Source organism: Pseudomonas sp. SO81 (genome assembly GCF_030374125.1).
Lineage (GTDB): Bacteria > Pseudomonadota > Gammaproteobacteria > Pseudomonadales > Pseudomonadaceae > Aquipseudomonas.
This window is the reverse complement of sequence record NZ_CP126126.1, coordinates 4,318,206-4,427,460: the sequence shown is the minus strand read 5'-3', so window position 1 is coordinate 4,427,460 and position 109,255 is coordinate 4,318,206. Positions and strand designations below refer to the sequence as shown.

The following is a 109,255-nucleotide window of genomic DNA, read 5'->3' as shown; positions in this document are numbered from 1 at the left end:
TCGGCTTCTGCCTCACGAATAGCCCGCGCCGCCTGCACACGGGTCGCACCCATTTCGGAGACGATGGCCTCCGGCGTTGCGCCGCCCTGGCGCGCACGCTGCAGGATCTGCTGGAAGGCGGGCCGCTGGACGGGCCGAGCCTGCTCGGTCATGCCATCGCCAGGAGTTTCAGCTACAGGCGGCTGAATATTCGGCACCCGCCCCGGCCTCGCCTCGCCCTGGCTATCAACAATCAGCGCCTCCTGGCGCATGTCAGCCAAGGCAGGACGAACCACCTCCCCCTCGTAGACCGACGCCGCAGGCGCAGCAGCTGCCATCGGCCGCACTCTCTCCGCCGGCAGCAGATCGCCGGCAATGCTAAGCACGCCACGCGGAGTCTGCTGATCCATACCAGGACCGCCGCTCGTATCCGGCGTCATACGGCCAGGCACTGGGCGCTGCTCACGGTCCACGTCGCGCTGCGGCCCCTGCTGGCTCAACTGCCCGTCGCTGTCGCCGTAGAGAATCTGTTCTGGTGCTGGTAGAGCCAGTCGATCTGGCGCCGGCAGCATCGCCGCCGCGCGCGAAATGGACCCAGCGCTGGGGTCAGGCCGAGGAACTGGGGCAGGGGCTGGGTTTTCCGCTGTTGGCATTGGCTGCACGAGACGAGCAGGAGAGGTGCGCGCCACGTTCCAGGTCGCCTCTGCGCTGCTCTGCCCCAGAGAGAGCAGGCCCTCAAGCACAGCGTCCGGAACATTGCCCTCGCCGGTAGCAGCCAGCTCGCCCAGGTACTCTCCAACACCCTCACCCACGGTCTCCAGGCCGAGCACGGTACCGCCCACCGCAAGGCGCTTGCCGAGCTTGTCGGTGGCCTTGCGAGCGTTCTCCTGTGCCGCCCGAACGGCGCCGGCGATCTCTGGATTGCTGCGCGCCGCCAGTACGGCAGCCTCGTCAGCGACATCCACCCCGCGATCGACCAGGGCTTTCCTGGTCGCCGCCTCGATCGCCGTGGTGCTGGTCCGCTGCAGGGTACTCGCCACCTTCCCACCGACACCGAGCGTCAGCGCGTCGATACCAGTGATGACGCCTCCCTTGATAGCGCCCTCACTCCTGGCCTGGGCCATCTCTTCCGGTGTGACTTCACCATCATCGGCCAGATTCATGGCTTTGTTGCCGGTTTCCAAGGCCGCATTGCCGAGGAACATGCCCGCCAGGCCGCCGACCACCCCGCCAACCACCCCGCCAGCTGCTGTACCAAGACCTGGCACGACAGAACCGATACCCGCGCCAGCTGCACCACCAGCCTTCAGGCCTGCCCAGCCGGCGCCCAGCGCGACAGCAGCGTTCGGCAGTTGCTCCAGCACAGCCAGGCCTGCACCGGCCGGATTGTCGACTACCGCCCCGATCCCTTCGCCGATGGTATCCAGCACGCCAGGATCTTCGCCCAGGGCGGAAGTACGATCGGCGAAGTCCTGCTGGAACTTCACCAGGCGCCGGTCGCGCGGAGCTTGCTGCTGCTCGAGCGCGTCGTCAGCGATGCCCTTGCCGTTGCCGGTGTAACTGCGAACAGCGGAAGTGAGCGCACGGCCAGTGGACTTAGCACCACCGATCAGGGTGTCGCCGATGCCTTCAGCCTTCGGAGTGGCGGGTTGCGGACTGTAGTCGTTCCACGGCTCACCGCCAGAACTGCCGCTTTGACCATACTCATCCCAAGGCCCAGCCATCAACACCTCCAAACCGCCGCACCGCGCGGCATATTTTGGGGAACGCTATGTCACTAGGAAAACGGGACAAGGCCGCGCAGGAGACATTGCCGGAATGCTGATCCGGAGCTATAACGCCTGGATGAAAAGGAACGTCGCCATCCTCGCCCTGATCGTCTGCCCCGCCCTAGCGCAGGCAGACAACTTCGCCACATGCCTGCTCGACGAGCTTCCAGGCGTGCAGAACAATAATTCTGCAGGCGCCGCCTTCCAGGTATGCAGCGGGCGCTATCCAGCTGGCTATGGCGACATCGAGCAAGGCTCCGGCAGAAGCCTGCTCGGCTACGATTCTGGTGCAGAGTGCGCACTGGACAAGGGACGCGATACACGCAGCCAAGATGCTGCCGGGATGATCCGGGTAGCCTGCAATCGGCTGTACAACGCTCCACCACCAGCCGAAAGCACCGATCAAGGATCCTGCTCCGGAGCTACCCCCGGCCCTTGGTGTTCCTACCGCTAATCCAACTACACCTTTCGCCAGTTCTTCTGGTCTGCCGGATCGCCACCTAGAAACTCATACCCGCCCTTGCGAGTTCCTACCGATGGGACGCCGCCTTGCATCGGCAAGTCATCGCCGATGCCTGCCACTGGGCGCCCAGTCGTTACATCGATCAGCTGCGTACCGCGGATATCGCGCCCATTCTCGTCGCGACCGAGGATCACGTCCTGGCCACGGAAGCGGTCCTTGGCCGGCGTACTGATTGCGGTGTAGGCGTTGCGTGCCGTCTCTCGCTCCTCGGGGCTCAGGGTCGGATCGGCGAGCTGGGCCTGCAGGCTTTCCAGACGCTGACGCTCATTCAAGCCGACCTGCGCCACCTCTATTTCCTGGCCAATGCGCTCGCGCTGCATTGCACTGTTCTGCCGATCGTCTAGGCCAGCAAGGATCCCTTCCTGGGTCTGCGAGCGCTGGGAATCTGTTTGCGCCTGCCGCGCATCCAGCCGGGCATTCTGCAGGTCGGCAATGGAAGGCGCCCGAGAGCTGTCTCGCACTACGGTGACACGGCCACCGCCCTCGCCAATCTTGCCGCGCCGGCTGGCGGCGATCATCTTCTCGCCCTCCTGGTTAGCGCGTTCGAACCGCTCCAGAGCCAGCTTCGCACTACCCGCCTCGGCCTGGCTGAAGGTGCCGATTCCATCGCCGATTCCACCGACACCGCCCACCGGGGCAGCACCAGCACCCTGGACGGCGCCTGCGTCATTGGTGAATTCCATGACGCCATCAGCTCCGCGCCGCGCTGCGATCTCTCCACCAGCCAGGCCGGCGCCGACTCCAGTCCGCACATACCCAGGCGCTGCCGATGCCCGCACCGCAGGAGCTTCCGCGGCGACGGCTGCTGCCAGAGGCTGGCGGGCAGTAACCGGCGTGACGGGAATGTTGTCGGCGATACCACCAGCGGCTGCCGGCTGAACGCCCAGCGCCTGACGAACCTGCGCGCGCGCGCCTTCCGAGGCGCCAGATGCCTGGTCGAGCCCTTGGTCTAGCGTGGCTGCCGCCGAATCTGCATACCGATTTCGACCACCCGGCAACGTGTCAGGGTTGCCGCCTACTGCGCTGGCCACGCCTGCACGCGCCGCGTCTATGCCAGCAGCGAACGGCAGAGCAGCACCTCCAGCCACGGCCTTTGCACCACCGACCAGGCCATCAAGAATCCCCGCGCCAGCCTTCGGCGCCCCACCTCCACCAGCCTGCGGCGTACCCGCCGTCGGGAGAGTGGCTTGCTTCGGCAATCCATCGGCAATACCGCCAACCACACCACGCGGCCCGGTAACAGGCTGCAGAGCCTGGTCCTGCATGCGCTTTGCGCGATCGGGGTCGCCGGTACGCTTACGCGTCGCCTGGCCCAGGTCGCCGTCGATAGAGAGGTTGGGGTCAAAGATGGCCATTGCTGCGCTCCATTCCAATGTGAGGCCGACGGTATGTCACTCCGCCGGCCTATCAAGCCGTCAGGCGCTTCCGCTGAAAATGTCTGCCTGCAGCGAGGACTGAGCGTTCGCAGCCGCACCGGAGATGTCGCCGAGCGCGCGGGCGGCCTGAGCCAGCGCGGCGTTCTGCGCCGCTCGCACTTCTCCCTCGGCCATCCCTGCCCTGCTCCGCTGCACATCGGCCTCGAGTCGGCCCTGGGCCGCGCGCAGACGCAGTTCCTCGAAGCCCAACTCGACGTTGTAGTAGGACGACAGCGCTGAACTCAACGCGGCATAGGCCTGGGCCTTGGACCGGGCCGTGTCCACATCCTTGTTCATCAGCTCGATCCAGCGCCCGTAGAAGGTGGCCACTTCGCCCATGATCCCCAGTTTGAGCCGGATGGCCTGTTCCTCGGCGAACTTCAGCAGGTCCAGCTTGATCTCCGCGTTGCGGATGTTCTGCTGGCGGTTCACCTCTGCGATCGCCTCGCTGGCGCGGATCTCGCTGCTGTTCAAGGCGCCAATCAGCGCTCCTGGCGGAATGGAGAAGCCACGCTCCGAGAAACTGGCCCGCAGCGCAGCCTGCTCGGTGGCAGTCGCGCGGTACGCCCGGTCGCGGCCTTCATGCCAGACGGTGTCGAAGTGCTCCTTGCTCAGCCCCAGCGGGCTCTGCCCGGTGATGATCCCGACCAGCCACTCCTCCGGGGCGTAGCGCAGGGCGCCGCTGATCTCGGGGAAGTGCTTGTCCATCCACTTGTCTACCTCGGCATCGAGGAAGCGAATGGACGCCGGCGAGGTATCCGCTGGCAGCAGCTCACCGAAGGATGGCGGCGGCTGCAGGTTCGGCTTGTCGGGGCTGTAGCTGAAGCCGATCGCGCGAGGCACCGGCATGAAGCTGCCGATCCGGTTCGCCAGGCTCGTCGCGCTGCCCAGAGCGGTGGTGGCGTGCTCCTGCAGGAACTCAAGGGATTTGTCGATTGTGGAAGCCATAGGTCACCTCAAGGAATTTCGACGGCCAGTTGGAGCCCGGTCCAGAAGCGGTTGGCCGGCAGTACAAGCTCAGGTCCAAAGCGATGCATCAGTACCGTGAAACCAGCGCCAGCAACGGCTTCGATCTGGTCACCTATCCAGTAGGCCGAGTTGTCACCCTCGTCGATCAGATCGTTGTCCTCCGTAAAGGAGTGCCGCCCGAAGCTATCGATGTGCCAGCGCGGCCCGACCGCCGCCGTGGTGGTTAAACCAGCCCCCGCCAGGATGTCGTCGAACTGCTCGATCGTCATGTCGTTGGTCTGGGTGCTGTCGGCGTACTCCTCCTGCCAGATAGCGCCATTCAGTTGGATCAGCTGCGCCATGATTTCCCCTCACTCGCTCTGCTCGGCGATGGCCACCAGCAGCTCCGCCTCGGTGGTAAAGAACGCATCGGTCTGAAAGCCGAATCCGGCCCAGGTGGTGACGGTGCTCGCGCCGCTCTGCGCAAGCTTGACCACCTGTTCGGTCGTGCTGTTGTCTGCCACCTCCGGCTGACAGAAGAAATAGGCGGCGCCGTCGAAGCAATCGAACAGCCCGCCGCCGAGCCAGGAGGACTCCTTCTGCAGAGAGGTGCGGTTGAACTCCACCAGCGGCACCACCCCGCTGCTGGTCACCTCCACGATGCGGAAGCGGTACCGGGCTGATCGCCAGTAGCCGTATCCATCCATGTTCTCGGTACCGTCCCAGCTCGACGCCGCGGCGGCGCAGGCGAAAAGCACCCGCTCCTGGTCATCGCGGCCGATGATCATCATGCTGGTATTGCCACCCGGTGCCGGCCGGTCATCGGTCAGCGGCGGCAGGCTGGCCAGCAGCGCATCCAGGTCGTCCTGCACCAGGGCGCTAAGCGCATCTAGCGCCAGCGGCTGGGAATGGATCGCCGTGGCCGTCGTCGGGTCGAAGACCAGCAGCCAATGCGCGCCTCCGTTCTCCACCACCAGGTGTAACAGATGCTTCATGCCTCGGCTCCCAGTGTGAGTGGCTTCGAGTTGTCGAACTGCCAGAGCTTGTTGCCGACGTAGAACGCACCGGCCTGGCCGCCCAGATCGGTCACGTACTCCCGCCAGGTCTCACCGGTGTCGAAGGAGATGAACACCTTCCCGCCGGAGCCTACGTTCTGGTTGATGTGGTCCACCACAGTGGCCAGCAGCACGGCGGCATGGCCAGGGCGGTCGCCTTCTGGTTCCACCAACTGCTGCACGACGGAGATCAAGCACTTCGTGTAGGCCCGCGTGCGGCTGGCGATCGCGCCAGTCAGCTCCGCATCGCCGCTTTCCAGGTCGATGACCAGGCACTGGATGTCGTGCCCAGCCTGGCCGACCCGGTCCTCGCCGGTTTCGGGGTACGGATAGCCGATCGCCGCGGTCACTATCTTCCCGGCGCCCAGGTACTGCACCTCGCTGAACGGCTCCAGCATTCCAGGCCCACCGGGCTTGCCCGGGAAGTTCTTACGCGCGTTGTAGATGGCAAAGGGTTCGCCCGGCTCCAGATCCATGCTCGGGGCGAACAGCGGCGCCGCATCGATATCGACCGCCAGCCGGACGGGTGCACCGCCGCCAGTGCGGTAAAGCACGAAGCCCCCGCCGATGCCGCGGTTCTCCTCAGGCTCGACCAGCCAGCGCCGCATGTACTCGTGCTCCCAAACCAGGCAGTAGGCGGTGAGCTGCTCGTCGCCGCCCACCGGCCGCATCCAGTGGCAGGCTCCGACAATCCAGGGCTGCACGAAACTGGCCGGCGAGGATGTCTCGATCGGGCTGCCCTCCTCCCCATAGTCCCAGTCCGCCAGCAGGGTGTAGCTGCTGCCGCCGGCGATGGTGGTCACCAGTGAGTAGGCCGGCCCGATCAGATCCTCGTTCGGGCTTTCCTCTTCGCGTGGGTTCTCATCGCGCTGCGTGCGGTAGACGCTGAATACGGCGAAGCCCTCGCCCGCCCTGCCAACGTGCGGAATCAGAAACTCGCCGAAGTTGGGCAGATCGGGCATGTCGTAGGCGTGCCAGGTGGGCAGCAGCTCCGGCATGGGGTGCAGGTCCACCAGCGGCAGGTCGGTCGGTACCAGCACCTGCAGATCTTCAATCGAGGCTCGCGCTGGTGGCTCTGCGGGGTCGTAGTCGCTGCGATCGTAGCGCCCCACAGCTACCAGCAGGCCCTGCTCGCCGTTGCGGTCGTAGTACGGCGGCCGGTAGGAAGTCCCCGGCGGCGAGTCGTACCAGGTGCCCTGGTACTGACGGAACGTCCGAGCAGCGACGCAGAAGCCGTCGACTCCTTCCATGCTCCCGTTCTGCGCCACCGCAGGGCAAAAGCCAGGCTGAATCAGGCCTGGCCCGATGCGGTTGCGATAGGGGTCGTTGACCGTCGCATATTCCGTATGACTGACCAGCCGCCGGGTGTGCAGCTTCCAGTCATCAGGCAGCTCCTCCTCAGACACCCAGAATCCCTGCTGGGCGAGGTAGTCACGGCTGATACTGCCGAAGCTGGGCAGCCCGCTATCACTGAAGCTCACGCTGACACCGCAGATGTTCGGCACCAGCGCACCACCGCCCACCGCCGCGGGCGTGATGTAGGTGAAATAGTTCATGTCGTCGAGCGGGTCGAAGCTTGCAGAACCCGCAGACTGCAGCAGCGATGCCTGGAAATACGCGCCAGAGAGCATGCTGCGGTCCTGCACTGTCGGCGCCAGGGTCACAATCGCCGAGGAGTAGCCGGTGTCCGGCGGCCCGCTGAAGGGCAGCAGCATCATGGCCGGCCGATTGGAAGCGCTCAGCTTCGCCTCATATTCCAGGCCTGGGTCGATATCGATGTTGCGCGGGTCGAAGTCGTCGCGGCTGCCAACACCGATCGCCGTCTGGTTGTTGCGCCCCAGCAAGGTGTTGAAGTTGTTGAAGCCAGCGAAGTAGATGAAGCCAGGCGGGTCGATGATCATGGCGCTGCAGCGTTCCTGCAGGCGCCGCGCCTGCAGCAGGAAGCCGTCGACGATCTGGAACTTCGCCGCCGCCGGCCCGCCCGCGTAGAGGCGGCTGGCCAGCGACCGCGCGATCCTCGCTGTCCAGGCACCAAGCCGGGTGGCGCTGCGCACCGTCACCTGCCTGGTCATCGCCGCCCCTTGCTCATGCGGCGCTGGCTGACGCCCAGCTCCACCTCGATGTTGTCCACGTCGGCATAGGTGGCGTCGGTCAGTTCCAGGCGCACGCGCCAGTGCCGCGCCTTCAGCCCCTTGGCCACCGGAGCGCGGAACTCCGGCGAGTCGCCCACGGCCCGGTAGCAGCGCTCGGCGCCGTCATCCGGCGTCACGCGCACGTAGACTTCACCGTCGGTGGTCACCCCCGCATAGACGTGGGCCACGCGCTTGCCCTGGGCGGTACCATAGTCACTGGCCCCGAAGTCGATCATCGCGCGCAGGGTCTCGCCGTTGTCGGTATCTCCGCGCAGGCAGTACAGACCATCCGGCCGGATGGCATAGGTCTCGCCGCCCACCCGTGCGAACTGGGTAAAGCCGAAGTTCTGGTAGGTGGTCAGGGCGCCGGTCATCACGTTGACGGCGTACTGCAGCGCCTCCTGCTGCGCCGTCCTGGCGCTGCTGTTGATCGCGACCCGCTCCATGGCCAGTAGCTGAATGACTCCGCCCAACGTCGCCTGGTCGCCCACGCCCATGTATTCGTAGGCTTCCAGGTTGATCAGCAGCACCAGGTCCAGGCCGTCGGCGATCTCGATGCCGTCGTAAACGACGAAGAGCACCACGTTGTCGAGCCGCCCGAAGTCCGCCGCGTAGATCAGGTCGCCGCCATCGGAGACGTTCTCCGGCAGGTACGGCTGCCAGGTGGTCATCTCGTAGGCCACGCCCCAGGCGCCGCTGATACCGCAGTAGGGGCCACTGGAAACGAAGCCCTGCGCCGCCGGCGCCCTGCCCTCGATAGACGACAGCACGCCGGTGGTGCTCAGTATGCCCACCTGAGGAACTGGGCCATAGCCAAGGATGCCGCAGAGGTCGGCCTCTGGCGCGCCGGAACGGATGCCGAGCAGCGGCACTGGCCCACGCCCGGCGATGCCACAGAACTCCAGCCCGCCAACATAGCCGACTGCCGCCGGCGCGTAGCCATCCACTCCGACCAGGCTGCGGCTGAAGGCATCCATCACCGCGGCCGGCGCAGCCCCATCGATGAAGCAATAGGCGTCCTGGGCGATAGTCCCGCGCCAGGCTGGCGCGACACCGCTGATGCCAACCGGCAGCGCACCGATCTCCGGGTTGTCGACGTAGTCGGCCAGGCTGTAGAGCGTCACGTCGGCGAAGACCTGGCCCGCCAGCGGCTCGGCGAAGGTGTGGAACAGGTCACCGTCGATGTAGACCGTGATGCGCCCACGGGAGCGCTCGAAGCGCACCAGCGCCCCTGGCACCAGCGCCACGCTGGATGCCAACGGATCGCCGTGCCGGATCGGCATCATGCCGCTCGCGCGGAAGGCAACTGCATGCGATGCCTGGGCATAGGAGTGATCGAACCTGCCATCGGACAGGCCAACCACCACGCCAGCGACCGACACCGGAATGTTGCACTGGAAGTAGCCGTTCTGCGGCAGCGGCTGGATGCTGCGCGCCCCACCGTTCCAGCCGATGCTGGCGTAGCGATCGACCTTGGCAGCAACACCCGGGCGCCCAGGCTTTGCCGCGACACAGGTGATCACGTCACGATAGATCGGCCGCCGGCCGGAACCGCCACCGACTGAACCTCCACCCTTCACCGGCCCCTGGTAACCCACATGGCCATTAGCGTCGAGGTATGGCACGCCGCCGGAAGTGTTGCTTGCCCCGCCAGCAGCGAGGAGCCCGCCACCCTCCGGCTCGCTCGCATATCCCGCGAATACCCGCTTGGTGTAGCAGTAGGCAGGAGTCGCCGGGACGGCCGGAACCGCCGGGGTGTAGACCAGTACCGGCTCCTTCTGCAGGCGGTTCATCGGTTACCCGGCGATCGAGGCAGGCAGAGCGATGTTGCAGTAATCGATCCGATGCGGTGCGCCAGCGACCAGCGAGGTGCTGCTCATCGGCATGTCGGCCCCGGCCAAGCCACAGGTGCCCTGGATGCGAATCTCGGTGGTAGATGCGCCGCCGGTATCGGCAGGCTTCACGATCCGGAAGAAGGTGGCATCACCAGACAGGGCGACATCGCTCTCCCAGATCTCGCTGAGGGACTTCACCAGCACGGCATTCGGCGCCGTAGCCTCGAAGGTCAGCCCGTCACCGGTGGTCTGCTGCAGCACCTCCACCAGCACGCTGTTGCCGGAGAGCGCGGCATCGGCGCTCGCCGGTACCGGGCCGCTGTAGATCCGGACGGAGCAGCCGTCCAACAGGCTCTTGAGGGAACCGGTCACGGCCTGGCCGGCGCGCAGGCCGGTACTGAAATTAAGCATGGTCTCTTCCTCAGATGACGTTGGTGGGCACGTAGGTGATGCCGGCGATCAACTGGCCCTTCTGGCCAGCCACCACCGGCCGCGGACTTGGGAAACGCACACACGACAGCAGCAGGCCGCTGTTGCCACCCTTGGTCGGGTCGGACACCAGGATGGAGCCGTACAGGGTGGCGTCGGCGGTGAAGTTGAACTCGGCGACCGTGTCGACGTTGTCCAGGGTGCCGACGCCGTCGTGCGCTCGCTCCCATAGCGGGCGCGTGGCTTCCGAGTAGCCCACGAACTCCTGCAGGTTGGACGGGATGTCGGTCGCCTTGAGCGCAGAGCTGGGGATGACGTTGGCGCGCCATAGGCCGCAGTAGAAGGTGCTGATCGGCGCCGAGTCGCCGAAGGGCGACAGCAACAGGAACGACAGGCCGTCCTGCGGCACCAGGTTGTCCGCCTCGAAGTCGTCGGCAACTGAGCCATCGGCGTTCAGCAGGCGGAAGCGGTAGCGGAAGCCACCGATGTTCAAATACTCGGACATGGGTCGATGACCTCCAGGCTGGCGAAGTCGCGGGCCTGCAGGCGATTGCCCTGCAGCTCGCCGCGCATGTTGGTGACAACCATCTGGTTGCCGTTGTGCTCGAGTACGCCCGCGGCGCCGATGCTGCCGATATCGGGGGCGTAGTTGGGACGGTTGGGGAGCGAGACGCTGCCGTCGGCCGAGCCGATCGCCTGGCCGTACTGGGTGAACCAGGCGACCCGCTCGTCCGGCAGCAGCACAGCGCTGCCCGGAGCAGCACCGCAATTCAGCACCTCGCGCTGCTGAACCTCGTCGGTGCCGATGCCGGTGATGAAGTAGGTCTTGCTGGTCGTGGCAACGAAAAGGCCGGTACCGACCGAGGCGTGCATGACGACCTCGGCAGCGAACTGCAGAAAGCCTCGCACCGGGTTGTGCAGGTGCGGCCACATCGGCTCGGTGTGGTAGAGGTAGCGGCCACGCGAGCCGATGATCAGGCTGTTGTGCGTGCTGAGCTGGTCGCAGAACGGCAGGCGTTCCAGCTCTGCCGTCTCCAGCCTCTGGGTATCGTCGGTGATGTAGGTCAGGCGCAAGGCATTGGCCAGCGGCTTACCCTGCAGGTAGAGCGTCTGACCATCAGCCGCGCTGCAGTACACCCGGCAGTCGCGCGAGTCGCTGCACAGCACGCGCAGATCCTGGGCACCATTCAGCCGCACCATCAGCGGGAGCACACCAGACTCCACACCGCCATCGACCGCCGTCACCGCCACCTTGTAGAGCCCGGCCGGCAGGTGGCCTGCCACCAGCTCCAGGTCGAACTGCGGCGCCGGTACCGCCCAGGCCGTCAGAGCCTGGCCATCGAAGCGCAGGCTTTCGTTCAGGGTGTTCAGGTACAGGGTGTCGTTCAGGTGGGCCGCAGCGACCGGGCCGCCAGCTGTGATGGTTTCCAGCGGCAGCGAGCTGCTGGTCGCAGGATCGTAGGCAAGCAGCTGATCGCCATCGACCAGCACCAGCAGATCACCTGCCTCATACAGCCCGCGCATGTTCGTGCCGGCGAGCACCTGCTCGAAGCCGACGCGCAAATCGAACTTGCCACCGACGGTGGGATCGACGTTCACGGCGCCGACAACCGCCCCTTCCGGCAGTCGCTCCGGCTTGGCGATGTTGTTGGCGCCAGCGGCCCAACTATCGGCGCGAAGCTTGTCCATCACCAGGCCGCCGGCTTGATACGGCGAGCACCAGAGCGGCGACGAAGCTCCGCCTCGTAGACCTGCTGGCACTCGTAGTTGAACTCGTTTAGAAAGCCGGCCGCCTTGGCCGGATCGAACATTTCGGAATCGTTGACGTTGTAAGCACGGTGCTTGAGGTAGAGCAGCAGGTGTTTGCGGTGTGCGCGGTTTACATCGGTGATCTTGCTGTCCTTCGCCAACTCTTTGGCCGGCCGACGAATCACCGTCAGACGCACGCTGCCAGGCTCTGACGGCTTGGCTGCGAGCCGCATAGATCCGATAGCGTTATTCACCACCAGGAGGCAGGGCCTGCCATGCTTCGGCAGTTGGCTGCGCCGAACATCCGCAGGCGCCTTGATATCCAGATCCCAGGTCCGCCCACCGATCACTAGCTCCGCATCGAGCACGTCGATGATGTACTCGGCATACGACAGGAGATCCTGACCGGCAGAAAACTGAACCTCGATACCGTCATCGACGATGCTCAAGGTCTTCTCAGCGAAAGCCACCAGCGCCCCGTTAGCAAACCGCACGAGTTGGGGGTCAGACCAGAAGTACTCTGGCCCGACGGTATCCTTCTCGTCCTCGCGGAAGGCCTTGATCAGGTCGCCGATGGTTTCGAGGGACATGCTTACTCGCCGTCCTTGTCTTCGTCGTCGGCGCCCAAGCCATCGACATACTTCGGCCAGGCCTCGTCGAATTGGACTTTGGTGACCTTGAAGCCAGCCTGCTTGGCTACGGCACCAACCTTGGCGCGACCATCACCGCCCAGCTCCGCCGGGTCCTGGCGCTCCATTACCGCAGCGATCGCAGCGACGATCAGGCCAGTCAGCTCTTCTTGGCTGCCGCCGTCTTCATCGGCACTTTCCAGGCCAACGACACCACAGCCGTCAGCAATGGCCAGACGGCGGAAGCGATCCGGCACCACGGTGCCTTTCTTGCCGTCCTGCGGATCGACCAAGTACACGACACAGGAATGACTGTCGGTACTGGCCATGTGGTGTTCGCTTTTGCCTTTCGGCGGTAGGAAACGTGGCTCACTCATGATGCTTGCCCCTCTTCTGTAGGAAAGAACCGGGCCAGGTCACCCCGGCCCGTATGCACTCAGCCCTGGGTGCTCTGAGTGCGACCCGCGCGGATGTAGGCCACAAACAGCCGACACTTGCCGGTGGATGCAGCGGTACCGGTCGACGCATAGGTGACCTTGAGCTTCCCCTGTGCGGGCATCTCGTAGCCGGTAACGCCGAGTTGAACGGGGGTGAGCGCCTTCACGTCGACCGGGGACGAGGTGTAGCGATCGTCGTCCACCGAGTCGCCGACCTTGAGAGTCGCGGTGGTCGCTGCGTTGAAGGAGGTGAGCGGCTGGACGAAGCCACCAACCACGATTGCGCCACCTGGCAGCTCGATGGCGTCCTGCACAGCGCCGTCGGCGAAGTCCGCCAGGTTGATGTCGACGAAGGCCCACAGCGGGGCCTGGCGAGAGTCGTTAAGCGTGATGCTCATGATTTCTTCCTCTAAGCCGACCGGGATTCCCGGCCGGCGTTGCCAGAAACCCCGGGATCAACCCAGGAAGTGATCGATAGCGAGCACGCCGAAGTCCTCAACCGACTCGTCGTAGATCGAGTAGAACTTCGGCTTGAGCAGCCCGAACATCTTGTCGACGCTGATGCCCACCTTGGAGTCGTAGTCGAACTTCTTCTCGACCCACTCCGGCACGCCCAGGTCGGCCATGCCCAGCGCCTGCGCGCCGCACAGCAGGGTGCGGGTGCCGTCGACGGTGCCGCCGGAACCCCACTTGTTACCCGAGGTGGCGCCGGTGGTGCTGTAGACCAGGCGATGCTCGTGGATGACAGCGCCGTCGATGGTCACGGTACCGCCGGTGAACCACGGGCTGTTGGCACCATCCTTCTGTGCAAGAGCTACGACTGCACGCTGGTAGTCCGCGTCCTTCTTCAGCTGAGCCAGGGTGCCCGGCTTCACCAGGATGACGTAGTACTCCTTGCCCGCAGCCATCAGCGGCTTGATGTAGTGGTCCTTCGCGTAGGCGACGGCGTCCACGATCATCTTGTAGCTGGCGGTGAACGAGCTGGTGATGCTGCCGGTGTTGCTGGTGACGAGGTTGGTGCCGTTCCACATCAGATGACGCTTGGACGAGGGGGCAGACACGTCGGCGGCAAAGGACAGCGATGGGAACGGCGAACCAACGCGGGGCTTCCCGTTGTTGAGGAAGGCATACGAGATGCCCGACAACGTCAGGAATACGAGCTGGTCGATGCGGTTGGCGAGCCAGTAGGCCAGGCGTTCCTTGGCCTGCTCGCGGAAGTTGATGACGGTCTTCTGGTCCGCCATCTTGCCCTTGTTCTTCACCTGGTGAGAGATCAGATCGATCGAGAGTTCAACCTCGAAGTTCTGCATCTCTTCTTCGTTGCCTTCGCGCTCGTCGTCGCCGATCACACCGTCCTCGACCAGGTCGGCGACGAGCTGCATCAGCACCTTCTCGCCCTTCTCGGTCTTGGTCAGTTCGGTGATGCGCTGGATCATGGCACCCGGGCCGGTGCCCAGGAATTTCTTAACGAACATCTGATCGCGGGCGGCGCTCCACACATCGCGCGACCAGACGATCTTCTGCTTGCTGTTCAAGCGAGCAAAGTTGGTAACAGCCATAGCTGCTCTCCTCGTCGGATTTCAGTCGTCGTGTCTGGGTCGTGTCGCCTACCCGGGCGAAGACAGGCTTTTGGAGAGCCAGGAACTCATCGGCAGATTTCCGCCATGCCGGGCGAGAACACCGTGTCTCGGTGAGCGAGCAGCAGAGCTGCGGGGAGTTGCCCCAGGCGTTACAGCACTGGGGCCCCTTCTTTCTCCCGGCGCCTTCCTTGGCGCTGGTGGTCTGGTTATGTCACTGGAGCAGGTCGTCAAGCCTCTTTGACGTAGTCGCCGCGAGCTTTTTTCTTTTCCTCGGCAGGGAGCGCGTCGAACTCGTCTTCACTGAGCTTGGCGTAGTCAATGTCCTTGCCGCGCTCGCCCACGCCGGCCGGCGCCTGCGGGATCTGCTTGTCGCGCTCGAGGTTCTTGCGGATCTGCGCCTCGGTCGCCTGGGGCTTCTCACCTGGCTTGCGGCCAGGTTCGTCCGCCTTCTCGACATAGCGCGGAGCGATCTTCTCGACAGCCAGAGACAGGGCCTTGGAGGGCGCCATGCCTTGCTGCATGTAGTAGTTGCGGCGCGCCACCACATCCTCGATCGCATCAGCGTTGGCTTCCTTCGACTGCGGATCGAGGAACGGATACTTCGCCTGGGCCGCAGTTGCGACCTTGTCGATGTTGTCCTGCTCGGCCTTGGTGTCACGCTGACGCAGCTCTTCAGCTGCCGACTGCTTGCCAGCCTTTGCGCCCTCCTGCTCCAGCAGCTTGCGCTCCTCGGTGCGGATCTCTGCACGAATGGCTCTGGCCTTGTCCTTATCGCCGTCCAGCACCGCATCCATGTAGCGGTCTTCAGCGCCGTCGAAGTCGAAGGGCTTCGGCTTCTCTTCGTCCTCTGGCTTCGCGCCGCCACCGCCCTTGGCCCGGGCCAGTTCTTCCTCGAGGCGCAGCCGCTCGGCACGCTCTGCCTTCAGAGCAGTGTTGACTTCATTGAACCGCGCATGCGGTACCGCCTTGGCTTTACCACCGCTCTCGGCCAGCTCGGCCAGCGCTTCCGGGTCCAGCTCCTCTTCCTGCTCCTCTTCCTCTTCAAGTTCCAGGTCCGGATCGTCCTCTTCCTCTGGCTTCAGAGCAGGGTCGACCTCGTCGCCGCGGTCGGTCTCTTCTTCCTCCTGCTCGTCGTCGGGATCTTCTTCCTCCTCCTCTTCCTCCTCTTCGATGCCGGGGCAGATCAGGTCCGGGTCGATATCGTCGGAGCAGTCGACCAAGGTGTTGGCGCGGCCATTGGCGTACTGAATTGCCAGGCCAAGGTCGGTTGCGATGAAGCGGTGCTTGTCGTTCATGGGTGCCCCCTGGTTGCGTTTACTTGTCGGTGAGGTTCTTGATGTCGGCCATCTTCTTCTGGGCCAACTTGCGAACCGCGGCCATGCGCTTCGGATCGCGCTGGATCTCTTTGGCGCGCAGGAGCGTTCGCATGTCTTCCTCGATCTGCCATTCATCGTCTACTGCAGGCTTGCCCTTCATGCGGCTGCTCCTTCAATGCGCGGGGTTTCGATCCCGGCCGTCAGGCCAACGCCTGGATTGGCCGGGGTCATCGGGTTGGTGTTGACAGGTAGGTCCGCAGAGATCGCCAGGCCTGGCTGCGGCACGATCGGCGCGGCGTCCTGGTCCTCGTAGCCAGCCGAGCGCAGCAGTGCGTCGGCCAGCCCCGCGGTCAGCGGGTTGGCTGCGATGGTGGCGGCGGTCTGGATGGCGCTGAACTGCGCCTCGACGGACTGGTTGACGGACTCGCGCTTGACCTTGTCCGCCTGGGCGTTGGCCAGGTTGGCGCGCGCCTCGTTGAGCGGGTCCGGCTGAGCAGCTGCCTGCTGCTCCATGGCCTCGACGATTTCCTGCTTGTCGGACAGGTTGCTTTTCCTGACCACGAACGAGTCGGGAATCCGAATGCCCTCTTTGCGCATCTCCATGACCTGGGTGAACTGGCTGTTCTCGAAGGTCACCTGCATTGGCTGCTCGGTAACAACCACGTCGTATTCGCCGATGGTCAGGTCATTGAGAGTGCTGCCGTCATCCTGCTGCACGTTGACCAGCAGATCCTCGGTAACCTCTTTGCCCTGCTCATCCTTCTCGGTAATTCGCAGAATGCGCGGCGCGTCATAGAAGGTCTGCACCAGCTCCAGGATGCGATTGGCCAGCATGTGGCGGGTGTGCCCGAGGTTGTCGAGCGGCACAGCAAGCCCTTGCTGGGCTGCAAACTGCTTGGACTGAATGGCGATCCCACTGATCTCACGCCCGGCACTACCTGTCATGGCGTCGTTGATGCCGGTCGTCTCGTCAATCATGGCGCCGGCTCGCTCAATGATCCTGTCAAATCCGGTTGGTACCTGGTTGGGCTGGATCTTCTGCGGCCGCTTGTCGATCGGCGTGTCGGCCTTCAGCACGATGGCCAGACCAGGCTCTGCGCCGCGATCCGCCATCTCGTCATCGTTCATGTTGGCGATGGTGTTCGCCCACCACATCCAGCCGCTGTTGGCCGAGCCGTTGACGGTGTGCAGGAACTGGCTCATCGACTTGTTGAGCAACTGCTGCGAGCCGATCGCATCCTCGACTAGGCCGCCAGTTTTGCCACGACGGAAGAACGGGAAGAACGGCACCACGGTAAAGTGATTGAAGGGGCTCCAGTCGTCGTGCAGCACGCTGGTATAGGTGCTGACCACCCACCGCACCCGGCGAATACGGCGGTCTGCGAGGATGGCGCCCTTCATCTGGCTGATCTGCTCGTCGGTCATCCCCTCCGCGGAACGGATATCGCCGGTGAGAGAGATGAGCACCTTGGCGTTTTCCATCTTCCAGAACTGGCGCTCGATAACGCGGACGCGCTTGCTGCCATCGCTGAGCGTGGTGGAACCCAGGTATTCAGTACCGCCGGTATCCTCGTTGCCGAACTTGTTGCGCTCCTCGTCGGCCTCGTCGTCACCGAAGTCCTGGTCTTCCTGGTTGTTGCTCTCGCATTTATCCCGGGCATCCTTACCGTACTGCTCCTCGATCTCGTCGAGGGTCAGCCAGCGCGTGATGATCACGTCCTGCCATTTGTCCGGGTCGTAGCTTTTTGCGTCGGGATCAGGGATCACATCGAGCGGATCAAGATCGTTGATGGTGATCTCGCCCAACATGGTGTCGCGGTAGCTGATGCGGATGTCGAAATAGCCGCGCTGTTGAATCATCCCATCGGAGAAGACCTGAGTTTCCACCCAGTGCAGGCTGGTGTTGTCTGCCACCTGCTTGGTGACCTTCGAAAGCACCTTGGCCAGCTCATCGTCGGCACCATTGCCCCGCGGCCGAAAGGCGATATCCATGCGGTTCTGGATCTGGTAGCCGATCGCGCTGTTCAGCTTCGGCTTGATCTGGTTGAACTCCAGGGCCGGGCGGCCTTCCTCCTCCAGCTTCTGGCGATCGTCAGGATCCCATTGCCGGCCGCCGCCCAAGTAGAAGTTCTCGCACTCTCGCGCCACGCGGCAGTAGGACTGATGCCCACGCATGCGCCCGTATTCGTAGCGCTGCCAGTTGAGCTTCGCCTGATCTTCTCTCGCTGCGGACATTCGCTATGCACTCATCGCCGTTTTGCGACCTCGGCCGGCGATAAGCCGGCGCTTCCATTCCGGCACTTCTATGTCACTGGAAGCGATTGGCAATGCGAACGTGAGCGCCAGCGCGTCGCCGGCATCCGGGGATTTGCCGAGCTCCTTCTTGATCTTTTCCTTGCTGTCGAGCTTGATCTGGCCATTGGAGCTGTGGCTGTAGCCAGGGGCTGTCAGGTCGGCATGCAGCTTGTCGTCGTCGGGCAAGCTCGGTGTGATGATGTCTGCGATCCACTCTGCCATCTCGCCCCACATCTCGGCGCGCTTGTTGAAGTACTTGCGCTCGTCGGTTGCCTTCCCGCCGAAGTTCACAGCCGTTACGCGATCGCCGTAGCCCAGCTCTACCAGGCGGTCGTAGATGCCGGCGCCTAGGCCGCCGATATCGATGAACACCATGCGGATGGTCTTGTCATCCTCGAGAAGGCGAACGATCTTGCCGACCACGGCCATGGTGTCGAGGCCGTTGACCTTATCCAGGCCCCAGGCCTTGCGCCCCTTCCGGTGGATGATGGCGGTGTCGTCGTCGCCGAAGCGCGCAGGGTCGACGCCCACCACATGCGCGCCGATCGCCTGCAGGTGCTTCGGGTTGACCTTCCGCGCCTTGGACACAGCCAGGGTGTTGACGATCGCCTTGTGGCCGACGCGCTGGAACGCCATGTCCGGCGTCGCTGGATACTCCTGGTCGAACCAGGCGGAGTCGCCCTTGAAGTCGGTATTGGTCTTGGCCTGCCGCCACGCCATCTGCTCGTCATCGAGGCCGAAGGTCTCCTGGTACTCCAGCTCCTCGGCAGACAGCTCGAAGCCCTTGGGCACAGCGCGCCGGTACTCACGCTGGATGAACCAGGGGATGAACACCGCCAGGTAGTCGCTCTTGCCGGCGACGGCCAGCGTCCACATGCCGTGGAAAAGGTTGGCCAGGCCATTGGCCGTGGATTCGAGTATCCCCTCGCTACCCGGCAGCAGCGGCAGGGTCTGGCCCAGACCGGCCATGATGTGCTGCGCGTTGGGCCAGAAGGCGACCTCAGAGCCGTGCAGGTACTGGATGGTGTCAGAGCGCCCCGCGTTTTTGCTGCCGGCCGTGGCCACCTTGTAGCCGCCCTTCAGCTTGGCGAAGTTCAGCTCGGTGTCGCTATTGTTCTTGGTCGCCGGCTTGAGCGTGTCGTCGCTCAGCTCGTAGTAGTTCTTGGCGATGCGGAACAGGTTCTGCGTGGCAGCATCCAGGTGGGTGATGATCATCGTGCGCTTGCCGAAGCGCATGCTCGTCCGCTTGAAGAAGCGGGCAGCCACATAGGTGCTGATGCCCTGCTGCCGCCCCTTGAGCACAATGACTCGTACCCAACCCTTTTCGGCTAGCTGCTCCTCGATCTTCTCGTGCAGCAGGCGCTGTGCATCGTTCCACTCGAACGGCAGGATATTGCCGCTCTTGTCGCGGATCTTCAGGTTGCGGGCGCAGTACAGCTCATCGTCGGCGTAGAGCTGGGCGAGCATCTGGTCTGCAGTGGCCATTGGTTCCCTCGAATCGTTGAGGGAAACGGGATGTCACTGCAGGCGGGCTGTCTAGCCCGTGGAAGGCGTCTATATCGCCGGGGGACAGCTCGGCACGAACGTGATCGCGGCTGGCAGCGGCTCGGACTTCAGGGAGTAGCCGCCCCACATGCCCATGGCGGAGGCGAGGCAGAAAAACAGTGTCAGGGTGAGGACGTTCTTGAGGCGCATAGCAGTTCCTTTGCTGGCGGTGCCGTCGTTGGCCAGGACAGCGTAGCCGAATCCGCGCCACCTACAGCAAGCCCTCAGACGCCAGCAGGGTCTTCCATGCATCCGCTATTACCTGGCGCCCGGCGTTGTTGGGGTGGATGCCGTCGCCGCCATCGTAGGCTGCCGCCAAGTTCCCCACCCCATCGTCCATCGCAATGGTATGCGCGCTGACCCGTCCGTCCACGCCGGTGATCGGCGAGCCGCCGACGCCCATGATCGCGTCGTTCATGGCGTTCCACTTGGCTAGGCTGGCCAGCGCCGGGGCGCCCGCGCCGTAGCGGGTGATCATCCGCGCATAAGCTGGCGTCATGGTCGCTATGAACACCTTGCAGCCGGTGGGCTTGCTGGCGCTCACCGCATTGACCAGCGACTGCAGAGCCGCGATCGAGGTAGCCGTCGCCACGGCAGGGTCAATGTCGTTGAGCCCCACCTCGATCATCACCCAGCGCAGGTCTGCTTTGCCGGTAAAGGCGTTCCAGTTGGTCGTTTGCTGGGCGATAGTCGCGCCGCCGATTGCCAACGAGGCGATGGCGGAGTTACGGCTGTCCGCTGCAGCGCGCAGCAGGGACGCCGTGGGGACGCCTGACGCGGTACCGTAGCTGGCGATCACCGAGTCACCGATGACGCAGGCGTTGAACGACTGCACCCGCGACGCCTGGCGGCTCATTACCGCAAACGCTATCTGGGTGATGTCCGCATAGGGCGACCCGCCCGACAACGAGTTCACGTAGCCAGTGGTAACCGCGCCCGATAGCGGGGATGCCGCCGTGCCGAGCTTGGCGTAGGCGTACACCCCGTTGACGGCCATGTAGATACCGCAGCTGTTGTTCGGCGCATCCCACCAGGCGCGTATCGTGATGTACTGCCCGGCCTCGGCCCGCTGCCCGGCCGCGGCGCTCGTGTCTATAGCGTTGGCCGTGAGGACGTCGACACCGTTGATGCGCAGAATCCAGGCGTCGCTGACGCCCCCGGTGTACCGCAGAGAGTGGGTTCCGCCATTCAGGGACCACGCATAGTAGGCGCTGGCGCTCGACTGCAAGGTCCATTCGGCCATCGCAGTCCACTCAATGTCCAGATACCCGCTGATCAGTGCCAGCACCGGCGCTGGTATAGCGCTGTCGGTGGTCGGCGTAGCCGAGTTGTAGACGGCCAGCACCGGCGGGTCGAGCACGTCGGCGGTGAACCCTTGCGCGAAGCCGCTAGGCGGCGTACCCGACCATGACGCGGGGTCGAACTTCGCGACCAGCCTGTTGCGGTCGGTAACTGTGCTGGCGTGGCCACGACGCGGGCAGCCCATCGGGTAGATCGTGGAGTTCGGCGTAAAGGTGAACGTCGGGGACGTACCTGCCGCTGGGTCGCCGCCACCGATCCAGGCGCCCGAGTTGCGGTTGGATATCCCGCACCAAGCCTTGCCCGCGCCTATGTCTATGGCCCACTTGTGGTAGTGCGCCAGGTTGGCCGCGCCGCCGGCGTTGTTGTTGGACGCCGAGCCGCCCGACCAGGTGTCGGAGCCAGTCGAGGTGCTGGCCAGGCCGAAGCTCGATGCAGTTGCGCCTGGGTAGGACCCCGTCGTGCCGGTCCCGATACTGATGCCCGTCAAATACCCTGGGTTGGCCGCGTAGAATTGGTCAGGCTGGACCTCGAAGTAATACTTCCCACCGCTGGCCCCGATAACGGAAAGTACGCTGCCGCCACCGGTGGTGATGCCCGACTCGCACTGCATGTTGCCAGAGCGCAGCGTGATGTCGGCCGCTTTCTTAGCCGGGTCCCAGGTTGTGTAGGTCACCGGTGGCGCCGGCGCGACGTTGGCGCCGGCTACCGCGGCCGAGAACATACTCACAGCGTGTTGCCAGCCAGGAAGAAGTCGTCAGCTCCGCGTCGCTTCAGCGCGCCGGTACCGCCAGACGGGATCACCAGCGAGCCGCCGGCAGGAGCAGTAATAGTGACACCAGACCCGGCGACAACGGTCAGGTTGCTGGCCCCCTTGTTGTTCAAGATCAACTCCCAATCGTTTGGCAGTGCCGTGGTCGCCTCGGGGTCTATGGTCGCTGCCTTCGCAGCAGTGTTCGTGAAGACCAGGGTCTTACCGTTATCCGACGCTGCTCCGGTATAGGTCGTTCCGGAAATCACAGACACGGGGGAGCTCGCGGCCCCGCTGCTCGCTACCGTGAGCGTGTTGCTGGCATCGTTGTACATCAGGCTGATACCGCTGCCGGCGACCAGAAGCCCAGCCACACGGTCATCTACCGCCTCACTGAAATCGGAGATGGTCGCTGCAGCCTGGGTACCCGTGTGGTTGCCGCGCGCCAGCAGATAGGCGTCACTGCTGTTGGCGGTGGCGCTCGTAGCAACTCCGTCCAGCTTCGCCTTGTCGGTGCTCGACATGAACCCCGCCACGCTGGTGGTCGCGTTGGCGTGCGCTGAGCCGCCCGAGCCGATATGGTCGGTGATCTGTTTCTGTAGCTTGCCCAGGGCCGAGAGCACGGTATCAGCCGCGGTGATCGCCGCGCTGACCGTCAGGTTCAGTCCGGTCAGCACCACAGCACGAACTCGCGCCGCAGTGAACCACAGATTTGTGCTGCCCTCGGTCAAGCTATCGGTGTTTGCGTTCGCCGTCGCGCCAGCAGCGATGCCAGATAGCTTCGTCACGTCCGCATCGGTGAAGGCGTTGGTATCCGGGTTGCTCTCGTAGAGAGCCTTGATGTCGGCGGCGGTCAGCGGCGTGCCGCTGCCAGAAGCGATCCACTCGGTATCGCTCTCGTCCCAGAGGTAGCGAACCGTCTCGCTGCCAACACCCGCGTCCACGTCGGCGTAGTCGCCCGCTTCAGCGGTGGGGAAAGCGGTCTGCAGCGCACCCAGGCTGGTGAACAGGCCTTTGAAGTGGCTGCCTTCCAGCCCGGCCAGCTTGCTCTTCTCGGCCGGAGTGAAGTTCTCCTGGCTCAGGCCATAGCCCGTGACCTTGTCCACCTTGTCGGCCAGGCCGCTGGCCAGCTCGGCAGGCTGCACGGCGGAGTCGGCCTTGTCGCCCTGTGCGGCCGTGGCGGCACCTATATCGCCAGGTGTCGAGGGGATGGATGGCTTGCCGCTCAGATCGGCGTAGCTGCCTGATAGCGCCACTGCAGACAGCACTGGCCGCCCGGTTAGGTCGCTGTAGGCGCCGGTGAACGCGACCCCTGCAAGGCTGGCATTGTTCGCCGGCGTGTAGCCCAGCGCGGTCGTCACGTCCGAGCCTGTCAGCGTCACGGTTCCACTGCGACCGTTGAAGCTGGACACGCCGCCACCAGGCCCTGCACCAGCACCTGGCGCACCACGCAGACCAGCCAGTATCAACGCCCGCGGCTGGCCTTGTCGGATGGCAATGACCCTGCTCATGCCGTCACCTCGTCATCCACTTTCACGGCGCTGATCGCAGTCACCGGGTATACCTCGCCGCCCGGGGCGATCGCTTCCACGTCATAGACACCGCGAGCCCAGTCCAAGGCTGCAGTGGTCGCCGCGTCGATCTTCAGCACGAAGGCGCTACCGGCCACGTCCACCTCGATCTCGCCATCCGGGCTTTCTGCCGGGTCGCTGTGCCAAGTGAACAGCACTGTGCCGCCAACACGGTCACGCACCTGGGCGCGGCAGTGCCAGCCGGTCAAGTCCATCGGCTTGGTCAGGACCAGCAGGCCAGACCCGCTGAATACCTTCCAGCAGTGCGCGTTCACGGCGTTCAGCTCGACAGTGTCCTCGTCCACTACCTTGGCGATCTGGTACTCGCCCTCCGGAGTGTTGAGCTCGGCCGGCGCCTTCACGCACGCCACCTGCACTGGCCAGCCGTCCGGCACGCTGTGCCCAACCACCGTCAGCCGCACGGGCGCCTTGCTGGGCATGCCCGTGATCGGCAGGTACAGGATCTCGTCCTCGGCGTACAGAAAGCCGAACTCGAAGGTCTTGCCGCGCTGGATGGTGAGGTCGATCTCGGGCGCCATGGTCTGCTCCTCAGTCGCCGCTCACGCCATCACCGAACGCGCCATCCTGCTGCTGCAGGTCGAGCAGCAGGCTCGAGGCGAGGGTTACCGCATGTGTCAGCTCAGCGGAGGCACCGCACCGCTCGATGGCGTAGCAGATCTGCCGCACACGCTCATAGAGAACTTCGCCCCCCAGCGCCTCGCTATCGCTGGTGAGGCTGAGCGCCAGTGCATTGCCGCGCGACACAAAGCTGGGCGTCTCGCCGTCGCCCTGCTGGGGATGGATGTAGAAGCTGACCTGCCCACTCAGGTTGCAGTGGGCTCTCAGGTGGTGATCAATCTGGCCACGATCAATGGCGGCCAGCAGATACTTTTCCAGGGTCTTGCTGCTCATGGCGTTGTCTCCGAGCGCTGAGTGCACGATGACTGGCCACGCTATGTCACTGCGCAGCACCGGCAACCCCAATGAAAAAGCCCGCACTCGGCGGGCTTTCTCGGCATGGATGCAGCTACAGCCACGTACTGGACGGGGGTGATCGGGTCACACGATCAAACACCAGGCCCGCGCTGGCCACGCGCATATCGCTGCGCGCCGGCTTGGTTTCGTAGTCCTTGAGGGTGCGGATGTGATGCACCGCCGGGACGACGCGGCCCGACACAGCCATCGGTTGTTCCTGGTCGACCTTGACCATATGGACCGCCGGCTCATCGACAACCTGGTCGGCGTAGGCATAGCCACCAATCAGGATCACAGCAGCAGCGAGGGACAGCAGGAGCTTTCGGGTACCGAGCATGGGGATTGCCTCTCTGGGTGGATAGATCAGCCGCAGAGAGATGGATATGTCACTGGCTGATAGCAGCAAGCACATCGATAATCCAACCGCCCGAACCAAAGGAGAACGGAATGGATATCTGGTGCGCCCTGAAGGCGGCATGGCCTGCAATTGAGTCATTTCTGAAGATCGCACCAGGCCTGGTGCTGTTGCCGCTGACCTTCTTTCTTGGCTGGAAGAAGATCGGAAACAAGGTCCATGTCTCGTTCAGCTGGGACTTCGGGCGCATAACAGCCAATCGCATATCGAATCTCGTCGTCACCAACCTGAAGGACAAACCAATCACCATCCACGAAGTACACCTCAGTATTGATCGGCATATCGTCGTGCCGGTGCAGAAGCTCAACCCGCCCGTGGTCTTAAAGGGGTTGGAAAGCGTCGTGATCGAACCTGAGCCAGTCTCTTCCCACTCCATCGGCGATCAAGACTATGAACTTGACCGCAAGCCAGGCCAGCTACTGGAATTGTTCCTCACGACCCAGGAAGGCTTGATCAAGTGCAGAATCGTCGCCCCTCCATCAATCGAGTCACTCACGAAGTTCAAGGACTATGCCCTGGTTGCGACGCACACTAGTAGGTACAACGGGATTGTCTATAACGATCAGGCAGCCTATGCCCTGGTCTACAAGTACGGCGGAGAGACAAAGACCGCCATCGTAGAGCACAGCGGGTTTATCACCGCCGACTGGCACTTCCTGCCCAACGCCCTCCGCCAGGAAGACCTAGCCAGTGCGCAGACCGTGAAGGCCGCACTTATGGGCTCGGATATCAGGTACCACATCAAGGAAACAGAACTACTCGTCGACAAACTGGACTAGCTGTCGCCCAGCAACCGCCGCAGCCGCTCCTCGTATGGCTCCTCATGCTCCTGCTCGTCCAGGTTGTACGCCTGGCGCTCCAGCGGCACGAGATTCTTCAGCGCGGTCGACAGGTCGCGTAGCACGCCGGCATGCGACGCCAGGCTCACCAGTTTCAGCATCTGGCTGCGACGCCTGGTGGTCTCGTCGTTCTTCGTCTCCTCGCAGATAGCGTCCTCGACCTCCTCCCGGTTGGTCGCCGCCTGCTCCAACTGGCCGAACAGCAGATTGACCAGGCCATGGCCCTTGGCGATATCGCGCCGGTGCCGACTGATCACCTGCAGGTTCGTCTGCACGGCAACCTCGATGTCTTCAGGCGTGGGGGCGTTTCCCGCCGAGGAAACACTGTTTCCATTCCCCGTTTCCGCCTGCTCCTGTTCCTTGCGTGGCGCGGTGAGCAGACCAGCACGGGTTCGCTCACGCACCTCCTGGCTCGCGTCCTGCGTCCAGCCCCTGGCCTTCGCCTTCTTGGAGATAGCACCAGGGGTGGTGTCGTGCTTCGTGGCTATAGCGCGCAGGGAGAGCTGGCCTACCCGGTAGTCACGCTCGATCGCTTCCCAGTCGATCTTCTTCTTGCTGGTCACCTTATCAGCCTCCATAGCTGCTGCTCCTCACGCGTAGGCTGCGGGAAGGGCTGATCGCGAAACTCGTAGCGCTCGGAGTCGCGCCTATATCGGCAGTAGCATCCCAGCTCGTCGCTCAGCGAGGCAGCCATCGACTCTCCGCAGTAGTCACGGCCCACCACGCTCGCCACACCACGCTGGCGCAGCAGATCCCTGATGCGCTCAAGCAGGAAGGCATACCGCTGCCCTGGAAGGCGGGACTTGACCGCAATCTCTTGGCTCATTGCGCGCACTCCGCGTCACCGTGCGTCACACATGCAGGCGCAGCGTCACCTGCGTCACCGATCGTCACCGCGTCAGGTTGTACAGCCTGCATCGCAGCGCGACGCAGCTTCTGCACGGTCTGGCTGTTGGCGCGGATGTGCTCTTCCATCTGCTCGGCGGCGCCGACGATCACTTCGCCCAGTTGCCCGAACGGCACTGTGATGTACCCATCGTTCACGCCCTGCTGCACGTCCTGGCCGTCGAACTGGACGGTGATCTGGATGCGCCAGCGCTGGCCACCCGGCTTGCGCACACCGAACGGGCGGGCAATGTACAGGCGGTAGATACCGTGCCGCGGCACCTGGTACTCGACGAAAAGGCTGCGCGGGCCGTCGCTGAACACCTCAGCGATGGTTTTGCCCCGGATCTGTTCTGCCGCCTCTTTGGCGAGCTGCTGCATGGTTTTAGTGTCCATCATGCGCTCCTACGTGAAATGTGGGCTTGCAGCGCGGCCTGGCGCCTTGCGGCTTCGCGTAGCGCCGCGCGCCGAGTGCGCCAGAGGTCGGTCACGGTTGCCGCGTACTGGGCCACCTTCGGGTGCGTGCGGTAGGGGTGAACTTCGTTGGGCTGTGGCTGCGGCTCGTGCTTGCCGGCGATCAGGTACTCAGCGACCTCGTGCTTGCAGGCCGTGTGATCCAGCCACACGCGAGTGACGATGAAGACGGTGCGACCGGCGCGGAGCTCGTCCGGCCGGTAGGTTTTGCGCTTAGACATGGTCTGCCCCCTTGTCCTAGCTGGTGGGTTTACTTGATCTGGCTGCGCACGGCCTCTGCCAGAGCGCTGATGTTCTGGTCTTTGCCGGCACTGGCGCGGCTGGAACCGAAGAAGTAGGCGACGATGGTCGCGATGATGGTGCCGAGCAGGAACCCGAGGGTCGTGTCGGCGTAGCGCTGCGCGCTCTCGGGAATGGCGTAGAGCGTGATCAGCAGCAGGTAGCCCATGGCGAACAGCGACCAGGCCGCGGCGAAGTAGTAGACGAAGCGCTTGCTGAAGGGGTCCTCCTGCTGCAGGGCGGCGATCTGCATCGCCCTGGCGCTGGCCCGGTCCTGGCGGTCACGCTCAGACTCCTCGGCGTCCAGCTCCAGCAGTCGCTGGCGCAGCGTCAGCTCGGCCTGCTCGCTCTGCTTCAGGGTGGCGATGATGTCGTCGGCGCTGCGCGCGCCGGTCACCACCTGAGCCGCGTCGAGCACCTTGCCGGCCACTTCCGCGCCTTTGTCACCGCCGAGCCAACGGCCGACGGCCTTGTCCAGGCCCAGCGCCTTCACGATGCTGGCGGCGGTTGCAATCGTTATCGGGTCCATCAGATCACCACTCGCTTGGCCACCCAGCCGAACAGAAAGCGCTTGTTCGCCGGGCGGGATTGGGAAAGCTCGATGTAGCGCGCCAACTGCAGGCCGTTCAGGCAGCGCAGCAGCACTTCCACACCCTGGGTGCCGCGCTTCGCGATGTAGGCCTCAAGCTGCAGCAGGGTCTTGGCGCCGATCTGGCCGTCCACCACCAGATCGGCCTGGCCTTCGTTCAAGGCATTGAGCGAGGTCTGCAGGAACTTGGCGGCGATGGCCGGGCCCATGTTCACGCCGGTGTCGATCAGCTCGGCGGAGATTCGCGAGCCAGCAACCTCGCCGACCCGGTCGAACTTCGGTTCGAACACATAGCGCGTGCTGTAGATGCGCACTGCCAGCGATCGAGGCAGCGCGCTCATCTGGCCGTGATAGCCGTTGGCCCGGGCAACGGCGACGGTGATGCCGTACATGGTCTCGCCACCGGCGTCGACCGGGTCGTTGGAGTAGCCACCCTCCGCGGCGATGACGTCGTCGATGATCTGGGTAATGGTCTGGTCAGTCACTTGGCTTTCTCCTGCGGCTGGCTCTCAACACGCTGCAGGCGCAGATCCAGCTCACGCACCGCCATTGCCGCGGCCTTGTACTCGCCCATCTCGCGCAGCACGAACCACTGCAGGGCGCCGAGCAGCACCCCGCCGACAACCACGCCACCCAGGAAGCGGTTGAGCCAGCGCGACGAGATGTCCCGCCCCTCGTGCGCCACCTTGAAACAGTTCTCCAGATCCTTGCGGAACCCGCCGATGGCCTGGTCGTTAACCTCCTGCGAGCGGCGCATCTCGGCACTTAGGTTGTCGATCCGGTCCTGTTGCCTCTGGACGGTCAGCTGGATCTGGAGCACCTGGTCGAGCTTGTTACCGATATCGCTGACGATGTGATGCAGGTTCGTCAACCCTTGGCCGAGCAGTGCTATCTCGGTGTGTACGTTCTGGTCGTCAGCCATCAGGGCGTCTCGCGGCAAGTCGTGTTGCTGGCTGACGCTATGTCACTGGCACCGACCGGCAAGAGCTTGCACTGCTCAGCGCGTGACATAGCGTCGGAAGCCCTCACACCAACCAAGGGGCAAAACCATGGGGCAGCCGAAATTCAACATCGACGAAACCAGCGACGACGAGTACTTCGCCGTTACCGAAGCACTGGCGCTGGCCGGTACCGCAATGGAAGAGAAAGGCACCAGCACGCTGCTGGTGATGCGCCTGGGCGCGGAAGGGAACGACGCCATCCTGGCCGGCACTGTCGGCCAGGCCGAGATCGAGAAGATGGAGGCGCTGCTGGAGCAGCTGAAAGAGCGCGCCCTGCAGGAAGATCCCACCGACGCGCTAACCCTGCACCTGGAGGAGCTGGCGGACTAGGCCGAGCTCACCATCCAGAGAGCTTTTTTCACGTCACCTGGAACCTCTGCCGGCGCCGCAGCCGGCAGAGCCACCGATACCGCCGCCCCGAACTCCTGCTGCAACACCTCCTGAAACCGCTTCATCACCGCGGCCTGCGCCCCCTCCGAAACCCCTGTGACAATGACGTGCGCCACTGCAGGGATACTGACTTCGAGCTTCTTCATCTGTAGTGCTCCGCTGATTGTGAGTTGTTTACGCTGCCTTGCTGGTACAGCTGATGGGCTGTTGAACGGCGTCCGCCGCAGGTATGGCTGGAAGGCCTCGCTCCACGGGTCGCCCCGGTACCGACGCTGACGGACAGTGTCCCAAGCGATACCGAGCCGATCGGCCCACTCCTTCGCCGGCAGCACCAACGCCACCTGGCACACCGTGCCGCCCAGTGGCAGGCTCACCGGTAGATCGGCCGCACACAGAACGTCGTCTCGCATGCTCACCCCCGCTCACGAATTAGCCCTTGCTCGCGCAGCAGCCGCCATTGCTCGGCCAGCCACTGTCTGAAAATCTCGTCACCCATGTACGCCCTGCTCCTTCCTCATCACGCGCACCAACTCTCGGTACCTGGCCTTGATCGCCTTCAGATCCTCGATCGAGTACTTCTTCGGCTCGTGCGGCCCCTCCAGCCAGGCGACCTTCTCGGCGCCAATGCGCTGCACCAGGTTGATTCGGTAATTCACGATGTCGCCTGACTTGTGCTGGTTACAGGGCACGCACTGCTTGTGGCAGTTCAGGGGCTCGAAACGCAGCGCCGGGTTGCTGCCCACGGTGCGGTAGTGGCCAGCGTCATACTTGCCCTGGTGGTGCCGGCCGCAGCTGATGCACGGCAGCAGAATGTCGCGTTCGCGCACCCAGGCATTGAAGGCAGACTGCGCCTCCTTCATGTGCTCGGCCCTGGGCTTCACTCGCTCCTTCGCGGCGCGGATCTCCCGGCGCTCCACCTGCTCGATGGCCACGCGCTGCTTATCCTGCTTCGCCTTGGCGATCGCGAGGCCGCACTCGGGGCTGCACCAGGTCTGGAAGCTCTGCTTTGGAATGAATGGCGCCCGGCAGGAACGGACCGCGCATTTCTTTGGCTTCGCGCTGATGGCCTTCAGTGGCTGGCGTGCACTGAGCATCACGCCACCTCCGCCGGCATCAAGTTGACCATTTCCTCGATGCGCGCTTCGTCCAGGCCCGGCCAATACACTTTGATCAGGTGCTGGCAGATGCCCGCCCAGAACTCGCGGAAGCGCTCTTCTGGCATCTCGTCGAAGGCCAGGCTCTCTGGGATGCTTCGTGTCACCCGGCCCAGGTCAGGGATGTCGAACGACTCGCAGGTGCAGCACACCCCGGAATCCCCCTGCAGGCGCTTGATCACGCTGTGCGCGTCCATGCCGGCGAACTTGTCGACGCTCTGCGACACCAGCTTGCCCAGGCCATGCACCAGGCGGTGCAGCTTAACGTTGCGCGGCTTTTTGATCTCGCAGCGCACCTGGTCGCCGACGCGGTAGCCACGCTCCTTACACAGGAAGCGATCGATACCGCTATCAGCCACCAGCGCCTTGCATATCTCGCCAGTCTCGGCGTCGATCATCTTCCGCCAGACCATGTACACGGGGCGCGCCGCGCGCTTCCTGCGCTTGTTCTGGGCCTCCGGTGTGTCTGTCTTGGCTGTTGTGGCTGGGCTACCCATTAGCCACCTCCGGCTCCAGCAGATTGGCCACGGACTCCACGCCCAGCGCGAAGCTGCGTGGCTTCTCGCGCATGCACTCACTCAGGCGGCCGACAAGGGCCTGCGCCCCATTGGGCAGCTCCAGCAGCCCGCGCATATCGCGGACGAGTTCGAGCGCATGGCGCCGCCCTTCGAGGTAAAGCACGCGGCTGAAGTGTCCGCTGGGCAGCAAATCAGCCTCCCGCAGCACGGCAACAGGCGCTGGCGCAGCGATCGCAACCTTGGGTGTCAGCGAGGACAGCGCACTGGCTGCGTTCCCGCGCTTGCGGGCCCTGGCGAGGGCCATTTCTGCTACTGGGTTCATCGTCTGGCTCCAATCAGCTGCCCGCCAGCAACGACGAGGCGACGGCAACCGCGCGCCAGCGTGAGCTGGCCAGCGGGCCGAGTGAGTTCGTAGCCGCGGCCGATCAGCCAATCGATCGACTCGCGGAGGTCCTGTTGCAGGCGGCGTTCAAGGCTCATGGTGTTCACCTCTCGGCTTGCGGATCTTGGCCAGCAATTGCTGGCGGGCCTGCTCGCCCGTCAGGCGGTCGAGGCCCTGGGCGCGCATGATTTCCTGCACCGCGCGCTCGCCACGACGATCGGCCTGCTCCGGCGTCAGCTCCTTCCCTTCGCTCTGGTCCTCCAGGGCCTGGCGCGGCTCCTCGAGCGGCAACCCCATCGCCGCGCGGCGCAGCAGCTGGTGGTAGGCGTTGCCGAATCGCTTGCGCAGCACCTCCTCTGGCAGCGCGCCCTGGCGGATGTAGAACCAGCCGGTAGTGCGACCGGCGAGGTGCACAGCCTCATGGCTCCAGCGGTGCCGATCCGGGTAGCTGCTCGCCCGCACAGCCTCGCGCCAGGCGGACTCCTCGCCAGGCATGCCGAGGTCGGCCGGGTCAGGCACGCACAGCCTGATAAAGCGGCCAACACTGGGCGCGAAGTCCTGGCCCAGCTGCCGGCACGCCTCGATCCCCCAGCGCAGCTGCTCCATCGTGTTGATGCGGGCCTTGACCAAGCCCTTCACCCAGCTGCGTTTCGCCCGCCCCATTGCCTTTTCGTCCGGCCAGGCCTGGCGCCACGCAGGGAAGATGCCCTGCAGCTCGCCGAATAACTTGTTCACGATTTCCACGGTGGCCGGGTCCAGCTTGGCCGGCAGCCTGACGGGCTCCGGCGGCTGGTTGGGCAGCGTGGCCATGACCTGAGAAACCTGTTTCAAATCCCACCATCCTCGGGCTCTTCAGCCCATCGGGTGTCACCTGTATCCGGCGCCTGGCGTGGCCGCCTGGCCATGCCTCGCCGTTCCAGATCGTCCTGAGCGCGCCGCATCCAGTTGCGCCATGTGGCGCCCCAGTCCGCTTTGCTCTCGCCGGTACCGCGGAAGTGATCCATGAACCGCTCTGTCTCGCGCTCAAGGTTCACGTCTGGCGCGGTCTCCTTCGCCCAGCCCATCATTTGCGTGGTGGTGACGAAGGCGACGGGCAACTGGTGCTTCGGCTTGGATCTGGGCTTCGGCTCCGCCTTGGGCTTGCGCGCTGACTGCGGCGGCGCCGCCGGCGCATCCCCTGGGGGACTAGAGGGGGTATTACTCTTATCTCCTCTACTCTTCTCTGGGGCGTCACCAGGCGTCACACCTGCGTCACTCGCCGTCACTTCTCCCGCACCTTTTCGCCGCGCTCGCAGGTCGCGCATCCGCGCCGTGCTTGAGTCTTCGCGTTTTGGCTGCCGCTCTTCCCAGCGCGCAATGCGCCCGTCGACGATCAGCCCGCGCTCGATCAACCCAACCATCACCCTCTCCGCGGTACCGTCCTCAAACCCCAAAAGCACGTCGTGATCCGCACAGTCGAAACCGGTGACAGAACCGCGTGTCACCTTGGCGTCACCCTGCGTCACCCTCGCGTCACCCGGCGTCACAGAACTCGCACGCTCCAGCAGGCACGCCCACACGGCGATCACCTGCCCCACGCCCACTCCCGCCGCCCGCGCCACGCGCTGGAACTTCGGGTCGGTAACTGTTCCGTGCCACCACCGCAGCCAATCCATCAGCGCCCCTCAGCCAGCTTTGTGGAGACGATCTGCACCACAGCCTGCTCGGCAGTGATTCCCCGCTCCGCGGCATAGGCCTGGAGCCGTGTTCGCTCGGCCGGCGACATGCTGGCCAGCGCCTGCTGCACCAGGCCGTCGCGGGCCTCACAGATATCGGTCGCTTTCATCAGGGCCTCCTCGGGGCCTTCAGGCGGCATCGGTTGATGCCGTAGCCTTGGCTTCGCTCTCGTCGAGCCAGTCCAGAACGATCTGGCGCACCAGCTCAGCGCGGCGCTTACGGCTGCGTTTGCAGGCCGCCAGGATCCGGTCATGGGTCTGGTCATCGAACCGGGCCTTGATCACGTTCTCTTTCACGAATGCGGACAGGTCGTCGTCCATGGATATCTCTCTACGCTGCTGCCTCTTCCCCCGGAGCCTTCGGCATGAAGCGCTCCGGATACAGAATCTGGAGTTCGGTCAGTTCCCCGCCGAAAACCAGACATAGCTTTTCCGCCAGAGCCAAAGAGGCTGTCTGCTGGCAGCGCTCAATGCGCGAGAGATTGGTGTTGTCGATGCTGCCGCCCATCTCGCGCACAAGATCGGTGACCGTCTGAAGCTGCCAGCCGCGCGCTTTCCGCGCCTTTCTCAGAGGGGACATGAGAGGTCTCCTGTTAATCGTGCAACCAATTGTGCGTGTGACGCCAATTTAGCGCAAGCAAAATGGCGTGGCCCGCTTTGTGTGCAACGCCACGCCTTGGAAAAATGGCCCTATGAAAATCGGACCAATCATTCGCACCGCGCGGAAGGCCAAGGGCCTGACGCTCCAAGGGCTCGTTGATCTACTCTCTGCCCGCGGCATTGAGTACGACGCGAGTAACCTTTCGCGCGTAGAGAGGGGCGCTCAGGCGATCAACTCGACGATTCTTGAGCCTCTTCTGAGTATCCTTGGCGTCGACTACCAGGCGCCGGAAGCGAACGTAGAAGATGGCCCCAGGATCAGAGGACTGTGCCCTGTCGTCTCCTGGGTGCAGGCTGGAGCATGGAGAGAAGTGGTCGACATCTACGCAGTTGGTGATGCCGAGGAATGGTTGCCATGCCCCGCGTCCCATGGGGCGCGCACGTTTGTTCTCCGAGTGCGCGGTGAGTCTATGTACAACCCGCATGGCCGCCCGTCGTTCCGTGACGGCGACCTTATCTTCGTAGACCCCGACCGGGTACCAGTGCACGGATCCTTGGTGATCATGAAGCTTGCAGACTCCCAGGAGGCAACCTTCAAGCAACTCATCAATGAAGGGGATCGGAGCTACCTGAAGCCACTGAATCCATCATGGCCCGAGCCCATAATCATCATCGGCCCAGGCACCGATCTGTGCGGCGTAGTGATCTCTAAAGTCGAACTGCTCGTGTAACCCCGCCTCACCGAGAGCCCGCCCTACCGGCGGGCTTTTTTTTGCCTCTCTTTTAAATTTGCGCTTGACGCCATTTGCGCTCCACGCCTATCTTTTGCGCCAGACGCCAATTGGAGGCATGGAAATGCACCAGCATCTGATCACCAACGCAGGCTCTACCGAAGCGGCCCACTACCACGCCATCGACGCAGAGGTTAAGCGCGAGCGCGCCCTAGAGCGCCTGCAGGATCACGTCCGCAAGGACGTGAAGGACCACGAGCCGCAGACCTGCAACGCCTACGCCGCGCACTGCTCCACTTTCTTCGACCGTGACCTGGCCTACGCCTTCTGCCTGGCCCGCCTCACTGGCGACGCCCAACTGCTGGAACAGGCCCTGGCCGACCTCGACAAGCACCTGGCCACCGAGTTGGCCGAGTTCGTCGAGGAAGAGGCCGAAGCCCGCCGCAGCCGTCTGCTGGCCCAGGCCGAGCAGATCGCCCTGGAGGCGGCCCGTGCTTAAGCCCTTCACAGCCAAGACCATCGGCCAAGCCATCAAGCGCGCCCAGGCCGGTGGTGTGCAGCACGTCCAGCAGATCCGCCGCGCGGTTCGCCGTCGCGGTACTTGGTTCCTCACCTGCGAGGTGTAGCGATGAAAGCCAAAGAGCTCGGAAGAGGCCTGTTTGTCTGGGCCGTAATTTGGTCGGTGGTGCTGGTCGCCAGCGCCATCCAGTTCAACTGAGGCAGCCATGGAAACAACAACACTCGACCCGGCATCCGTGATCGTCCGGATGCCGGAAGCGATCGGGATCACCGGGCTGTCGCGGGCCACGATCTACCGCCGCATCAGCTCCGACAAGACCTTCCCCAAGCCTGTGCAACTGAGCGACAGCGATGCACGCGGCGCGCCCATCGGCTTCGTGCTGGGCGAGCTGCAGGCCTGGGTAGAGAAACGCAAAGAGGCGCGCAGCAACGCTGCGGCATAAGGAACATCGAGAAGATGAACATCGAGAACATCACCGTCTTCACTGACGCCAGCTTCTGCTCACAGACCAAGTGCGCAGGTGGCGCCCTTTGGGCCCGCGGCGCCGAGATCAAGTTTCAGCACGCCTTCCCGGTCCAAGGCGCGCTGCAAGCCCATGAGGCCGAGATCCTGACCGCTTGCAACGCTATCCAGGCGCTGCTGGAGCACCCGGAGTTTAACCAGGAGCTGAGCAAGGGCGCCGCCACCCGGCTGGTGGTGGTGGTCGACTGCCTGGCCGTCAAGGACGCCTTCGAGCAGAAGCAAGTCCGTATGAGCAGCCCCGTTGCCGCAGCCATCCAGGCAGTTCTTCAAATCCGTGAGCGCCTGGGCTTCTGGCTGAAAGTGAACCACGTCAAGGCGCACAGCGGCACTGACTCCCCCCGCCAGTGGGTGAACCACTGGTGCGACCGTAACGCCAAGGCGCAGATGCGCCAAATGCGCGCCGCAACTCAGAACTGAGGCTTGATCATGGGACAGCAAGAAAAACCCAATCCGAACATGGCCTTGTGGGATCTGGTGAAAACCACCGACAAGGCCTTCACCAAGACCGTTGAAATGGATGGGCGCAGCGTCACCACCATCAATGGCACCTACATCGCGCGGCGCGCCACGGAGGTGTTCGGCCCGATCGGCAAGGGCTGGGGCTTCGACATCCTCCAGGACCGCATGGACCAGGGAGCACCGATCTGTGCCGGCACCGGTGAAAACCACCGCGTTATTGCGCATGAGCTGATGCACACCATTCTGCTCAAGTTCTGGTATCTGCGCGGCGGCAAGAAGAACTACATCACCCAGTACGGGCATACCCCATTCGTTCGCAGCAGCAAGTACGGGCCCTACACCGACTTCGACGCGCCGAAGAAGAGTGTCACCGACGCTATCAAGAAATGCCTGTCACTGGCCGGGTTCAGCGCCGACGTGCACCTCGGCATGTTCGATGACCCGATCTATGTGGAAGGTCTCGAGCTGAAGAAGCGCCTCGAAGATGCCGGCGATAAGGACACCGTGCTGGATGAGGTGAAAGGCGAGTTCAAAGACTGGCTGGCTCGCCAGCTGAGCGCTCTGGAGCGCGCGCCCACCATTCAATCCCTGCACCTGATCAGCAAGCAGCTGGTGGAAGCCGCTCGCGCCAAGGCCTCGATCGTTAACTACAACCCCGACGACATCGAGCAACGCATCAAGGAAGCCGCCCAGGCTCGCGAGCAGCAACTGACCGACAACCCGCCGCGCATTGAGCTCGCGTCCGAAACCCTCTCCCCTGCCCAGGAGTAACGCCATGACCACCATCAACGATGTAGATCTCGACAACGGCACCGTCAACGTTGCCGAGTACAGCCAAACCAACGCCGCACTCGCGGGCCTCAAGGAGAAGTATGCCGTTCTGCCGGACGTGAACACTCCGGCCGGCTACGAGCTGGCCAAGGCCGGCATCAAGGAGCTGACCAGCTTCCGCACCTCGCTGGAGGATGCCCGCAAGCGCGTCAAGGAGCCGTTCCTGCAGGCTGGCAAGATCATCGACGCCGAAGCCAAGCGCATCACTGCCGAGCTAGTAGCGTTGGAGGATCCGCTGAAGGCTGCCAAGAAGGAAGTCGACGACCGCAAAGAGCGTGAGCGCCAGGAGCGCATCGCTCGCCTGCAAGTGAAGGTCGACGCCATCAAGGCAATGCCGGCCCAGGTGCGCGGCCAGTCCAGCGCCAAGATCAGCGAAATGCTCGACCGCGTTGGCGAAATCGACGCCATGCACGACTTCTACGACCTCACCAAGGAGGCCGTTGCCGCACGCCAGGAAGCCCTGGACGAGCTGACCCGCATGCTCACCGAGCGCCTGACCTTCGAGGCAGCCGAGGAAGAGCGCCGCGCACTGGAGGCACAGAACGCCGAACTGCGTCGCCAGCAGGAAGCGCAGCAGGCCGAGCTGCAACGCCAGCAAGAAGAGCTTCAGCGTCAGCAGCGTGAACTGCAGGACCAGCGTGAGGCTATCGAGCGTGAGCGTGCAGCGCTCAATCCTGCGCCGGCCGCTCAGGAGCCTGCCCCCGCCCCTGCAGCTGCAGTCGCCCAGGCAGAGCCAATCCCAGCCGCCAAACCGAAGAAGACCGACAACCGCCAATGGCGCGCCGTGGTCACCGACAAGAGCGCTCTGATCGCCGCCATCGCCGCCGGCTATGGCACCGAGGATCTGCTGATCATCGACCAGGCCGCTCTGGACAGCCTGGCCAACGACGCGCGCCAGAACCTGGAACTGGCCGGCGTTCGCGCTGAGCCGGTACCCGCCGCCGCTTAACCACCACTGAGCACACCCACCACGCCGCCAATTCGGCGTGGGTTGGGGCTCCTTTTGCCCGAGGAAATAGAAATGAGCCAACTGATCGCCGTCTTCGACACCGAAACCACCGGCATGGTGGATTGGAAAAACCCCAGCGAAGCCGGCCACCAGCCGCACATCGTTGAGATCGCGGCAATCCTGCACAACGCCGAAGGCGCTGTGATCGACAGCTACAAGGCCATCGTTCGCCCGAGTGGCTGGACCAGCACCGACGAGGCGCTGGCAAAGCACGGCATCTCCCACGAGTTCGCGATGGATGTGGGAATTCCAGAGTCCGAGGCCCTGGAGGGCTTCTTGGCTCTGTACAGCCGTGCCGGAATCCGTGCTGCCCACAACGCCACCTTCGACGACCGGATTATCCGGATCGCCATGTCGCGCTACATGGACAAGGTGAAGGCCGACGCCTTCAAGGACGCCACCGAGAAATTCTGCACCTGCAACCAGTCCCGCGGCCCAGTCGGGCTGGGCAAGCTTCCGACCCTGGCAGAGGCCTATAAGCACTTCTTCGCCGAGGACCTGGTGGAAGCCCACCGCGCCATGCCGGATGCCCAGGCCTGCGCCCGCATTTACTTCGCGCTGCAGGGCATCACCCTGCCGGCAGCGGCCTGAGCGGGGGCGCAGCCATGCACCACCTGACAACACTCAACCTGCCCACCCCTTCATCCAAGGACGCGGATCGCCAGTGGCTGGCCGCCATGCTTGAGGCCGCCGGGGGTGAGCAGGTAGTCGAGGTGATCCAGATCGAGCCGCGCCCGCTGGTGTCCCGCCAGTGGCGCGCGGACGACATGACCATCATCACCAAGGCCCGCCGCGAGGAGCAGTCCCGCAAAGCCCTCCGCAAGGCTGGCCGTCCTCACGGCTCTATCGCTGACGACACCGCCCTGGTCGAGCGCGCCAGCGCCATGCAGGCCCTGGGCCTCTCCCGCTACGCCACCGCGCGCGCACTGAAGATCGGTTGCGACCGACTCGACCGCATTGCCGCCCGCCACGGCCTCCAGTTCAAACAAGCCGCTGCATAAGGAGCATCGCCATGTGGTTCCGTAACCTGCTGATCTACCGCATCACCCAGGCCATCGACCTGGAAGCCTTCGCCCTGGCCGCAGCTCTGGCCGCCAAGCCCGCCCGCCCCTGCGCCAGCCAGGAGCTGACAACCTACGGTTTCATCGCCCCCATCGGCGACGCCCCCGACGCTCCACTGGTGCACGAGAGCAGCGGCTTCATGCTGATCGGCGCCCGCAAAGAGGAGCGCATCCTTCCGGCCAGCGTCATCAATGACGCCCTCCGCGACAAGGTCAAAGAGATCGAGGCCAACCAGCTCCGTAAGGTCTACAAGAAGGAGCGCGACCAGCTCAAGGACGAGATCATCCAGGCCTTCCTGCCGCGCGCCTTCACCCGCCGCAAGTCCACCTTCGCCGCAATCATGCCGGCCGAGGGGCTGATCATCGTCGACACAGCCAGTTCCAAGCAGGCCGAGGATCTGCTGTCGACCTTGCGCGAGGCGATCGGCTCGCTGCCGGTCCGCCCGCTCAGCACCGCCCTCCCCATCACCGCGACCCTCACCGACTGGATCCGCGAGCAGAAGCCCGCCAAGGACTTCTGGATCAGTGACGACGCTCTCCTCCGCGACACCGACGAGCAGGGCAGCATCACCGCCAAGCACCAGGACCTGACCAGCGAGGAAATCCAGCAGCACCTGGCCGCAGGCAAGTGCGTGGCCAAGCTCGCCCTGGCCTGGCAGGACAAGCTGTCGTTTGTGCTCGACGAGGGCCTGGTGATCCGCCGCCTGCGCTTCGAAGACCTGCTGCAGGAGCAGGCGCTGGACAACGCCGGCAAGGATGCAGAGCAGCTGGCCCAGCTCGACGCCAGCTTCGTGCTGATGATGCTGACCTTCCGCTCCTTCATCCCCGCCCTGATCGAGGCTCTGGGAGGTGAAGCGACACCAGCTGAGCTCGGGGTGGAAACTTCGACCACCAGCACCTCCTCCGGCGGAATCGACGTCACCAACCTCCTCGGCATGAATGACGGCATCACCGCCACCCTGCATTTCCCTGGTCGTGAGCTGGCCGGCGAGCAGATCGACGGTAGCGCCGATGATCCGCTCTACAAGGAAGCGGTCGAGTTCGTCCGCGAGAGCGATCGCGCATCCATCTCCGCCGTCCAGCGCAAGCTGAAGATCGGCTACAACCGCGCCGCCCGCATGATCGAGGCCATGGAAGTGGCCGGCATCGTCACCGCCATGAACAGCAACGGCTCCCGGGAGGTGATCCGTGGCTGATTCCCGAACCGCCGACAAGTTCGTGGTGCGCCTGCCGGACGGCATGCGCGCCATGGTCGAAGGCAAAGCCATCGATCTGCATACCAGCATGAACACCTTTGTCGTCCAGGCAATCTCGGAAAAGCTGGCGCGCGGCATTCGCCAGGAACTGCTGCTGGATGCGCTGGAGCGAGCTACCAACCAGCGCGCCCACCAGGCCCTGCAACAGCCTCGGTTGATCGGCTGGCGCACCGCGGACTACCTCTTCGAAACCGCAGACCGCGCCGTCGCGGATAACTGGTCGGCGCACAACACCATGCTGCCGATCTTCGAAGGCGACCCCGTCACCAAGCTGGCGGCGCCCGAGCTGCAGGGTGCGCCGTCATGATGCACCACTGCTCGATCGACATCAGCAACGGCGTCATCCGCTACGCCCGCACCCCGCGCCGCCTTGATGGGCTGCTGAAGGAGGCTGGTACCGGCCGATCGCTGTCGGGCGAGGAAGTGCTGAGCCGCGCCTACGACCTGGCCAGCAAGGGCTACCAGGCCATGCCAGTTGGCTGCGACAACTTCGACGCCCAGGGCCTCTGCCTTGGGCACGAGGAGGCGCCGCAGCCATGACCGCCTACCAGGACTTCCTGCGCGCCAAGGTCCGCATGGCGGAGCCTCAAGGCTTCGCCGTCGAACCGTCGGTATTCCACCCCAAGCTGAAGGACCATCAGCGCGCGATCGCCACCTGGATGGTGCGCCAGGGTCGCGCGGCGTGCTTCGCGGCCTTCGGCCTGGGCAAATCGGTGATACAGCTCGAAGTCGTCCGGGTTACTCGTGAACTGGCCGGCGGCTTCGCGCTTATCACCATCCCGCTGGGCGTCCGCCAGGAGTTCTACCGCGACGCCGCAATGCTGGGCATCAAGGTGCGCTTCATTCGCCGGTTCGAGGAGGTCGACGATCCCGAGGTCATTTACCTGACCAACTACGAGACGGTGCGTGACGGCAAGCTCGACCCGCGCCTGTTCACCGTGGCCAGTCTGGACGAGGCGAGCTGCCTACGAGGCTTCGGCGGATCCAAGACCTTCCGTGAGTTCATGGCCCTTTTCGCCGGTGACGATCGTGCCAACGGCATTCGGAGCCAGGGCGTCCGCTACCGCTTCGTGGCCACGGCCACCCCCAGCCCGAACGAATACATAGAGCTGCTGGCCTACTCGGCGTTCCTGTCGGTGATGGATGTTGGCCAGGCCAAGACACGCTTCTTCAAGCGCAACAGCGAGAAGGCTGACCAGCTCACCATCCACGAGCATAAGGAGGCCGAGTTCTGGATGTGGGTCGCCTCCTGGGGAATCTTCGTCCAGCGCCCGAGCGACCTGGGCTTCAGCGATGAAGGCTACGACCTGCCAGAGCTGGACATTCGCTGGCACGAAGTGCCATCGGACCACTCCGCCGCCGGCCACGAGCGCAACGGCCAGGGCCGCCTGCTGCGTAACACCGCCATCGGCGTGCAGGACGCCGCCGCCGAGAAGCGCGAAAGCCTGCCGGCGCGTGTCGCCAAGATGATGGAACTGCGCGCCGAGGAACCTGGCGCCCACCGCATCATCTGGCACGACCTCGAGGCCGAGCGCCACGCGATCGACAACGCCATCCCGTCAGTGGTCAGCGTGTACGGCTCGCAGGATATCGAGGAGCGCGAGAACGCCATCATCGACTTCAGCGACGGCAAGTTCCCCGAGCTCTCGGCCAAGCCCGTCATCGCCGGCAGCGGCTGCAACTTCCAGCGCCACTGCTCCTGGGCCATCTACCTGGGCATCGGCTTCAAGTTCAACGACTTCATCCAATCCATTCACCGCCTGCACCGCTTCCTGCAGCTCGGCCGCGTGCGCATCGACCTGATCTACACCGAGGCCGAGCGCGATATCCGCCGCCAGCTGGAACGGAAGTGGAAACAGCACAACACCATGGTTCAGCGCATGACCGAGATCATCAAGCAGTACGGCCTGTCCGTGGCCGCCATGGCGCAGCAGCTCACCCGCGCTATGGGTGTCGAGCGCGTCGAGATCACCGGCCAGAACTACCGCATCGTCAATAACGACTGCGTAGACGAGGCCCGCCGCCTGGCAGACAACAGCGTCCACCTGACTGTCACCAGCATCCCGTTCAGCACCCAGTACGAGTACTCGCCGAACTACGCCGACTTCGGCCACACCGACGACAACGACCATTTCTTCCAGCAGATGGACTACCTGACGCCGGAGCTTCTGCGCGCAACGGTGCCCGGGCGCCTCGCCTGTATCCACGTCAAAGACCGGATCGTTCCCGGCGGCATGACCGGGCTCGGCTTCCAGACCGTGTACCCCTTCCACATGCAGGTGGTTGCCCACTTCATCAAGCACGGCTGGGGCTACATGGGCATGAAGACCATCGTCACCGACGTGGTGCGCGAGAACGCTCAGACCTACCGGCTCAGCTGGACCGAGCAGTGCAAGGACGGCACCAAAATGGGCGTCGGCATGCCTGAGTACCTGCTGATTTTCCGCAAGCCGCCGACCGACACCAGCAACGCCTACGGCGACGTGCCGGTGGTGAAGGCCAAACCGATCTGCCTGGACGAGAGCGGCAACATCGTGCCCTTCGCCATGGACAAGAAGCTGACCATCACCCGCGGCAACGGCTACAGCCGCGCCCGCTGGCAGTTCGACGCCCACGGCTTCACCCGCAGCAGCGGCGACCGCCCGCTGACCGAGGCCGACTTCGAAGGCATCCCGCATGACGTGATGTTCAAGCTCTACCGCGAGTACAGCCTGGCCACCGTCTACGACTTCGAGCACCACGTCCGCATCGGCGAGGCCCTGGAGATCACCGGCAAGCTGCCCACCGGCTTCATGCTGCTGCCGCCACAGTCCTGGCACCCGGATGTCTGGACCGATGTCGCCCGCATGCGGACGCTGAACGCCGAGCAGTACAGCAAGGGCCAGGAGATGCACCTCTGCCCCCTGCAGTTCGACATCGTCGACCGCGCCATCGTCCAGTACTCGATGGAGGGCGAGACCGTCTACGACCCGTTCGGCGGGATCATGACTGTTCCCTACTGCGCCCTGAAGCTGAAGCGCAAAGCGATCGCCAGCGAACTGAATCCCCGCTACTTCCTGGACGGTGCCGGCTACTGCAAGGCCGTCGAGGAAGAAATGGCCATGCCGGGCCTCTTCGACCTGCTCGATGCCGAGCAGGAGGCGGGTGCGGCATGAGCGAGCGAGCGCCAGTAGCTGTCGCCTACGGAGCCGGCACGAACAGCACCGCCTTGCTGGTGGAAATGGTTCGTCTCGGCGAGCCAGTCGACGCCATCCTGTTCGCCGACACTGGCGGCGAGCGGCCAGGGACCTATGCCTACCGAGACCTTTTCTCCGCCTGGCTTGTCGAGCGCGGCTATCCCGCAATCACCACAGTACAAGCGTCTAGCGCGACGCTGGAGGAGGACTGCCTACGGCGCTCGGCACTGCCCGCGCTGTCTTATGGGTTCAAAACCTGCTCCATCCGCTTCAAGCAGCAGCCGCAAACGAAGTGGCTCAACAACTGGCGCCCAGCAAAAGCAGCCTGGGCCAGAGGGCAAAAGGTCGTAAAGCTGATCGGCTACGACTTAGACGAGCCGCACCGCGGGAAACCTTTCGAGGACGACAAGTTCGTCAACCGCTACCCGCTACTGGAATGGGGCTGGGGCCGAGAGGAATGTGTGGCCGCCATCGCCGCGGCCGGACTCCCGCAGCCTGGCAAATCCTCCTGCTTCTACTGCCCGTCGATGACCAAGCCGGAGATCTTGCAGCTCCGCAAGGAGCACCCCGACCTGCTGATCCGGGCGCTGAACATCGAGACCACGGCGAAGAACGCCGGCGGCCTCGACAGCGTGAACGGCCTCGGCCGGAAGCTGAACTGGGGTGACTTCATCGAACTGGTCGACGAGGCCGAGGCCAACGACCCAACAGCGTTCTTCCTGCGCCAGCAGGACTTCCCCAATCCCCCACAGTGCGGCGGCTGCTACGACGGTCGCTCGCTCGATGCCGACGAGCAGGAGCCCGCCGCATGACCTGCGCCATCGACTACGGCTCCATCTGCAGCGGCATCGAGGCGGCTTCGCTGGCTTGGGAATGCCTGGACTTCAAGCCCCGCTGGTTCGCCGAGATCGAGCCCTTCCCGTCCGCCGTGCTCGCTCACCGCTGGCCGGCGGTGCCCAACCTGGGCGACATGACCAAGCTCGCCCGCGAGGTGCTGCTCGGCACCATCGTCGCGCCGCTGATACTCGTCGGCGGAACGCCATGCCAAGACTTCTCGGTCGCCGGTATGCGTGCTGGCCTGGCCGGCGAACGCGGCGCCCTCACCATCAAATTCGTGGAGCTGGCTGATGCAGTTGACTATGTTCGCCCCGCCGGAGACGAGTGCATCGTCGTCTGGGAAAACGTCCCCGGAGTCCTCTCCGATAAAGGCAATGCGTTCGGGTGCTTCCTCGGGGCCATGGTGGGCGAGGCCGACGCACTCATCCCGCCAGGGGGTAAGTGGACAAAGTCTGGTGTTGTGTATGGACCCCGGCGAACAGCCGCATGGCGGATTCTGGATGCCCAATATTTCGGAGTGGCCCAACGACGCCGTCGTGTGTTCGTTGTCGCAAGTGCTCGAGCAGACTTCGATCCCGAAGAAGTACTTCTTGAGCGCGAAGGCCTGCTCCGGGATCGTCCGCCGCGCCGAGGCGAGGGGCAAGACCTTGCCGGCCACGCTCCATTCGGCCCTGCTCTCCAGTGCGGATGTGGATACACATACGGCCTGAGCCTGGGCGAGTACGGCTGCCCGAACTGCGAAGGCGACGAGGGCCCAGCCGTCGAGGTGATGGCTGGCGTCCCTGCGTTCGGCGGAGAGAACCAGAGCGGCAACCTTTTCCAGGCAGGTGCCCTGACCGCCCATGGCCAGCGCAACGACTTCGCATCGGAGACGTTCTGTGTTTCACCAACTCTGGCCGGCGGCGCTCGGAAGGCAGGCGGATACAGCTACGACGACATCCCGCTTACCGCGGCAACACTCGACGCCTCGTACGGAAAGCTTCAGGGCTGCAGCGGACAGGATCTGAACCATGGGCACAGTCATCTGATTTGTGTGCATGGAACACAAGACCCTGACATCTGCTTCGACCAGACACATCCGCTAGGCCGCAACAGCGGCCAGGAAAACGCGGTTCTGGTGTTCGACCCTACCCAGATCACCTCGCCAACTTGCAGGAGCAACCCGCTGCCAGGGGATCCTTGCCACACCCTGGCAAAGGGTCAGCGACCGCCAACGCTGATCAGCTCACAGGTGCGCCGCCTCACCCCGCGCGAGTGCGAGCGCCTACAGGGCATGCCCGACGACCACACGCTGATCCCCTGGCGGGGCAAGCCTGCCGAGGAATGCCCGGACGGCCCACGCTACAAGGCCATCGGCAACAGCAAGGCGGTACCGGTGGTGCGCTGGATCGGCCGGCGGATCAAGCAGCAGCTGGAGCGCAGAGCATGAGCCGCCGCAAGCCGAACAACGGCAAGGCCCGGATGGAGCGCGCCATGCGCGCGATCCTGGGCACCAACCACGTCGCGGTGGTCAGCATCGATCCCTCTGGCTGGCAGGGGATGGTCAACTGGAAGCTGGCCAAGCGAATCCCGCCTGGCCGCCGCGTGGCGGATGCGGTCTGCGACATCTCGCACCGCTGGACGATCTACCTGGCCGGCCTGTGCGTCGACCAGGCGGGCAATCGCTACATGAAGAGCCAGGAGGTGGTGCCGAACGGGGTCTATCGCGCCGAGCATCTGACCGACGTCATCGAGACCTGCTACCGGGACCAGCTCTCCACTTGCAACCCGCGCCAGCTTGTCGCCTCTGGCTGGATCGCCATTCCCTGCCCTGTATCCCTGACCGAGGAGCAGGCCTACCGGGTATTCGACCTAGTGGGCGCCTGGGATCAGCGCCAGCAGGTGACCGCATGAGCCGAATAGCGAGCCTATTCGGCTCACCCATCCAACCCCATCACCAACACAGGCGAGGTAGCCATGCGCAACCATACGCTCGACCAGACCATCGTGGAGCTTTACCGCTGCCTGCGCGAAGCCCGCGCGCTTCGCCGGCTGCAGAAGAAGGAACCGCAGAAGCGGCACCCCAAGGAAGCCGGCTCGCTTCGCCGCTCCTCCATGGACTTGACCCGCAAGCTGGCCGACCTGCGCCAGAATCGCTAGCCCTATTTCGGGATCAGCAGATCCTCGTCATTGATACCCAGGAGAGGGAGCGCCGTTTTCTGGCGGCGCTCCTGCAGCCGCTGGCGAGTGGGCCGCGTGGCGAACTGGCGCCGGTCCAGACACGAGCGCAGCGCGCTGCTGATCTGGAAGTGTCCGCAGCCGAGGCACACCGCCTCGGTGTAGCTGCTCTTCACCTGCAGAACGTCGACCGGCTGGAAGCAGACAGGGCAGTTCATGCCGCACCCCGATCAGAGGACACGGTTGCGCTCGGTGTACATCACCTGTTTCAGCTGATGCAGGGCGACAAGCTCACCACCAACCGCGTCGCGCCAGGCCCTATGGATGGTTTTATAGCGGTCGTCGAGATCGGCAATCAGCAGGCGATAGCGCTGTATTTCCAGCACCAGACTGCGAGCTTCCGGGCATGGGTTCTCGGTCCAGATGCGCCGCAACTCAGCGCTAGTGACCGGTTTGAATGGAGGCAAGCCGAAGAGATTCATGGCAATGAATTACTGTATGCATTTACAGTATTCTTGCACGACATATCGCAGCCGTCTCCAGCCGCTCATCACCAGGGCCTCCCTGCCCGGCCGTCATCCTTGCCCGACGCGCGGCCGGCGGGCGGTGCCGGTGATGATAGCGTCTCAGTCCTCTTCAAGCCGGAACAGGAACTGACCGTTTCCCTTGCGGGCTGCAACACCATCCTCGATGAAGCCAACCAGGTCCCCGCCTGCGCCGTAAACCTCTTCACCGTCAACTCGGAACAGCCAAGTGCCGTTATCCGAGTGCAGCATGCCGTCTTCGAGCCAACCAACCCTCGGCCCATCTGGGCCTGCACCATAGGCGACGAATCGCCCTTCGCTGTAGTCCTTCGCCATACAAGCCTCCTGCCCGGCCCCATGCCGGAGCATCAACCAATAGCCCACACCCACCTTTCACGCCACTGGCGAGGGAGAAGTCATGTCCACTGAAAACACCGCCAACGCAGATTTCCTGCGTGACGTGGCCACCCATGAACTGAAGATCATCCGGGATGAGGGCCTCTATCGGCACCTACGCTTCAAGCGCCCTGGCACTTCCTGCATGTACTTCGACCTGATCACCTGGCCGGGCCACCTCTGCTACACCGGCGACATGGGCACCTATGTGTTCCAGCGCGTAGAGGACATGCTGGAGTTCTTCCGCCGCGACTGCGGTGACGAGTTGCCGATCAACCCGAGCTATTGGTCAGAAAAGGTGATCGCCGTCGACGGCGGGCGCAGCGCCGGCAGCGTCTTCGAGTACGACCACCAGAAGTTCCTCGATGCCGTGATGGACTATCAGGGCGAATGGCTCGAAGGCCTGAGCGAAGAGCATCAAGCCGAGCTGAAAGATGCTGTGTGGGATGACGTGCTGCACTGGGCCGATGAGCATGACGAGCACGGCAATTACCGTCGCGTGTATGAGTTCTCGGCCGAGGTTGGCGGTCAGCAGTTCCAGTTCACGGACTTCTTCGAGCGCAGCATGCGCCGCTTCACCGACCGCTATATCTGGTGCTGCCGAGCTCTTGTGTGGGGAATCGGACAGTACGACGCAGCCAAGCAGTCAGCTGAGCAGGAGCAGCAGCCATGAGCCGCAGCGGATACAGCGATGACTGCGGCGGCTGGAGCCTGATCTGCTGGCGCGGTGCGGTGAATTCCGCGATCAAGGGCAAGCGCGGGCAGCAAGCCCTACGAGAGATCCGCGACGCCCTGGACGCCATGCCGGTTAAGGAACTGGCCGCGGAATCTCTGGTTACGGCCGATGGCCAGTTCTGCACCCTGGGCGCACTGGGCGCTGCCCGCGGCATGCCGCTGGACACCCTTATTCCGGATGACCCAGAGGGCGTGGCCGAGAAGTTCGGCATAGCCACCGCCATGGTCAGGGAGATCGTCTACGAGAACGACGAGTGCGGCCCGTGGCAGCCCTACCCCGAGAAAGAGTCCCCCGCCGCGCGCTGGAAACGCATGCGCAACTGGGTAGATCAGCACATCCTGGAGCAACAGCCATGAAAGAACGCCCCATCCTGTTCAGCGGCGCCATGGTGCGCGCCATCCTTGAGGGCCGGAAGACGGTGACGCGGCGCGCGGTGAAGGGTCACCAGATCCCAAAGGAGAACCCTACCGAGACCGATCCTACGCTGCGCTGGACGGCAGTTGGCCAAAAGCACCATCGCTGGGGCTTTGTTGTTCCCGGCGCCACCGAAGAAGCATGCGCCTCGGCCCTTGGAACCATGGGCGTATGCCCCTATGGCAAGCCAGGCGACCGCCTGTGGGTGCGCGAGACCTGGGCCCGCGTAGGCAACGTCGATCCTGGGTATCTCACCTACCGCTCCACCTATCCGAAATGCCTGCCTCCAGGGCTGGAGAACGTGCCAGCGGATATTCACGACATCGGTGAGCGCTGGCGCCCAAGCATCCACATGCCCCGAGCGGCCTGCCGCATCGTGCTGGAGATCACCGCCGTGCGCGTCGAGCGCCTGCGAGACATCAGCGGCGATCAAGCCTTAGCCGAAGGCATCTACAGCAACCCCGCCATGAACGGGATGTACACCGCAGACGGCGACCTCCACACCAGCAAACACGATGGGCCAGTCGAAGCCTTCGCCAAGCTGTGGGAATCCATCAACGGCGCCGGTTCGTGGGCCGCCAACCCCTGGGTCTGGGTGGTCGAGTTCAAGCGGGTGACGCCATGAGCAAGCCCGCCACTGACTACGCGATCGCCGCGGCCGATGCTAAGGATCTGCTGGGTATCGTGCTGGCGCCGGCCGACATCCGGCGCCAGGCCCTGGAGCTGTACCTGGCCCGCAACAGCTTGTCCGCCCTGCTCGATCTGTTCGCCCAGCTCCTGGGCATGGCCAACGCCGTCGCCGAGAACTGCCGGGCCATGGCCGAGCTGATCCTCATCGAGGAAGGCATGCACCCGCACACCGCGGAGAAAGCCAACCTGCCCACGATGTTCGGCGCCCTGCAGGGCGTGCTCCTGGCCGCCGGCGTCGACCCGCGCGGAACCTGCGCCAGTTGCGCTTACCGGCTCGGCACACCGGCCAACACCTCGCCCATCACCACCACCGAGGCCCGCCACTGCCAGAGCGAGCTGCAGAAGTTCTTCTGCCACGCGGAGTTCGACGAGGCAGGTGAGCCTATCAAGCAGTGCGTCGGCCACGCCAAGGCGCTGCACCTGCAGCGGGAGACACAGGCATGAGCAAGCCCACCAGCTCCACCACCATGACCAGCGCCATGCAGGCAGTGATCTGGCAGCCCTACCTCGACGACCGAGGCCCGGGCGAGCCAGCCCTGCTGGTCCAGGTCGACGCCTGCGGCCTGCTCACCATCACCCAGGAAGGCCGCGAGGTGCTGATCCAGCCCGAGACGCTGCCGGAGCTGTTCCGCCAGCTCCGGCGCCTGGCCGCCAGCAATCCGCCGTGAACTGCCCCACTTACTGCCGCGCCTGCGGCCAACGCGTCGGCCTGTGCCGGTGCAGCAAGGAACAGAAGCAGGAGCCAACCGAATGCGCCGCATCTACATCGCCGGGCCAATGACCGGCCTGCCCGAATACAACTATCCCGCCTTCCACGCCGAGGCCGCCCGCCTCCGCGCCCTGGGCTACATCGTGGAGAACCCAGCCGAGAACCCGAAGCAGCCGAGCTGGTTCATGTACATGCGCCAGGCCCTGCGCCAGATGCTCACCTGCGACGCGATCGCCCTGCTACCTGGCTGGGCAAACAGCAAAGGCGCGTTGCTCGAGCGCTATGTCGGCCAAATGGTCGGCCTGCAGATCCTGCGGGCCGGACAGATCGTCACCGAGGAGCAAGACGTATGTCCGGCATGACTCCCTCGTCGTCCGCCAGCCTGATCGCCGCCCAGGCGGCCGGCGTCACCCTGACCCAGGCCATCGCCCTGCTCAAGCTGGCAAACCGCTATGTCGGCACCAACAACAGCACCAGGGCAATGGACCTGAGCGTGGAAATCACCGAGTTCGTCGCGAGCTACCAGCGCTCCCAGGACAGCCTCGCCGGCAAACTTTCCGACAATAGTCTGCAGACAAATCAGCTGGAAGCGGCACTTTAGATAGGGGTTGCATATTTGAGATTGCCGGTAGGCTCGGAGCAACTGGAACGAAATGTGAGCCAATTCCCGAAAATGGACACTTCGCACCAGTTGTTAAGGGACATACCCAATTTCTGAGCCATAGGGAGCAGTCATGGAAGTTTGCGTCGCAGCACTGTTGAGTCCGATCGATATCGCAAGCGAATGCACAAGGCAGATTCGCGCGATCGAGGATCTGATTACGCGAGCGATCAACGTGCGAAACAACCCGGAAGAATGGAAAGCCCTGCTGCGCGAGGCGCTGGCGGTCGGAGTCGATATCCGCGGCTTTCTCGCCTTCGAGAAGGCCGACGCCGAGCGCCAGCTCGCCGAAGCACAGAGAACCGCCGAGCACATCCCCTGGATTGATCAGCAGCACCGCTGATAGAGGTAACCGGCGCCTTGCGCCTGAGAATTCCGACGGGAGGTTTTAGGTATCGAGCGGCACCTTGTATGCCGCCTTGTATGCCGCAGAAATAGAACAGCACAAAAAGACTTTAACCTCAGTAGGTTAGGAGCACTGTTCTAAGGTAGTCGCTCGACCAAATCCCGAATCGACAGCAAAGTCGATTAGAAAAACCGGCCCCAGCGGCCGGTTTTTTCATTTCCGCCTCGTGAAAAAGCCCGCATGCTTTTGGCTTGCGGGCTTTTCTATGTGTGGCGTCCCAGAGAGGGGTCGAACCTCCAACCTTCCCCTTAGGAGGGGGATGCTCTATCCAATTGAGCTACTGGGACAGCGATCGCTCTGCGACGGGGCGGCATGTTAACGGGCAGAGGCCTGTTTGTCATGCCATTCACCCTCTTCCGACAAGCCGAGCAAACCATTGCCGACCCAGGCCCTCTTAGCCATCAGCGACGACCGGAGATGCCAGCGAGATTCGAGCCATTTGAATGACCGGCTGCCAAGAAGCCGCTCTATTTCGGATATTCCAGACAATTCTTATACTGACCAGTGCACCAGTTTTGCTTAGCTGTACGCATTTCGGACAATTGGTGCTGGCAATGCGCCTGTATTCGGACGACAATTACGTCGCGTAATTGGCGTCAAATAGTCGACCGATCAAAAACCGAACCGATGCTGTTACCGGCTGAACGGCTAGCGCCTAACATGGTCAAAGCAGCGACAATGTGTAGCTGATTGCCAGCATCGCTTTCCTGAACTAACCGGTTTAATGTATACGCCCTATGAAACAGGCCATCTATTCCAGCCGTACGGCTGACAAGTTTGTAGTCCGCCTGCCCGACGGTATGCGTGAGCGCATCGCCGACGTGGCGCGTAATCATCACCGCAGCATGAACTCGGAAATCATTGCGCGCCTGGAGCAGAGCCTGTTCCAGGAAGGCTCTCTGGGCGACGAGCTGAACCTGCACATGGACAGTCCAGAACTATCCCTGCATGAACGCGAACTGCTGCAACGCTTCCGTCAACTGTCGCGCCGCCAGCAGAACGCACTAGTTGCACTGATCGCTCACGATGCGGAGTTGGCCAGCGAAGAGGCCTGAATCTCTCCGCACCACCTCCAATAAAAAAGCCGGCTAATGCCGGCTTTTTTGTGCCTGCCGATCAGAGCAGGAACAGCGTAGCCAGCCCCAGGAAGATAAAGAATCCACCACTGTCGGTCATGGCAGTGATCATCACGCTGGCGCCCATGGCCGGATCACGCCCCATGCGCACCAGCGTCATGGGAATCAGCACCCCCATCAACGCAGCCAGCAGCAGGTTCAGCGTCATGGCCCCCGTCATTACCAAGCCCAACGACCAACTGTCATAGAGCCAGAAGGCAACCACACCAATCACGCCACCCCAGACCAGACCATTGATCAGCGCCACCCCCAACTCCTTGCGCATCAGGCGCGAGGTATTGCCGGTACCGACCTGATCCAGGGCCATGGCGCGCACGATCATGGTGATGGTCTGGTTGCCCGAGTTACCACCGATGCCAGCCACGATCGGCATCAGAGCGGCCAGAGCTACCAGCTTCTCGATCGAGCCCTCGAACAGGCCGATCACTCGCGACGCCAGGAAGGCGGTGATCAGATTGATGGCCAGCCAGGCCCAGCGGTTGCCGAGCGACTTCCACACCGAGGCGAAGATATCCTCCTCCTCGCGCAGACCGGCCATGTTGAGCACTTCGCTCTCGCTCTCCTCACGGATCAGGTCGACCATCTCGTCGATGGTCAGACGCCCGATCAGGCGGCCCTCCTTGTCCACTACCGGCGCGGAAATCAGGTCGTAGCGCTCGAATGCCTGAGCCGCGTCATGGGCATCCTCGTCCGGCTGAAAGCTCACCGGGTCACTGGCCATGACCTCGCCGACCTGCTTGTCCGGATCATTGACCAGCAGACGCTTGATCGGCAGCACGCCCTTTAGCACGCCGTCATAGTCGACCACGAACAGCTTGTCGGTGTGCCCCGGCAGCTCTTTCAGTCGCCGCAGATAGCGCAGCACCACTTCCAGACTGACGTCTTCGCGGATGGTGACCATCTCGAAGTCCATCAGCGCACCGACCTGGTCGTCCTCGTAAGACAATGCCGAGCGCACGCGCTCACGCTGCTGGGCGTCCAGGGACTCCATCAGCTCGAGCACTACATCGCGCGGCAACTCGGGGGCGAGGTCAGCGAGCTCATCCGCATCCATGTCCTTGGCGGCGGCGAGAATTTCATGGTCATCCATGTCCGCGATCAGAGATTCGCGGACCGCATCGGAGACTTCGAGGAGGATATCGCCGTCACGTTCGGCCTTGACCAGCTGCCAGACAGTCAGGCGGTCGCCAAGCGGCAGGGCTTCGAGGATATGGGCAACGTCGGCGGAGTGCAGCTCATCGAGCTTGCGCTGCAGTTCGGCGAGGTTCTGCCGGTGGACCAGGTTTTCCACCAGATCCTGGTGCTGGCCCTCCTGACGATGAGTCAGGCTTTCGACCAGCTTGTGGCGGTGCAACAGTTCGACCACCTGAGCGAGGCGGTCCTGCAGGCTTTCTTGCGGCTTTTTGGCTTCTACTTCAGTCATACGGCACGCTCCACCCCAGCAGCAGGGCGCGCCGCGGGGGTCAATCAGTCAAAACGCGATTGGGCGAAAAATAAGTTGAGTAACTACTGGGTAAGTCCATGGTGGTTTTCCACAAGCCCCGGCGGGGCTGACCTTGCAATGATAGCACCGCACTCCGTTTCGACGCGACAAAATCAGGCCTAGAACAAGCGCTTGCAGCGCTTTTCTAGACACCCGCACAACCTGTTTCTTCGACGCATGCGCTGCGTCACAAGGCACGCTGGCGAGCCCACGAGGACGGTCTAGGCTGGGGAAGGCAACCGTCAAGGAGGACGAGTCATGCTGCGACTGATCTGCGCAGGAATTTGCGCATCCCTGCTCTACCCCACCACCCATTCCCACGCCTCTACCGTGTTCCGCTGCGAAGATGACAAGGGCCACATCACCTACACCCTGCACGGCTGCCCGAAAGAGGCCAGCCAGGACCTGCAGGAGGCCTATAACCCTACGCCTGGCAAAGGCAAGGCAGTGCCGCTTGCCAAGACTCAAAAGACCCGAGCGAAAGCAAAAGGCAAGAAGAAGGACGAAGAGCAGCTCGTGGTGGTCGGCGCCAAGCAGGATGGCTGCGGCAACAAACTCACCAGCAGCGAGCGACGGCGCGCCGTGATCCGCCAGCAGATACGCAGCGGCATGACCCAGCGCGACGTAGAGAGCAGCCTCGGCGAACCGGACAAGGTCACCAGCAACGACGGACAGACCCGCTATCACTATGCCGACGACAAGGGGAACAAGCGTCAGGTGACCTTCGATGAGTACGGCTGCGTAAAAGAAAAAGGGAAACGCTGAAAAGCAAAAGGCCCGCATCGCTGCGGGCCTTTTGGGTTATGGCGCACTCAGGAGGATTCGAACCTCCGACCGCCCGGTTCGTAGCCGGGTACTCTATCCAGCTGAGCTATGAGTGCGTATGGCGCTTTTAGACCAGATCACCGCTGGTTGAAACAAAATGGCTTGCATCGCTGCAAGCCATTTCAATATGGCGCACTCAGGAGGATTCGAACCTCCGACCGCCCGGTTCGTAGCCGGGTACTCTATCCAGCTGAGCTATGAGTGCGTGGGTTGCGCATTTTAGTGATCTCAACCATCAGGTCAAGCACTTTTCCGAATAAGTTCAATAACTTATTGGACTTAGCACAAACACAACCTCGGTTGTGAATATGGCGGAGAAGGGGGGATTCGAACCCCCGACACCCTTTTGAGGTGTACTCCCTTAGCAGGGGAGCGCCTTCGGCCACTCGGCCACCTCTCCGCAACACGGGGCGCATGATAACCATGTTTTCCCCGTTTGCAAAGCCAAAATTTCGAGAAAAATTAGTGGCTTGGTTCGTCGCCTTTCTCTTTTTGGATGCGCTGGTAAATCTCTTCGCGGTGCACGGCAACTTCCTTGGGAGCATTGACACCAATGCGCACCTGATTACCTTTCACGCCCAACACGGTGACGGTGACATCATCACCCACCATCAGGGTCTCTCCGACCCGGCGAGTCAGAATCAGCATTCCTTTCTCCTTACGGATTCAATTACGGGACAACAGTCTGCAAGAAATAAAATGGTGGCAGCATCGCCTATATCAAGTACGACACCTTCACCCAAGTATTGACCAGCCCGGACAAAAGAAAAGTCCCCTGCCAAACCGACCAAAAAAGCGAAAGGCGCGGATGACCGCGCCTTTCAGTAGAACATATCACTCAGCCTGTCGGGCCGGCGCATCCAGGTCGAAGGCAGTGTGCAAGGCGCGCACCGCCAGCTCCAGGTACTTCTCCTCGATGACCACGGACACCTTGATTTCCGAGGTGGAGATCATCTGGATATTGATGGTTTCCTTGGCCAGGGCCTCGAACATACGGCTGGCCACGCCCGCGTGGGAGCGCATGCCGACGCCGACGATGGAGACCTTGGCGATGTTGGTGTCGCCGATCACTTCACGGGCACCCAGCTCGCGCGCGGTGTTTTCCAGCACGCCCATGGCGCTCTGGTAGTCGTTGCGGTGCACGGTGAAGGTGAAATCGGTGGTGTTATCGTGCGCCACGTTCTGCACGATCATGTCCACTTCGATATTGGCGGCACTGATCGGGCCGAGAATCTTGAAGGCCACGCCAGGGATATCCGGTACGCCACGGATGGTCAGCTTGGCCTCGTCGCGATTGAAGGCGATGCCGGAGATGATCGGCTGTTCCATGGATTCCTCTTCATCAAGGGTAATGAGGGTGCCCGGACCCTCCTGGAAGCTGTGCAGCACGCGCAGCGGGACGTTGTACTTGCCGGCGAATTCCACCGAGCGGATCTGCAGCACCTTGGAACCGAGGCTGGCCATTTCCAGCATTTCCTCGAAGGTGATCTTGTCCAGACGCTGGGCCTTGGCCACCACGCGCGGGTCTGTGGTATAGACGCCATCGACGTCGGTGTAGATCTGGCACTCGTCGGCCTTCAGCGCCGCGGCCAGGGCCACGCCGGTGGTGTCGGAACCACCGCGACCGAGGGTGGTGATGTTGCCCTCCTCGTCCACGCCCTGGAAACCGGCGACCACAACCACGCGACCGGCCTTGAGGTCGGCACGGATCTTCTGGTCGTCAATCTGCAGAATGCGCGCCTTGGTGTGGGCGCTGTCGGTGAGGATGCGCACCTGGTTGCCGGTGTAGGACACTGCCGGCACACCGCGCTGAATCAGGGCCATGGCCAGCAGGGCGATAGTCACCTGCTCACCGGTGGAGACCATTACGTCCAGTTCACGCGGCACCGGCTGGCCATCGCTGACCTGCTTGGCCAGGTCGATCAGGCGGTTGGTTTCGCCGCTCATGGCGGAAACCACGACGACGATATCGTCGCCGCCTTCGCGGAATTTCTTCACCTTGTCGGCTACCTGCTGGATACGCTCCACGGTACCGACTGAGGTGCCCCCAAACTTCTGTACGATCAACGCCATGTCAAAAAGCCGCCTGATTCCTCGAAGGGCGCCCATTAAACCCGCATCGGGTCACACTGCCAAGGCCTGCCGGACGCACTGCAGACCCTGGTTTCGCCGTATTTAAGCGCCTTGTTCGACGAAGGTCGCCGCCAGAGCCAGCGCCTCGTCCAGCTTGCCGGCATCCACGCCGCCCCCCTGAGCCATGTCCGGACGACCACCGCCCTTGCCACCCACGGCAGCAGCTGCCTGACGCATCAGGTCACCGGCCTTGAGCTTGGCGGTCAGGTCCTGGGTCACGCCGGCGACCAGCACGACCTTGTCGTCCTGCACGCCGCCGAGCAGGATCACCGCGCTGCCCAGCTTGTTCTTCAGTTGGTCGACCATCGCCAGCAGAGCCTTGCCGTCCAGACCGTCGAGGCGCGAGGCCAGCACCTTGATGCCCTTGACGTCCACGGCCGAGCCGGCCAGATCGTTGCCGGCAGCGCTGGCGGCCTTGGCCTTGAGCTGCTCCAGCTCTTTTTCCAGCTGACGGTTGCGTTCGATCAGGCCGGACAGCTTGTCCAGCACGTTGTCGCGGCTGCCCTTGACCAGCGCGGCAGCTTCTTTCAGCTGCTCTTCCGCGCCATTCAGCCAGGCCAGGGCCGCAGCGCCGGTGACGCCTTCGATGCGGCGCACGCCAGCGGCAACGCCGCCTTCGCTGGTGATCTTGAACAGGCCAATGTCGCCAGTGCGCGATACGTGGGTACCGCCACAGAGTTCGACGGAGAAGCCGCCACCCATGGTCAGCACGCGTACGTCATCGCCGTATTTTTCTCCGAACAGCGCCATGGCGCCCTTGGCCTTGGCGGTCTCGATATCGGTTTCTTCGGTCTCGACTTCGGAGTTCTTGCGGATCTCGGCGTTGACCAGTTCTTCCAGTTGCTTCAGCTGCTCGGGCTTGATCGCCTCGAAGTGGCTGAAGTCGAAGCGCAGGCGCTGGCTGTCGACCAACGAGCCCTTCTGCTGAACGTGCTCACCGAGCACCTGGCGCAGCGCGGCGTGCAATAGGTGGGTAGCGGAGTGGTTCAGCGCAGTGGCCTGACGCACCGAGGCGTCGACTTCGGCCTGCACCGCAGCGCCGACTTTCAGGCTGCCTTGGGCAACCACGCCATGGTGCAGGAAGGCGCCGCCGGCCTTGGTGGTGTCACGCACGTCGAAACGCACGCCAGCCGCGGACAGATAGCCGCTATCGCCAACCTGGCCACCGGACTCGGCGTAGAACGGCGTCTGGTCGAGGACGATCACGCCCTCTTCGCCTTCACCCAGGCTGTCGACGGCCGCACCGGCCTTGAACAGGGCGACGACCTTGCCGTTGCCGGCGGTGCCCTGGTAGCCAAGGAACACCGTGTCGCTGTCGACCTTGACCAGGCTGTTGTAGTCCATGCCGAAGGAGCTGGCGGAGCGGGCACGCTCGCGCTGGACCTCCATCTCTCGCTCGAAGCCTTCCTCGTCGAGGGTCAGCTCGCGCTCGCGGGCGATGTCGCCGGTCAGGTCCACCGGGAAGCCGTAGGTGTCATACAGCTTGAACACCACGTCGCCAGGAATGACGCTGCCCTTGAGGTCGGCCAGATCCTGCTCGAGGATCTTCAGGCCCTGCTCCAGGGTCTTGGCGAACTGCTCTTCCTCGGTCTTCAGCACGCGTTCGATGTGCGACTGCTGCTGTTTCAGTTCGGGGAAGGCTTCGCCCATCTCGGCCACCAGCGCGCCGACGATCTGGTAGAAGAAGCTGCCCTTGGCGCCCAGCTTGTTGCCGTGGCGGCAGGCGCGGCGAATGATGCGGCGCAGCACGTAGCCGCGGCCCTCGTTGGACGGGGTCACACCATCGGCAATCAGGAAACCGCAGGAACGGATGTGGTCGGCCACCACTTTCAGCGAGGCCTGACCCTCGTTGGCGCAGCCGATGGCCTTGGCCGCGGCGCCCAGCAGGCTCTGGAACAGGTCGATCTCGTAGTTCGAGTTGACGTGCTGCAGCACCGCGCTGATGCGCTCCAGCCCCATGCCGGTGTCCACGCTCGGCGCCGGCAGCGGGTGCAGCACGCCGTCCGCGGTGCGGTTGAACTGCATGAACACGTTGTTCCAGATCTCGATGTAGCGGTCACCGTCTTCTTCCGGCGAGCCGGGCGGGCCGCCCCAGATGTGCTCGCCGTGGTCGAAGAAGATCTCGGTACACGGGCCGCACGGACCGGTATCGCCCATCGCCCAGAAGTTGTCGGAAGCGTACGGCGCGCCCTTGTTGTCGCCGATGCGGATCATGCGCTCGGCCGGGATGCCGACTTCCTTGTGCCAGATGTCGTAGGCCTCGTCGTCGGTAGCGTAGACGGTGACCCAGAGCTTCTCCTTCGGCAGGTTCAGCCACTTGTTGCTGGTCAGGAATTCCCAGGCGTAGGCGATGGCGTCGCGCTTGAAGTAATCGCCGAAGCTGAAGTTGCCCAGCATCTCGAAGAAGGTGTGGTGGCGCGCGGTATAGCCGACGTTCTCCAGGTCGTTGTGCTTGCCGCCGGCACGCACGCACTTCTGGCTGGTGGTGGCGCGGGTGTAGGCGCGCTTTTCCAGGCCGAGGAAGCAGTCCTTGAACTGGTTCATGCCGGCGTTGGTGAACAGCAGGGTCGGATCGTTCGCCGGGATCAGCGAACTGGAAGCGACACGGGTGTGCCCCTTCTCTTCGAAGAAGCGGAGGAAGGCTTCGCGGATTTCTGCGCTTTTCATCTAATTCATCCAGGCAAACGGCGGCTGCGGCAAAAGCCGGCAAAGGGCCGCATTATATCGGCCCCGCGCGGCAGGGACAGCCCGTTTGCGGGGAATTTGGATAGAAAGCCTCTATCGGGCCACGGGGTGACCCGAATCGAGAGCGAAGAACCGGATCAGAGCTCGGTGGGGACGATCAGGATGCCGGCGCGCAGGCCGTTCTTGACCTTGGGATTGGGGAAGATGATGCGTGCGCCCTGCTCTTCCACCAGCCAGCGGGTGCCGGCGATGTCCTCGGCCAGCAGGAAGCCGGGCTCGAGCTCGGTGAAGTTCTCGATATCGCTCGGCAGGTGCAGCTTGAAGGCGTCGCTGTGCTTGATCACCTCACGCGATACGGCGAACAGCTGCAGGCCGTCCAGCGAATCGGTTTCCGGCTCGCAGTTTTCCACCAGCTCGCGCAGGCGCTTCTCCAGCAGGTCGAGGTTGACCAGCTGGTTCTGGCCGAACGGCCGTGCCTTGCCCAGCTCCAGGGTGAAGGCCTCGGCGTCCAGGCGCGCGTAAGTGTAGGAGCTGAAGGTGATGCCGGTCTTGCGCTGCAGCAGCACGGCATCGATGCCGGCGCCACGCAGGCGGGCCAGTTCGGCGCGCGAATGCTCGCGACCCTCGACATAGGGATAGAGGGCGAACTGCTCGATCTTCGAGCCGCGGATCGCCGTGTGCAGATCGTAATGCAGGCGGGCACGGCCTTCCTTGCTGAAGAAGGCGGCGGCGTGACGCTCCAGCTCGTTGGCGCGCAACGCCTCGAAGCCACTGCTCTGGGCATGGCGGCCGTCGAACAAGCGGTTGATGTCCTGCTCGATGTAGCGCTCGCCGCGGCGCATGGCCTCGGGATTGCCGTAGAGGAACAGCATGCGCACCTTGGGCAGCAGCTGGCCGGAGGCGATAGCCTGCAGCAGCCGGTCGAGCAGTTCGATCGGCGCCGTCTCGTTGCCGTGGATACCGGCCGACAGCAGCAGGTCGAGGCCGCTGTCGTCGTGGGCGCTGGGCGTCACCTCCAGCACGCCTTCGCCCAGCCAGTGCAGGCGCGCGCCCTCGCGGGTCAGCTGAATCTTCTCGGTCGGCTCGCGGCCGGCCAGGGTGAGTTCGAGCAGTTTGCCGAGGGCGAGCATGGGGATTACCTCAGTCTTTACGGTCCGGCTCAGTGCTTGCAGTCGGGACCATGTACATGATCCTCGTCGTCACCGGACAGGTCGGCCGGCTCCATTTCCAGCTGCAGGCCGACCAGGTTGGTGGCCTGCGGGCGCAGCAGCAGGTTGGCGTACTCGGTGTCGCCCTCCTCCACATCCACGCCGATCAGCAGTTGCTCGCCAACGGCCTGGATCCACACTTCCTTGCCCTGCCAGATCACGGCGAAGCGGGTGCAGGACGTTTCCAGCTGGGTGCCGTCGGTATCTTCGAGGATGAGTTGCAGGGCATCGGACATGTTCAGTGCTCTCAGGCGAGTTGGAAGGGATAGACGGAGCCCAGTTTAAGGATCTGCGTCAGTTCATCCAATGCCGTACGGCACTCGATCAGCAATTGCGGGTCGGCCAGGTCGCTTTCCGCCAGGCGATCGCGGTAGTGCTTGTCGACCCAGGCATTGAGGGTATCGAACAGGGCCGGCGTCATCACCACACCCGGGTTGACCGCCGCCAGCTCGTGCTCCTTGAGCGCTACGCGCAGGCGCAAGCAGGCCGGACCGCCGCCGTTCTGCATGCTCTGCTTGAGGTCGAACACCTTGACCTCGCGGATCGGACCGCTGTCGCTGGTCAGCTGCTGCAGGTAGGCCCAGACGTTGGCGTTGTTGCGGCATTCCTCCGGCACGATCAGCAGCATGCTGCCGTCGGCGCGGGTCAGCAGCTGGCTGTTGAACAGGTAGGAGCGCACCGCGTCATCGACGCTCACGGCATCGCGCGGCACCAGCACGCCCTGGAAGTTGCCACCGCGGCGGCCAAGCTTGTCGCCCAGCTCGGCCAGCACCTTGTCGGTGTCGAGGAAGGCGTCCTGGTGATAGAACAGCACCTCGCCGTTGCCCACCGAGATCACGTCGTTGTGGAACACGCCCTGGTCGATCACCGCCGGGTTCTGCTGGGCATAGACCACACCATCGTCACGCAGGCCATGCAGACGGGCTACCGCCTGGCAGGCTTCCAGGGTCTGCCGCGCCGGATAGCGCTGCGGCGACGGGAAGCGGCTGTCGAAGGCGCTGCGACCGAACACGAAGAACTCCACGCCGGCCTCGCCATAGCCCTTGCAGAAGCGCGTGTGGTTGGCCGCACCCTCGTCACCGAACTGGCCCACGGCCGGCAGCGCGGCGTGGTGGGCGAAGTGCTGCTCGCTGTCGAACATGGCGCGCAGCACGCGGCTGGTGGTCGGGTGCTCGATGGAGCGGTGGAACTTGCAGTTGAGGTTGGCGGCGGTGAAGTGCACGCGGCCATCGGCAGTGTCGGCGCTGGGGCTGACGGTGCAGGAGTTGGCGGTCCACATGCTGGAGGCGGAGCTGACGGCGGCCAGCAGCGGCATGGCTTCCTTGGCGGCTTTGGCGATCACCTCGGCATCGCTGCCGGTGAAGCCCAGGCTGCGCAGGGCGGCGACGTCCTGGCGCTCCTGCGGGGCGAACACGCCCTGCTTGAAGCCCATGTCCATCAGCGCCTTCATCTTGCCCAGGCCCTGCTTGGCCGCTTCCTTCGGGCTGGACACCGCCTGGCTGTTGCTCTGCGACGCCACGTTGCCGTAGGACAGGCCGCCGTAGTTGTGGGTCGGCCCGACCAGGCCGTCGAAGTTCATTTCATAGGCGGACATCACAGACTCACTCCCGGGGTCAGGGTGGCAGGCAGGCTCAGGGTGGCGCTCTCCAGCGAGGCGACCGGATAGGCGCAGTAGTCGGCCGCGTAGTAGGCGCTGGCGCGGTGGTTGCCGGAGGCGCCCACGCCGCCGAACGGCGCGCTGCTGGCGGCGCCGGTCAGCTGCTTGTTCCAGTTGACAATGCCGGCGCGGCTCTCGATCAGGAACTGCTGGTAGCGCTCGGCGCTATCCGACAGCAGGCCGGCGGCCAGGCCGTACTGGGTGTTGTTGGCCTCGGCGATGGCGGCATCGAAATCGGCGTAGCGGATCACCTGCAGCAGCGGGCCGAAGAACTCCTCGTCGATGCGCTCGGCCACCCGGGTCACGTCGAGAATGCCCGGGGTCAGCAGCGCGGCGTTTGGCACCGGCTGGATCATCTCCAGCAGGACCTCAGCGCCCTTGTCGACCAGATGACGCTGGGCCTTGAGCAGATGCTCGGCCGCGGTCAGGGAAATCACCGAGCCCATGAACGGTGCCGGCTGCTCGTCGAAGGCGCCGACCTTGATGGTCGAGGCGACCGCCACCAGGCGCGCCAGCAGGGCATCACCCCAGGCGCCGACGGGCACCAGCAGGCGACGGGCGCAGGTGCAGCGCTGGCCGGCGGAGATAAAGGCGGATTGCACAATCGTATAGACGGCGGCGTCGACATCGGCGACCTCGTCCACCACCAGCGGGTTGTTGCCGCCCATCTCCAGCGCCAGGATCTTGTCCGGGCGGCCGGCGAACTGGCTGTGCAGCAGGTTGCCGGTGCGGCTGGAGCCGGTGAAGAACAGGCCGTCGATGCCGGCGCTGCCGGCCAGGGCCACGCCGGTCTCGCGGGCACCCTGCACCAGGTTGAGCACGCCGGCCGGCAGACCGGCCTCGATCCAGCACTTGACCGTCAGCTCGGCGACCTTTGGGGTCAGCTCGCTGGGCTTGAACACCACCGCGTTGCCGGCCAGCAGCGCCGGCACGATATGGCCATTGGGCAGGTGGCCGGGGAAGTTGTACGGGCCGAACACGGCAACCACGCCATGTGGCTTGTGGCGCAGCACGGCGGTGGCGTCGGCCAGCGGGCCGCTCTTCTCACCGGTACGCTCGCGGTAGCTCTGCACGGAGATGGCGACCTTGTTGACCATGCTGGTCACCTCGGTGGCGGACTCCCACAGCGGCTTGCCGGTCTCCTCGCCGATGGTGCGGGCCAGTTCGTCGGCATGCTTCTTCAGGGTGGCGGCGAACTGCTCGAGGATGGCGACGCGCTCCTCCAGCGGGCGCCGCGCCCAGGCCGGGAAGGCGGCACGGGCGGCGGCGACGGCCTGCTCGACCTGCGCGACGCTGGCGCCCTGGCCGCTCCATACGGCCTCCTGGGTCACCGGATTGAGCGACTCGAAGGCCTCGCCCTGCCCGGCCTGCCAGTTGCCGGCGATGTAATGGGTAGTCATTGCTTGCTCTCCTTGGCCGACAGCGGCACGGCGCGCACATTGGCGCCGGCACTGAGCTGCAGGCGCTTGGCGGTCAGCGGGTCGACCACCAGGGTGCCGGCGGCGGCACGCGCCGGCGCGGCGGCGATACGGCAGTCTTCGCGCTTGCGGTTGTGGATCAGATAGGGAATGGCGTCGTCGCCCGGGGTACCCACGGCCAGCACCAGGTTCTGGCTGTCGCGCACCGCGCGGATCTTGTCGGTCTCCACCTCGATGGCCGGGCCGGCGTCGAAGATGTCGACGAAGCCCTGGTAGCTGAAGCCTTCGCCCTTGAGCATGGCCAGCGCCGGCTCGGTGTCCGGGTGCACGCGACCGATGACGCTGCGCGCCTCTTCGGAGAGGAAGCAGGTGTAGAGCGGGAACTTGGGCATCAGCTCGGCGATGAAGGCCTTGTTGCCGACCCCGGTGAGGTAGTCGGCCTGGCTGAACTCCATCTTGAAGAAGTGCCGACCGAGACTTTCCCAGAACGGCGAGCGGCCGCTCTCGTCGGACATGCCGCGCATCTCGGCGATCACCTTGTTACCGAACAGCTCGCGGAACTCGGCCATGAACAGGAAGCGTGCCTTGGACAGCAGGCGCCCGTTGAGACCGGTGCGGTAGCCGGCATGCAGGAACAGCGAGCACAGCTCGGAGTTGCCGGTCATGTCGTTGGCCAGGAACAGGGTGGGAATCTCGCGGTGGATCTTCAGTTCCTGAGAGGCACTGACGGTGAGGCCGACCCGGTAGTTGTACCAGGGCTCGCGCAGGCCCACGGCGCCGGCCACGGCAGAGATGCCGACGACCTGGCCGTTGTCGTCCTCGAGCACGAACAGGTAGTCGGCATCGGCACGCTCGGCCTCGCCACGGAACGCCTTCTCCGCCCAGCCGACCCGGTGCGCCAGGCGCTCCTCGTTGGCCGGCAGGGTGGTCAGGCCGGTGCCGGTGCTGCGGGCCAGGTCGATCAGCGCCGACAGGTCGGTGCTACGGACGGGACGAACGATCATATTGCCTCCAGAATTCTCTCCCCTCTCCTTCCGGGAGAGGGGCCGGGGATTGAGGGAAGCTCCCTCATCCGGCCCTACGGGCCACCTTCTCCCGGTGGGAGAAGGGTCAATGCATCAAACCGCCACCAGCCGAACGCTGGCACCCTCGCCCACACCCAGCGCCTCGGCCGCCTCGGCACTCAGGATCACCGGCTTGCCGGGCACCCAGTCGAGATCGGCGACGATGGCGCGGAAGTCCTGCAGCTGGCCGTTACTGACCAGGTACTGGCGCCCGCCCTTGCCAGGCTCACCGACGCGCACCGGCACGATGCGGCTCTGGGCGATGGAACGGATGCCCGAGGTGCGCGCGTGCAGAGTCGGGCCGCCGTCGAAGATGTCGATGTAGTGGTCGGTCTCGAAGCCTTCGCGCATCAGAATATCGAAGGTCACCTGGGCGCGGCTGTAGACCTGGCCCATGGCTTCCTGGGCGCTGTCCGGCAGCAGCGGCACGTAGATCGGGTAATGCGGCATCAGCTCGGCAAGGAAGGTGCGGCTCTTCAGGCCGCACAGGCGCTCGGCCTCGGTGTAGCTCATGTCGAAGAAGTTGCGGCCGACCGCGTCCCAGAACGGCGAGTCGCCCTGCTCGTCGCTGTAGCCGACGATCTCCACCACCACCGCATCGGCGAAGCGCTCGGGATGGGCGGCCATGAACAGCAGGCGGCCGCGCGAGTTGAGCTCGGCGAACGGGCTGTCGACCAGGTCGCGCTGCACGTAGAAGCTGGTCAGCAGGCTGTTGCCGGTCAGGTCGTGGCACAGCGAGAGGACGTGAATCTTGTTGTGGATCTTCAGCTCGCGCGAGGCGTGCACGAAGGTCTCGTTGCGGAAGCTGTAGAAGGGTTCGGAGTAGCCGGCGGAAGCGACGATGGCCGAGCAGCCGAGCAGCTTGCCGCTGCTGCTGTCTTCGAGCACGAAGAAATAGCTCTCCTCGCCGTTGAAGATCACCTCGGCGGCGAAGGACGCCTCGGACGCGGCGATCTTGTCGCTCAGGCGACCGGCGTCGTCCGGCAGCGAAGTAACACCCACCGGACTGTCCGCAGCCAGACGCTGCACCTCGGCAAGGTCGGACATCTGCGCGGGGCGCATCACCAGCATGGCGTTACTCCTTTGAACGGCGCTCCGCCTGGGCGGAACGGTTTTCGAATAAAAGCCCCAGAAGATTCATGACCCTCTGGAGAAGGATCGGAGATTCCGATCACACGTGGAGCGGTTCGTCCTGAAGAACCGGCGGCGCAACCCTGCGCCGCCGCTACCGAGCGCGGATCAGCCCTGGACCAGCTTGGCCACGGCGCGCTCGAAGCGATCCAGGCCCTCGGTGATGTCGGCATCCTCCACCACCAGGCTGGGGGCGAAGCGCACGGTGTCCGGACCGGCCTGCAGCACCATCACGCCCTCGGCGGTGGCGGCGTCCAGCACGCTCTTGGCCTTGCCCTTCCAGGCATCGGTCAGGGCGCAGCCGAGCAGCAGGCCGATACCGCGGACCTCGCTGAAGATGCCGTACTTCTCGCCGATCGCCTGCAGGCGCTGCTTGAACTGGGCGCTCTTGGCCTTGACGCCGTTCAGCACCGCCGGGGTGTTGACCACGTCCAGCACTGCCTCGGCCACCGTACAGGCCAGCGGATTGCCGCCGTAGGTGGTGCCGTGGGTGCCGACGGCCAGGTGCTTGGCCAGCTCGGTGGTGGTCAGCATGGCGCCGATGGGGAAACCGCCGCCCAGGCTCTTGGCACTGGAGAGGATGTCCGGGGTGACGCCGTAGTGCATGTAGGCGAACAGCTCGCCGGTACGACCCATGCCGCTCTGCACCTCGTCGAACACCAGCAGCGCGTTGTGCTCGTCGCACAGCTTGCGGGCGCCTTCCAGGTAGGCCTGGTTGGCCGGCAGCACGCCACCCTCGCCCTGGATAGGCTCGATCACCACGGCGCAGGTCTTGTCGGAGATGGCCGCCTTCAGTGCGTCCAGGTCGTTGTACGGAACATGGCTGATGCCCTGGATCTTCGGACCGAAGCCGTCTGAATACTTGGGCTGGCCGCCGACGCTGACGGTGAACAGGGTACGACCGTGGAAGCTGTTGAGCGCGGCGATGATCTCGCACTTCTCCGGACCGAAACGGTCATGGGCGACACGACGAGCCAGCTTGAAGGCGGCCTCGTTGGCCTCGGCGCCGGAGTTGCAGAAGAACACGCGTTCGGCGAAGGTCGCATCGACCAGCTTGTGGGCCAGGCGCAGGGTCGGCTCGTTGGTGAACACGTTGGAGATGTGCCACAGGGTATTGGCCTGCTCGGTCAGCGCCTTGACCAGCGCCGGGTGGCAGTGGCCGAGGGAGTTGACGGCGATGCCACCGGCGAAATCGATCAGCTCGCGACCGCTCTGATCCCAGACTCGGGAGCCCTGGCCGCGCACCGGAATGAAGGCGGCGGGGGCATAGTTGGGGACCAGATACTGATCGAAATCGGCGCGTTGCACCGGATCGTGCTGAACGGACATCGGGGCTCTCCTGAATAACGAACACCGCACAAATGGCAGGTGATGAAAGGATTGTAGGGGCTGCCCACGGGCCCGCATTGCCGCCATGCGACAACTTCTTACAGCGGCAACCCGCGGTTTTCCTGGGCTTTCGGCAATGCGACAGAAAGCTCCGGAATTGCGCAGTTTAAACGCTGCGCGACGGCATCGGCGGTGCCCAGAGGAAAAAAGCGGGAGGCGCAATGGACATCGAGGCGTGCCGACCGACACGCAAGCCGCACCGACGATTGCGCTGCCCCCTCAGTTGCCAGCCGCGAGAGCCGGACTCGGCAACACGCCGGCCGGGCTAAGCGCTGCCCAGGCAAACCCGATTGCGCCCTTCCTGCTTGGCCCGATACAGCGCGGCATCTGCCGCGCCGACCAGCGCCACCAACTCGTCCTGAGCCGGCGAACCGGGAATCGCCGATGCCAGGCCGATGCTGGCGGTGACCTTGATAACCTCGTCAACCAGCGGAATATCGAGCTCAGCCAGGGCCTGGCGAATACCCTCTGCGACTAGCCGGGCGCCGTCCAGCGTGGTGTCCGGCAGAATCACCATGAACTCTTCACCGCCATAACGGCACACCACATCGGCCTTGCGCTTGGCAAAGCCCTTGATAAGCGTCGCGACCGTCTTGAGCACGGCGTCACCGGACTGATGCCCGTGGTTGTCATTGATGCGCTTGAAATGGTCGATGTCGACCATCAGCACCGACAGCGGGCCCTTCTGCCGGCAGGCCCGCGCCCACTCCGTCGCGAGGACCTCTTCCTGATGGGCGCGGTTATACACCCCGGTCAACCCGTCGATCGTGCTTAGCTCGCTGAGCTGGCGGTTCTTGTCACTCAGCTCGAGCAACGCGCTGTTGAGCTCTTCCGTGCGTTCCAGCACCCGCTGCTCGAGCAACACCCGCGCCTCCTGCTCGATACGCAGGTTCTCCTGCTTCAACAGGCGCATGCGGTCGGCCAGCGCCACCACCAGCAGGATCATCTGCAAGGCAGAGCCGATCTGCAGGGCGTACTCCGTGAGATAGGTACCTGGCAGCACGTGGAAGGTCTTCAGCGCGTACAGCACCATGCCCAGCAGCAGCACGGTGAATGCCAGCAGGAAGAAACGCGACTGGCGATAACCAGCCCAGAAGATCCGCACCGCCACCGCAAACACCACCAACGGGGAAATCACCACCGACGCGGTGCTCAGGCGGATAGCCCAATCGTAGGGCATGACCAGACAAGCCAGCGCCAACGCGACATACAGCCGCTGTACCAGTAGCAGCAACCGATCGATACGCGGCGCCAGGGTGCGGGTCTGCAGAAACGAGCGGGTCAGCAGGATCAGGGTGAGCGTGGCCACCGTGATAGAGAGCGGCAGCATGCGGTTGCTCCAGCTCGGTAACTGGGGCCACAGATACTGGAAGGCCAGGCCATTGAGCGTCAGCTGGAACAACCCGTAGGCAGCGATGTAGGCAATGTAATAGAGATGGCTGGCATCCCTTACCGACAGATAGGTCAGCAGGGTGTACAGCAGCATCGACAGCAGAGCGCCGTAGTAGAGCCCCAGCAGGTAGTACTCGGTACGACTCGTGGACACATAGTGATGGGCACTGGAGAGTACCGCCGGCATCTGCAGCGACCCCTCGGTCTGCACCGCCACATACAACCAGACCGGCTCGCCGAGCGGCAATGGCAACTCCACCGTGAAGTGCCGACTCTTGATCAGGCGCTGGTCGAACGGTCGTCGATCGCCACCATGCTCGGCGACCAGCACCTCGCCGTGCTGATCGAGCAGGAACACGTCGATGTTATCCAGGGGTGGATAACCGAACTCCAGGAACCAGCTTTCATCGCCGTTGACCTGCAGCAACTGGGTGCGGAACCAGTAGCGCTCTTCGGTAAAACCGAAGTTCGGTGCTCCGCCGGAGTGGCGGGTGAAGCGCTGGTCGGGCAGCCGGCTGACAGCATGGACATCCGCGACGGAGCTTGGATCGGCGAGAAATTCGAAATGGCTATCGAGCTCGACGCGCGGTTTCTTTTCATCCAGCAGCAGCAACGAAGCGTTCTCGGCTGCAGTGACAGTGACCGCACCGAAACCCATCCAGCAGCACAGCAGCAAGCGTAATAGGCGCATCTTCTTATAGTTGTTCGGTTTGCACCGCACTGAGCATAGGCCGGTTTATGGTGCTGAAAAAGCGCAGCGGCCGCCTCCGGCGAGCTCGATGCCCGGCTTGTTGATGACCCGATCGAAGCGCCTCGCTGCAGAGACCCCGGCGCAACGGCGGCATAGGCACGGCGCGCGAGCGACGGGGAACCTGCACTATCCGCGTTCGACGGACGCCGGTGCGATCTCGAAGGGACTGGCGCTGCGGCGCTGGTTGCGGTCTTCCCGCGGGGTGGCGCCGAAGAAGTTGCGGTAGGCGCTGGAGAAGTGCGGACCGGAGGAGAAGCCGCAGGACAGGCCGATCTGGATGATCGACTTGCTGGTCTGCATCAGCAGCTGGCGCGCCTTGTTCAGGCGCAGCTCCAGGTAGTACTGGCTGGGCACGCGATTGAGGTACTGCTTGAAGATGCGCTCCAGCTGGCGACGCGACACGCACACATGCTGGGCGATCTCGTCGGTGGTCAGCGGCTCTTCGATGTTGGCTTCCATCAGCAGCACGGCCTGGGTCAGCTTGGGATGGCTGGAGCCGATGCGGTTCTGCAGCGGAATGCGCTGGCGCTCGCCACCCTCGCGGATGCGCTCGACCACCAGCTCCTCGCTCACCGCCCCGGCCAGCTCGGCGCCGTGGTCGCGAGCCAGCACGGCCAGCAACAGGTCGAGCACGGCCAGGCCACCACAGGCGCTGAGGCGGTCACGATCCCAGTCGAACAGATGGCTGGTGGCGATGACCTTGGGGAAGCGCTCGGTGAAATCGTCCTGCCAGCGCCAGTGCACGGCGGCGCGATAGCCGTCGAGCAGGCCGAGCTGGGCCAGCGGATAGACGCCGGCGGAGAGGCCGCCGATGGCGATACCGGCACGCGCCAGCTGCTTCAGTGCCGAGGACAGCGCCGGCGCCACCTGCGCGGGCGGCTCGTCGGCCAGCAGGAACAGCTTGCTGCAACCCTCCAGGCGACCGCTCCAGGGCTCGCCCGGCATCTGCCAGGCTCCCGCGCTGGGGGCTTCGGCCTGCAGGAAACGCAGCTCGTAGGACACTTCCGGATGAACGCGCTGTGCCACACGCACAGCCTCCTCGGCCAGGGCCAGGGTCATGGGCCTGGTTTCTGGCCAGATCAGGAAGGCAATGCAGTGGGCAGTCGAGGTCATGGAGGCAGTCTAGTGCTTACTTCAGGCTGCCGGAAAGGAACTGCTTCAGGCGCTCGGATTGCGGATTGGCCAGCACCTGTTTCGGGCAGCCGGTTTCTTCCACCAGGCCCTTGTGCAGGAAGATCAGCTGGTTGGACACCTCGCGGGCGAAGCCCATCTCGTGGGTCACCACCACCATGGTGCGGCCTTCCTGGGCCAGGTCCTGCATCACCTTGAGCACTTCGCCGACCAGCTCCGGATCGAGGGCCGAGGTCGGCTCGTCGAACAGCATGACTTCCGGCTCCATGGCCAGGGCACGGGCGATGGCCACGCGCTGCTGCTCGCCACCGGACATATGTGCCGGGTACGCATCTTTCCTGTGCGCCACACCGACCTTGGCCAGGTAGTGCTCGGCCTTCTCGATGGCTTCCTTCTTCGGCACGCCGAGCACGTGCACGGGCGCCTCGATGACGTTCTCCAGGGCGCTCATGTGCGACCACAGGTTGAAGTGCTGGAACACCATGGACAGGCGCGAGCGCATGCGCTGCAGCTGCTTGGCATCGGCTGCCTTGAGCGCGCCGTCCTTGTTGGCCACCAGCTTGAGCTCCTCGCCGTTGAGCAGGATCTTGCCGCCGTGCGGCTGCTCGAGCATGTTGATGCAGCGCAGGAAGGTGCTCTTGCCCGAGCCAGACGAGCCGATGATGCTGATCACGTCGCCAGCCTTGGCCGCCAGGGACACGCCTTTCAGCACTTCGTGGTCGCCGTAGCGTTTGTGCAGATCCTGAACTTCGAGTTTGTACATGGTTGGTCTCTCGTATGGCTCAGTCGCTCAGCAGGCGACCCTGACGAATGGGTTGATGACCGGCCACCTTGGCCAGCCAGAGTCCGGGTTGGGCGAAGCGCAGGCGCTCGCGCACATAGAGCACGCCGGAGGTGGAAGCGCGCACGATGCTGTGGCGATCCTCCAGCGGGTCGATGACTTCGAATAACGGATCGCCAGCCACCACCCAGGCGCCGACCGGCTGCAGGAAGCTGACCACGCCGGGATGCGGCGCATAGGCGTACTCGGCACCGGCGAAGGGCGTGGCCACGCAGCTCGGTGCGGGCGCCGCCGGCCAGTCGCCGTCGATCAGGCCATGCTCGGCGAGGCAGGCGAGGATGGCCTCGGCGCTGGCCTCGGCGCGCTCGCGTTCGGTATCCAGCATGCCGCCCAGCTCCACCGTCGCCGCCTGGCAGGCCAGCGGCACGGCCGCCTGCGGGAAGCTGCGCGACAGACGCAGCCAGGCCATGGAGCAGGCCTCGTCGAAGGAACTGCCGCCGGTATCTTCGGCGACCAGCACGGCACCGGCCTGCAGGCGCGCGGCCAGGGTGGCGAAGGCCTCGGTCTGTTGCGGAATCATGTACAGGTGCGCCACCGCCTCGAAATCGCAATGCAGGTCGAGCACCAGATCGGCGTCGCAGGCATGGCGCAGCAACAGGCGCTGCAGGCCTTGCAGCTCCGAGCCGGCGCCTGGCAGTGCGTCGAGCGCTTCGAGCATGGCCTGGCGGATCAGCCGCACGTTGGCCTGGGCATCGTCCCCCAGGCGGCCTTGCAGCTGCGGCGCCACCAGTTCGGCCAGGTCGGCGAAGTCGCGATTGAAGTTCTTGCCGCTGCCCAGCTCGAAACGCCCCTGGCTGGTGGCCTGGAACATCTGGCCGAGGCCGATGGGGTTGGCCACCGGCACCAGTTCGATCACGCCCTGCACACGACCCTGCCCTTCCAGCTCGGCCAGGCGGCGCTTGAGTTCCACCGCCACGCGCATGCCCGGCAGCTCGTCGGCATGCAGGCTGGCCTGGATATAGGCCTTGCGCTCGCCCGCGCCGAAACGGAACACGCTCAGCGTGCGTTCGGTGCCGGGGCAACCCCAGGGCAGGCGGTGGTCGATGCGTTGCATGGCGTCGGTCTCAGTGCTTGCGCGGGGCCAGGTAGGCCAGCCAGCGGCGCTCGGCCAGCTTGAACAGGCGTACCAGGACGAAGGTCAGGCACAGGTAGAACACGCCGGCGGTGATGTAGGCCTCGAACGGCAGGTAGTACTGCGAGTTGACGGTCTTGGCGGCGCCGGTGATGTCGATCAGGGTCACCACCGAGGCCAGGCTAGTGGTGTGCAGCATCATGATCACCTCGTTGCTGTACTGCGGCAGTGCACGGCGCAGCGCGGACGGCAGGAGGATGCGGCGATACAGCTTGCCGCGCGACATGCCCATGGCCTTGGCCGCCTCGATCTCGCCATAAGGGGTGGCCTTGAGGCTGCCGGCGAGGATCTCGGCGCTATACGCACTGGTGTTGATGGCGAAGGCCAGGCAGGCGCAGAAGGTGGCGTTGGACAGGTATGGCCACATGAAGCTCTCGCGCACCGCCTCGAACTGGGCCAGGCCGTAGTACAGCAGGTACAGCTGCACCAGCATCGGCGTGCCACGGATCACATAGGTGTAGAGCCAGGCCGGGAAGTTGATCGCGGCCTGCTTGGACACGCGCATCATCGCCAGCGGCACGGCTGCCAGCAGGCCGACGGCCAGGGAAATCACCAGCAGCTTGAGGGTGACCAGCACACCGCCGAAATACAGCGGCAGACTGTCGAGTACCACGTTGTAGTCGAAAAGCATGACAACTCCCTCAGATTTCGGCCGTCTTCACGCCGACCGAATAGCGGCGTTCGAGGTAGCGCAACACCACCAGCGACACGCTGGTCAGCACCAGATAGATGGCTGCCGCCAGAAGGATGTAGGTGAACGGCTCGCGGGTCGCGTCGCCGGCGCTCTTGGCGCGGGCCATCATGTCCTGCAGGCCGACCAGGGAAATCAGCGCGGTGGCCTTGACCAGCACCAGCCAGCTGTTGGTCGCGCCGGGAATGGCCAGGCGGATCATCTGCGGCACCAGAATGCGCAAGAACACCCGCAGCGGGCTCATGCCGTAGGCCATGCCCGCCTCGCCCTGGCCCTTGGGGATGGCCATGAAGGCACCGCGGAAGGTCTCGGACAGGTAGGCGCCATAGATGAAGCCCAGGGTACCGACACCGGCAATGAACGGATTGATGTCGATGTAATCTTCGTAGCCCACCAGCGGGGCGATACGATTCACCAGATCCTGGCCGCCATAGAAGATCAGCAGGATCAGTACCAGATCGGGAATGCCGCGAATCACCGTGGCGTAGGCATCACCCATCAGGGCGAGCCACTTCATGGGCGACAGGCGACAGGCCGCACCGAACAGACCGAGCACGATGGCCACCGCCATCGATAGCGCGGCCAGCTGCACGGTGAGCCAAGCGCCATCGAGAATGGTCGAGCCGTAGCCGTTGAACATGGAATCTATCCTCTGGATACACAGGAGGAGGCCCTTACTAGGGCGGGGCTGGGTGAGTCCGGCAGAGCTGCTCGCTCACCCGGCCCGCGCAACGCCCTCCCCATACGGGAAGGGCGAGCGCTGCGGCGTTACTCGCCGTAGACGTTGAACTGGAAGTACTTGTCCTGCACTTCCTTGTACTTGCCGTTGGCGCGGATCGCCAGGATGGCGGCGCTGATCTTGTCGGCCAGGGCCTTGTCGCCCTTGCGCACGGCGATGCCGGCACCGTTGCCGAAGTATTTCTCTTCGGTGTAGTCCGGGCCCACCAGGGCGAAGCCCTTGCCGGCGTCGGTCTTGAGGAAGCCGTCATCGATGTTGACGACGTCGGCCAGGGTGGCGTCCAGACGGCCCGAGGCCAGGTCCAGGAAGATCTCGTTCTGCGAGCTGTAGCGCACCACTTCGACGCCGGCCGGGGCGAAGACTTCGGTGGCGTAGCGGTCATAGATGGACGCGCGCTGCACGCCGACCTTCTTGCCTTTCAGGTCCACCAGCGGGTCTTTCAGCTCGGTACCGGCCTTCATCGCCAGCTTGGCGGGGGTGTGGTAGTACTTGCCGGTGAAGTCCACGGACTTCTTGCGCTCTTCGGTGATGGACATGGACGACAAAACGGCGTCGAACTTGCGCACCTTGAGGGCCGGGATCAGACCGTCGAATTCCTGCTCGATCCACTGGCACTTGACCTTCATCTCTTCGCACAGGGCGTTGCCGATGTCGTAGTCGAAGCCGGTGATGCTGCCGTCGGGCTGCTTGAAGGCGAAGGGTGGGTAGGCCGCCTCGATACCGATGCGCAGCGGTTTGTCTTCTGCCTGGACCAGCGCACTGAAAGCGGAAAGCGCCAGTGCGCCGAGAAGTACGATCTTCTTCATCTTGTGCTCCTTCGAATGGGTACAGCGTTTGGCAGAATGAGGTTCGCCATGGCCTTGATGAATTGTAGAAAGTGTCGCCATGTTTGCCGGCGCAGAATGTGCGGCAATAGGCTCGGCCAAGTGGGCGGCATTCTATCGACCGGGGATAGGTCGATATTTCCTCAAAGCGACAACAAATTACAGAAGGGCAGGACGGGCGCTGAGCGCGTATTGACAGGTCAACCGAAACGTGACCGGCAGGACATAAAAACACAACCCAGTATCAAGGCAATAAGCACGCCAGCTATGGCCAAAGCCTTGAATTCAGTGGGCGCGGCACCCTCCTCCCGGTTTTTCTGATCCGCCAGTGTGCAGCGAGTGTTCCCAGCCGCCCCGAATCGGCGCACGGCGTTACCCTGGGGGTTACGCCTTATCGGGAAAAATCGGTATTCGGCGCCGCAAAAAACAAACCCCGGCTTGTGGCCGGGGTTCTGCACGTCCGCGCAACCGCCCGATCAGGCGACCTGCATGGTGCGATGAGTGTCGATGAGGTGCTGCACCACGCCGGGGTCGGCCAGCGTGGAGATGTCGCCGAGGGAATCGTATTCGGCGGTGGCGATCTTGCGCAGGATACGGCGCATGATCTTGCCCGAGCGGGTCTTCGGTAGTCCCGGAGCCCACTGGATGACGTCTGGCGAGGCGATCGGGCCGATCTCCTTGCGCACCCAGTTCTTCAGTTCCTGACGCAACTGCTCGGAGGTTTCCTCGCCTGCGTTCAGGGTCACGTAGACATAGATGCCCTGCCCCTTGATGTCGTGCGGCACGCCGACCACGGCGGCCTCGGCGACTTTCGGGTGGGCGACCATGGCGCTCTCGATCTCGGCGGTGCCCATGCGGTGGCCGGAGACGTTGAGCACGTCATCGACCCGGCCGGTGATCCACCAGTAGCCGTCTTCATCGCGACGGGCGCCGTCACCGGTGAAGTACATGCCCTTGAAGGTCTTGAAGTAGGTGTCGACGAAGCGGTCGTGATCGCCGTACAGGCTGCGCGCCTGGCCCGGCCAGGAGTCGATGATCACCAGATTGCCTTCGGCAGGACCCTCGATCAGGTTGCCCAGGTTGTCCACCAGCGCCGGCTGCACGCCGAAGAACGGACGGGTGGCCGAGCCCGGCTTGAGCGCGGTGGCGCCCGGCAGCGGGCTGATCAGCACGCCGCCGGTCTCGGTCTGCCACCAGGTGTCGACGATCGGGCAGCGCTCGCGGCCGACGTTCTCGTGGTACCAGTGCCAGGCCTCCGGGTTGATCGGCTCGCCCACCGAGCCGAGCAGGCGCAGGCTGGAGCCATCGGCTCCCTCCACGGCGGCCTTGCCCTCGGCCATCATGGCGCGAATGGCGGTCGGTGCGGTGTAGAGGATGTTGACCTTGTGCTTGTCGATGATCTTGGCGACGCGGGTCACGTCCGGGTAGTTCGGCACGCCCTCGAACAGCAAGGTGGTGGCGCCGTTGGCCAGCGGACCGTAGACGATGTAGCTGTGGCCGGTGACCCAGCCCACGTCGGCGGTGCACCAGTAGACTTCGCCCGGCTTGTAGTCGAACACTCGCTCGTGGGTCAGCGCGGCGTACACCAGGTAGCCGCCGGTGGTGTGCAGCACGCCCTTGGGCTTACCGGTGGAGCCGGAGGTGTAGAGGATGAACAGCGCCTCTTCGGCGCCCATTTCCTTCGGGGCGCAGACGCTGCCGGCCACCTTCATCAGGTCCTCGAACCAGATATCGCGGTGCTGGTTCCACTTGATCTCGGAACCGGTGCGCTTGACCACGATGACCTTCTGGATGCTGCGGGTCTCGGGGTTGGTCAGGGCGTCGTCGACGTTGGCCTTCAGCGGGACCTTCTTGCCGCCGCGCAGGCCTTCGTCAGCGGTGATCACCACCTTGGATTGACAGTCGATGATGCGCCCGGCCAGGGCCTCCGGCGAAAAGCCGCCGAATACCACGGAGTGGATGGCGCCGATACGTGCACAGGCCAGCATGGCGACCACGGCTTCCGGAATCATCGGCATGTAGATGGTCACCACGTCGCCGCGGTGCACGTCCTGGCCACGCAGGGCGTTGGCGAACTTGCAGACCTGTTCGTGCAGCTGGCGGTAGGTGATTTCCTTGTGCTCGGACGGGTTGTCACCCTCCCAGATGATCGCGAGCTGATCGCCGCGTTCGGCCAGGTGGCGGTCCAGGCAGTTGGCCGAGACGTTGAGGGTGCCGTCGGCGAACCACTTGATGTCGACATGGTGGTCGTCGAACGAGGTCTGCTTGACCTTGGTGAACGGCTTGATCCAGTCGATGCGCTTGGCCTGCTCACGCCAGAAGCCGTCCGGGTTGATCACCGACTGCTGGTACATCGCCTTGTAGGTGGCTTCGTCGGTCAGCGTGTTGGCGGCCACCTCGGGGCGGACCGGATAGAGAGAAGCAGCGGACATGTGGATACCTCGGCGGCGCGGTTGTTTTTGTATGCCGCCTTTTGTATCCCCCACCCTTTCGTGGGGCCATTCGACCATGGTCTTACCGCTCTACGACCTTGGTCTCAGCCCCGAAAAGGGGGGACAAAAAATCGCCGAGAGCGATTTTTAACGTCGCCCTGCGACGGCCCGAAGGGTGGCCGCCAAGGATGGCGGACATAAAAAAAAAGGCGACCCACCAGGGCCGCCGCCAATTCATTCCGGGGAGGAATGTCAGAAACGCAGTCCGATTCGCAGGAGCCGGACGACTGACTTTTTACCCCTCCCCGATTCAGCGAACCATTACACCAAGGTCGTAGGGCAATGCCCTACTCCTTGCCCAGGCCGTGCTGGCGCAGCTTGTTGGCGATGGTGGTGTGCGATACGCCGAGGCGCTTGCCCAGCTGGCGGCTGCTCGGGTGCTCGGCGTACAGACGCTCCAGCACCGCCTTCTCGAAGCGGCCGAGGATGCTGTCCAGATCGCCCTCGACGGAGAACTCGCCGAGCGGCTGCGGCGCGCCGTAGTCCGGCAGGCGGATATGCTCGGCCTTGACCGTGCCGCCGTCGCACAGCGACACGGCCTGGAACAGCACGTTCTCCAGCTGACGCACGTTGCCCGGCCAGTGGTAATGGACCATGCGCTCGAACGCCGGCGCCGCCAGCTTCGGCAGCGGGCAGCCGATCTGCCGGCTGGCCGAATCGAGGAAATGCTCGACCAGCGGTGCCAGGCCGTCCAGACATTCGCGCAACGGCGGGATATGCAGGCTGAGCACGTTGAGGCGGTGATAGAGGTCCTGGCGGAACTCGCCCTTGGCGCACAGCTCGGACAGGTCGACCTGGGTGGCGCAGATCACCCGCACATCCAGGTACACCTCCTCGTCGCTGCCCACCCGGCGGAAGCAGCCGTCCTGCAGGAAGCGCAGCAGCTTGGCCTGCAGGCGCGGGCTCATCTCGCCGACGCCATCGAGGAACAGGGTGCCACCCGCGGTCAGCTCCAGCAGGCCGAGCTTGCCCTCCGGCCGCGCGCCCTCGAAGGCGCCGGGGCCGTAGCCAAACAGCTCGGTCTCGGCCATGGATTCCGGCAGCCCGGCGCAGTTGAGCGCCATGAACGGCGACTGCCCGCGCGGGCTGGCCAGGTGGCAGGCGCGCGCCAGCAGCTCCTTGCCGGTACCGGTCTCGCCCTCGATCAGCAGCGGCGCATCCAGCGGCGCCATGCGCCGCGCCTCGCGCACTACGGCGGCCATCACCTTGGAGCTCTGGAAGATCGAGTCGAAGCCGCGCAGCTCCTGCTTGCGCACGTGATAGATGCGCTCGCCCACGCGGTCGGCGCGGTGCAGGGTGAGCACGGCACCGGCCAGCGCCTCGCTCTCGTCGTGCTCGGACTGCAGCGGCGCGATATCGGCGAGGAAGATGTCGCCCTTCACTTTCACCCGCAGGCCGTTGACCCGCGACTTGTTGGCGCGCACCAGCTCGGGCAGGTCGAAGTCCTCGATATAGCGCGACAGCGCCATGCCCGGCACCTCGTCCACCCGCACGCCGAGCAGCTGGGCGGCGCTGCGGTTGGCCGCGACTATTGAGCCGCCCATGTCGATGGACAGCACCGGGAAATCCAGGGCGCCGAGCAGCGCGTTGAGCTCCAGGTGACGGCGCTCGCTGGGCATCAGGCCGACGCGCTTGACCCCGAACACACCGGCGATGGCCTCCAGCTTGGGCCGCAGGGCCTGGAACTGCAGGTTGATCAGGTTCGGGCAGTGCAGATAGATGGCGTTGCCCTGCTCGCCGCCGACTTCGCCACGGGCGACATTGATGCCGTAATCGACCAGCAGTTCGAGGATGTCGCGCAGGATGCCGACACGGTTCTGGCAATGGACCTTGATACGCACGGTTGAGGGACCCTGGATTGTGATTATTGACTGGGCCACGGCCGTTTTTTCGCAAGGCGGCCGTTATTTTTCGTCAAGAATATGTGACAGCCAGGAACTGCAGCAAGGCGATGATTTGCAGCCCCAACACTTTCGTAATGATTTATTTACGATCAAGGCCGCACGAGTGCGGCCATGCACCACCCTCTCCTGCTGCCTCGCCCACGCTTCTGCGGTACTGCTTAGGCAACACAACAAATTCCGCGGCATGTACCGCAGATGAGGAGGCGAGGCGATGAAAACCACGCAGTACGTGGCCCGGCAACCGGACGAACACGGTTTCATCCACTATTCGGACACCGAGCATCAGGTGTGGAACACCCTGATCACCCGGCAGATGAAGGTGCTCGAAGGCCGCGCCTGCCAGGAGTACTTCGATGGCATCGAACAGCTCGGCCTGCCCACCGAGCGCATTCCCCAGCTCGGCGAGATCAACAAGGTGCTGGGCGCCACCACCGGTTGGAGCGTGGCCCAGGTGCCGGCGCTGATTCCCTTCCAGACCTTCTTCGAGCTGCTGGCCAGCAAGCGCTTCCCGGTCGCCACCTTCATCCGCACCCCGGAAGAGCTGGACTACCTGCAGGAGCCGGACATCTTCCACGAGATCTTCGGCCATTGCCCGCTGCTCACCAACCCCTGGTTCGCCGAATTCACCCACACCTACGGCAAGCTCGGCCTGGCCGCCACCAAGGAACAGCGCGTGTACCTGGCGCGGCTGTACTGGATGACCATCGAGTTCGGCCTGGTCGATACCCCGCAGGGCCGGCGGATCTACGGCGGCGGCATCCTCTCCTCGCCCAAGGAGACGGTCTACAGCCTGTCCGACGAGCCCGAGCACCAGGTGTTCGACCCGCTGGAGGCGATGCGCACGCCCTATCGCATCGACATCCTGCAGCCGCTGTACTTCGTCCTGCCCCAGCTCAAGAGCCTGTTCGAGCTGGCCCACCAGGACATCATGGGCATGGTGCAAAACGCCACGGCGCTGGGCCTGCACGCACCGAAGTTTCCGCCCAAGGCCGCGTGAGCCGGCGGAACCCGTCCTAAGCTTGCAACCTCTACGTTCAAACACCCTTTGCTCCAGGAGCCCAGAATGTCCCTCGCCCAAGCCCAATGCGAAGCCTGCCGCGCCGACGCGCCCCACGTCTCCGACGAGGAGCTGGCCACGCTGATCCGCGAGATCCCGGACTGGAACATCGAGACGCGCGACGGCCACATGGAGCTGGAGCGCGTCTACCTGTTCCGCACCTTCCGCCATGCCCTGGCCTTCACCAACGCGGTGGGCGCCGCCGCCGAGGAAGTCGGCCACCACCCGGCCCTGCTCACCGAGTGGGGCAAGGTCACCGTCACCTGGTGGAGCCACGAGATGAAGGGCCTGCACCGCAACGACTTCATCATGGCCGCCCGCACCGATGTGCTGGCCGCCAGCGCCGAGGGCCGCAAGTGAGCCACTTCGCCGCCATCGACCGGGTGCCGGGCGATCCGATCCTCGGCCTGCTAGACGCCTATCGCGCGGACAGCAACCCGGCCAAGCTGGACCTGGGCGTGGGCGTGTACAAGGACGCCCTCGGCATCACCCCGATCCCCTACGCGGTGAAACTGGCCGAGCGGCAACTGGTGGAACACGAGCCGACCAAGAGCTACATCGGTGGCCACGGCGACGCGGCCTTCGGCGAGCAACTGCTGCGCCTGGTGCTGGGCGCGGACAACGCGCTGCTGGGCGCTGGCCTGGCCGGTGCCACCCAGACCCCCGGCGGCACCGGCGCCCTGCGCCTGGCCGGCGACTTTATCGCCGCCCAGCTGCCGGGCCGTGGCATCTGGCTGAGCGCACCGACCTGGCCGATCCACGAAAGCATCTTCGCCACCTGCGGCCTGCGCGTGGAGCACTATCCCTACGTCGGCGCCGACAACCGCCTGGACGTGGAAGCCATGCTCGACGCCCTGCAGCGAGTGCCGGCCGGCGACGTGGTGCTGCTGCACGCCTGCTGCCACAACCCCACCGGCTTCGACCTGAGCCAGCACGACTGGCAGCGCGTGCTGGAAGTGGTCAAGGCCCGCGAGCTGCTGCCGCTGATCGACTTCGCCTACCAGGGCTTCGGTGACGGCCTGGAGCAGGACGCCTGGGCCGTGCGCCTGTTCGCCGCCGAGCTGCCGGAACTGCTGATCACCAGCTCCTGTTCGAAGAACTTCGGCCTGTACCGCGAGCGCACCGGCGCGCTGATCGTGCGGGCGGAGAACTTCGAGAAGCTGATCGACATCCGCAGCCAGCTGGCCTTCCTCGCCCGCAACCTGTGGTCCACCCCGCCGGCCCACGGCGCCGCCGTGGTCGCCAGCATCCTCGGCGACGCGCAGCTGCGCACCCTGTGGACCGAGGAAGTGGAAGCCATGCGCCTGCGCATCGCCAACCTGCGCAACGGGCTGGTGAGTGCGCTGGCGCCGCACGGCCTGGCCGAGCGCTTCGCCCACATCACCGCGCAGCGCGGCATGTTCTCCTACACCGGCCTTACGGCCTCCCAGGTGCAGCGCCTGCGCCAGGAGTTCAGCGTGTACCTGGTCAGCAGCGGCCGCGCCAACGTGGCGGGCATGAGCGAACAGCGCCTGGACTACCTGGCCGACGCCATCGCGCAGGTCTGTCGATAACGGGCTACGCGCTGAACGAAAACGCCGCCCGAGGGCGGCGTTTTTCATTGGCGCTGGCGAATCAGTCCAGCTGGTCGTCGCGAATCAGCACATAGCTGCGGTCGGCCTGGTCGTAGACGTAATACATCTCCACCTTCATGCCACGCACCACCGCCACGTAGTCACCGGGCTCGGCAACGAAGAAATCGTTGCTGTCCGCCTTGGCCGGGCTCTCGATCTGCGCGGTGAAGAACAGCGCCGGATCGCTGCCATCGAAATAGTCCTCGCGCTCGGCGGCGTCCCACTCGGCCGGAGCCTCGAAGGCGCCTTCAAACAGCACATGGCCGTCGCCCAGCTCCAGTTCCTCGGCGTCCGGATCGTTCTCGTCCGGGCGGTACAGGGTGCAGTCCAGCGCGTCTGGATGGTCTTTGAGTTTCATGTCTTGCTCCGTGGTGCGCGATTGCGCAGGTAGTCCAGCACGGCTGACTGTTCGCCAGCGAATTCGATGCGCGCGGACTTGCTCTCGCGCTGGTAAACGTACATCGGGTCGTAGTATTCGTTCAGCAGGCCCTCGATCCAGCCGCGGTGCAGCTCCACCGCGCCGCTGCGCGCCTGCTCGTCCAGCGCCTGCTGCAACAGGTCGCGCAGCCGCGCGTGGCGCTCGCCGCCCAGGCGCTTCTGGATATTGTCCATGCTCTGCAGCATGCGCGCGGCGAACAGCACGAAGCCCTGCTCCTCGCCGTGCACGGCCAGGAACTCGGCGGAGAGTCCGGTCACGTAGTCCTTGAGGATGCGCTCGACGCGGCCCTCGACGCTGTCTTCCAGCCAGACCATGGGGAACTGCTGCATGCCCTGGTGCAGCGCCAGCGGCAGCGAGCAGGTGCCGATCAGGCGGCTCTCGTCCTCCAGCACGAACTGCTGCTGGCCACGCGCGCGGCGCTTGAGCAGGTCGACGGCCAGGCGGTTCTCGAAGTCGATCTGCGACGGCTGGCCGGTGGCGCGCTTGCCGAAGCTGGAGCCTCGGTGATTGGCGTGGCCTTCCAGGTCGATGCTGTTGTCCAGGGCGGCCACCACCTCGGTCTTGCCGGTGCCGGTCATGCCGCCAACGATGACGAAGTCACACTCGGCCACGGCGTTGTCCAGCGTCTCGATCAGGAAGCTGCGCATGGCCTTGTAGCCACCGATCACCCGCGGGTAGTCGACCCCGGCTTCCTTGAGCCACTGCTGGACGATCTGCGAGCGCAGGCCGCCGCGGAAGCAGTACAGGTAGCCGTTCGGGTTGGCCTTGGCGAAGGCCGCCCAGGCCTCGATACGTGCGGCCTTGACCTTGCCGGAGACCAACTGGTGGCCCAGCTCGATGGCGGCCTGCTGGCCGTGCTGCTTGTAGCAGGTGCCGACTTTCTGCCGCTCGATATCGGTCATCAGCGGCAGGCTGACGGTATGCGGGAAGGCGCCCTTGGTGAATTCCACCGGGGCGCGCATATCCATCATGGGGACGTCGTCGAGGAACAGCTGGCGGTAGTCGGTGGTGTTGTCGCGCATCACAGCACCTCTACCGCGTGGCTCTGTCGCGGGGCCATCTGGCCAATGGGCGCCAGGTCCAGGCCCAGCTCGGCGGCCACAGTGAGGAACTCGGCCTCGCCCTCCGGTGCCACGGCTACCAGCAGGCCGCCACTGGTCTGCGGGTCGCACAGCAGGTTGCGCTGCTCCTCGCTGATCGGCGCGATCTTCTCGCCATAGCTGTCGAAGTTGCGCAGGGTGCCGCCGGGCACGCAGCCATCGGCCAGGTAGTAGTCGACACCCGGCAGGCGCGGCACGGCGGCGTAGTCCAGCTGGGCGGTGAGCCCCGCGCCATCGGCCATCTCCACCAGGTGGCCGAGCAGGCCGAAGCCGGTGACGTCAGTCATGGCGCGCACGCCGGCCAGCTTGCCGAAGCGGCTGCCGGGCTTGTTCAGGGTGCACATCCAGTCGCGGGCCAGACCCACGTCCTGCTCGCGCAGCTTGGCCTTCTTCTCGGCGGTGGTGAGGATGCCGATGCCCAGCGGTTTGCTCAGATACAGCCGGCAGCCGGCGGTAGCGGTGTCGTTGCGCTTCATATGTTTCTTCTCGACCACACCGGTCACGGCCAGGCCGAAGATCGGCTCTGGCGCGTCGATCGAGTGGCCGCCGGCCAGCGGGATGCCGGCGGCGTCGCACACGGCGCGGCCGCCGCGGATCACCTCGCGGGCCACCTCGGCCGGCAGCAGGTTGACCGGCCAGCCGAGAATGGCGATGGCCATCAGCGGGTCGCCGCCCATGGCGTAGATGTCGCTGATCGCATTGGTCGCGGCGATGCGGCCGAAGTCATAGGGGTCATCGACGATCGGCATAAAGAAGTCGGTGGTCGAGACCACGCCGCGTTCGTCGTCCAGGGCGTAGACCGCCGCATCGTCTCGCGAGGCATTACCGACCCACAGCTTGGGGTCGAGGTTCTGCGCGCCGCTACCAGCGAGAATCACTTCCAGCACCTTGGGGGAAATCTTGCAGCCGCAGCCGGCACCGTGGCTGTACTGGGTCAAACGGATCGGCTCGCTCATCGGCAACGCTCTCGGCAAATCGGAAAACAGGTCGCGGATTCTAGCAAAGCTGTTCTTTGCCACGGTCGCCCATATAATCCCCGGCTTTCAACTTTACTCATGGGGGCGCGCGAGCGGCTGAAGGGCTAGGCGCCCGGAGCGGAGCAACCGGAGTGGGCTGTAGCCCATGAGGATTGCGAGCACCGCGCAACGCAGCCATTCTGTCGCGTAGCCGTCCCCAAGCCTTTTCCGCTATTGAACCGGAGAATCCTTATGCTCAAGCGTACCCTGGCGCTCGCCGCCGGCTTTGCCCTGTCCCTGTCCGCCCTGACCACCCATGCCGCCGATGTGCTGAAGGTCAGCGCCATCCCCGACGAGGCCCCCACCGAACTGCTGCGCAAGTTCAAGCCGCTGGGCGCCTACCTGGAGCAGCAACTGGGCATGAAGGTCGAGTTCGTCCCGGTCGCCGACTACCCGGCCGTGGTCGAGGCCCTGGCCACCGACCGCCTGGACCTGGCCTGGCTCGGCGGCTTCACCTTTGTCCAGGTGCGCCTGAAGACCGGCAACGCCATCCCGCTGGTACAGCGCGAGCAGGACGCCCAGTTCACCAGCAAGTTCATCACCGCCAACCCGGAGGTGAAATCCCTGGCCGACCTCAAAGGCAAGACCTTCGCCTTCGGCTCCATCTCCTCCACTTCCGGCAGCCTGATGCCGCGCTACTTCATGCTGAAGGACGGCATCAAGCCGGAAACCTACTTCAGCCGCATCGGCTTCTCCGGCGCCCATGACGCCACCGCCGCCTGGGTGCAGGCCGGCAAGGTCGACGGCGGCGTGCTCAACGCCAGCGTATGGGACAAACTGGTCGCCGCCGGTAAGGTCGACACCAGCAAGGTCAAGGTGTTCGCCACCACCCCGGCCTACTACGACTACAACTGGACCGTGCGCGGCACCCTCGACCCGGCGCTGGCCGAGAAGATCAAAAAAGCCTTCCTCGCCCTCGACCCGGCCAACCCGCAGCACAAGGCGATCCTTGACCTTCAAGCGGCATCGCGCTTTATCGAGACCAAGCCGGAAAACTACAAGGGTATCGAGGACGCCGCCCGCGCCGCCGACCTGCTGAAATGAGCCTGCGCCTCACCGGCGCTGACCTGCGGCACGGCAATGGAGTCCACGCCCTGCGCGGCGTGGACCTGAGCATCGCGGCCGGCGAGCGGGTCGCCATCATCGGCCCGTCCGGCGCCGGCAAGTCCAGCCTGCTCAGCCTGCTGGCCAGCGCCCTGCAGCCCGGCGGCGGCAGCGTCGAGCTGCTGGGGCAGAATCCCTGGCAGCTCTCCGCCCGCGCCCGCCAGCATCTGCGCACACGCATAGGCCTGATCCACCAGGCGCCGCCGCTGCCACCACGGCAACGGGTGGTCACCGCCGTGCTGGCCGGCAAGCTCGGCCAGTGGGGCCTGGGCAAGAGCCTGCTCAACCTGCTGCATCCGCTCGACATTCCTGGCACCAGGGACGTCCTCGCGCGCCTGGACCTGACCGACAAGCTGTTCGCCCAGTGCCAGCAGCTCTCCGGTGGCCAGCTGCAGCGGGTCGGCATCGCCCGCGCGCTGTACCAGGACCCCGAGCTGCTGCTGGCCGACGAGCCGGTGTCGGCCATGGACCCGGTGCTCGCCGACCACACCCTCAGCGTGCTGTGCCGGCATGCCGAGACGCGTGGCGTGACCCTGGTCGCCAGCCTGCACGCGGTGGACCTGGCGCTGGCGCACTTCCCGCGCATCATTGGCGTGCGCGAGGGCCGCATCGCCTTCGACCGCGCGGCCGGCGAAGTCACCCAAGAGCTGCTCGACGCCCTCTACGCCAACGAGCAGCTGGTGTCGCCACAGGCGCCGGCGGTGACCCTGACCCTGCAGATTCCGCGATGCTGAGATCTGACAGCCGCGACCCCGCCGCCTTGCCCCGGCTGCTGCTGACGGTGCTGGCCGTGGTGTTGCTGTGGCCGGGCATCCAGCTCGCCGAGCTGAACCCCGGCGTGCTGCTGCAGGCCGACAGCCAGAGCGAGATGGGCCGCTTCGTCGCTGCCTTTTGGCCGCCGGCGCACACGCCGGAGTTCCTCCAGCTGCTGCTCGACGCCACCCTGCAGACCCTGGCCATCGCCACTGCAGGCATGGCCCTGGCCCTGCTGGTGGCGATTCCCGCCGGCCTGGCCGCCAGCCGCGCCCTGTCGCTGTCGGCGGCCTCGCGTGGCGGCCGCCCCAGTGCGCTGGGCCAGGCCCTGCGCTGGCCGGTGCGCGGGTTGCTGATCTTCCTGCGCAGCGTGCCGGAGATCGTCTGGGCGCTGCTGTTCGTCCGCGCCGTCGGCCTAGGCCCCACCGCCGGGGTGCTGGCCATCGCCATCACCTACGCCGGCATGCTCGGCAAGGTCTATGCGGAGATCCTCGAGTCGGTCGACCAGCGCCCCATGCACGCCCTGCTGCAGGGCGGCAGCGGCCGTCTCAGCGCCTTTGTCTACGGCCTGCTGCCGAATGCCGCCGCCGAGCTGACCTCCTACACCGTGTACCGCTGGGAATGTGCGATCCGCGCCTCGGTGGTGATGGGCTTCGTCGGCGCAGGCGGCCTGGGCCAGCAGATCGACCTGTCGCTGCGCATGTTCGCCGGCGGCGAGGTGGCCAGCATGCTGCTGACCTTCCTCCTCCTGGTGCTGCTGGCCGACGCGCTGAGTCGCGTGCTGCGCGGGAGGCTGGCATGAATCGGCTGGTCAATCTCGCCCTGCTGCTGGCGATTCTCGCCGCAGTGATCGCCTCCTTCGCCTACCTGGGCCTGGACCTGGCCGCGCTGGGGCAGACGGACAACCTGCGGCACATGGCCGATTACGCCGCACGCTTCCTGCAGCCTGACCTGAGCGGCGGGCACCTGCTGGCCATCGGTCGTGGCGCGCTGGAGACCCTGGCCATGTCCGCCCTCGGCACCCTACTCGCCGCCATCCTCGGCCTGCTCCTGGCGCTGCCGGCGGCCGGGCGCTTTGGTGCTGTCGCCCAGGGCCTGGTGCGCCTGCTGCTCAACGGCCTGCGGGCGATTCCGGAGCTGGTGTGGGCGGCGTTGATGGTGCTGGCCGCAGGCCTCGGCCCCAACGCCGGCACCCTGGCCCTGGCGCTGCACACGGCCGGCGTACTCGGCAGGCTGTTTGCCGAAGCGCTGGAGAACACCCCCACGGCGCCGGCCGAGGCGATCCGCCTGCAAGGCGGCAGCCAGGTCGCGGCCTTCTGCTACGGCACCCTGCCCAACCTGTGGCCGCAGCTGCTGGCCTATTCGCTGTACCGCTGGGAAAACAATATCCGCATGGCCAGCGTGCTCGGCTTCGTCGGCGCCGGCGGCCTGGGGCAGATGCTCTACGTCAGCCTCAGCCTGTTCCAGGAAGCGCAGGCCAGCACGGTGATCCTGGCCATGCTGGTGCTGGTGTTCGCGGTGGATGCCTTGAGTGGCTGGACGCGGCAGCGCTGGGTGCGGGCTTAGCGCTTATCCGCCGCGTGCTTTCGGGCGGGGTGCTATTGGTGAGCTCCGCTGGTGGGCTGTCGCTTCGCTCCGAGACCACCCTACGCACGGATGAAGCTGCCTGTTCTGCCGGATTACATCCGGGCTACGCAGAGCGCTGCCTGTGAGCAACCGAATCTCAGGCCTGGCAGGCGTCCGCATCGCCGCTGCCACAGTGCCCATGCAGTAGGCGGTCGCGGCCCTGCTGCTTGGCCTGGTAGAGCAGGCGGTCGACCGCCTCGATAAAGGCCAGTGGCGTGTCGCCGGCCTCGGGGATGATGGTGCCGACGCCCAGGCTGACCGTGACCAGCTGCGCCACGTTGGACTGCTCGTGGGCGATCTGCTCCTTGCGCACCAGCTTGCGGCAGCGCTCGGCGATCTTCTTCGCCGATTCGCCGTCGGTTTCCGGCAGCACCAGCACGAACTCCTCGCCACCGAAGCGCGCCACGCAGTCGCGCGGGCGTGCCGCGGCGCCCTGCAGGGCCTGGCCAATACGCTTGAGGCAGTCATCACCACGGATATGGCCGTAGTGGTCGTTGAACTGCTTGAAGAAGTCGATATCCAGCAGAATCAGCGACAGCGGCCGGCGCGTGCGCTGGGCGTTGCCCCACTCGATGTCGAGGATCGAGTCGAACATGCGCCGGTTGTTGATGCCGGTCAGGCCGTCCTTGTAGGAGTACTCTTCCAACTGCTTCTGCAGGGCCAGCAGCTGTTCCTCGGTCTTCTTGCGCTCGCTGATGTCGAACATGAAGCCGACCAGCGCCTCGGTCTCGCCATTGGCATCGCGCATCACGTGCACCACGTCGCGAATCCACACATAGTCGCCGTCCTTGGTCAGCGCCCGGTAGTCGGCCTCGTGGTCGATGCCGCACTGGGACTGGGCGATGCAGAAGTTCACCACGCGCTCGCGGTCTTCCTCGTGGATGCGCTCGGCCCAGTCGTTGGCGCTGATCCAGCTCTGCTGGGTCCAGCCCAGCAGCGGCTCGATCTGCGGGCCGATATAGGCGAAGGTCATGGTCTTCCAGTCGATCTTCCAGGGAATCGCCTTGGTCGACTCCAGCAGGGTCTTGTAGACGGCGTGGTCGTCCGGCTGGGGCAGGATGGGATCGAGCATGGCGGTACTTCCGAGGGCAATACGGCAGAAGCTATGCCGGTTTGCCTCAGTAGTCCACCTTGCCGCGCCCGGCCTTGATCGCTCCGCGCTTGCTCTTGCCTTCCAGGCGGCGCTTCTTCGAGCCGAGGGTCGGTTTGGTCGGGCGCCGCGCCTTCTCGGTCTTGCCGGCATTGCGGATCAGCTCGGCCAGGCGCTCCAGGGCATCGGCGCGATTCTGTTCCTGGGTGCGGTACTGCTGGGCTTTGATGATCACCACGCCGCCTTCGGTGATGCGGCTGTCGCGCAGCTCCAGCAGACGTTCCTTGTAGAACGGCGGCAGCGACGAGGCCTGGCTGTCGAAACGCAGGTGCACGGCGCTGGAGACCTTGTTGACGTTCTGGCCGCCGGCGCCCTGAGCGCGGATGGCAGTCAGCTCGACTTCGTCGTCGGGCAGGTGAACGCTGTTGGATATCACCAGCATGGGCAGCAGGCACCGCAGGAAAAATGAGTGCCCAGCATACCCCGACTGCGAAGCCGGTGCGGATGCCTCTGCTCGCTCAGGGGTAGGCCCGCTCGTAGGCACCCAGATCGCACACGGCCAGACCGTCGCCGTTGCCCTCACGTGGCCGCCTCAAGCCACGCTGATCGACGGACGCGCAGCTACCCACCCCCGCATCGATGGCGGGACTGTTGCGGCGCAAGGCATGGGTTGGGGTTGTGCCGTTGTTGTCCGCCAACTGATAGAAGACGGTGCTAATAGCGCTGGCGCTATCTACCAGCGAGTCCGCCGTGCAATTGCTTGGGCTGGTACCGGTGCCCAGCAATAGGCCAACAGCTTTGTAGGAGAAGCTGCCGCCATTGCTGCATTCCAGATAAGTGCCAGGAGTCTCACCCATATTGCCGGCGATGATGCTGTTGCGAATCAGCGTACTGCCGCTGTTCAGCAGACCATAGCCGCCTGACGATCTGGTGATCGTGACATTGACCAGTTGCAGACGAGCAACCACGCCTGGGTATTGGGGAAAAGAACCATTGACGATAGTGGCGCTCTGGAAGTGCTGCATGGCATTGCCACTGAAGGTGCTGTTGAAGACTTTCAGATCGCCATTGCGGCTATTGTTGATGGCTGCACCTTCGTTACCGTGGTTATACAGAAAACTGCTACCCCCTACGGTGGCAATGCCTTCGTTGTAAATCGCGCCGCCAAGCCCTGCTTCATTGTCGTCGTAGGCCCAATTACTGAGAAACAGGGTATCTCGCACCGTCAGAGTTCCAGACCGCCAATTCAGGATTGCGCCTCCCAGTCCAGCGCAGCAGCTGGACCCGTTGCGGTTATTCTCGAAACGGGAAGAATGCACTTCCAGCACACCCGAGTTGGAAATAGCGCCGCCGCCACCTCCATCAGCGTCCCCACTCCATGCGGTATTGCCTGAAAAGACCACACTCCTTAACAAGGCTTGGCCATGGTTCTCCAGCGCACCGCCATAACGCCAGGTCTTACCGTTGCTCAGCGAGACGTTCTGCAGAACCAGCTTGACGCCAGCAAAAACCTCTAGCAAACGATCACTTGCCTCTGCCGTACCATTGATGATGGAAGATTGGGGATCGACCCCGACGATGGTGAGTGAATCATGAACGTCGAGATCGCCATTGAGATTGTCCTCTTCGTCGGTCGGGAAGGGTTCTTCCTCATGTTTATCCGTAGGCAAGGTGAGCGAATAAGTATCCACGCCGAGCACGATGGTATCCCCCCCGGGCAAGGCGTTGGCCGCCACGACCGCCTCGCGTAGCGAGCAGTCGGAGTCGCACGCACCGTCGAGACTGTCAGTCGGCTTGCTCACCACAAACGTAGCCGCATGACTGAGCGAGGCCCCCATACAGAACGAAAGTACGCAGGTAAGGGCAACTGATCGATATTGGAACTTCAGCAGGTTATGCATTCTGGCCTCCGTGGCGCAGACAGACCCGTAATGCGGTATCGGGGATGGGTTAGCTTTACAACTGTCTGGAAAAATCTCTGTTTCCAGAGGGTACGAAACGCACAGGACTGCACTAGGCGTCAGGTTCAATCGATCAGTGAAGGCGCGTTCATAAAACCCCAGGCTCCGCTGGCCAAACCGTCGGCCACGACTACCTGGCCGCTTCACGCCACGCTGATCGGTTACCTTGCGAAAGCGCTGCTGCCCGTCGGCACACCGGCTCGCAGCAACGAGTGCTAGACGCGGCGAGCGGCCGCCTCGTACCTATAGTCCGGTGTGTCGCCGCTTTGGTTGCACAAGGATGGCTGGCTGAGCGGTGGCTGCGCTCGAAAACGGCAGCATAGAGTGCAGATGCCGCTCTCGAGCCAGGCGCTCAGCCATGGCTGTATCGGTCGGGGAAACCGGAGACAGGATGAGGTTCGCGCATCATGAGCCGCGACGTTGGCTGCGCAAGCGCACTGGCGGATGGTGACTAGCAGCTGGTGCTGCTCTCCTCCGCGCATATCGCGCCCTCTTCTGCCGACAACGGAGCGCTGTCCGCCGCCCTGCGCCAGCAGTACCAGCGCGGCGCGGTGCTGGCGAGCATCTGCACCGGCGCCTTCGCCCTGGCCGAGGCCGGTCTGCTGGATGGCCGCGAGGCCACCACCCACTGGGGCTTCGTCGAGCTGTTCCGCCGGCGCTTCCCGCAGGTGCTGCTGCAACCGGAACAACTGGTGACCCACAGCGAGCGGCTGTTCTGCTCCGGCGGTTTCCATGCCTACCAGGACCTGTGCCTGCGCCTGATCGAACACTTCTGCGACTTCGAGCGCGCCGAGCAGACCGCCCGCGCCCTGGTGCTGCAGGGCGAACGTCCGTCGCAGCTGCCGTACAGGCGCTTCGACCTGCACAAGCAGCACCAGGACGCGGCCATCCGCAAGGTGCAGGAACATATCGAGGCGCACTACGCGCAGGCCTTGGGCAACGCCGAGCTGGCTGGCCTCGCCCACCTGAGCGAGCGCCAGTTCAAGCGCCGCTTCCAGGCCGCCGTCGGCGAAACCGCGCCGCAGTATCTGCAGCGGGTGCGGGTGGAGATGGCCAAGCAGGAGCTGCGCAGCTCCCGCGAGCCGGTGGAGCGGATTGCCGACCGCGTCGGCTACAGTGACGCGGCCTTCTTCCGTCAGGTGTTCCGCCGTCACACCGGGCTGATCCCCCAGGACTACCGGCGCAAGATGCAGCGCAGCGCCTGAGCGATCAGCCCGCGTGGCGACTCAGGCGGGCACCTGGCAATCGCCGGAGAAGTTGATCATCCATGGCACGCCGAAACGGTCGGTGAGCATGGCGAAGCCCTCGGCCCAGAAGGTCTTCTGCAGCTCCATCTGCACCGAGCCCTGGGCCGACAGCGCGCGGTACAGGCGATCGGCATGGGCCATGTCGTCGGCCTGGATCGAGATGTGGCAGCCCTTGATGCCATCGTAGGGGTCGCCCGGCATGGTGTCCGAGCCCATCAGCAACTGGCCGTCGCGGTTGAGGCTGGCGTGCATGGTGCGGTCGCGGTGCTCCGCCGCCACATCGCCGCAGGCCGGGCTGCCCTCGAAGGGCATGATCAGCAGCTCGCCGCCCAGCACCTCGGCGTAGAAGCGGAAGGCATCGGCGCACTGTCCGTCGAAAATCAGATAGGCGTGGATATTCATCTGGGTCTCCTTATTCCGCGGCAATCCGAGCGCGCAGACGCTCTTCCTGTTCACGCAGCTCCGGGGTGAATTCCTCGCCGAAGTCCTCGGCCGAGAAGATCTGGCGAATCTCGATCTCGCTGTCACCCGGCATCGGGTTGGGGCAGCGCTTGACCCACTCGATGCATTCCTGCAACGAGGCCACTTCCCACAGCCAGAAGCCGGCGATCAGCTCCTTGGTCTCGGCGAACGGGCCGTCGACCACACTGCGGTTGGCGCCGGAGAAGCGCACGCGCGCGCCCTTGCTGCTCGGGTGCAGGCCCTCGCCGGCCTTCATCACGCCGGCCGCCACCAGCTCCTCGTTGTATTGGCCCATGGCCGCCAGCAGCTCCTCGCTGGGCATCACACCGGCTTCCGAATCGGCAGTGGCCTTGACTATCACCATGAAACGCATCGTCGTTCTCCCTGATTGGCGCCCGCCACAATGGCGGGTCTGTCCATTGGTCGAACGACAGTGAAGCAGATCGACAGGGGCACGAAAAAAATTTCAACCAAATGGTCAACCCACCGTGGCCTGCATCACGAGCTGCCCAGCTATGGGAGAGGGAATACCCAGCCAGCCCTGTAGCCCGGATGCAATCCGGGATCGGAGCCGCCCGCTTCCCCGGGTTGCATCCGGGCTACGGGCACCAGTGAATCTGCAACGGCGGGCGCAGCAGCGCGCGGATCGGCAGCTCTTCGAGCGGCCCCGGCTGCAGGGCACGGGTCAGCACGGCCAGCTTGGTCGCCCCCTGGATCGCCAGCAGCGCCAGGCGCGCGGTGGCCAGGGCCGGTAAGGTCAGGCTCAGGCGCTCGTGTGGCGCGGCGGGTGCGTGCATCGCCAGCAGCCGGCGTGAGCAATCGTCACGCAGCGCCTCCGCCAGGTTGGGGCTGCCGGGAAACAGCGACGCGGTGTGGCCGTCGTCACCCATGCCCAGCACCAGCACATCGATAGGCGGCAGCCCGGCCACGCATTGCTCGGCCAGGCCCGCGGCCTCGTCCAGGCTCTGCGCCGGGTGATACAGGCCGAGCATGGTCGCCTGGGCCGCCGGCCCCTGCAGCAGATGGCGCCGTACCAGCGCCTCGTTGCTGTCGGCATGGCTGGGCGGCACCCAGCGCTCGTCGGCCAGGCTGACCTGGACCTTGCTCCAGGGCAGCTCCTGGCGCGCCAGGCACTCGAAGAACGGCACGGGACTACGCCCACCGGAGACCACCAGCAGCGCCCGCCCGCGTTCGCTCACCGCCGCTCGCAGACCTTCGGCCACCTGCTGCGCCAGGGCCTCGGCCAGCAGCGCCGGCGTCTCGTACTGGTAGCCCGGTACACCGAGCGGCATCAGCAGCGAGGCCAGGCTCATCGCAAGGCGCTCAGGCTGGCGGTGAAGGCGCTGGCGCCCTGCTCCGCCGGGCTGAAGGCGGCGCGCATGAAGGCGAACAGCTCGCGGCCGCAGCCGATTTCCGCCGGCGGCGGCGTGGCCAGCTCGCGGGCCTCCCATTCGGCTGCGTCGACCAGCACCTGCAGTTCGCCGTTGCGGCCGTCGATGCGGATACGGTCACCGTCGCGCACCTTGGCCAGCGGGCCGCCGTCGAAGGCTTCAGGGCAGATATGGATGGCCGCCGGCACCTTGCCGGAGGCGCCGGACATGCGCCCGTCGGTGACCAGCGCCACCTTGTGCCCGCGATCCTGCAGCACACCGAGGAACGGCGTGAGCTTGTGCAGCTCGGGCATGCCGTTGCAGCGCGGGCCCTGGAAGCGCACCACGGCGACGAAGTCGCAATCCAGCTGGCCGGCCTGGAAGGCGTCGGCCAGCTGCTGCTGATCATGGAATACCCGCGCCGGCGCCTCGATCACATGGCGTTCCGGCGCCACGGCGGAGAGTTTCATCACCCCGCGCCCCAGGTTGCCCTGCAGCAGGCTGAGGCCGCCCTCGGCGGAGAACGGCTGCGCCACCGGGCGCAGGATGCTGGTATCCAGGCTGACCGCGGCGCCTTCGCGCCAGACCAGGCGCTCGCCGTCGAGGAACGGCTCCTGGGTGTAGCGCCGCAAACCGCGACCGGCCACGGTGGCGACGTCCTCATGCAGCAGGCCGGCGTCGAGCAGCTCGCGGATCAGTAGCGCGGTGCCGCCGGCGGCGTGGAAGTGATTGATGTCGGCCTTGCCGTTGGGATAGACGTGGGCCAGGGTCGGCACCACCTCGGACAGCTCGGCCATGTCCTGCCAGGTCAGCTGAATGCCGGCGGCCTGGGCGATGGCGGGCAGGTGCAGGGTGTGGTTGGTCGAGCCGCCGGTGGCATGCAGCGCCACCACCGAGTTGATCAGCGCGCGCTCGTCGATGATCTCGCCCAGCGGCAGGTACTGGCCACCCTGACGGGTCAGGCGCACCACCTGCTGCGCCGCCTCGCGGGTCAGGGCCTCGCGCAGCGGCGTGCCCGGGTTGACGAAGGAGGCGCCGGGCAGGTGTAGGCCCATGATCTCCATCAGCATCTGGTTGGTGTTGGCGGTGCCGTAGAAGGTGCAGGTGCCGGGGCTGTGGTAGGCGGCCATCTCCGAGGCGAGCAGCTCGTCGCGGCTGGCCTTGCCCTCGGCGTAACGCTCGCGCACCTCGGCCTTCTCCTTGTTGGACAGGCCCGAGGGCATCGGCCCGGCCGGCACGAAGATGGTCGGCAGGTGGCCGAAGCGCAGGGCGCCGACCAGCAGGCCGGGGACGATCTTGTCGCAGATGCCCAGACAAAGGTTGGCGTCGAACATGTTGTGCGACAGCGCCACGGCGGTGCTCATGGCGATGGTCTCGCGGCTGGCGATGCCGATCTCCATGCCCGGCTCGCCCTGGGTCACGCCGTCGCACATGGCCGGCACGCCGCCGGCCACCTGGCCGACCGAGCCGATCTCGTGCAGCGCCGCCTTGATCCGCTGCGGGTAGTCCTCGTAGGGCTGGTGCGCCGAGAGCATGTCGTTGTAGGCGGTGACGATGGCCACGTTGACCGCATCGGGCAGGCGCAGGGTCTGCTTGTCCGCGCCGCTGCAGCCGGCCACGCCGTGGGCGAAGTTGGCGCACTGCAGCTTGCCGCGCTGCGGGCCCTGGTCGGCGGCCGCGGCGATCATCGCCAGGTAGCGCTGGCGGGTGGCACGGCTGCGCTCGATCAGGCGCTCGGTGACTTCGAGGACGCGCGGATGCATGGGAAGGCTCCTGGGGGCTTTGCAATACCGACACTGTAACCCCGCCTGCAGTTGAAATCTTTCGTCGGAATTTCCCGGCTGCCGCCCGCCGCGCCCGGCGCTAAGTTAGCCGCCTAGTTTTCCTTGCGAGAATGCTCATGGACTCGATCACCCAGGCGGTACTCGGCGCCAGCATCCAGGGCGCTCTGCTCGGCCGCTGGCAGGGCCGCCGCGCCCTGCTCTACGGCGCCATGCTCGGCACCCTGCCCGACCTCGACGTGATCATCGACTACGGCGACGCCGTGGCCGACATGACCTACCACCGCGGCTTCAGCCACTCGCTGCTGGTGCTGAGCATCCTCGCCGTGCTGTTCACCGCCCTCGCCCGCTGGCTCAGGCCCAACCCGGCCTATTCGACGCGCCGGCTGTTCCTCGCCATCTGGCTGGCGCTGATCACCCATCCATTGCTGGACGCCTTCACCAGCTATGGCACCCAGCTGTTCTGGCCACTGCAGACACCGCCCGTGGCCTGGTCCTCGGTGTTCATCATCGACCCGCTGTATACGGTGCCGCTGCTGGTGGCGGTGATCGTCGGCCTGGTGCGTGGCCTGCGTGACAAGCCGCAGTGGCTGGCAATCACCGCCCTGGGCCTATCCAGCGTCTATCTGGCCAGCACCCTGGCCGGCAAATGGATGGCCGAGCAGCGGGTGCAGGACGTGCTGGTCGAACGCGGCATCCAGGCCGACGTGCTCTTCAGCACGCCGACGCCGTTCAACAGCCTGTTGTGGCGGGTCACCGTGATCGATGGCAGCGACTATCACGAGGCGCTGGTGAGCTGGTTCGACGACCGTCCGCCCCGGCTCGAACGCATCCCGCGCGGCGCGCAACTGGCCGAGCTGCTGGAGAATTCGCCGCAGCACCAGCGCCTGCAGTGGTTCACCCACGGCGTGCTGCGCTACGACCGGATCGGCAACGAGCTGATCGTCACCGACCTGCGCCTGGGCATGACCGGCTACCACCCGTTCCGCTTTATCTTCGCCGAGCACCGTGGCGGCCGCTGGCGACCGCTGCCGGTGGTGGACCGCCTGCCATTCAACCGTGGCGAACCGGAGCGCCTGCTGGTGCTCTGGCGCAGGATCTGGGACCAGGCCGAGCCAGTGGAACTACTGAGCTGGGCCAGCGCTCTGCAAGGAAAACCCTGAGTACGTCGGCCGCTGTCCCTGGGCTAGGCTTGACGGAAAGCCGGCAGTCGGAGACAGCAGCATGAACATCCGCCAGAAAATGATCGCCTGCGGCGCCATCAGCGTGGTCGCCGCCGCCCTGCTCGGCGGCGTCGGTTACTGGGGGCAGATGCGCCTGGCCGAGGTGATCGCCAGCAGCGAGCTGAGCGTCAGCGCCCTGCGCAACCATCTGGAAGGCGACATGATGCATGACGCCCTGCGCGCCGACGTGCTCGCCGCCTTCTACGCCCCGCCCGGCGACACGGCCGCCGCCGAGCAGGTGCGCGCCGACCTGCGCGAACACAGCCAGTGGTTCCAGCGCACCATGGCGGCCAATGCCGAGCTGCCGCTGAGCGAGGAAATCCGCCGCGCCATCGGTCAGTCGCAGCCAGCGCTCAACGCCTATATCGCCCAGGCCGAGCGCATCGTCGGCCTGGCCCTGCAGGACCCGCAAACGGCGCGCGCCGAGATGCCGGCGTTCGAGCAGAGCTTCGGCGAGCTGGAGGAGAAGAACGAGGCGCTCAGCGAACTGATCGAGCAGCACGCCAGCCAGGTGCGCAGCGACAGCAGCGCGGCCACCGAGAAAGCGGCGTGGCTGCTGATCAGCGGCATCCTGCTGGTGTGCCTGCTGCTCGGCCTGCTCACCAGCCACCTGATGAAGACCGTGCTGCGGCCGCTGGGCAAGACCATGGCCGTGGCCCGCGCCATCGCCCAGGGCAACCTGCGCAGCGTGATCCAGGTGGAGAGCGACAACGAGGCCGGCCAGCTGCAGCAGTCCCTGGCCGACATGCAGAACTACCTGCGGCAGATGATCGAGACCATCCGCCGCGAGAGCGAGCAGCTGCAGAGCACCGCCCAGCACCTGAGCGGCGCCTCGCAGAGCATCGTGCACAGCTCGCGCGAGGAATCAGACAACGCCACCAGCATGGCCGCGGCCATGGAGCAGATGATCCACAACATCGCGCAGATCGCCGACCACGCGCGCAACGCCAAGGACATCTCGTCCCAGTCCGAGCAGCTGGCCAGCAGCGGCGGCCAGGTGATTCTCGGGGTGGTGGACGGCATGAGCCGCATCGCCGAGGCGGTCAACGAGTCGTCCAATACCATCACCGCGCTGGGTCAGTCGTCCGAGGAGATCCACTCGATCATCCAGGTGATCAACAGCATCGCCGAACAGACCAACCTCCTCGCCCTCAACGCCGCCATCGAGGCGGCGCGGGCCGGCGAGGCCGGGCGCGGCTTCGCCGTGGTGGCCGACGAGGTGCGCAACCTGGCCGCGCGCACCGCCCAGTCGACCCAGGAGATCACCGGCATGATCGAGCGTATCCGCAACAGCACGGCGCAGGCGGTGAACAGCATGCAGGCCGGGGTGACGCGGGTGAACGACGGGGTCAACCTGGCGCGCCAGGCCGGCGAGTCGATCAGCGAGATCCGTGGCGGCGCCCAGCGCGCGGCCTCGGTGGTGGAAGAGATTTCCCACACCATCGGCGAGCAGAGCAAGGCCAGCAGCGAGGTGGCCCAGCGCGTCGAGCAAATCGCCCGCATGTCGCAGCAGAACAGCCAGACGGTGGGCGAACTGGCCGCCGCCGCCCAGCGCCTGGACAGCGTGGCGCGCAGCATGCAGAACTCGGTCTTGCAGTTCCAGACCTGACGGCTGAGATAGCGCGTAGGCGAACAGCCAAGAAAAAGCCCGGCCTAGGCCGGGCTTTTTTCATGCCGCGGGGTTCACCCCTGGCTGGCCAGCGGCGCGCTGCCGGCCGCCAGCTTGATGCGGTAGCAGGTCCAGAGGAACAGCAGCCAGAACGGGATGGCGTACACCGAGACCTTGATGCCGGGGATCATCAGCATTACGCCGAGGATGAACAGCACGAAGGCCAGGCACAGGTAGTTGGCGAAGGGGAACCAGAAGGCCTTAAAGCTCGGCTGCACGCCCTTGGCGACCATGGCCTTGCGGAACTTCAGGTGGGCCAGGCTGATCATCGCCCAGTTGATCACCAGGGACGCCACCACCAGCGACATCAGCAGTTCCAGCGCGCTCTTCGGCGCCAGGTAGTTGACCAGCACGCAGAGCAGCGTCACCAAGGCCGACAGGCCGATGGCCAGCACCGGCACGCCGCGGGCGTTGACCTTCATCAGCGCCCTGGGTGCATCGCCCTGCTCGGCCAGGCCGTAGAGCATGCGGCTGTTGCAGTACACGCCGCTGTTGTAGACCGACAGCGCGGCGGTGAGCACCACGAAGTTGAGGATATGCGCGGCGGTGTCCTCGCCGATCAGCGAGAAGATCTGCACGAACGGGCTGCTGCCGTAGGAGTCGCCACCGGCGGTGAGGGTCTGCACCAGGCTGTCCCACGGGTACAGCGAGAGCAGGATGGTCAGCGCGCCGATGTAGAAGATCAGGATGCGCCAGACCACCTGGTTGATCGCCTTGGGGATCACCGTCTTCGGCTGGTCGGCCTCGGCGGCGGTGATGCCCACCAGCTCCAGGCCGCCGAAGCTAAACATGATGATCGCCATCATCATCACCAGCCCGGAGATACCGTTGGGGAAGAAGCCGCCGTGGCTCCACAGGTTGCTGACGCTGGCCTGCTCGCCGCCGGCGCCGCTGAGCAGCAGGTAGCCGCCGAGCAGGATCATGCCGATGATCGCCACCACCTTGATGATGGCGAACCAGAACTCGGTCTCGCCGAAGGCCTTCACGTTGACCAGGTTGATCAGGTTGATCACCACGAAGAACGCGGCCGCCGTGGCCCAGGTCGGGATTTCCGGCCACCAGTACTGCACGTACTTGCCCACCGCCGTGAGCTCGGCCATGCCCACCAAGACGTAGAGCACCCAGTAGTTCCAGCCAGAAAGGAAGCCGGCGAACGGGCCCCAGTAGCTGTGGGCGAAGTGGCTGAAGGAGCCGGCGACCGGCTCCTCGACGATCATCTCGCCGAGCTGGCGCATGATCAGGAAGGCGATGAAGCCGCCTATCGCATAGCCCAGGATCATCGACGGGCCGGCGCTCTGCAGTACCCCGGCCGAGCCGAGGAACAGGCCGGTGCCGATGGCGCCACCGAGGGCGATCAGCTGGATATGGCGATTCTTCAGGCCGCGCTTGAGCGGGCCGGTGTGCAGCTGCTCGGACATCAGCGAGCGCTCCGCAGGGAAAGGCAAGGCATAGGATCACCTGTCTGTCGAAGTATGCCGCCGGGCTCGTGGTCCGGCGGCAGGGGTCGTGGCTATTGGCCGTAGCCGCAGGCCTTGGGCGCCGGGGCGCGGCGAGTATACACCCGAGGGCTTTGGGCCGGCTTGCCGGTACGCTTAACGGCCCAGGCGCTCCCGGGCCATACGGTCAGCCACTGCAGTAGTGGTAGCACCCTCGGCCTTGGAGCGCTGGAAGATCTCGTCCAGGGTCGCCTCGATGCCCTCGATGTGCGCCTTCAGCTGCTCGGAACTGCCGCCGGTGCGCTCGTAGCACACGTCGATGATGCCGCCGGCGTTGATCGCGTAGTCCGGCGCGTACAGGCAGTCGCGACGGCGCAGCTGCTCGGCCAGTTCGGCGCTGGCCAGCTGGTTGTTGGCGGCGCCGGCGATGATCGGCGCACGCAGCGCTTCCAGGGTCTGCGGGTTGATGATGGCGCCCAGGGCGCAGGGGGCGAACACGTCCACGTCGAGGCCGAAGATCTCCTGCTGGCCCACGGCACGGGCGCCCAGCTGCTCCACCGCGCGGCGCTGGTTGGCTTCATGAATGTCGGTCACCCACAGCTCGGCGCCGGCGTCCCTGAGGTGCTTGGCCAGGCCGAAACCGACCTGGCCGACGCCCTGGATGGCCACCTTGAGGCCGTTGAGGTCGCTGCGACCGAGGCGATGGCGCACCGCCGAGCGAATGCCGACGAACACGCCATAGGCGGTGGCCGGCGACGGATCGCCGTCACGGGTGCCGCCGCCGATGGCCTCGCGCTGGCCGGCGCCGGCCACGTGGCGGGTGCGCTCGGCCATGATCTGCATCTCGGCCACGCCGGTGCCGGAGTCGGCGGCGGTGATGTAGCGCCCGCCGAGGCTGTCGACGAAATCGCCCATGGCCTGGAACAGCGCCTCACTCTTGCCGTTGCGCGGATCACCGATGATCACCGCCTTGCCGCCGCCCAGCGGCAGGCGCGCCAGGGCGGATTTGTAGGTCATGCCGCGGGACAGGCGCAGCACGTCGCGCAGGGCCTCCTCGTCGCTGGCGTAGTTCCACATGCGGCAGCCGCCCAGGGCCGGGCCGAGGGTGGTGTCGTGCACGGCGATAATGGCCTTGAGGCCGCTGGCCTGGTCGTGGCCAAAGACCACCTGCTCGTGGTGGTCGAAGTCGATATGGGTGAAGACGGGCATGGGAATTCCTCGAATCTGGGGCGAAAAAAACCACCCTCTCCCATCAGGGAGAGAGAGGGTGGCAATGGGGTGACTGTTAGGCGGCCGGTTCGAACAGCTGGACGGCGGAGATCTCGCTGACCAGCAGGCGAGCCTTGAGCTGCTCGGCCTGCTCGCGGACCTTGACCAGGGCGTGTTCCTTGACGTGGCCGTAGCCGCGAATCTGCTCCGGCAGCTCGGCCAGGGCCACCGCGGTGCGGTAGTTGTCCGGGCGTTGCTCCTTGAGCAGCAGCTCGACCAGCTCCTCGTACTCGCCGATCAGCTCGCGCTCGACCTTGCGCTCGGCGCTGTGGCCGAACGGGTCGATCACACTGCCACGCAGGAACTTGAAGCGCGCCAGCACGGCGAAGGCCTTGAGCATCCAGGGCCCGAAGGTGCGCTTGATCGGCGCGCCGGTGCGCGGGTCTGGCTTGGCCAGCCAGCTCGGCGCCAGGTGGAACTGCAGGCGGTAGTCGCCCTCGAACTGCGCCTCCAGGCGCTGGCGGAAGGCCGGCTCGCTATACAGCCGCGCCACTTCGTACTCGTCCTTGTAGGCCAGCAGCTTGAAGTAGTAGCGCGCCACGGCGCGGCTCAGGGCCTGGTCGGCGCCGCTGTCGGTCTGGCGCACGCGGGTCACCAGGTCCAGATAGCGCTGGGCGTAGGCGGCGTCCTGATAGGCGGTGAGACGGGCCATGCGGTCGGCGACGATCTCGTCGAAGCTTTCGCAACGCGGCGCCTCGGGGTTCTTCGGCTTGGCCAGCTGTTCCACGGCGGCCAGGTCATGGGCGGCGCGGCGGCCCCAGAGGAAGGCCTGCTGGTTGAGCTTGATCGACACGCCATTGAGCTCGATGGCCTTGTCGATGGCCTCGGCCGAAACCGGCACCAGGCCCTTCTGATAGGCATAACCGAGCATGAACAGGTTGCTGGCGATGGTATCGCCGAGCAGGGCGGTGGCCAGGCGGGTGGCGTCGACGAAGTGGGTCTTGCTCTCGCCCACCGCTTCCACCAGCGCCTCGTGCATGGCCGCGCCGGGCACCTGGGCGTCCGGGTTGCGGGTGAACTCGGCGGTGGCCGCCTCGTGGCTGTTGACCACGGCGTTGGCGATCTTGTCGTTGAGCTTGGCCAGGGATTCCTCGCCGGCCGCCACCACCAGGTCGCAGGCCAGCAGCAGGTCGGTCTCGCCGGCAGCGATGCGCACGGCGTAGATATCGTCCTGCTTGGCGGCGATGCGGATGTGGCTGATCACCGGGCCGAACTTCTGCGCCAGGCCGGCCTGGTCGAGCACGGTGCAGCCCTTGCCTTCCAGGTGCGCGGCCATGCCCAGCAGGGCGCCAACGGTAGTCACGCCGCTACCGCCGACACCCGGCAGGAGGATGTTCCAGGGCCGCGAAAGATCCGGCTGGCGCGGTTCCGGCAGGGCCACGAAGAGCGCCTTGGCACCCAGCGCCTCGGGCTTGCGCAGGCCGCCACCGTGCACGGTGACGAAGCTCGGGCAGAAGCCCTCGACGCAGGAGAAGTCCTTATTACAGGCGTTCTGGTCGATCTCGCGTTTGCGCCCCAGCTCGGTCTCCAGCGGCAGCACGGAGAGGCAGTTGGACTTCACGCTGCAGTCGCCGCAACCCTCGCACACGGCCGGGTTGATGAAGGCGCGCTTGGCCGGGTCGACCAGCTTGCCGCGCTTACGGCGACGGCGTTTCTCGGTGGCGCAGGTCTGGTCATAGAGGATCACCGAGGTGCCCTTGATCTCGCGCAGCTCGCGCTGCACGGCGTCCAGTTCGCGGCGATGGTGGAAGGTGACGATGGGCGCGAAGGTGGCGCGGGTCGGGTACTTGTCCGGCTCGTCCGAGACCAGCGCTATGCGCTTCACGCCCTCGGCGAACACCTGCTGGCTGAGCTGGTCGATGCGCAGCTCGCCGTCGATCGGCTGGCCGCCGGTCATGGCCACCGCGTCGTTGTAGAGGATCTTGTAGGTGATGTTCACCCCGGAGGCCACGGCAGCGCGCAGGGCCAGCTGGCCGGAGTGGAAGTAGGTGCCGTCGCCGAGGTTCTGGAACACGTGCTTGGTGTCGGTGAACGGCGCCTGGCCGATCCAGGTGGCGCCCTCGCCGCCCATCTGGGTGAAGGTGTCGGTGCGCCGGTCCATCCACTGGGTCATGTAGTGGCAACCGATGCCGCCCAGCGCCCGGCTACCTTCCGGCAGCTGAGTGGAGCTGTTGTGCGGGCAGCCGGAGCAGAAGTGCGGAGTGCGCTTGGTGTCGTGCTTCGGTGCGGCCAGCGCGGCTTCCTTGGCCGCCAGGAAGGCCAGGCGCTCGTCGATGGTGGCGCTGGTGTAGATCGGCGCCAGGCGCTTGGCGATCACCCGGGCGATCATCGCCGGAGTCAGCTCGGCCAGGTTGGGCAGCAGCGAGTTGCCCGCCTCGTCGAACTCGCCGACCACCCGCGGGCGCTTGCCGACCGGCCAGTTGTACAGCTGGCCGGTGAGCTGGTCCTCGATGATGCTGCGCTTCTCCTCGACCACCAGGATCTCGTCCAGGCCTTCGGCGAAGTTGTGCACGGACACCGGCTCCAGCGGCCAGCTCATGCCGATCTTCAGCACGCGCAGGCCGACCTGGGCGCACAGCTCGTCGTCCAGCCCCAGGTCGTTCAGCGCCTGGCGCACGTCCAGGTAGGACTTGCCGGTGGTGATGATGCCGAGGCGCGGGTTGGGCGAGTCGAGCTTGATCTGGTCGAGGTTGTTGGCCAGGGCGAAGGCTCGCGCGGCGTAGATCTTGTACATGTTCAGGCGCTTTTCCTGCGCCAGGGGTGGGTCCGGCCAGCGTATGTGCACGCCGTCTTCCGGCAGCTGGAAGTCGGTCGGCAAATTGATCTTCACGCGCAGCGGGTCGACCTCCACCACGGCCGAGGAATCGACGTTCTCGGCGATAGTCTTGAGCGCCACCCAGCAGCCGCTGTAGCGCGACAGCTCCCAGCCGATGATGCCGTAGTCGAGCATTTCCTGGACGTTGGCCGGGTTCAGCACCGGAATCGACGCGGCAATGAACGCATGCTCGCTCTGGTGCGCGATGGTCGAGGACTTGCAGCCATGGTCGTCGCCGGCCAGCAGCAGCACGCCGCCGTGCGGGGACACGCCGGCCGAGTTGCCGTGCTTGAACACGTCGCCGCAGCGGTCCACGCCCGGGCCCTTGCCGTACCACATGGCGAACACGCCGTCGTAGCGCGCGCCGGGGAACAGGTTGGCCTGCTGGCTGCCCCACACGGCGGTGGCGCCCAGCTCTTCGTTGACGCCGGGCTGGAAGTGGATGTGGTTTTCCTGAAGGAACTGCTTGGCCTCCCACAGGCTCTTGTCCAGGTTGCCCAGGGGCGAGCCCCGGTACCCGGAGATGAAGCAGGCGGTATTGAGACCGAAGGCGGTATCGCGCTGCTTCTGCAGCATCGGCAGGCGGGTCAGGGCCTGGGTGCCGGTGAGGTACAGCTGACCTGTGGCTACACGGTACTTGTCGTCCAGGCGGATTTCGGCCAGAGACATGGTGCGCTCCTTTTATTCTTGTGTGAGCGACGCGACCTTTCTTGGAGGTCGCCGATTAACCCTGCCGCAGGATCACCGCAGCGGGTCGTATGGCCAAGACTATGACCGAGGGGTTCTGGGATTTTCTTTCTTTTTTCGGGCTACAAGCGGGATACTGCGCATGAGTTATTCCGTCATGACCAATAAAGAGAAAAAATCATGCAGGAAAATCTAAGCTCCATCGACCGGCGCATTCTGCGCCTGCTGCAACACAACGCCGACCTCTCCGCCGCCGAGATCGCCGAGAAGGTGGAACTGTCGCAATCACCCTGCTGGCGACGCATCCACCGTATGCAGGAAGAAGGGCTGATCGAACGCAAGGTCGCCCTGCTCAACCCGAAGAAGCTCGGTCTGGGCATCACCGTGTTCGTCGACATCAAGCTCTCGGCCCACGGCCGCAGCAATCTGGAAGAGTTCGAGCAGGCGGTGGTCGGCTACCCCCAGGTGCTGGAGTGCCACACCATGGCCGGCGGCTCGGACTACCTGCTCAAGGTGGTGGCCAAGGACATCGCCGACTACGAACGCTTCCTGCGCGACCACCTGCTGCAACGCCCGCATGTGCATGAAGCGCACTCGCATATCGCGATGAGCGAGGTGAAGCGGACTACGGAGTTGCCTTTGGATTGAGGAGGGTCATGTGGAAGCCTAGCAATGCTCCTAGACGACCTGCCGGTTCCCCAGTGGCCAACCCATGAGTTCGCGTGGAGCACGTTGAGTCGTACCCAACAGCTCAACCCAGAAACCATGGAGTCCTCCACACCCACCCGATAAACTCGGCTCCTCTCGAAGTTCCCATTGGACATTGGAGGTCCTGCATGGCACTGGTGCGGAAAACAATTTTATTAGCGCTGCTCGGCGCCACATTGATGGGCTATTTCATCTATGTCGAGCCAGACAAGCGCAGCCCCACTGAAGCTTCTAAAACCAAGCAGGAAGAGCAGCTAGCAGCGTTCAGATCGTCGCTTAAACCGATCAAGGTCCCCTCCTCCCTCAAACACCTACCCAATCTGCGCGGCCAGGGCTATCTGCGAGATCTGCGGGAAGCGGCGGTAATCGACAAACGCCTGCGATCATTAATGCAGCAGTATGTTTCCGAGCCTGATCCCGCCCGCAGGATAAAGTTAACCCTACCGATTCTTGATGCATGGATATCGACCAGTAAACGCGCCTCATCGCTCGCTGAGTCACTCAAGCAAGCCGAGAGCGCTAGCCAGATTGTCCTGCGAGTCGATGGTGCGGAAGGGAAAAGGGTCGCGGACCTGATGCACAAGGTGCACTCCTTGGAAGTCGTGACAGGCTCCGTGTTCTTCACCTTCAAGGACTTCAAGGAAGACGCTGGGAATGAGCAGGGTGTTGTCGGTCTGATGAGCGGTGCCGTACCCAAGAAGCTCAAGGTTTCCCGTCAGGAAGGGCAATACGTCCTGCCGATGACAGACCTCAATCTGCGCCCTAAACAGACCCAGCATATCGAGAATGGCTACACAGCACTTGTAGAGAGCCTTGAACGAACGCTCTTGATGGGACGGTATCAATATTGTCTAGAACACCCTCTGGCCGGCTTTGAACGCATGAACGTCGAAAAGCTATGCCGGATCGAATTGGCTATCGGAAAGAAGGCATCCCCCTGGAGCAAAGGCGTATCCCAGAACCGGCACAACGGATAGGCCAGATGGTGCTGCCGGCAGCCCATGAGCAAATCTACTTCGGTCGCTTCCACGCTCAGCGTGGGAATGCAGCCAACGAAGCTCTCCGCTTCCAGCTGCCGAATCATGCAAATCGATAGCTTATGCCGCGGAGCGGCACGGATCAGCTATTGCTAGCTTCCCAGCACAGAAGCTCCCTATTGCGGCCCCTCCTCGCTGCACAGGTCAGGATTCTCGCTCAGCATGATGCGTCGAATACGACCATCGTCGAAGAACGGCACCTCGGGGCAATAGCGTTGGCCTGCCGCAGTCTTCACTGGCCTCCAGGCTATTGCTTCAGTGCGCAGGAGGGTCGGCTTCTGTTCGTTCGAATCGGGCTTCCAGATGTCGATATAGGTGCGTTCCAGAAACGCTCCCTCATCGATGTCACAAGTTTTCGGATCGATCTGACGCAGCTTCAACTGCCCATCGACGGCCTGTTCTACCCGGCTGGCAAACTCGATGAAGCCATTGCGGTAACTGGGTGTGATGTAGCACAGGCGTCGCTGGTTGCCATCCAGCACTGGCAGGAGGTAACTGCTCTGGGTTTCGACTTCTTCGATATCGCCTTCCTTCCATCGATAGGTCGACACGCCATGCTCGCAGCAGCTGGCTCGCCAATAGGCATAGATGATCCGATGAACTGGGTCGAACTCGGCCGAGCTGATGTCCTGCAGGGCTGCCGGTGCATCGACGAAGCGGCCCTTGGCCACGTCGTACAGCCAGGTCTGGTGGGGCATGTTCGGACCGGCCGGGAGGAACTGCGCAATCGTCAGGTCAGGCCAGCCGTCGAAGTTCGCGTCGACCAGCTGCGGCGTGAAAATGCCGCAGGTACCCTGGGACTCCGTTGCCAGGGCCTGGAACATTGCGCCGTCCTTGTAAAGGCGGATGGCCGATACAAACGGCGTAGAAGAACAATCATCGCCTTCCTCCGGCAGGGCATCCGCAAGCAGGCGTATCTCGTAGGGGAAACGCGCCGCCAGATCATCCCCGACCCGGGTCTCGCGCAGCTTCAGCGCAAGCGTTCGCTTGCCGTCTGGCGAGGTCCAGGTGCCGGTGATGTCGCCCTTCCACGACTCGATATGCCAGGTGCCTGTCGCGGTGGATCCACGGCCGCTGTCTCGCTCGGTCAGCTCAGCCCCCTCTCCCTGTACCTGCCCCGCCAACACAAGCTGGCTGCGTGTCTGGGCTCTGCAGGGCAGATAGCAATAGCTGCCGGACAATCTGTCGGCAACGCGGCTCAAGACAACCTCCACCTCCTTGGTTCCGAGGGTCCCGTTCCAAGTACGCCCCCAAACGGGAAACTCCACGGTACCGCTAGGCGGTTGCGCCGCGCTGGCTGGCGGCGCTGACAGCAAGAGCAAGGCCAAAATGAGCTTTATGCAGCAAAGAAAATCAAGGGTGCCGCGCATACAACTTCCTTGTTCGTGAGAGAGCCATACGGCATTCAGTATGCCCTCGTGACGAAACGGAGGCCCCCCGTTAAACACGCCCTACGTCCCAAAAAAGAACGCCCGGCATAGCCGGGCGCTTGATCGTGTGGCGGATCAGACCATCGCGTCTGGCTGAGCTTCAGGCGCGGCGGCCTTGAAGGCATCTAACGCCAGGCAACGATCTTCCATCTCCAGCAGACGCGGGAAAGCATCCAGCGAGCAGGCAAACCGCCGCGCGTTATACAGCTGCGGAATCACGCAGGCCTCCAGATAGCCCGGCCGGTTGCCCAGCGACAAGCCACCCTTGAGCCCACCCAACCCCTGCTCCACCGCCGCCAGGCCCTTCTCCACCCAGTGGCGATACCAGGTGTTCTTCGCCTCGTCGTCGACACCTAGCTCGGCGCTGAGGTACTGCAACACGCGCAGGTTGTTCAGCGGGTGGATATCGCAGGCGATATGCAGGGCCAGGGCACGGACCTGGGCGCGATGGGCCGGATCGCCAGGCAACAGCGCCGGCACCGGGAAGACCTCGTCGAGGTATTCGAGGATGGCCAGCGACTGGGCAATGCGTGCGCCGCCATTGGCGTCGTCCACCAACAGCGGCACCAGCTCCTGCGGGTTCAGGTCACGGTACTCGGCCGCGTGCTGCTGGCCGCCGTCCTTGACCAGGTGCACCGACTCCTGCCGATAGGCCAGGCCCTTGAGGCCCAAGGCGATGCGCACCCGGTAGGCGGCGCTGGAGCGCCAGTAGCCGTAGAGCGTCAGCTCACTGCTCATAGTGCTCCACCGCCTGGTCGATGGCGCCGAAGATGCTCTGGCCGGCGGCGTCGAACATCTCGATGCGCACCCGGTCGCCGAACTTGAGGAACGGGGTCTTGGCCTCGCCCTGCTCGATGATCTCCAGCATGCGCTTCTCGGCCAGGCAGCTGGAGCCGGCGCTGCGGTCGTAGTTGGACACGGTGCCCGAACCGATGATGGTGCCGGCGCCCAGCGGGCGGGTCTTGGCGGCGTGGGCTACGAGGATCGGGAAGTTGAATGTCATGTCCACGCCGGCGTTGGGCTGGCCGAACAGTGCGCCGTTGATATGCGAGACCAGCGGCCGATGCACCTTGCCGTCCTTCCAGGCCTCCCCCAGCTCGTCCGGGGTCACCGCCACCGGCGAGAAGCTCGACGACGGTTTGCTCTGGTAGAAGCCGAAGCCCTTGGCCAGCTCGCCGGGGATCAGGTTGCGCAGCGACACGTCGTTGACCAGCATCAGCAGCTGGATGTGTTCGGCCGCCTGCGCCGCCGTGGCGCCCATCGGCACGTCGTCGGTGATCACCGCGATCTCCGCCTCCAGGTCGATGCCCCAGGCTTCGTCGGCCATCTGGATCGGCGCGTGCGGCGGGATGAAGCTGTCGGCGCCGCCCTGGTACATCAGCGGGTCGTGCCAGAAGGATTCCGGCATCTCCGCGCCACGGGCCTTGCGCACCAGCTCCACGTGATTGACGTAGGCGCTGCCGTCGGCCCAGTGGTAGGCGCGCGGCAGCGGGCTGTGGCAGTCGGCCTGGTCGAAGACGAAGGCGTCGTCGATCAGGCCGTCGTTGAGGCGCTGATAGACCGACTCCAGCAGCGGGCGCTTGATGTCCCAGTCGTCCAGCGCGGCCTGCAGGGTGGCGGCGATCTGCGGCACCTTCACGGCGCGGGACAGGTCGCGGGAGACGACGATCAATTCGCCGTCGCGGCCTTGGTTCAGTGATGCGAGTTTCATCGGTTACCTCGAATTAAGTTGGTCTCCCTCTCCTATTGGGAGAGGGGCCGGGGCGGG

121 protein-coding genes, 4 tRNA genes and 3 pseudogenes (1 of these 128 running past the window's edge) are annotated in these 109,255 nt (G+C 64.7%); 44 read left to right on the top strand and 84 right to left on the bottom strand.

Annotation, left to right across the window (positions count from 1 at the left end; translation table 11 throughout):
• Positions 1-1,703, bottom strand: the start of a protein-coding gene (locus OH686_RS21180; RefSeq protein WP_289535033.1) for an LPD38 domain-containing protein. 6,691 nt of this gene lie to the left of the window's left edge; 1,703 of the gene's 8,394 nt are visible here — the first part of the coding sequence; its start codon is at positions 1,701-1,703; the stop codon falls past the left edge of the window.
• Between the two features lie 94 nt (positions 1,704-1,797).
• Here OH686_RS21180 and OH686_RS21175 point away from each other — a divergent pair, with 94 nt between their 5' ends.
• Positions 1,798-2,202 carry a hypothetical protein gene (locus OH686_RS21175; RefSeq protein WP_289535032.1) on the top strand — a complete coding sequence of 135 codons (405 nt, stop codon included), beginning with the start codon at positions 1,798-1,800 and terminating at the stop codon, positions 2,200-2,202.
• 5 nt (positions 2,203-2,207) lie between these two features.
• On the opposite strand, the gene OH686_RS21170 is transcribed toward OH686_RS21175, so the two are convergent.
• The 23 genes from OH686_RS21170 to OH686_RS21060 form a co-directional block, all read right to left on the bottom strand.
• Positions 2,208-3,626: a hypothetical protein gene (locus OH686_RS21170; protein WP_289535030.1), complete on the bottom strand. Its 1,419-nt coding sequence runs from the start codon at positions 3,624-3,626 to the stop codon at positions 2,208-2,210.
• Positions 3,627-3,686: 60 nt separating this feature from the next.
• Positions 3,687-4,634, bottom strand: coding sequence for a hypothetical protein (locus OH686_RS21165; RefSeq protein WP_289535029.1), 948 nt, complete (start codon positions 4,632-4,634; stop codon positions 3,687-3,689).
• An 8-nt stretch (positions 4,635-4,642) separates the two neighbouring features.
• The gene (locus OH686_RS21160) at positions 4,643-4,996 is read right to left on the bottom strand and encodes a hypothetical protein (RefSeq protein ID WP_289535028.1); all 354 of its coding nucleotides are present in this window, start codon (positions 4,994-4,996) and stop codon (positions 4,643-4,645) included.
• Positions 4,997-5,005: 9 nt separating this feature from the next.
• Positions 5,006-5,629 carry a hypothetical protein gene (locus OH686_RS21155; protein ID WP_289535027.1) on the bottom strand — a complete coding sequence of 208 codons (624 nt, stop codon included), beginning with the start codon at positions 5,627-5,629 and terminating at the stop codon, positions 5,006-5,008.
• Positions 5,626-7,761 (bottom strand): hypothetical protein, encoded by a 2,136-nt coding sequence (locus OH686_RS21150; protein ID WP_289535026.1) that lies wholly within the window; start codon positions 7,759-7,761, stop codon positions 5,626-5,628. Before OH686_RS21150 ends, OH686_RS21155 begins: the two co-directional genes overlap by 4 nt.
• Entirely contained in the window at positions 7,758-9,614 is a 1,857-nt protein-coding gene (locus tag OH686_RS21145; protein ID WP_289535024.1) for a hypothetical protein, read from the bottom strand. The genes OH686_RS21150 and OH686_RS21145 overlap by 4 nt, the downstream gene beginning before the upstream one ends.
• Before the next feature lie 3 nt (positions 9,615-9,617).
• A complete protein-coding gene (locus OH686_RS21140; protein ID WP_289535023.1) occupies positions 9,618-10,067 on the bottom strand; it encodes a hypothetical protein in 450 nt (149 codons plus the stop codon).
• A gap of 10 nt (positions 10,068-10,077) precedes the next feature.
• The gene (locus OH686_RS21135; RefSeq protein ID WP_289535021.1) at positions 10,078-10,590 is read right to left on the bottom strand and encodes a hypothetical protein; all 513 of its coding nucleotides are present in this window, start codon (positions 10,588-10,590) and stop codon (positions 10,078-10,080) included.
• Entirely contained in the window at positions 10,575-11,774 is a 1,200-nt protein-coding gene (locus OH686_RS21130) for a hypothetical protein (protein WP_289535020.1), read from the bottom strand. The genes OH686_RS21135 and OH686_RS21130 overlap by 16 nt, the downstream gene beginning before the upstream one ends.
• A complete protein-coding gene (locus tag OH686_RS21125) occupies positions 11,774-12,424 on the bottom strand; it encodes a hypothetical protein (protein WP_289535019.1) in 651 nt (216 codons plus the stop codon). Before OH686_RS21125 ends, OH686_RS21130 begins: the two co-directional genes overlap by 1 nt.
• A gap of 2 nt (positions 12,425-12,426) precedes the next feature.
• Positions 12,427-12,792 (bottom strand): hypothetical protein, encoded by a 366-nt coding sequence (locus OH686_RS21120; protein ID WP_289535018.1) that lies wholly within the window; start codon positions 12,790-12,792, stop codon positions 12,427-12,429.
• Between the two features lie 107 nt (positions 12,793-12,899).
• Positions 12,900-13,298 carry a hypothetical protein gene (locus OH686_RS21115; RefSeq protein ID WP_289535016.1) on the bottom strand — a complete coding sequence of 133 codons (399 nt, stop codon included), beginning with the start codon at positions 13,296-13,298 and terminating at the stop codon, positions 12,900-12,902.
• 57 nt (positions 13,299-13,355) lie between these two features.
• Positions 13,356-14,459 carry a N4-gp56 family major capsid protein gene (locus OH686_RS21110; protein ID WP_289535015.1) on the bottom strand — a complete coding sequence of 368 codons (1,104 nt, stop codon included), beginning with the start codon at positions 14,457-14,459 and terminating at the stop codon, positions 13,356-13,358.
• Between the two features lie 248 nt (positions 14,460-14,707).
• On the bottom strand, positions 14,708-15,775 hold the full coding sequence (locus tag OH686_RS21105; protein ID WP_289535014.1) for a hypothetical protein: 1,068 nt from the start codon (positions 15,773-15,775) through the stop codon (positions 14,708-14,710).
• 19 nt (positions 15,776-15,794) lie between these two features.
• Complete coding sequence (locus OH686_RS21100; RefSeq protein ID WP_289535013.1) at positions 15,795-15,956, bottom strand: hypothetical protein; 162 nt, start codon at positions 15,954-15,956, stop codon at positions 15,795-15,797.
• Entirely contained in the window at positions 15,953-18,031 is a 2,079-nt protein-coding gene (locus OH686_RS21095) for a portal protein (protein WP_289535012.1), read from the bottom strand. The genes OH686_RS21100 and OH686_RS21095 overlap by 4 nt, the downstream gene beginning before the upstream one ends.
• Positions 18,032-18,034: 3 nt before the next feature.
• Positions 18,035-19,576, bottom strand: coding sequence for a terminase large subunit (locus OH686_RS21090; RefSeq protein WP_289535011.1), 1,542 nt, complete (start codon positions 19,574-19,576; stop codon positions 18,035-18,037).
• Positions 19,577-19,645: 69 nt separating this feature from the next.
• Positions 19,646-19,786, bottom strand: a complete 141-nt coding sequence (locus OH686_RS21085) for a hypothetical protein (RefSeq protein ID WP_289535009.1) — start codon at positions 19,784-19,786, stop codon at positions 19,646-19,648.
• A gap of 61 nt (positions 19,787-19,847) precedes the next feature.
• The gene (locus OH686_RS21080) at positions 19,848-21,611 is read right to left on the bottom strand and encodes a GDSL-type esterase/lipase family protein (RefSeq protein ID WP_289535007.1); all 1,764 of its coding nucleotides are present in this window, start codon (positions 21,609-21,611) and stop codon (positions 19,848-19,850) included.
• 50 nt (positions 21,612-21,661) lie between these two features.
• The gene (locus OH686_RS21075; RefSeq protein WP_289535006.1) at positions 21,662-23,098 is read right to left on the bottom strand and encodes a hypothetical protein; all 1,437 of its coding nucleotides are present in this window, start codon (positions 23,096-23,098) and stop codon (positions 21,662-21,664) included.
• A 95-nt stretch (positions 23,099-23,193) separates the two neighbouring features.
• Positions 23,194-23,796: a hypothetical protein gene (locus OH686_RS21070; protein ID WP_289535004.1), complete on the bottom strand. Its 603-nt coding sequence runs from the start codon at positions 23,794-23,796 to the stop codon at positions 23,194-23,196.
• Positions 23,797-23,806: 10 nt separating this feature from the next.
• Entirely contained in the window at positions 23,807-24,169 is a 363-nt protein-coding gene (locus OH686_RS21065; RefSeq protein ID WP_289535003.1) for a hypothetical protein, read from the bottom strand.
• Positions 24,170-24,284: 115 nt separating this feature from the next.
• Positions 24,285-24,569: a hypothetical protein gene (locus tag OH686_RS21060; protein WP_289535001.1), complete on the bottom strand. Its 285-nt coding sequence runs from the start codon at positions 24,567-24,569 to the stop codon at positions 24,285-24,287.
• 110 nt (positions 24,570-24,679) lie between these two features.
• Between OH686_RS21060 and OH686_RS21055 the strand changes: the two genes are divergently transcribed.
• Positions 24,680-25,426 carry a hypothetical protein gene (locus tag OH686_RS21055; protein ID WP_289535000.1) on the top strand — a complete coding sequence of 249 codons (747 nt, stop codon included), beginning with the start codon at positions 24,680-24,682 and terminating at the stop codon, positions 25,424-25,426.
• Here OH686_RS21055 and OH686_RS21050 read toward each other — a convergent pair.
• Genes OH686_RS21050 through OH686_RS21020 form a run of 7 tightly spaced genes read right to left on the bottom strand, consistent with a single transcriptional unit; the run spans position 25,423 to position 28,635 of the window.
• A complete protein-coding gene (locus OH686_RS21050; protein WP_289534998.1) occupies positions 25,423-26,049 on the bottom strand; it encodes a hypothetical protein in 627 nt (208 codons plus the stop codon). The two genes, OH686_RS21055 and OH686_RS21050, sit on opposite strands and share 4 nt — an antisense overlap.
• Positions 26,046-26,312 carry a hypothetical protein gene (locus tag OH686_RS21045; RefSeq protein WP_289534997.1) on the bottom strand — a complete coding sequence of 89 codons (267 nt, stop codon included), beginning with the start codon at positions 26,310-26,312 and terminating at the stop codon, positions 26,046-26,048. The genes OH686_RS21050 and OH686_RS21045 overlap by 4 nt, the downstream gene beginning before the upstream one ends.
• Positions 26,309-26,767, bottom strand: a complete 459-nt coding sequence (locus tag OH686_RS21040) for a hypothetical protein (protein ID WP_289534996.1) — start codon at positions 26,765-26,767, stop codon at positions 26,309-26,311. The genes OH686_RS21045 and OH686_RS21040 overlap by 4 nt, the downstream gene beginning before the upstream one ends.
• On the bottom strand, positions 26,767-27,066 hold the full coding sequence (locus tag OH686_RS21035) for a hypothetical protein (protein ID WP_289534994.1): 300 nt from the start codon (positions 27,064-27,066) through the stop codon (positions 26,767-26,769). The genes OH686_RS21040 and OH686_RS21035 overlap by 1 nt, the downstream gene beginning before the upstream one ends.
• Before the next feature lie 29 nt (positions 27,067-27,095).
• Entirely contained in the window at positions 27,096-27,653 is a 558-nt protein-coding gene (locus tag OH686_RS21030) for a hypothetical protein (RefSeq protein ID WP_289534993.1), read from the bottom strand.
• On the bottom strand, positions 27,653-28,198 hold the full coding sequence (locus OH686_RS21025) for a glycoside hydrolase family 108 protein (protein ID WP_289534992.1): 546 nt from the start codon (positions 28,196-28,198) through the stop codon (positions 27,653-27,655). The genes OH686_RS21030 and OH686_RS21025 overlap by 1 nt, the downstream gene beginning before the upstream one ends.
• Positions 28,195-28,635 (bottom strand): hypothetical protein, encoded by a 441-nt coding sequence (locus OH686_RS21020; protein ID WP_289534991.1) that lies wholly within the window; start codon positions 28,633-28,635, stop codon positions 28,195-28,197. The genes OH686_RS21025 and OH686_RS21020 overlap by 4 nt, the downstream gene beginning before the upstream one ends.
• A 127-nt stretch (positions 28,636-28,762) precedes the next feature.
• Between OH686_RS21020 and OH686_RS21015 the strand changes: the two genes are divergently transcribed.
• A complete protein-coding gene (locus tag OH686_RS21015) occupies positions 28,763-29,044 on the top strand; it encodes a hypothetical protein (RefSeq protein WP_289534989.1) in 282 nt (93 codons plus the stop codon).
• Here OH686_RS21015 and OH686_RS21010 read toward each other — a convergent pair.
• The 10 genes from OH686_RS21010 to OH686_RS20965 all read right to left on the bottom strand — a co-directional run bounded on the left by OH686_RS21010 (position 29,041) and on the right by OH686_RS20965 (position 33,453).
• On the bottom strand, positions 29,041-29,250 hold the full coding sequence (locus OH686_RS21010; RefSeq protein ID WP_289534988.1) for a hypothetical protein: 210 nt from the start codon (positions 29,248-29,250) through the stop codon (positions 29,041-29,043). The two genes, OH686_RS21015 and OH686_RS21010, sit on opposite strands and share 4 nt — an antisense overlap.
• Positions 29,251-29,592: 342 nt before the next feature.
• Positions 29,593-30,198: a recombination protein NinG gene (locus OH686_RS21005; protein WP_289534987.1), complete on the bottom strand. Its 606-nt coding sequence runs from the start codon at positions 30,196-30,198 to the stop codon at positions 29,593-29,595.
• Positions 30,198-30,656 (bottom strand): hypothetical protein, encoded by a 459-nt coding sequence (locus OH686_RS21000; protein WP_289534986.1) that lies wholly within the window; start codon positions 30,654-30,656, stop codon positions 30,198-30,200. Before OH686_RS21000 ends, OH686_RS21005 begins: the two co-directional genes overlap by 1 nt.
• Positions 30,657-30,747: 91 nt before the next feature.
• Positions 30,748-31,098, bottom strand: coding sequence for a hypothetical protein (locus tag OH686_RS20995; RefSeq protein WP_289534985.1), 351 nt, complete (start codon positions 31,096-31,098; stop codon positions 30,748-30,750).
• The gene (locus tag OH686_RS20990; protein WP_289534984.1) at positions 31,095-31,256 is read right to left on the bottom strand and encodes a hypothetical protein; all 162 of its coding nucleotides are present in this window, start codon (positions 31,254-31,256) and stop codon (positions 31,095-31,097) included. Before OH686_RS20990 ends, OH686_RS20995 begins: the two co-directional genes overlap by 4 nt.
• On the bottom strand, positions 31,246-31,968 hold the full coding sequence (locus OH686_RS20985) for a replication protein P (protein ID WP_289534982.1): 723 nt from the start codon (positions 31,966-31,968) through the stop codon (positions 31,246-31,248). The genes OH686_RS20990 and OH686_RS20985 overlap by 11 nt, the downstream gene beginning before the upstream one ends.
• A 17-nt stretch (positions 31,969-31,985) precedes the next feature.
• The gene (locus OH686_RS20980; protein WP_289534981.1) at positions 31,986-32,813 is read right to left on the bottom strand and encodes a hypothetical protein; all 828 of its coding nucleotides are present in this window, start codon (positions 32,811-32,813) and stop codon (positions 31,986-31,988) included.
• Positions 32,813-32,983, bottom strand: coding sequence for a hypothetical protein (locus tag OH686_RS20975; protein WP_289534980.1), 171 nt, complete (start codon positions 32,981-32,983; stop codon positions 32,813-32,815). The genes OH686_RS20980 and OH686_RS20975 overlap by 1 nt, the downstream gene beginning before the upstream one ends.
• Positions 32,984-33,002: 19 nt before the next feature.
• Positions 33,003-33,194 (bottom strand): plasmid partition protein ParG, encoded by a 192-nt coding sequence (locus OH686_RS20970; protein ID WP_289534979.1) that lies wholly within the window; start codon positions 33,192-33,194, stop codon positions 33,003-33,005.
• Positions 33,195-33,204: 10 nt separating this feature from the next.
• Positions 33,205-33,453 (bottom strand): helix-turn-helix domain-containing protein, encoded by a 249-nt coding sequence (locus tag OH686_RS20965; RefSeq protein WP_289534978.1) that lies wholly within the window; start codon positions 33,451-33,453, stop codon positions 33,205-33,207.
• 112 nt (positions 33,454-33,565) lie between these two features.
• On the opposite strand from OH686_RS20965, the gene OH686_RS20960 reads away from it, so the two are divergent.
• The 18 genes and pseudogenes from OH686_RS20960 to OH686_RS20875 all read left to right on the top strand — a co-directional run bounded on the left by OH686_RS20960 (position 33,566) and on the right by OH686_RS20875 (position 46,014).
• Positions 33,566-34,204: a helix-turn-helix domain-containing protein gene (locus tag OH686_RS20960; RefSeq protein WP_289534977.1), complete on the top strand. Its 639-nt coding sequence runs from the start codon at positions 33,566-33,568 to the stop codon at positions 34,202-34,204.
• Positions 34,205-34,328: 124 nt separating this feature from the next.
• The gene (locus OH686_RS20955) at positions 34,329-34,703 is read left to right on the top strand and encodes a hypothetical protein (RefSeq protein WP_289534975.1); all 375 of its coding nucleotides are present in this window, start codon (positions 34,329-34,331) and stop codon (positions 34,701-34,703) included.
• Entirely contained in the window at positions 34,696-34,830 is a 135-nt protein-coding gene (locus OH686_RS20950) for a hypothetical protein (protein ID WP_289534974.1), read from the top strand. Before OH686_RS20955 ends, OH686_RS20950 begins: the two co-directional genes overlap by 8 nt.
• Before the next feature lie 99 nt (positions 34,831-34,929).
• Positions 34,930-35,166 carry a helix-turn-helix transcriptional regulator gene (locus OH686_RS20945; protein WP_289534972.1) on the top strand — a complete coding sequence of 79 codons (237 nt, stop codon included), beginning with the start codon at positions 34,930-34,932 and terminating at the stop codon, positions 35,164-35,166.
• Between the two features lie 14 nt (positions 35,167-35,180).
• Entirely contained in the window at positions 35,181-35,663 is a 483-nt protein-coding gene (locus OH686_RS20940) for an RNase H family protein (protein ID WP_289534970.1), read from the top strand.
• Positions 35,664-35,672: 9 nt separating this feature from the next.
• The gene (locus OH686_RS20935) at positions 35,673-36,476 is read left to right on the top strand and encodes a hypothetical protein (RefSeq protein WP_289534968.1); all 804 of its coding nucleotides are present in this window, start codon (positions 35,673-35,675) and stop codon (positions 36,474-36,476) included.
• A 4-nt stretch (positions 36,477-36,480) separates the two neighbouring features.
• A complete protein-coding gene (locus OH686_RS20930; RefSeq protein WP_289534967.1) occupies positions 36,481-37,485 on the top strand; it encodes a hypothetical protein in 1,005 nt (334 codons plus the stop codon).
• Positions 37,486-37,557: 72 nt separating this feature from the next.
• Positions 37,558-38,136: a 3'-5' exonuclease gene (locus OH686_RS20925; protein ID WP_289534966.1), complete on the top strand. Its 579-nt coding sequence runs from the start codon at positions 37,558-37,560 to the stop codon at positions 38,134-38,136.
• Positions 38,137-38,150: 14 nt separating this feature from the next.
• Positions 38,151-38,546, top strand: coding sequence for a hypothetical protein (locus OH686_RS20920; RefSeq protein WP_289534965.1), 396 nt, complete (start codon positions 38,151-38,153; stop codon positions 38,544-38,546).
• Positions 38,547-38,557: 11 nt separating this feature from the next.
• Positions 38,558-39,469: pseudogene (rdgC, locus tag OH686_RS20915) on the top strand (recombination-associated protein RdgC); the annotation flags it as partial.
• A pseudogene (locus OH686_RS23445) lies at positions 39,465-39,802 on the top strand (DNA translocase FtsK); the annotation flags it as partial. The pseudogenes rdgC and OH686_RS23445, both read left to right, overlap by 5 nt.
• The gene (locus OH686_RS20905; RefSeq protein WP_289534964.1) at positions 39,795-40,169 is read left to right on the top strand and encodes an Arc family DNA-binding protein; all 375 of its coding nucleotides are present in this window, start codon (positions 39,795-39,797) and stop codon (positions 40,167-40,169) included. The pseudogene OH686_RS23445 and the gene OH686_RS20905, both read left to right, overlap by 8 nt.
• Complete coding sequence (locus tag OH686_RS20900) at positions 40,166-40,402, top strand: hypothetical protein (RefSeq protein ID WP_289534963.1); 237 nt, start codon at positions 40,166-40,168, stop codon at positions 40,400-40,402. Before OH686_RS20905 ends, OH686_RS20900 begins: the two co-directional genes overlap by 4 nt.
• A complete protein-coding gene (locus OH686_RS20895; protein ID WP_289534962.1) occupies positions 40,399-43,017 on the top strand; it encodes a DNA methyltransferase in 2,619 nt (872 codons plus the stop codon). The genes OH686_RS20900 and OH686_RS20895 overlap by 4 nt, the downstream gene beginning before the upstream one ends.
• Positions 43,014-43,850 carry a phosphoadenosine phosphosulfate reductase gene (locus OH686_RS20890; protein WP_289534961.1) on the top strand — a complete coding sequence of 279 codons (837 nt, stop codon included), beginning with the start codon at positions 43,014-43,016 and terminating at the stop codon, positions 43,848-43,850. Before OH686_RS20895 ends, OH686_RS20890 begins: the two co-directional genes overlap by 4 nt.
• Positions 43,847-45,304: a DNA cytosine methyltransferase gene (locus tag OH686_RS20885; protein WP_289534959.1), complete on the top strand. Its 1,458-nt coding sequence runs from the start codon at positions 43,847-43,849 to the stop codon at positions 45,302-45,304. The genes OH686_RS20890 and OH686_RS20885 overlap by 4 nt, the downstream gene beginning before the upstream one ends.
• A complete protein-coding gene (locus tag OH686_RS20880; RefSeq protein ID WP_289534958.1) occupies positions 45,301-45,768 on the top strand; it encodes a hypothetical protein in 468 nt (155 codons plus the stop codon). The genes OH686_RS20885 and OH686_RS20880 overlap by 4 nt, the downstream gene beginning before the upstream one ends.
• A gap of 63 nt (positions 45,769-45,831) precedes the next feature.
• Positions 45,832-46,014: a hypothetical protein gene (locus tag OH686_RS20875; RefSeq protein WP_289534957.1), complete on the top strand. Its 183-nt coding sequence runs from the start codon at positions 45,832-45,834 to the stop codon at positions 46,012-46,014.
• A gap of 2 nt (positions 46,015-46,016) precedes the next feature.
• On the opposite strand, the gene OH686_RS20870 is transcribed toward OH686_RS20875, so the two are convergent.
• The 3 genes from OH686_RS20870 to OH686_RS20860 form a co-directional block, all read right to left on the bottom strand.
• Positions 46,017-46,250, bottom strand: coding sequence for a hypothetical protein (locus OH686_RS20870; RefSeq protein WP_289534956.1), 234 nt, complete (start codon positions 46,248-46,250; stop codon positions 46,017-46,019).
• Between the two features lie 12 nt (positions 46,251-46,262).
• Positions 46,263-46,514, bottom strand: a complete 252-nt coding sequence (locus OH686_RS20865; protein WP_289534954.1) for a hypothetical protein — start codon at positions 46,512-46,514, stop codon at positions 46,263-46,265.
• 144 nt (positions 46,515-46,658) lie between these two features.
• Positions 46,659-46,892, bottom strand: a complete 234-nt coding sequence (locus OH686_RS20860; protein ID WP_289534953.1) for a hypothetical protein — start codon at positions 46,890-46,892, stop codon at positions 46,659-46,661.
• 82 nt (positions 46,893-46,974) lie between these two features.
• On the opposite strand from OH686_RS20860, the gene OH686_RS20855 reads away from it, so the two are divergent.
• From OH686_RS20855 to OH686_RS20820, 8 genes are all read left to right on the top strand, one after another.
• Positions 46,975-47,625, top strand: coding sequence for a hypothetical protein (locus OH686_RS20855; protein ID WP_289534951.1), 651 nt, complete (start codon positions 46,975-46,977; stop codon positions 47,623-47,625).
• On the top strand, positions 47,622-48,044 hold the full coding sequence (locus OH686_RS20850; RefSeq protein WP_289534950.1) for a hypothetical protein: 423 nt from the start codon (positions 47,622-47,624) through the stop codon (positions 48,042-48,044). The genes OH686_RS20855 and OH686_RS20850 overlap by 4 nt, the downstream gene beginning before the upstream one ends.
• Positions 48,041-48,727, top strand: a complete 687-nt coding sequence (locus OH686_RS20845) for a hypothetical protein (RefSeq protein ID WP_289534949.1) — start codon at positions 48,041-48,043, stop codon at positions 48,725-48,727. The genes OH686_RS20850 and OH686_RS20845 overlap by 4 nt, the downstream gene beginning before the upstream one ends.
• The gene (locus OH686_RS20840) at positions 48,724-49,236 is read left to right on the top strand and encodes a hypothetical protein (protein ID WP_289534947.1); all 513 of its coding nucleotides are present in this window, start codon (positions 48,724-48,726) and stop codon (positions 49,234-49,236) included. The genes OH686_RS20845 and OH686_RS20840 overlap by 4 nt, the downstream gene beginning before the upstream one ends.
• A complete protein-coding gene (locus OH686_RS20835; protein WP_289534946.1) occupies positions 49,233-49,460 on the top strand; it encodes a hypothetical protein in 228 nt (75 codons plus the stop codon). The genes OH686_RS20840 and OH686_RS20835 overlap by 4 nt, the downstream gene beginning before the upstream one ends.
• Positions 49,461-49,542: 82 nt before the next feature.
• Positions 49,543-49,863: a DUF4406 domain-containing protein gene (locus tag OH686_RS20830; protein WP_289534945.1), complete on the top strand. Its 321-nt coding sequence runs from the start codon at positions 49,543-49,545 to the stop codon at positions 49,861-49,863.
• On the top strand, positions 49,851-50,102 hold the full coding sequence (locus tag OH686_RS20825; protein ID WP_289534942.1) for a hypothetical protein: 252 nt from the start codon (positions 49,851-49,853) through the stop codon (positions 50,100-50,102). Before OH686_RS20830 ends, OH686_RS20825 begins: the two co-directional genes overlap by 13 nt.
• A 133-nt stretch (positions 50,103-50,235) precedes the next feature.
• Entirely contained in the window at positions 50,236-50,505 is a 270-nt protein-coding gene (locus OH686_RS20820) for a hypothetical protein (protein WP_289534941.1), read from the top strand.
• Positions 50,506-50,778: 273 nt separating this feature from the next.
• On the opposite strand, the gene OH686_RS20815 is transcribed toward OH686_RS20820, so the two are convergent.
• Positions 50,779-50,855: transfer RNA gene (locus OH686_RS20815), tRNA-Arg, on the bottom strand.
• Positions 50,856-51,296: 441 nt separating this feature from the next.
• Between OH686_RS20815 and OH686_RS20810 the strand changes: the two genes are divergently transcribed.
• On the top strand, positions 51,297-51,623 hold the full coding sequence (locus OH686_RS20810) for an Arc family DNA-binding protein (RefSeq protein WP_192397968.1): 327 nt from the start codon (positions 51,297-51,299) through the stop codon (positions 51,621-51,623).
• A gap of 61 nt (positions 51,624-51,684) precedes the next feature.
• On the opposite strand, the gene mgtE is transcribed toward OH686_RS20810, so the two are convergent.
• On the bottom strand, positions 51,685-53,127 hold the full coding sequence (gene mgtE, locus OH686_RS20805; RefSeq protein ID WP_289534939.1) for a magnesium transporter: 1,443 nt from the start codon (positions 53,125-53,127) through the stop codon (positions 51,685-51,687).
• Positions 53,128-53,445: 318 nt separating this feature from the next.
• On the opposite strand from mgtE, the gene OH686_RS20800 reads away from it, so the two are divergent.
• The gene (locus OH686_RS20800) at positions 53,446-53,952 is read left to right on the top strand and encodes a hypothetical protein (protein ID WP_289534938.1); all 507 of its coding nucleotides are present in this window, start codon (positions 53,446-53,448) and stop codon (positions 53,950-53,952) included.
• A gap of 39 nt (positions 53,953-53,991) precedes the next feature.
• Here the strand turns inward: OH686_RS20800 and OH686_RS20795 are convergent.
• From OH686_RS20795 to OH686_RS20690, 22 genes are all read right to left on the bottom strand, one after another.
• Positions 53,992-54,068 (bottom strand) — tRNA-Arg (locus tag OH686_RS20795).
• A 72-nt stretch (positions 54,069-54,140) separates the two neighbouring features.
• Positions 54,141-54,217 (bottom strand) — tRNA-Arg (locus OH686_RS20790).
• A gap of 104 nt (positions 54,218-54,321) precedes the next feature.
• A tRNA-Ser gene (locus OH686_RS20785) sits at positions 54,322-54,412 on the bottom strand.
• A 62-nt stretch (positions 54,413-54,474) separates the two neighbouring features.
• Positions 54,475-54,660: a carbon storage regulator CsrA gene (gene csrA, locus OH686_RS20780; protein ID WP_003244478.1), complete on the bottom strand. Its 186-nt coding sequence runs from the start codon at positions 54,658-54,660 to the stop codon at positions 54,475-54,477.
• Between the two features lie 186 nt (positions 54,661-54,846).
• Positions 54,847-56,085, bottom strand: a complete 1,239-nt coding sequence (locus tag OH686_RS20775; protein ID WP_289534929.1) for an aspartate kinase — start codon at positions 56,083-56,085, stop codon at positions 54,847-54,849.
• Positions 56,086-56,187: 102 nt separating this feature from the next.
• A complete protein-coding gene (gene alaS, locus OH686_RS20770; protein ID WP_289534927.1) occupies positions 56,188-58,812 on the bottom strand; it encodes an alanine--tRNA ligase in 2,625 nt (874 codons plus the stop codon).
• 155 nt (positions 58,813-58,967) lie between these two features.
• A complete protein-coding gene (gene astE, locus OH686_RS20765; protein ID WP_137971748.1) occupies positions 58,968-59,960 on the bottom strand; it encodes a succinylglutamate desuccinylase in 993 nt (330 codons plus the stop codon).
• A gap of 29 nt (positions 59,961-59,989) precedes the next feature.
• Positions 59,990-60,274, bottom strand: a complete 285-nt coding sequence (locus tag OH686_RS20760) for a topoisomerase II (RefSeq protein WP_137971747.1) — start codon at positions 60,272-60,274, stop codon at positions 59,990-59,992.
• A gap of 11 nt (positions 60,275-60,285) precedes the next feature.
• Positions 60,286-61,632, bottom strand: coding sequence for an N-succinylarginine dihydrolase (astB, locus tag OH686_RS20755; RefSeq protein WP_289534924.1), 1,347 nt, complete (start codon positions 61,630-61,632; stop codon positions 60,286-60,288).
• Positions 61,632-63,095 carry a succinylglutamate-semialdehyde dehydrogenase gene (astD, locus tag OH686_RS20750; protein WP_289534922.1) on the bottom strand — a complete coding sequence of 488 codons (1,464 nt, stop codon included), beginning with the start codon at positions 63,093-63,095 and terminating at the stop codon, positions 61,632-61,634. The genes astB and astD overlap by 1 nt, the downstream gene beginning before the upstream one ends.
• Positions 63,092-64,117 carry an arginine N-succinyltransferase gene (gene astA / locus OH686_RS20745; RefSeq protein WP_289534921.1) on the bottom strand — a complete coding sequence of 342 codons (1,026 nt, stop codon included), beginning with the start codon at positions 64,115-64,117 and terminating at the stop codon, positions 63,092-63,094. The genes astD and astA overlap by 4 nt, the downstream gene beginning before the upstream one ends.
• 114 nt (positions 64,118-64,231) lie before the next feature.
• Positions 64,232-65,248, bottom strand: coding sequence for an arginine/ornithine succinyltransferase subunit alpha (gene aruF, locus OH686_RS20740; RefSeq protein WP_289534920.1), 1,017 nt, complete (start codon positions 65,246-65,248; stop codon positions 64,232-64,234).
• Between the two features lie 168 nt (positions 65,249-65,416).
• Positions 65,417-66,637, bottom strand: coding sequence for an aspartate aminotransferase family protein (locus tag OH686_RS20735; protein WP_289534919.1), 1,221 nt, complete (start codon positions 66,635-66,637; stop codon positions 65,417-65,419).
• 325 nt (positions 66,638-66,962) lie between these two features.
• Positions 66,963-68,702, bottom strand: coding sequence for a sensor domain-containing diguanylate cyclase (locus tag OH686_RS20730; RefSeq protein WP_289534917.1), 1,740 nt, complete (start codon positions 68,700-68,702; stop codon positions 66,963-66,965).
• 264 nt (positions 68,703-68,966) lie between these two features.
• Positions 68,967-69,953 (bottom strand): transcriptional regulator ArgR, encoded by a 987-nt coding sequence (gene argR, locus OH686_RS20725; RefSeq protein WP_289534916.1) that lies wholly within the window; start codon positions 69,951-69,953, stop codon positions 68,967-68,969.
• Between the two features lie 16 nt (positions 69,954-69,969).
• Positions 69,970-70,734, bottom strand: a complete 765-nt coding sequence (aotP, locus tag OH686_RS20720) for an arginine/ornithine transport ATP-binding protein AotP (RefSeq protein WP_137971739.1) — start codon at positions 70,732-70,734, stop codon at positions 69,970-69,972.
• Between the two features lie 19 nt (positions 70,735-70,753).
• Complete coding sequence (locus OH686_RS20715) at positions 70,754-71,866, bottom strand: succinylglutamate desuccinylase/aspartoacylase family protein (protein ID WP_289534915.1); 1,113 nt, start codon at positions 71,864-71,866, stop codon at positions 70,754-70,756.
• A gap of 10 nt (positions 71,867-71,876) precedes the next feature.
• Complete coding sequence (locus OH686_RS20710; RefSeq protein ID WP_289534914.1) at positions 71,877-72,575, bottom strand: ABC transporter permease; 699 nt, start codon at positions 72,573-72,575, stop codon at positions 71,877-71,879.
• A gap of 10 nt (positions 72,576-72,585) precedes the next feature.
• Positions 72,586-73,275: an ABC transporter permease gene (locus tag OH686_RS20705; RefSeq protein ID WP_289534913.1), complete on the bottom strand. Its 690-nt coding sequence runs from the start codon at positions 73,273-73,275 to the stop codon at positions 72,586-72,588.
• Positions 73,276-73,403: 128 nt separating this feature from the next.
• Positions 73,404-74,180, bottom strand: coding sequence for an L-arginine-binding protein AotJ (gene aotJ / locus OH686_RS20700; protein WP_137971735.1), 777 nt, complete (start codon positions 74,178-74,180; stop codon positions 73,404-73,406).
• A gap of 494 nt (positions 74,181-74,674) precedes the next feature.
• Positions 74,675-76,630 (bottom strand): acetate--CoA ligase, encoded by a 1,956-nt coding sequence (gene acs / locus OH686_RS20695; protein ID WP_289534911.1) that lies wholly within the window; start codon positions 76,628-76,630, stop codon positions 74,675-74,677.
• 347 nt (positions 76,631-76,977) lie between these two features.
• Positions 76,978-78,531 carry a sigma-54-dependent transcriptional regulator gene (locus OH686_RS20690; RefSeq protein ID WP_289534909.1) on the bottom strand — a complete coding sequence of 518 codons (1,554 nt, stop codon included), beginning with the start codon at positions 78,529-78,531 and terminating at the stop codon, positions 76,978-76,980.
• A 274-nt stretch (positions 78,532-78,805) separates the two neighbouring features.
• On the opposite strand from OH686_RS20690, the gene phhA reads away from it, so the two are divergent.
• The 3 genes from phhA to OH686_RS20675 all read left to right on the top strand — a co-directional run bounded on the left by phhA (position 78,806) and on the right by OH686_RS20675 (position 81,204).
• A complete protein-coding gene (phhA, locus tag OH686_RS20685) occupies positions 78,806-79,591 on the top strand; it encodes a phenylalanine 4-monooxygenase (RefSeq protein WP_289534908.1) in 786 nt (261 codons plus the stop codon).
• 66 nt (positions 79,592-79,657) lie between these two features.
• The gene (locus tag OH686_RS20680; protein ID WP_289534907.1) at positions 79,658-80,011 is read left to right on the top strand and encodes a 4a-hydroxytetrahydrobiopterin dehydratase; all 354 of its coding nucleotides are present in this window, start codon (positions 79,658-79,660) and stop codon (positions 80,009-80,011) included.
• Positions 80,008-81,204: an amino acid aminotransferase gene (locus tag OH686_RS20675; RefSeq protein WP_289534905.1), complete on the top strand. Its 1,197-nt coding sequence runs from the start codon at positions 80,008-80,010 to the stop codon at positions 81,202-81,204. Before OH686_RS20680 ends, OH686_RS20675 begins: the two co-directional genes overlap by 4 nt.
• A 61-nt stretch (positions 81,205-81,265) precedes the next feature.
• Here the strand turns inward: OH686_RS20675 and OH686_RS20670 are convergent, their stop codons facing one another.
• Genes OH686_RS20670 through selD form a run of 3 tightly spaced genes read right to left on the bottom strand, consistent with a single transcriptional unit; the run spans position 81,266 to position 83,759 of the window.
• Positions 81,266-81,622 (bottom strand): hypothetical protein, encoded by a 357-nt coding sequence (locus OH686_RS20670; protein ID WP_289534903.1) that lies wholly within the window; start codon positions 81,620-81,622, stop codon positions 81,266-81,268.
• Positions 81,619-82,725 carry a tRNA 2-selenouridine(34) synthase MnmH gene (gene mnmH / locus OH686_RS20665; protein WP_289534901.1) on the bottom strand — a complete coding sequence of 369 codons (1,107 nt, stop codon included), beginning with the start codon at positions 82,723-82,725 and terminating at the stop codon, positions 81,619-81,621. Before mnmH ends, OH686_RS20670 begins: the two co-directional genes overlap by 4 nt.
• Positions 82,725-83,759, bottom strand: a complete 1,035-nt coding sequence (gene selD / locus OH686_RS20660) for a selenide, water dikinase SelD (protein WP_289534899.1) — start codon at positions 83,757-83,759, stop codon at positions 82,725-82,727. Before selD ends, mnmH begins: the two co-directional genes overlap by 1 nt.
• A gap of 252 nt (positions 83,760-84,011) precedes the next feature.
• On the opposite strand from selD, the gene OH686_RS20655 reads away from it, so the two are divergent.
• From OH686_RS20655 to phnE, 4 genes are read left to right on the top strand one after another with little or no spacing between them, the layout of a single operon-like run.
• Positions 84,012-84,863, top strand: coding sequence for a putative selenate ABC transporter substrate-binding protein (locus OH686_RS20655; RefSeq protein WP_289534898.1), 852 nt, complete (start codon positions 84,012-84,014; stop codon positions 84,861-84,863).
• Complete coding sequence (locus OH686_RS20650) at positions 84,860-85,657, top strand: phosphonate ABC transporter ATP-binding protein (RefSeq protein ID WP_289534896.1); 798 nt, start codon at positions 84,860-84,862, stop codon at positions 85,655-85,657. The genes OH686_RS20655 and OH686_RS20650 overlap by 4 nt, the downstream gene beginning before the upstream one ends.
• Positions 85,651-86,478, top strand: coding sequence for a PhnE/PtxC family ABC transporter permease (locus OH686_RS20645; protein WP_289534894.1), 828 nt, complete (start codon positions 85,651-85,653; stop codon positions 86,476-86,478). Before OH686_RS20650 ends, OH686_RS20645 begins: the two co-directional genes overlap by 7 nt.
• Positions 86,475-87,242, top strand: a complete 768-nt coding sequence (gene phnE / locus OH686_RS20640) for a phosphonate ABC transporter, permease protein PhnE (RefSeq protein WP_289534893.1) — start codon at positions 86,475-86,477, stop codon at positions 87,240-87,242. Before OH686_RS20645 ends, phnE begins: the two co-directional genes overlap by 4 nt.
• A gap of 157 nt (positions 87,243-87,399) precedes the next feature.
• Here the strand turns inward: phnE and OH686_RS20635 are convergent, their stop codons facing one another.
• The 3 genes from OH686_RS20635 to OH686_RS20625 all read right to left on the bottom strand — a co-directional run bounded on the left by OH686_RS20635 (position 87,400) and on the right by OH686_RS20625 (position 90,293).
• Positions 87,400-88,374 (bottom strand): GGDEF domain-containing protein, encoded by a 975-nt coding sequence (locus OH686_RS20635; RefSeq protein ID WP_289534891.1) that lies wholly within the window; start codon positions 88,372-88,374, stop codon positions 87,400-87,402.
• 46 nt (positions 88,375-88,420) lie between these two features.
• Positions 88,421-88,834, bottom strand: a complete 414-nt coding sequence (gene arfB / locus OH686_RS20630) for an alternative ribosome rescue aminoacyl-tRNA hydrolase ArfB (protein ID WP_289534890.1) — start codon at positions 88,832-88,834, stop codon at positions 88,421-88,423.
• A 76-nt stretch (positions 88,835-88,910) separates the two neighbouring features.
• Entirely contained in the window at positions 88,911-90,293 is a 1,383-nt protein-coding gene (locus OH686_RS20625; protein WP_289534888.1) for a CSLREA domain-containing protein, read from the bottom strand.
• A gap of 521 nt (positions 90,294-90,814) precedes the next feature.
• Between OH686_RS20625 and OH686_RS20620 the strand changes: the two genes are divergently transcribed.
• Entirely contained in the window at positions 90,815-91,558 is a 744-nt protein-coding gene (locus OH686_RS20620; RefSeq protein ID WP_289534886.1) for a GlxA family transcriptional regulator, read from the top strand.
• A 21-nt stretch (positions 91,559-91,579) separates the two neighbouring features.
• Here OH686_RS20620 and OH686_RS20615 read toward each other — a convergent pair whose 3' ends face one another.
• The 4 genes from OH686_RS20615 to edd all read right to left on the bottom strand — a co-directional run bounded on the left by OH686_RS20615 (position 91,580) and on the right by edd (position 95,195).
• Positions 91,580-92,002 (bottom strand): VOC family protein, encoded by a 423-nt coding sequence (locus OH686_RS20615; protein WP_289534884.1) that lies wholly within the window; start codon positions 92,000-92,002, stop codon positions 91,580-91,582.
• Between the two features lie 10 nt (positions 92,003-92,012).
• Complete coding sequence (locus OH686_RS20610) at positions 92,013-92,435, bottom strand: YciI family protein (RefSeq protein WP_289534882.1); 423 nt, start codon at positions 92,433-92,435, stop codon at positions 92,013-92,015.
• A gap of 226 nt (positions 92,436-92,661) precedes the next feature.
• Positions 92,662-93,375: a 6-phosphogluconolactonase gene (gene pgl / locus OH686_RS20605; protein WP_289534881.1), complete on the bottom strand. Its 714-nt coding sequence runs from the start codon at positions 93,373-93,375 to the stop codon at positions 92,662-92,664.
• Entirely contained in the window at positions 93,372-95,195 is a 1,824-nt protein-coding gene (edd, locus tag OH686_RS20600; RefSeq protein WP_289534879.1) for a phosphogluconate dehydratase, read from the bottom strand. Before edd ends, pgl begins: the two co-directional genes overlap by 4 nt.
• Positions 95,196-95,332: 137 nt before the next feature.
• Here edd and OH686_RS20595 point away from each other — a divergent pair, with 137 nt between their 5' ends.
• The 3 genes and pseudogenes from OH686_RS20595 (at position 95,333) to OH686_RS23435 (ending at position 98,045) form a co-directional block, all read left to right on the top strand.
• Entirely contained in the window at positions 95,333-96,376 is a 1,044-nt protein-coding gene (locus OH686_RS20595; protein ID WP_289534878.1) for a metal-dependent hydrolase, read from the top strand.
• A 61-nt stretch (positions 96,377-96,437) separates the two neighbouring features.
• Positions 96,438-97,190 (top strand): annotated as a pseudogene (locus OH686_RS23440) (MCP four helix bundle domain-containing protein); the annotation flags it as partial.
• A complete protein-coding gene (locus OH686_RS23435) occupies positions 97,182-98,045 on the top strand; it encodes a methyl-accepting chemotaxis protein (protein WP_502942824.1) in 864 nt (287 codons plus the stop codon). The pseudogene OH686_RS23440 and the gene OH686_RS23435, both read left to right, overlap by 9 nt.
• A 74-nt stretch (positions 98,046-98,119) precedes the next feature.
• On the opposite strand, the gene OH686_RS20585 is transcribed toward OH686_RS23435, so the two are convergent.
• The 3 genes from OH686_RS20585 to OH686_RS20575 all read right to left on the bottom strand — a co-directional run bounded on the left by OH686_RS20585 (position 98,120) and on the right by OH686_RS20575 (position 104,294).
• The gene (locus OH686_RS20585) at positions 98,120-99,523 is read right to left on the bottom strand and encodes an amino acid permease (protein ID WP_502942754.1); all 1,404 of its coding nucleotides are present in this window, start codon (positions 99,521-99,523) and stop codon (positions 98,120-98,122) included.
• A 174-nt stretch (positions 99,524-99,697) separates the two neighbouring features.
• Complete coding sequence (locus tag OH686_RS20580) at positions 99,698-100,750, bottom strand: Glu/Leu/Phe/Val family dehydrogenase (protein ID WP_289534874.1); 1,053 nt, start codon at positions 100,748-100,750, stop codon at positions 99,698-99,700.
• Between the two features lie 76 nt (positions 100,751-100,826).
• On the bottom strand, positions 100,827-104,294 hold the full coding sequence (locus tag OH686_RS20575) for an indolepyruvate ferredoxin oxidoreductase family protein (RefSeq protein ID WP_289534873.1): 3,468 nt from the start codon (positions 104,292-104,294) through the stop codon (positions 100,827-100,829).
• Between the two features lie 198 nt (positions 104,295-104,492).
• On the opposite strand from OH686_RS20575, the gene OH686_RS20570 reads away from it, so the two are divergent.
• Together OH686_RS20570 and OH686_RS20565 are read left to right on the top strand one after the other, a co-directional pair.
• Positions 104,493-104,960 (top strand): Lrp/AsnC family transcriptional regulator, encoded by a 468-nt coding sequence (locus OH686_RS20570; RefSeq protein ID WP_137971706.1) that lies wholly within the window; start codon positions 104,493-104,495, stop codon positions 104,958-104,960.
• A gap of 188 nt (positions 104,961-105,148) precedes the next feature.
• On the top strand, positions 105,149-105,997 hold the full coding sequence (locus OH686_RS20565; protein ID WP_289534870.1) for a hypothetical protein: 849 nt from the start codon (positions 105,149-105,151) through the stop codon (positions 105,995-105,997).
• A gap of 176 nt (positions 105,998-106,173) precedes the next feature.
• On the opposite strand, the gene OH686_RS20560 is transcribed toward OH686_RS20565, so the two are convergent.
• The 3 genes from OH686_RS20560 to OH686_RS20550 form a co-directional block, all read right to left on the bottom strand.
• A complete protein-coding gene (locus OH686_RS20560; RefSeq protein WP_289534868.1) occupies positions 106,174-107,427 on the bottom strand; it encodes an XAC2610-related protein in 1,254 nt (417 codons plus the stop codon).
• 135 nt (positions 107,428-107,562) lie between these two features.
• Positions 107,563-108,225, bottom strand: coding sequence for a maleylacetoacetate isomerase (gene maiA, locus OH686_RS20555; protein WP_289534866.1), 663 nt, complete (start codon positions 108,223-108,225; stop codon positions 107,563-107,565).
• Positions 108,215-109,198, bottom strand: a complete 984-nt coding sequence (locus tag OH686_RS20550) for a fumarylacetoacetate hydrolase family protein (protein WP_289534864.1) — start codon at positions 109,196-109,198, stop codon at positions 108,215-108,217. Before OH686_RS20550 ends, maiA begins: the two co-directional genes overlap by 11 nt.
• Positions 109,199-109,255 lie beyond the last annotated feature (57 nt).

Bases quoted from the DNA above. Each gene is read 5' to 3' on its own strand.
- OH686_RS21175 (WP_289535032.1), top strand. From the start codon at position 1,798: ATGCTGATCCGGAGCTATAACGCCTGGATGAAAAGGAACGTCGCCATC.
- OH686_RS21170 (WP_289535030.1), bottom strand. From the start codon at position 3,626: ATGGCCATCTTTGACCCCAACCTCTCTATCGACGGCGACCTGGGCCAG.
- OH686_RS21165 (WP_289535029.1), bottom strand. From the start codon at position 4,634: ATGGCTTCCACAATCGACAAATCCCTTGAGTTCCTGCAGGAGCACGCC.
- OH686_RS21160 (WP_289535028.1), bottom strand. From the start codon at position 4,996: ATGGCGCAGCTGATCCAACTGAATGGCGCTATCTGGCAGGAGGAGTAC.
- OH686_RS21155 (WP_289535027.1), bottom strand. From the start codon at position 5,629: ATGAAGCATCTGTTACACCTGGTGGTGGAGAACGGAGGCGCGCATTGG.
- OH686_RS21150 (WP_289535026.1), bottom strand. From the start codon at position 7,761: ATGACCAGGCAGGTGACGGTGCGCAGCGCCACCCGGCTTGGTGCCTGG.
- OH686_RS21145 (WP_289535024.1), bottom strand. From the start codon at position 9,614: ATGAACCGCCTGCAGAAGGAGCCGGTACTGGTCTACACCCCGGCGGTT.
- OH686_RS21140 (WP_289535023.1), bottom strand. From the start codon at position 10,067: ATGCTTAATTTCAGTACCGGCCTGCGCGCCGGCCAGGCCGTGACCGGT.
- OH686_RS21135 (WP_289535021.1), bottom strand. From the start codon at position 10,590: ATGTCCGAGTATTTGAACATCGGTGGCTTCCGCTACCGCTTCCGCCTG.
- OH686_RS21130 (WP_289535020.1), bottom strand. From the start codon at position 11,774: ATGGACAAGCTTCGCGCCGATAGTTGGGCCGCTGGCGCCAACAACATC.
- OH686_RS21125 (WP_289535019.1), bottom strand. From the start codon at position 12,424: ATGTCCCTCGAAACCATCGGCGACCTGATCAAGGCCTTCCGCGAGGAC.
- OH686_RS21120 (WP_289535018.1), bottom strand. From the start codon at position 12,792: ATGGCCAGTACCGACAGTCATTCCTGTGTCGTGTACTTGGTCGATCCG.
- OH686_RS21115 (WP_289535016.1), bottom strand. From the start codon at position 13,298: ATGAGCATCACGCTTAACGACTCTCGCCAGGCCCCGCTGTGGGCCTTC.
- OH686_RS21110 (WP_289535015.1), bottom strand. From the start codon at position 14,459: ATGGCTGTTACCAACTTTGCTCGCTTGAACAGCAAGCAGAAGATCGTC.
- OH686_RS21105 (WP_289535014.1), bottom strand. From the start codon at position 15,775: ATGAACGACAAGCACCGCTTCATCGCAACCGACCTTGGCCTGGCAATT.
- OH686_RS21100 (WP_289535013.1), bottom strand. From the start codon at position 15,956: ATGAAGGGCAAGCCTGCAGTAGACGATGAATGGCAGATCGAGGAAGAC.
- OH686_RS21095 (WP_289535012.1), bottom strand. From the start codon at position 18,031: ATGTCCGCAGCGAGAGAAGATCAGGCGAAGCTCAACTGGCAGCGCTAC.
- OH686_RS21090 (WP_289535011.1), bottom strand. From the start codon at position 19,576: ATGGCCACTGCAGACCAGATGCTCGCCCAGCTCTACGCCGACGATGAG.
- OH686_RS21085 (WP_289535009.1), bottom strand. From the start codon at position 19,786: ATGCGCCTCAAGAACGTCCTCACCCTGACACTGTTTTTCTGCCTCGCC.
- OH686_RS21070 (WP_289535004.1), bottom strand. From the start codon at position 23,796: ATGGCGCCCGAGATCGACCTCACCATCCAGCGCGGCAAGACCTTCGAG.
- OH686_RS21065 (WP_289535003.1), bottom strand. From the start codon at position 24,169: ATGAGCAGCAAGACCCTGGAAAAGTATCTGCTGGCCGCCATTGATCGT.
- OH686_RS21060 (WP_289535001.1), bottom strand. From the start codon at position 24,569: ATGCTCGGTACCCGAAAGCTCCTGCTGTCCCTCGCTGCTGCTGTGATC.
- OH686_RS21055 (WP_289535000.1), top strand. From the start codon at position 24,680: ATGGATATCTGGTGCGCCCTGAAGGCGGCATGGCCTGCAATTGAGTCA.
- OH686_RS21045 (WP_289534997.1), bottom strand. From the start codon at position 26,312: ATGAGCCAAGAGATTGCGGTCAAGTCCCGCCTTCCAGGGCAGCGGTAT.
- OH686_RS21040 (WP_289534996.1), bottom strand. From the start codon at position 26,767: ATGGACACTAAAACCATGCAGCAGCTCGCCAAAGAGGCGGCAGAACAG.
- OH686_RS21035 (WP_289534994.1), bottom strand. From the start codon at position 27,066: ATGTCTAAGCGCAAAACCTACCGGCCGGACGAGCTCCGCGCCGGTCGC.
- OH686_RS21030 (WP_289534993.1), bottom strand. From the start codon at position 27,653: ATGGACCCGATAACGATTGCAACCGCCGCCAGCATCGTGAAGGCGCTG.
- OH686_RS21020 (WP_289534991.1), bottom strand. From the start codon at position 28,635: ATGGCTGACGACCAGAACGTACACACCGAGATAGCACTGCTCGGCCAA.
- OH686_RS21015 (WP_289534989.1), top strand. From the start codon at position 28,763: ATGGGGCAGCCGAAATTCAACATCGACGAAACCAGCGACGACGAGTAC.
- OH686_RS21010 (WP_289534988.1), bottom strand. From the start codon at position 29,250: ATGAAGAAGCTCGAAGTCAGTATCCCTGCAGTGGCGCACGTCATTGTC.
- OH686_RS21005 (WP_289534987.1), bottom strand. From the start codon at position 30,198: ATGCTCAGTGCACGCCAGCCACTGAAGGCCATCAGCGCGAAGCCAAAG.
- OH686_RS21000 (WP_289534986.1), bottom strand. From the start codon at position 30,656: ATGATCGACGCCGAGACTGGCGAGATATGCAAGGCGCTGGTGGCTGAT.
- OH686_RS20995 (WP_289534985.1), bottom strand. From the start codon at position 31,098: ATGAACCCAGTAGCAGAAATGGCCCTCGCCAGGGCCCGCAAGCGCGGG.
- OH686_RS20990 (WP_289534984.1), bottom strand. From the start codon at position 31,256: ATGAGCCTTGAACGCCGCCTGCAACAGGACCTCCGCGAGTCGATCGAT.
- OH686_RS20985 (WP_289534982.1), bottom strand. From the start codon at position 31,968: ATGGCCACGCTGCCCAACCAGCCGCCGGAGCCCGTCAGGCTGCCGGCC.
- OH686_RS20980 (WP_289534981.1), bottom strand. From the start codon at position 32,813: ATGGATTGGCTGCGGTGGTGGCACGGAACAGTTACCGACCCGAAGTTC.
- OH686_RS20975 (WP_289534980.1), bottom strand. From the start codon at position 32,983: ATGAAAGCGACCGATATCTGTGAGGCCCGCGACGGCCTGGTGCAGCAG.
- OH686_RS20970 (WP_289534979.1), bottom strand. From the start codon at position 33,194: ATGGACGACGACCTGTCCGCATTCGTGAAAGAGAACGTGATCAAGGCC.
- OH686_RS20965 (WP_289534978.1), bottom strand. From the start codon at position 33,453: ATGTCCCCTCTGAGAAAGGCGCGGAAAGCGCGCGGCTGGCAGCTTCAG.
- OH686_RS20960 (WP_289534977.1), top strand. From the start codon at position 33,566: ATGAAAATCGGACCAATCATTCGCACCGCGCGGAAGGCCAAGGGCCTG.
- OH686_RS20955 (WP_289534975.1), top strand. From the start codon at position 34,329: ATGCACCAGCATCTGATCACCAACGCAGGCTCTACCGAAGCGGCCCAC.
- OH686_RS20945 (WP_289534972.1), top strand. From the start codon at position 34,930: ATGGAAACAACAACACTCGACCCGGCATCCGTGATCGTCCGGATGCCG.
- OH686_RS20940 (WP_289534970.1), top strand. From the start codon at position 35,181: ATGAACATCGAGAACATCACCGTCTTCACTGACGCCAGCTTCTGCTCA.
- OH686_RS20935 (WP_289534968.1), top strand. From the start codon at position 35,673: ATGGGACAGCAAGAAAAACCCAATCCGAACATGGCCTTGTGGGATCTG.
- OH686_RS20930 (WP_289534967.1), top strand. From the start codon at position 36,481: ATGACCACCATCAACGATGTAGATCTCGACAACGGCACCGTCAACGTT.
- OH686_RS20925 (WP_289534966.1), top strand. From the start codon at position 37,558: ATGAGCCAACTGATCGCCGTCTTCGACACCGAAACCACCGGCATGGTG.
- OH686_RS20920 (WP_289534965.1), top strand. From the start codon at position 38,151: ATGCACCACCTGACAACACTCAACCTGCCCACCCCTTCATCCAAGGAC.
- OH686_RS20900 (WP_289534963.1), top strand. From the start codon at position 40,166: ATGATGCACCACTGCTCGATCGACATCAGCAACGGCGTCATCCGCTAC.
- OH686_RS20895 (WP_289534962.1), top strand. From the start codon at position 40,399: ATGACCGCCTACCAGGACTTCCTGCGCGCCAAGGTCCGCATGGCGGAG.
- OH686_RS20890 (WP_289534961.1), top strand. From the start codon at position 43,014: ATGAGCGAGCGAGCGCCAGTAGCTGTCGCCTACGGAGCCGGCACGAAC.
- OH686_RS20885 (WP_289534959.1), top strand. From the start codon at position 43,847: ATGACCTGCGCCATCGACTACGGCTCCATCTGCAGCGGCATCGAGGCG.
- OH686_RS20880 (WP_289534958.1), top strand. From the start codon at position 45,301: ATGAGCCGCCGCAAGCCGAACAACGGCAAGGCCCGGATGGAGCGCGCC.
- OH686_RS20875 (WP_289534957.1), top strand. From the start codon at position 45,832: ATGCGCAACCATACGCTCGACCAGACCATCGTGGAGCTTTACCGCTGC.
- OH686_RS20870 (WP_289534956.1), bottom strand. From the start codon at position 46,250: ATGAACTGCCCTGTCTGCTTCCAGCCGGTCGACGTTCTGCAGGTGAAG.
- OH686_RS20865 (WP_289534954.1), bottom strand. From the start codon at position 46,514: ATGAATCTCTTCGGCTTGCCTCCATTCAAACCGGTCACTAGCGCTGAG.
- OH686_RS20860 (WP_289534953.1), bottom strand. From the start codon at position 46,892: ATGGCGAAGGACTACAGCGAAGGGCGATTCGTCGCCTATGGTGCAGGC.
- OH686_RS20855 (WP_289534951.1), top strand. From the start codon at position 46,975: ATGTCCACTGAAAACACCGCCAACGCAGATTTCCTGCGTGACGTGGCC.
- OH686_RS20850 (WP_289534950.1), top strand. From the start codon at position 47,622: ATGAGCCGCAGCGGATACAGCGATGACTGCGGCGGCTGGAGCCTGATC.
- OH686_RS20845 (WP_289534949.1), top strand. From the start codon at position 48,041: ATGAAAGAACGCCCCATCCTGTTCAGCGGCGCCATGGTGCGCGCCATC.
- OH686_RS20840 (WP_289534947.1), top strand. From the start codon at position 48,724: ATGAGCAAGCCCGCCACTGACTACGCGATCGCCGCGGCCGATGCTAAG.
- OH686_RS20835 (WP_289534946.1), top strand. From the start codon at position 49,233: ATGAGCAAGCCCACCAGCTCCACCACCATGACCAGCGCCATGCAGGCA.
- OH686_RS20830 (WP_289534945.1), top strand. From the start codon at position 49,543: ATGCGCCGCATCTACATCGCCGGGCCAATGACCGGCCTGCCCGAATAC.
- OH686_RS20825 (WP_289534942.1), top strand. From the start codon at position 49,851: ATGTCCGGCATGACTCCCTCGTCGTCCGCCAGCCTGATCGCCGCCCAG.
- OH686_RS20820 (WP_289534941.1), top strand. From the start codon at position 50,236: ATGGAAGTTTGCGTCGCAGCACTGTTGAGTCCGATCGATATCGCAAGC.
- mgtE (WP_289534939.1), bottom strand. From the start codon at position 53,127: ATGACTGAAGTAGAAGCCAAAAAGCCGCAAGAAAGCCTGCAGGACCGC.
- OH686_RS20800 (WP_289534938.1), top strand. From the start codon at position 53,446: ATGCTGCGACTGATCTGCGCAGGAATTTGCGCATCCCTGCTCTACCCC.
- csrA (WP_003244478.1), bottom strand. From the start codon at position 54,660: ATGCTGATTCTGACTCGCCGGGTCGGAGAGACCCTGATGGTGGGTGAT.
- OH686_RS20775 (WP_289534929.1), bottom strand. From the start codon at position 56,085: ATGGCGTTGATCGTACAGAAGTTTGGGGGCACCTCAGTCGGTACCGTG.
- alaS (WP_289534927.1), bottom strand. From the start codon at position 58,812: ATGAAAAGCGCAGAAATCCGCGAAGCCTTCCTCCGCTTCTTCGAAGAG.
- astE (WP_137971748.1), bottom strand. From the start codon at position 59,960: ATGCTCGCCCTCGGCAAACTGCTCGAACTCACCCTGGCCGGCCGCGAG.
- OH686_RS20760 (WP_137971747.1), bottom strand. From the start codon at position 60,274: ATGTCCGATGCCCTGCAACTCATCCTCGAAGATACCGACGGCACCCAG.
- astB (WP_289534924.1), bottom strand. From the start codon at position 61,632: ATGTCCGCCTATGAAATGAACTTCGACGGCCTGGTCGGGCCGACCCAC.
- astD (WP_289534922.1), bottom strand. From the start codon at position 63,095: ATGACTACCCATTACATCGCCGGCAACTGGCAGGCCGGGCAGGGCGAG.
- astA (WP_289534921.1), bottom strand. From the start codon at position 64,117: ATGATCGTTCGTCCCGTCCGTAGCACCGACCTGTCGGCGCTGATCGAC.
- aruF (WP_289534920.1), bottom strand. From the start codon at position 65,248: ATGCTGGTGATGCGCCCCGCGCAGATGTCCGACCTTGCCGAGGTGCAG.
- OH686_RS20735 (WP_289534919.1), bottom strand. From the start codon at position 66,637: ATGTCCGTTCAGCACGATCCGGTGCAACGCGCCGATTTCGATCAGTAT.
- argR (WP_289534916.1), bottom strand. From the start codon at position 69,953: ATGACCTCGACTGCCCACTGCATTGCCTTCCTGATCTGGCCAGAAACC.
- aotP (WP_137971739.1), bottom strand. From the start codon at position 70,734: ATGTACAAACTCGAAGTTCAGGATCTGCACAAACGCTACGGCGACCAC.
- OH686_RS20715 (WP_289534915.1), bottom strand. From the start codon at position 71,866: ATGCAACGCATCGACCACCGCCTGCCCTGGGGTTGCCCCGGCACCGAA.
- OH686_RS20710 (WP_289534914.1), bottom strand. From the start codon at position 72,575: ATGCTTTTCGACTACAACGTGGTACTCGACAGTCTGCCGCTGTATTTC.
- OH686_RS20705 (WP_289534913.1), bottom strand. From the start codon at position 73,275: ATGTTCAACGGCTACGGCTCGACCATTCTCGATGGCGCTTGGCTCACC.
- aotJ (WP_137971735.1), bottom strand. From the start codon at position 74,180: ATGAAGAAGATCGTACTTCTCGGCGCACTGGCGCTTTCCGCTTTCAGT.
- acs (WP_289534911.1), bottom strand. From the start codon at position 76,630: ATGTCCGCTGCTTCTCTCTATCCGGTCCGCCCCGAGGTGGCCGCCAAC.
- phhA (WP_289534908.1), top strand. From the start codon at position 78,806: ATGAAAACCACGCAGTACGTGGCCCGGCAACCGGACGAACACGGTTTC.
- OH686_RS20680 (WP_289534907.1), top strand. From the start codon at position 79,658: ATGTCCCTCGCCCAAGCCCAATGCGAAGCCTGCCGCGCCGACGCGCCC.
- OH686_RS20670 (WP_289534903.1), bottom strand. From the start codon at position 81,622: ATGAAACTCAAAGACCATCCAGACGCGCTGGACTGCACCCTGTACCGC.
- mnmH (WP_289534901.1), bottom strand. From the start codon at position 82,725: ATGCGCGACAACACCACCGACTACCGCCAGCTGTTCCTCGACGACGTC.
- selD (WP_289534899.1), bottom strand. From the start codon at position 83,759: ATGAGCGAGCCGATCCGTTTGACCCAGTACAGCCACGGTGCCGGCTGC.
- OH686_RS20655 (WP_289534898.1), top strand. From the start codon at position 84,012: ATGCTCAAGCGTACCCTGGCGCTCGCCGCCGGCTTTGCCCTGTCCCTG.
- OH686_RS20650 (WP_289534896.1), top strand. From the start codon at position 84,860: ATGAGCCTGCGCCTCACCGGCGCTGACCTGCGGCACGGCAATGGAGTC.
- OH686_RS20645 (WP_289534894.1), top strand. From the start codon at position 85,651: ATGCTGAGATCTGACAGCCGCGACCCCGCCGCCTTGCCCCGGCTGCTG.
- phnE (WP_289534893.1), top strand. From the start codon at position 86,475: ATGAATCGGCTGGTCAATCTCGCCCTGCTGCTGGCGATTCTCGCCGCA.
- OH686_RS20635 (WP_289534891.1), bottom strand. From the start codon at position 88,374: ATGCTCGATCCCATCCTGCCCCAGCCGGACGACCACGCCGTCTACAAG.
- arfB (WP_289534890.1), bottom strand. From the start codon at position 88,834: ATGCTGGTGATATCCAACAGCGTTCACCTGCCCGACGACGAAGTCGAG.
- OH686_RS20625 (WP_289534888.1), bottom strand. From the start codon at position 90,293: ATGCATAACCTGCTGAAGTTCCAATATCGATCAGTTGCCCTTACCTGC.
- OH686_RS20615 (WP_289534884.1), bottom strand. From the start codon at position 92,002: ATGAATATCCACGCCTATCTGATTTTCGACGGACAGTGCGCCGATGCC.
- OH686_RS20610 (WP_289534882.1), bottom strand. From the start codon at position 92,435: ATGCGTTTCATGGTGATAGTCAAGGCCACTGCCGATTCGGAAGCCGGT.
- pgl (WP_289534881.1), bottom strand. From the start codon at position 93,375: ATGAGCCTGGCCTCGCTGCTGATGCCGCTCGGTGTACCGGGCTACCAG.
- edd (WP_289534879.1), bottom strand. From the start codon at position 95,195: ATGCATCCGCGCGTCCTCGAAGTCACCGAGCGCCTGATCGAGCGCAGC.
- OH686_RS20595 (WP_289534878.1), top strand. From the start codon at position 95,333: ATGGACTCGATCACCCAGGCGGTACTCGGCGCCAGCATCCAGGGCGCT.
- OH686_RS23435 (WP_502942824.1), top strand. From the start codon at position 97,182: ATGCAGAACTACCTGCGGCAGATGATCGAGACCATCCGCCGCGAGAGC.
- OH686_RS20585 (WP_502942754.1), bottom strand. From the start codon at position 99,523: ATGTCCGAGCAGCTGCACACCGGCCCGCTCAAGCGCGGCCTGAAGAAT.
- OH686_RS20580 (WP_289534874.1), bottom strand. From the start codon at position 100,750: ATGCCCGTCTTCACCCATATCGACTTCGACCACCACGAGCAGGTGGTC.
- OH686_RS20575 (WP_289534873.1), bottom strand. From the start codon at position 104,294: ATGTCTCTGGCCGAAATCCGCCTGGACGACAAGTACCGTGTAGCCACA.
- OH686_RS20570 (WP_137971706.1), top strand. From the start codon at position 104,493: ATGCAGGAAAATCTAAGCTCCATCGACCGGCGCATTCTGCGCCTGCTG.
- OH686_RS20565 (WP_289534870.1), top strand. From the start codon at position 105,149: ATGGCACTGGTGCGGAAAACAATTTTATTAGCGCTGCTCGGCGCCACA.
- OH686_RS20560 (WP_289534868.1), bottom strand. From the start codon at position 107,427: ATGCGCGGCACCCTTGATTTTCTTTGCTGCATAAAGCTCATTTTGGCC.
- maiA (WP_289534866.1), bottom strand. From the start codon at position 108,225: ATGAGCAGTGAGCTGACGCTCTACGGCTACTGGCGCTCCAGCGCCGCC.
- OH686_RS20550 (WP_289534864.1), bottom strand. From the start codon at position 109,198: ATGAAACTCGCATCACTGAACCAAGGCCGCGACGGCGAATTGATCGTC.